Origin of the sequence: Enterobacter sp. BNK-14 (assembly GCF_047456095.1) — a bacterium.
GTDB lineage: Bacteria > Pseudomonadota > Gammaproteobacteria > Enterobacterales > Enterobacteriaceae > Enterobacter > Enterobacter kobei.
The window spans coordinates 3,551,841-3,667,183 of sequence record NZ_CP179897.1 but is presented as its reverse complement, the minus strand read 5'-3'; the positions used below and the strand labels follow the sequence as shown (position 1 = coordinate 3,667,183).

General features: G+C 55.0%; 102 protein-coding genes (1 of these 102 only partly in view). 46 read left to right on the top strand and 56 right to left on the bottom strand.

The genetic code is table 11. The features are described from left to right. Positions 1-88: 88 nt before the first annotated feature. Both tsf and rpsB read right to left on the bottom strand, forming a co-directional pair. Complete coding sequence (tsf, locus tag ACMGGM_RS17390; protein ID WP_014882627.1) at positions 89-940, bottom strand: translation elongation factor Ts; 852 nt, start codon at positions 938-940, stop codon at positions 89-91. Positions 941-1,057: 117 nt separating this feature from the next. Beyond that, on the bottom strand, positions 1,058-1,783 hold the full coding sequence (gene rpsB, locus ACMGGM_RS17385) for a 30S ribosomal protein S2 (protein WP_003856207.1): 726 nt from the start codon (positions 1,781-1,783) through the stop codon (positions 1,058-1,060). A 321-nt stretch (positions 1,784-2,104) separates the two neighbouring features. Between rpsB and map the strand changes: the two genes are divergently transcribed. The 3 genes from map (at position 2,105) to dapD (ending at position 6,494) form a co-directional block, all read left to right on the top strand. Continuing rightward, positions 2,105-2,899, top strand: a complete 795-nt coding sequence (gene map, locus ACMGGM_RS17380) for a type I methionyl aminopeptidase (protein WP_014882626.1) — start codon at positions 2,105-2,107, stop codon at positions 2,897-2,899. A 62-nt stretch (positions 2,900-2,961) separates the two neighbouring features. Further along, positions 2,962-5,637 (top strand): bifunctional uridylyltransferase/uridylyl-removing protein GlnD, encoded by a 2,676-nt coding sequence (gene glnD / locus ACMGGM_RS17375; RefSeq protein WP_414149056.1) that lies wholly within the window; start codon positions 2,962-2,964, stop codon positions 5,635-5,637. A gap of 32 nt (positions 5,638-5,669) precedes the next feature. Further along, complete coding sequence (gene dapD / locus ACMGGM_RS17370; RefSeq protein WP_008501915.1) at positions 5,670-6,494, top strand: 2,3,4,5-tetrahydropyridine-2,6-dicarboxylate N-succinyltransferase; 825 nt, start codon at positions 5,670-5,672, stop codon at positions 6,492-6,494. On the opposite strand, the gene ACMGGM_RS17365 is transcribed toward dapD, so the two are convergent. Continuing rightward, on the bottom strand, positions 6,491-7,123 hold the full coding sequence (locus ACMGGM_RS17365; RefSeq protein ID WP_045134603.1) for a DNA-binding protein: 633 nt from the start codon (positions 7,121-7,123) through the stop codon (positions 6,491-6,493). The genes dapD and ACMGGM_RS17365 overlap by 4 nt on opposite strands. A gap of 320 nt (positions 7,124-7,443) precedes the next feature. On the opposite strand from ACMGGM_RS17365, the gene ACMGGM_RS17360 reads away from it, so the two are divergent. Next, entirely contained in the window at positions 7,444-7,830 is a 387-nt protein-coding gene (locus ACMGGM_RS17360) for a DUF3461 family protein (protein WP_063943990.1), read from the top strand. 92 nt (positions 7,831-7,922) lie between these two features. Here the strand turns inward: ACMGGM_RS17360 and cdaR are convergent, their stop codons facing one another. From cdaR to dgt, 3 genes are all read right to left on the bottom strand, one after another. Continuing rightward, entirely contained in the window at positions 7,923-9,080 is a 1,158-nt protein-coding gene (gene cdaR / locus ACMGGM_RS17355; protein ID WP_014882623.1) for a DNA-binding transcriptional regulator CdaR, read from the bottom strand. A gap of 146 nt (positions 9,081-9,226) precedes the next feature. After that, complete coding sequence (gene degP / locus ACMGGM_RS17350) at positions 9,227-10,663, bottom strand: serine endoprotease DegP (RefSeq protein ID WP_014882622.1); 1,437 nt, start codon at positions 10,661-10,663, stop codon at positions 9,227-9,229. A gap of 131 nt (positions 10,664-10,794) precedes the next feature. Further along, a complete protein-coding gene (gene dgt, locus ACMGGM_RS17345; protein ID WP_059372494.1) occupies positions 10,795-12,309 on the bottom strand; it encodes a dGTPase in 1,515 nt (504 codons plus the stop codon). A gap of 82 nt (positions 12,310-12,391) precedes the next feature. Between dgt and mtnN the strand changes: the two genes are divergently transcribed. Genes mtnN through ACMGGM_RS17330 form a run of 3 tightly spaced genes read left to right on the top strand, consistent with a single transcriptional unit; the run spans position 12,392 to position 14,534 of the window. Continuing rightward, complete coding sequence (mtnN, locus tag ACMGGM_RS17340) at positions 12,392-13,090, top strand: 5'-methylthioadenosine/S-adenosylhomocysteine nucleosidase (protein ID WP_014882620.1); 699 nt, start codon at positions 12,392-12,394, stop codon at positions 13,088-13,090. Next, positions 13,083-13,883, top strand: coding sequence for a vitamin B12 ABC transporter substrate-binding protein BtuF (gene btuF / locus ACMGGM_RS17335; protein WP_059372495.1), 801 nt, complete (start codon positions 13,083-13,085; stop codon positions 13,881-13,883). Before mtnN ends, btuF begins: the two co-directional genes overlap by 8 nt. 27 nt (positions 13,884-13,910) lie before the next feature. Then, the gene (locus ACMGGM_RS17330) at positions 13,911-14,534 is read left to right on the top strand and encodes a TRIC cation channel family protein (protein WP_014882618.1); all 624 of its coding nucleotides are present in this window, start codon (positions 13,911-13,913) and stop codon (positions 14,532-14,534) included. Between the two features lie 59 nt (positions 14,535-14,593). On the opposite strand, the gene erpA is transcribed toward ACMGGM_RS17330, so the two are convergent. Together erpA and clcA are read right to left on the bottom strand one after the other, a co-directional pair. Further along, positions 14,594-14,938, bottom strand: coding sequence for an iron-sulfur cluster insertion protein ErpA (gene erpA, locus ACMGGM_RS17325; RefSeq protein ID WP_008501923.1), 345 nt, complete (start codon positions 14,936-14,938; stop codon positions 14,594-14,596). Positions 14,939-15,017: 79 nt separating this feature from the next. Continuing rightward, a complete protein-coding gene (gene clcA / locus ACMGGM_RS17320) occupies positions 15,018-16,418 on the bottom strand; it encodes a H(+)/Cl(-) exchange transporter ClcA (RefSeq protein ID WP_059372496.1) in 1,401 nt (466 codons plus the stop codon). Positions 16,419-16,595: 177 nt separating this feature from the next. On the opposite strand from clcA, the gene hemL reads away from it, so the two are divergent. Continuing rightward, positions 16,596-17,876 carry a glutamate-1-semialdehyde 2,1-aminomutase gene (gene hemL, locus ACMGGM_RS17315; RefSeq protein WP_014882616.1) on the top strand — a complete coding sequence of 427 codons (1,281 nt, stop codon included), beginning with the start codon at positions 16,596-16,598 and terminating at the stop codon, positions 17,874-17,876. 95 nt (positions 17,877-17,971) lie between these two features. Here the strand turns inward: hemL and fhuB are convergent, their stop codons facing one another. The 10 genes from fhuB to hrpB all read right to left on the bottom strand — a co-directional run bounded on the left by fhuB (position 17,972) and on the right by hrpB (position 34,431). After that, positions 17,972-19,954 (bottom strand): Fe(3+)-hydroxamate ABC transporter permease FhuB, encoded by a 1,983-nt coding sequence (gene fhuB / locus ACMGGM_RS17310; RefSeq protein ID WP_023332122.1) that lies wholly within the window; start codon positions 19,952-19,954, stop codon positions 17,972-17,974. Next, positions 19,951-20,841 (bottom strand): Fe(3+)-hydroxamate ABC transporter substrate-binding protein FhuD, encoded by an 891-nt coding sequence (gene fhuD, locus ACMGGM_RS17305; protein WP_014882614.1) that lies wholly within the window; start codon positions 20,839-20,841, stop codon positions 19,951-19,953. The genes fhuB and fhuD overlap by 4 nt, the downstream gene beginning before the upstream one ends. After that, positions 20,841-21,638 (bottom strand): Fe3+-hydroxamate ABC transporter ATP-binding protein FhuC, encoded by a 798-nt coding sequence (gene fhuC / locus ACMGGM_RS17300; RefSeq protein ID WP_059372497.1) that lies wholly within the window; start codon positions 21,636-21,638, stop codon positions 20,841-20,843. Before fhuC ends, fhuD begins: the two co-directional genes overlap by 1 nt. Positions 21,639-21,688: 50 nt before the next feature. Then, positions 21,689-23,899: a ferrichrome porin FhuA gene (fhuA, locus tag ACMGGM_RS17295; protein ID WP_047624634.1), complete on the bottom strand. Its 2,211-nt coding sequence runs from the start codon at positions 23,897-23,899 to the stop codon at positions 21,689-21,691. 205 nt (positions 23,900-24,104) lie between these two features. Beyond that, positions 24,105-25,109, bottom strand: coding sequence for a fimbrial protein (locus ACMGGM_RS17290; protein ID WP_063943988.1), 1,005 nt, complete (start codon positions 25,107-25,109; stop codon positions 24,105-24,107). Between the two features lie 13 nt (positions 25,110-25,122). Continuing rightward, positions 25,123-27,600: a fimbria/pilus outer membrane usher protein gene (locus tag ACMGGM_RS17285; protein WP_414149055.1), complete on the bottom strand. Its 2,478-nt coding sequence runs from the start codon at positions 27,598-27,600 to the stop codon at positions 25,123-25,125. 20 nt (positions 27,601-27,620) lie between these two features. Next, complete coding sequence (locus ACMGGM_RS17280; RefSeq protein WP_023332118.1) at positions 27,621-28,334, bottom strand: molecular chaperone; 714 nt, start codon at positions 28,332-28,334, stop codon at positions 27,621-27,623. Positions 28,335-28,376: 42 nt separating this feature from the next. Further along, positions 28,377-28,949, bottom strand: a complete 573-nt coding sequence (locus ACMGGM_RS17275; RefSeq protein WP_023332117.1) for a fimbrial protein — start codon at positions 28,947-28,949, stop codon at positions 28,377-28,379. 344 nt (positions 28,950-29,293) lie between these two features. Further along, positions 29,294-31,819 (bottom strand): bifunctional glycosyl transferase/transpeptidase, encoded by a 2,526-nt coding sequence (gene mrcB, locus ACMGGM_RS17270; RefSeq protein ID WP_014882607.1) that lies wholly within the window; start codon positions 31,817-31,819, stop codon positions 29,294-29,296. Positions 31,820-32,001: 182 nt separating this feature from the next. Then, positions 32,002-34,431: an ATP-dependent helicase HrpB gene (gene hrpB, locus ACMGGM_RS17265; protein WP_063861884.1), complete on the bottom strand. Its 2,430-nt coding sequence runs from the start codon at positions 34,429-34,431 to the stop codon at positions 32,002-32,004. Between the two features lie 73 nt (positions 34,432-34,504). Here hrpB and thpR point away from each other — a divergent pair, with 73 nt between their 5' ends. The 16 genes from thpR (at position 34,505) to ACMGGM_RS17185 (ending at position 48,788) form a co-directional block, all read left to right on the top strand. Further along, on the top strand, positions 34,505-35,050 hold the full coding sequence (thpR, locus tag ACMGGM_RS17260) for an RNA 2',3'-cyclic phosphodiesterase (protein WP_048995952.1): 546 nt from the start codon (positions 34,505-34,507) through the stop codon (positions 35,048-35,050). Then, positions 35,050-35,754: a DNA/RNA nuclease SfsA gene (gene sfsA / locus ACMGGM_RS17255; RefSeq protein ID WP_014882604.1), complete on the top strand. Its 705-nt coding sequence runs from the start codon at positions 35,050-35,052 to the stop codon at positions 35,752-35,754. The genes thpR and sfsA overlap by 1 nt, the downstream gene beginning before the upstream one ends. Before the next feature lie 176 nt (positions 35,755-35,930). Then, positions 35,931-36,386 carry an RNA polymerase-binding protein DksA gene (gene dksA / locus ACMGGM_RS17250; protein WP_001155232.1) on the top strand — a complete coding sequence of 152 codons (456 nt, stop codon included), beginning with the start codon at positions 35,931-35,933 and terminating at the stop codon, positions 36,384-36,386. 59 nt (positions 36,387-36,445) lie between these two features. Then, positions 36,446-37,336 (top strand): tRNA glutamyl-Q(34) synthetase GluQRS, encoded by an 891-nt coding sequence (gene gluQRS / locus ACMGGM_RS17245; protein WP_014882603.1) that lies wholly within the window; start codon positions 36,446-36,448, stop codon positions 37,334-37,336. 42 nt (positions 37,337-37,378) lie between these two features. Next, positions 37,379-38,776, top strand: a complete 1,398-nt coding sequence (gene pcnB / locus ACMGGM_RS17240; protein WP_072093610.1) for a polynucleotide adenylyltransferase PcnB — start codon at positions 37,379-37,381, stop codon at positions 38,774-38,776. Continuing rightward, positions 38,773-39,252, top strand: coding sequence for a 2-amino-4-hydroxy-6-hydroxymethyldihydropteridine diphosphokinase (gene folK / locus ACMGGM_RS17235; protein WP_014882601.1), 480 nt, complete (start codon positions 38,773-38,775; stop codon positions 39,250-39,252). The genes pcnB and folK overlap by 4 nt, the downstream gene beginning before the upstream one ends. A gap of 121 nt (positions 39,253-39,373) precedes the next feature. After that, positions 39,374-40,165, top strand: coding sequence for a 3-methyl-2-oxobutanoate hydroxymethyltransferase (panB, locus tag ACMGGM_RS17230; RefSeq protein WP_414149054.1), 792 nt, complete (start codon positions 39,374-39,376; stop codon positions 40,163-40,165). 11 nt (positions 40,166-40,176) lie between these two features. Further along, entirely contained in the window at positions 40,177-41,028 is an 852-nt protein-coding gene (gene panC / locus ACMGGM_RS17225; RefSeq protein ID WP_014882599.1) for a pantoate--beta-alanine ligase, read from the top strand. Positions 41,029-41,060: 32 nt separating this feature from the next. Further along, positions 41,061-41,441: an aspartate 1-decarboxylase gene (gene panD, locus ACMGGM_RS17220; RefSeq protein ID WP_045134592.1), complete on the top strand. Its 381-nt coding sequence runs from the start codon at positions 41,061-41,063 to the stop codon at positions 41,439-41,441. Positions 41,442-41,773: 332 nt separating this feature from the next. Further along, a complete protein-coding gene (locus ACMGGM_RS17215; protein WP_023336764.1) occupies positions 41,774-42,385 on the top strand; it encodes a fimbrial protein in 612 nt (203 codons plus the stop codon). A gap of 81 nt (positions 42,386-42,466) precedes the next feature. Beyond that, complete coding sequence (locus tag ACMGGM_RS17210) at positions 42,467-43,210, top strand: fimbrial chaperone (protein ID WP_045269066.1); 744 nt, start codon at positions 42,467-42,469, stop codon at positions 43,208-43,210. 77 nt (positions 43,211-43,287) lie between these two features. Next, positions 43,288-45,885 (top strand): outer membrane usher protein, encoded by a 2,598-nt coding sequence (locus ACMGGM_RS17205; protein ID WP_414149053.1) that lies wholly within the window; start codon positions 43,288-43,290, stop codon positions 45,883-45,885. A 23-nt stretch (positions 45,886-45,908) separates the two neighbouring features. Continuing rightward, positions 45,909-46,481, top strand: a complete 573-nt coding sequence (locus ACMGGM_RS17200; protein WP_023332110.1) for a fimbrial protein — start codon at positions 45,909-45,911, stop codon at positions 46,479-46,481. Positions 46,482-46,506: 25 nt separating this feature from the next. After that, the gene (locus ACMGGM_RS17195) at positions 46,507-47,070 is read left to right on the top strand and encodes a fimbrial protein (protein ID WP_014882593.1); all 564 of its coding nucleotides are present in this window, start codon (positions 46,507-46,509) and stop codon (positions 47,068-47,070) included. Between the two features lie 13 nt (positions 47,071-47,083). Continuing rightward, positions 47,084-47,686, top strand: a complete 603-nt coding sequence (locus ACMGGM_RS17190; protein ID WP_045281037.1) for a fimbrial-like protein — start codon at positions 47,084-47,086, stop codon at positions 47,684-47,686. A gap of 25 nt (positions 47,687-47,711) precedes the next feature. Beyond that, the gene (locus ACMGGM_RS17185) at positions 47,712-48,788 is read left to right on the top strand and encodes a fimbrial protein (RefSeq protein WP_414149052.1); all 1,077 of its coding nucleotides are present in this window, start codon (positions 47,712-47,714) and stop codon (positions 48,786-48,788) included. A 2-nt stretch (positions 48,789-48,790) separates the two neighbouring features. Here ACMGGM_RS17185 and ACMGGM_RS17180 read toward each other — a convergent pair whose 3' ends face one another. From ACMGGM_RS17180 to ACMGGM_RS17165, 4 genes are all read right to left on the bottom strand, one after another. Next, entirely contained in the window at positions 48,791-50,038 is a 1,248-nt protein-coding gene (locus ACMGGM_RS17180; RefSeq protein WP_014882590.1) for a polysaccharide deacetylase family protein, read from the bottom strand. Positions 50,039-50,101: 63 nt separating this feature from the next. Next, entirely contained in the window at positions 50,102-50,542 is a 441-nt protein-coding gene (locus ACMGGM_RS17175) for a PTS sugar transporter subunit IIA (protein ID WP_014882589.1), read from the bottom strand. A 104-nt stretch (positions 50,543-50,646) separates the two neighbouring features. Next, on the bottom strand, positions 50,647-51,417 hold the full coding sequence (locus tag ACMGGM_RS17170) for an ABC transporter permease (protein WP_023332106.1): 771 nt from the start codon (positions 51,415-51,417) through the stop codon (positions 50,647-50,649). After that, entirely contained in the window at positions 51,414-52,340 is a 927-nt protein-coding gene (locus ACMGGM_RS17165) for an ABC transporter ATP-binding protein (protein WP_023332105.1), read from the bottom strand. Before ACMGGM_RS17165 ends, ACMGGM_RS17170 begins: the two co-directional genes overlap by 4 nt. A 107-nt stretch (positions 52,341-52,447) precedes the next feature. Here ACMGGM_RS17165 and can point away from each other — a divergent pair, with 107 nt between their 5' ends. Then, on the top strand, positions 52,448-53,110 hold the full coding sequence (can, locus tag ACMGGM_RS17160; RefSeq protein WP_014882586.1) for a carbonate dehydratase: 663 nt from the start codon (positions 52,448-52,450) through the stop codon (positions 53,108-53,110). A 129-nt stretch (positions 53,111-53,239) separates the two neighbouring features. On the opposite strand, the gene hpt is transcribed toward can, so the two are convergent. Further along, positions 53,240-53,776, bottom strand: coding sequence for a hypoxanthine phosphoribosyltransferase (gene hpt, locus ACMGGM_RS17155; RefSeq protein WP_014882585.1), 537 nt, complete (start codon positions 53,774-53,776; stop codon positions 53,240-53,242). Between the two features lie 208 nt (positions 53,777-53,984). Here hpt and ACMGGM_RS17150 point away from each other — a divergent pair, with 208 nt between their 5' ends. After that, positions 53,985-56,375, top strand: a complete 2,391-nt coding sequence (locus ACMGGM_RS17150; protein WP_045134587.1) for a glucose/quinate/shikimate family membrane-bound PQQ-dependent dehydrogenase — start codon at positions 53,985-53,987, stop codon at positions 56,373-56,375. A 133-nt stretch (positions 56,376-56,508) separates the two neighbouring features. Here ACMGGM_RS17150 and cueO read toward each other — a convergent pair whose 3' ends face one another. Then, a complete protein-coding gene (gene cueO / locus ACMGGM_RS17145; RefSeq protein ID WP_045134586.1) occupies positions 56,509-58,068 on the bottom strand; it encodes a multicopper oxidase CueO in 1,560 nt (519 codons plus the stop codon). 145 nt (positions 58,069-58,213) lie between these two features. Here cueO and ACMGGM_RS17140 point away from each other — a divergent pair, with 145 nt between their 5' ends. The 3 genes from ACMGGM_RS17140 to speD all read left to right on the top strand — a co-directional run bounded on the left by ACMGGM_RS17140 (position 58,214) and on the right by speD (position 60,341). Beyond that, on the top strand, positions 58,214-58,561 hold the full coding sequence (locus ACMGGM_RS17140; RefSeq protein ID WP_014882582.1) for a YacC family pilotin-like protein: 348 nt from the start codon (positions 58,214-58,216) through the stop codon (positions 58,559-58,561). Between the two features lie 115 nt (positions 58,562-58,676). Continuing rightward, positions 58,677-59,546: a polyamine aminopropyltransferase gene (gene speE / locus ACMGGM_RS17135; protein WP_063614433.1), complete on the top strand. Its 870-nt coding sequence runs from the start codon at positions 58,677-58,679 to the stop codon at positions 59,544-59,546. Continuing rightward, entirely contained in the window at positions 59,547-60,341 is a 795-nt protein-coding gene (speD, locus tag ACMGGM_RS17130; protein WP_014882580.1) for an adenosylmethionine decarboxylase, read from the top strand. Between the two features lie 66 nt (positions 60,342-60,407). On the opposite strand, the gene ACMGGM_RS17125 is transcribed toward speD, so the two are convergent. Then, complete coding sequence (locus ACMGGM_RS17125; protein ID WP_014882579.1) at positions 60,408-61,028, bottom strand: LuxR C-terminal-related transcriptional regulator; 621 nt, start codon at positions 61,026-61,028, stop codon at positions 60,408-60,410. Between the two features lie 312 nt (positions 61,029-61,340). On the opposite strand from ACMGGM_RS17125, the gene ACMGGM_RS17120 reads away from it, so the two are divergent. The 4 genes from ACMGGM_RS17120 (at position 61,341) to ACMGGM_RS17105 (ending at position 64,243) form a co-directional block, all read left to right on the top strand. Then, positions 61,341-62,012: a DUF2589 domain-containing protein gene (locus tag ACMGGM_RS17120; RefSeq protein WP_023332101.1), complete on the top strand. Its 672-nt coding sequence runs from the start codon at positions 61,341-61,343 to the stop codon at positions 62,010-62,012. A gap of 79 nt (positions 62,013-62,091) precedes the next feature. Continuing rightward, positions 62,092-62,811, top strand: a complete 720-nt coding sequence (locus tag ACMGGM_RS17115; protein WP_063614432.1) for a DUF2589 domain-containing protein — start codon at positions 62,092-62,094, stop codon at positions 62,809-62,811. Further along, positions 62,804-63,253 (top strand): lysozyme, encoded by a 450-nt coding sequence (locus tag ACMGGM_RS17110; protein ID WP_045134584.1) that lies wholly within the window; start codon positions 62,804-62,806, stop codon positions 63,251-63,253. Before ACMGGM_RS17115 ends, ACMGGM_RS17110 begins: the two co-directional genes overlap by 8 nt. A gap of 18 nt (positions 63,254-63,271) precedes the next feature. Beyond that, positions 63,272-64,243 carry a hypothetical protein gene (locus ACMGGM_RS17105; protein ID WP_045134583.1) on the top strand — a complete coding sequence of 324 codons (972 nt, stop codon included), beginning with the start codon at positions 63,272-63,274 and terminating at the stop codon, positions 64,241-64,243. 47 nt (positions 64,244-64,290) lie between these two features. Here the strand turns inward: ACMGGM_RS17105 and yacL are convergent, their stop codons facing one another. Both yacL and acnB read right to left on the bottom strand, forming a co-directional pair. Next, the gene (gene yacL / locus ACMGGM_RS17100; RefSeq protein ID WP_045134582.1) at positions 64,291-64,653 is read right to left on the bottom strand and encodes a protein YacL; all 363 of its coding nucleotides are present in this window, start codon (positions 64,651-64,653) and stop codon (positions 64,291-64,293) included. Between the two features lie 190 nt (positions 64,654-64,843). Beyond that, a complete protein-coding gene (gene acnB, locus ACMGGM_RS17095) occupies positions 64,844-67,441 on the bottom strand; it encodes a bifunctional aconitate hydratase 2/2-methylisocitrate dehydratase (protein ID WP_045134581.1) in 2,598 nt (865 codons plus the stop codon). Between the two features lie 891 nt (positions 67,442-68,332). Here acnB and ACMGGM_RS17090 point away from each other — a divergent pair. Further along, positions 68,333-69,880 (top strand): DUF3300 domain-containing protein, encoded by a 1,548-nt coding sequence (locus ACMGGM_RS17090; RefSeq protein ID WP_045134580.1) that lies wholly within the window; start codon positions 68,333-68,335, stop codon positions 69,878-69,880. Between the two features lie 10 nt (positions 69,881-69,890). After that, positions 69,891-70,682 carry a DUF2950 family protein gene (locus tag ACMGGM_RS17085; protein ID WP_045134579.1) on the top strand — a complete coding sequence of 264 codons (792 nt, stop codon included), beginning with the start codon at positions 69,891-69,893 and terminating at the stop codon, positions 70,680-70,682. Positions 70,683-70,745: 63 nt separating this feature from the next. On the opposite strand, the gene traT is transcribed toward ACMGGM_RS17085, so the two are convergent. From traT to pdhR, 5 genes are all read right to left on the bottom strand, one after another. Then, positions 70,746-71,477, bottom strand: coding sequence for a conjugal transfer complement resistance protein TraT (gene traT / locus ACMGGM_RS17080; RefSeq protein WP_014882569.1), 732 nt, complete (start codon positions 71,475-71,477; stop codon positions 70,746-70,748). 194 nt (positions 71,478-71,671) lie between these two features. Continuing rightward, positions 71,672-73,096 carry a dihydrolipoyl dehydrogenase gene (lpdA, locus tag ACMGGM_RS17075; protein ID WP_023332094.1) on the bottom strand — a complete coding sequence of 475 codons (1,425 nt, stop codon included), beginning with the start codon at positions 73,094-73,096 and terminating at the stop codon, positions 71,672-71,674. A gap of 175 nt (positions 73,097-73,271) precedes the next feature. Continuing rightward, the gene (aceF, locus tag ACMGGM_RS17070; RefSeq protein WP_014882567.1) at positions 73,272-75,167 is read right to left on the bottom strand and encodes a pyruvate dehydrogenase complex dihydrolipoyllysine-residue acetyltransferase; all 1,896 of its coding nucleotides are present in this window, start codon (positions 75,165-75,167) and stop codon (positions 73,272-73,274) included. A 14-nt stretch (positions 75,168-75,181) separates the two neighbouring features. Beyond that, a complete protein-coding gene (gene aceE, locus ACMGGM_RS17065; protein ID WP_014882566.1) occupies positions 75,182-77,845 on the bottom strand; it encodes a pyruvate dehydrogenase (acetyl-transferring), homodimeric type in 2,664 nt (887 codons plus the stop codon). Positions 77,846-77,968: 123 nt separating this feature from the next. Continuing rightward, a complete protein-coding gene (gene pdhR, locus ACMGGM_RS17060; RefSeq protein ID WP_014882565.1) occupies positions 77,969-78,733 on the bottom strand; it encodes a pyruvate dehydrogenase complex transcriptional repressor PdhR in 765 nt (254 codons plus the stop codon). Between the two features lie 263 nt (positions 78,734-78,996). On the opposite strand from pdhR, the gene ACMGGM_RS17055 reads away from it, so the two are divergent. The 4 genes from ACMGGM_RS17055 (at position 78,997) to ACMGGM_RS17040 (ending at position 83,162) form a co-directional block, all read left to right on the top strand. Next, positions 78,997-79,224: a hypothetical protein gene (locus tag ACMGGM_RS17055; RefSeq protein ID WP_078309342.1), complete on the top strand. Its 228-nt coding sequence runs from the start codon at positions 78,997-78,999 to the stop codon at positions 79,222-79,224. Positions 79,225-79,269: 45 nt separating this feature from the next. Further along, positions 79,270-80,640 carry an aromatic amino acid transporter AroP gene (gene aroP / locus ACMGGM_RS17050; protein ID WP_014882564.1) on the top strand — a complete coding sequence of 457 codons (1,371 nt, stop codon included), beginning with the start codon at positions 79,270-79,272 and terminating at the stop codon, positions 80,638-80,640. A 163-nt stretch (positions 80,641-80,803) separates the two neighbouring features. Continuing rightward, a complete protein-coding gene (locus ACMGGM_RS17045; protein ID WP_014882563.1) occupies positions 80,804-82,201 on the top strand; it encodes a glycoside-pentoside-hexuronide (GPH):cation symporter in 1,398 nt (465 codons plus the stop codon). 10 nt (positions 82,202-82,211) lie between these two features. Beyond that, positions 82,212-83,162: a family 43 glycosylhydrolase gene (locus tag ACMGGM_RS17040; protein ID WP_414149051.1), complete on the top strand. Its 951-nt coding sequence runs from the start codon at positions 82,212-82,214 to the stop codon at positions 83,160-83,162. Positions 83,163-83,180: 18 nt separating this feature from the next. Here the strand turns inward: ACMGGM_RS17040 and ampE are convergent, their stop codons facing one another. Both ampE and ampD read right to left on the bottom strand, forming a co-directional pair. Next, a complete protein-coding gene (gene ampE, locus ACMGGM_RS17035; protein WP_063943978.1) occupies positions 83,181-84,035 on the bottom strand; it encodes a beta-lactamase regulator AmpE in 855 nt (284 codons plus the stop codon). 9 nt (positions 84,036-84,044) lie between these two features. Next, positions 84,045-84,596, bottom strand: coding sequence for a 1,6-anhydro-N-acetylmuramyl-L-alanine amidase AmpD (ampD, locus tag ACMGGM_RS17030; protein ID WP_023332089.1), 552 nt, complete (start codon positions 84,594-84,596; stop codon positions 84,045-84,047). Positions 84,597-84,683: 87 nt separating this feature from the next. On the opposite strand from ampD, the gene nadC reads away from it, so the two are divergent. From nadC to hofC, 4 genes are all read left to right on the top strand, one after another. Then, positions 84,684-85,577: a carboxylating nicotinate-nucleotide diphosphorylase gene (nadC, locus tag ACMGGM_RS17025; RefSeq protein WP_014882559.1), complete on the top strand. Its 894-nt coding sequence runs from the start codon at positions 84,684-84,686 to the stop codon at positions 85,575-85,577. A 173-nt stretch (positions 85,578-85,750) separates the two neighbouring features. Beyond that, positions 85,751-86,188, top strand: coding sequence for a prepilin peptidase-dependent pilin (gene ppdD, locus ACMGGM_RS17020; RefSeq protein WP_063943976.1), 438 nt, complete (start codon positions 85,751-85,753; stop codon positions 86,186-86,188). Between the two features lie 10 nt (positions 86,189-86,198). After that, positions 86,199-87,581: a type II secretion system protein GspE gene (gene gspE, locus ACMGGM_RS17015; protein WP_063943974.1), complete on the top strand. Its 1,383-nt coding sequence runs from the start codon at positions 86,199-86,201 to the stop codon at positions 87,579-87,581. Further along, positions 87,571-88,755 carry a protein transport protein HofC gene (hofC, locus tag ACMGGM_RS17010; RefSeq protein ID WP_063943972.1) on the top strand — a complete coding sequence of 395 codons (1,185 nt, stop codon included), beginning with the start codon at positions 87,571-87,573 and terminating at the stop codon, positions 88,753-88,755. Before gspE ends, hofC begins: the two co-directional genes overlap by 11 nt. A 38-nt stretch (positions 88,756-88,793) precedes the next feature. Here hofC and ACMGGM_RS17005 read toward each other — a convergent pair whose 3' ends face one another. Then, complete coding sequence (locus ACMGGM_RS17005; protein WP_014882555.1) at positions 88,794-89,837, bottom strand: GMP reductase; 1,044 nt, start codon at positions 89,835-89,837, stop codon at positions 88,794-88,796. A gap of 228 nt (positions 89,838-90,065) precedes the next feature. Here ACMGGM_RS17005 and coaE point away from each other — a divergent pair, with 228 nt between their 5' ends. The 3 genes from coaE to yacG are packed head-to-tail and all read left to right on the top strand — an operon-like array spanning position 90,066 to position 91,633. Next, entirely contained in the window at positions 90,066-90,686 is a 621-nt protein-coding gene (gene coaE, locus ACMGGM_RS17000) for a dephospho-CoA kinase (RefSeq protein WP_058690728.1), read from the top strand. Then, positions 90,686-91,429, top strand: coding sequence for a cell division protein ZapD (gene zapD / locus ACMGGM_RS16995; protein WP_014882553.1), 744 nt, complete (start codon positions 90,686-90,688; stop codon positions 91,427-91,429). The genes coaE and zapD overlap by 1 nt, the downstream gene beginning before the upstream one ends. A gap of 9 nt (positions 91,430-91,438) precedes the next feature. After that, positions 91,439-91,633: a DNA gyrase inhibitor YacG gene (gene yacG / locus ACMGGM_RS16990; protein ID WP_014882552.1), complete on the top strand. Its 195-nt coding sequence runs from the start codon at positions 91,439-91,441 to the stop codon at positions 91,631-91,633. A gap of 33 nt (positions 91,634-91,666) precedes the next feature. Here the strand turns inward: yacG and mutT are convergent, their stop codons facing one another. From mutT to ilvN, 21 genes are all read right to left on the bottom strand, one after another. Next, complete coding sequence (gene mutT / locus ACMGGM_RS16985) at positions 91,667-92,059, bottom strand: 8-oxo-dGTP diphosphatase MutT (protein ID WP_014882551.1); 393 nt, start codon at positions 92,057-92,059, stop codon at positions 91,667-91,669. A 57-nt stretch (positions 92,060-92,116) separates the two neighbouring features. Further along, entirely contained in the window at positions 92,117-94,822 is a 2,706-nt protein-coding gene (gene secA, locus ACMGGM_RS16980; protein ID WP_014882550.1) for a preprotein translocase subunit SecA, read from the bottom strand. A gap of 58 nt (positions 94,823-94,880) precedes the next feature. Beyond that, a complete protein-coding gene (gene secM, locus ACMGGM_RS16975) occupies positions 94,881-95,384 on the bottom strand; it encodes a secA translation cis-regulator SecM (protein ID WP_014882549.1) in 504 nt (167 codons plus the stop codon). 278 nt (positions 95,385-95,662) lie between these two features. Next, positions 95,663-96,580: a UDP-3-O-acyl-N-acetylglucosamine deacetylase gene (lpxC, locus tag ACMGGM_RS16970; protein ID WP_014882548.1), complete on the bottom strand. Its 918-nt coding sequence runs from the start codon at positions 96,578-96,580 to the stop codon at positions 95,663-95,665. A 101-nt stretch (positions 96,581-96,681) separates the two neighbouring features. Further along, a complete protein-coding gene (ftsZ, locus tag ACMGGM_RS16965) occupies positions 96,682-97,833 on the bottom strand; it encodes a cell division protein FtsZ (RefSeq protein ID WP_008501978.1) in 1,152 nt (383 codons plus the stop codon). Between the two features lie 63 nt (positions 97,834-97,896). Then, entirely contained in the window at positions 97,897-99,153 is a 1,257-nt protein-coding gene (gene ftsA, locus ACMGGM_RS16960) for a cell division protein FtsA (RefSeq protein ID WP_006173845.1), read from the bottom strand. After that, the gene (ftsQ, locus tag ACMGGM_RS16955; protein ID WP_014882547.1) at positions 99,150-99,992 is read right to left on the bottom strand and encodes a cell division protein FtsQ; all 843 of its coding nucleotides are present in this window, start codon (positions 99,990-99,992) and stop codon (positions 99,150-99,152) included. Before ftsQ ends, ftsA begins: the two co-directional genes overlap by 4 nt. A 1-nt stretch (position 99,993) precedes the next feature. After that, positions 99,994-100,914, bottom strand: coding sequence for a D-alanine--D-alanine ligase (locus ACMGGM_RS16950; protein WP_049010314.1), 921 nt, complete (start codon positions 100,912-100,914; stop codon positions 99,994-99,996). Next, positions 100,907-102,382, bottom strand: coding sequence for a UDP-N-acetylmuramate--L-alanine ligase (gene murC / locus ACMGGM_RS16945; RefSeq protein ID WP_014882545.1), 1,476 nt, complete (start codon positions 102,380-102,382; stop codon positions 100,907-100,909). The genes ACMGGM_RS16950 and murC overlap by 8 nt, the downstream gene beginning before the upstream one ends. 56 nt (positions 102,383-102,438) lie before the next feature. Beyond that, on the bottom strand, positions 102,439-103,503 hold the full coding sequence (murG, locus tag ACMGGM_RS16940; protein WP_045134572.1) for an undecaprenyldiphospho-muramoylpentapeptide beta-N-acetylglucosaminyltransferase: 1,065 nt from the start codon (positions 103,501-103,503) through the stop codon (positions 102,439-102,441). Then, entirely contained in the window at positions 103,500-104,744 is a 1,245-nt protein-coding gene (gene ftsW / locus ACMGGM_RS16935) for a cell division protein FtsW (RefSeq protein WP_014882543.1), read from the bottom strand. Before ftsW ends, murG begins: the two co-directional genes overlap by 4 nt. After that, positions 104,744-106,060, bottom strand: a complete 1,317-nt coding sequence (murD, locus tag ACMGGM_RS16930; protein WP_045134571.1) for a UDP-N-acetylmuramoyl-L-alanine--D-glutamate ligase — start codon at positions 106,058-106,060, stop codon at positions 104,744-104,746. The genes ftsW and murD overlap by 1 nt, the downstream gene beginning before the upstream one ends. A gap of 2 nt (positions 106,061-106,062) precedes the next feature. Further along, positions 106,063-107,145: a phospho-N-acetylmuramoyl-pentapeptide-transferase gene (mraY, locus tag ACMGGM_RS16925; protein ID WP_008501985.1), complete on the bottom strand. Its 1,083-nt coding sequence runs from the start codon at positions 107,143-107,145 to the stop codon at positions 106,063-106,065. Then, positions 107,139-108,497 carry a UDP-N-acetylmuramoyl-tripeptide--D-alanyl-D-alanine ligase gene (murF, locus tag ACMGGM_RS16920; protein WP_063943969.1) on the bottom strand — a complete coding sequence of 453 codons (1,359 nt, stop codon included), beginning with the start codon at positions 108,495-108,497 and terminating at the stop codon, positions 107,139-107,141. The genes mraY and murF overlap by 7 nt, the downstream gene beginning before the upstream one ends. Further along, positions 108,494-109,981, bottom strand: coding sequence for a UDP-N-acetylmuramoyl-L-alanyl-D-glutamate--2,6-diaminopimelate ligase (gene murE, locus ACMGGM_RS16915; RefSeq protein WP_052192611.1), 1,488 nt, complete (start codon positions 109,979-109,981; stop codon positions 108,494-108,496). Before murE ends, murF begins: the two co-directional genes overlap by 4 nt. After that, positions 109,968-111,734 carry a peptidoglycan glycosyltransferase FtsI gene (locus ACMGGM_RS16910; RefSeq protein ID WP_014882539.1) on the bottom strand — a complete coding sequence of 589 codons (1,767 nt, stop codon included), beginning with the start codon at positions 111,732-111,734 and terminating at the stop codon, positions 109,968-109,970. The genes murE and ACMGGM_RS16910 overlap by 14 nt, the downstream gene beginning before the upstream one ends. A 15-nt stretch (positions 111,735-111,749) precedes the next feature. After that, positions 111,750-112,115: a cell division protein FtsL gene (ftsL, locus tag ACMGGM_RS16905; protein ID WP_014068894.1), complete on the bottom strand. Its 366-nt coding sequence runs from the start codon at positions 112,113-112,115 to the stop codon at positions 111,750-111,752. Next, complete coding sequence (gene rsmH / locus ACMGGM_RS16900) at positions 112,112-113,053, bottom strand: 16S rRNA (cytosine(1402)-N(4))-methyltransferase RsmH (protein ID WP_014882538.1); 942 nt, start codon at positions 113,051-113,053, stop codon at positions 112,112-112,114. Before rsmH ends, ftsL begins: the two co-directional genes overlap by 4 nt. A 2-nt stretch (positions 113,054-113,055) precedes the next feature. Next, positions 113,056-113,514 carry a division/cell wall cluster transcriptional repressor MraZ gene (gene mraZ, locus ACMGGM_RS16895; protein WP_014882537.1) on the bottom strand — a complete coding sequence of 153 codons (459 nt, stop codon included), beginning with the start codon at positions 113,512-113,514 and terminating at the stop codon, positions 113,056-113,058. A 598-nt stretch (positions 113,515-114,112) separates the two neighbouring features. After that, complete coding sequence (gene cra / locus ACMGGM_RS16890) at positions 114,113-115,120, bottom strand: catabolite repressor/activator (RefSeq protein WP_014168621.1); 1,008 nt, start codon at positions 115,118-115,120, stop codon at positions 114,113-114,115. A gap of 179 nt (positions 115,121-115,299) precedes the next feature. Continuing rightward, positions 115,300-115,343, bottom strand: partial view of an acetolactate synthase small subunit gene (ilvN, locus tag ACMGGM_RS16885; RefSeq protein WP_014882536.1) — the 3' end only. 448 nt of this gene lie beyond the right edge of the window; only the last 44 of its 492 coding nucleotides appear in the window; its start codon lies off the right edge, out of view — the gene reads right to left on this strand; its stop codon occupies positions 115,300-115,302.

Genomic DNA, 115,343 nt, shown 5'->3' with positions numbered 1-115,343 from the left:
CAAATCAGCACAGCGATACTGGAGCCTGTCTGATTTCCTATGACGGGTGACAAAAAGAAGCCGCCCTCAGGCGGCTCCTTTTCAATCATTAAGACTGCTTGGACATTGCAGCAACTTCTGCTGCGAAGTCAGTCTCAACTTTCTCGATGCCTTCGCCCACTTCGAAGCGGATGAAGCCAGTTACGTCAGCGTTGTGCTCTTTCAGCAGCTGAGCAACAGACTTGCTTGGATCCATAACGAAAGGCTGGCCAGTCAGAGAAACTTCGCCGGTGAATTTCTTCATACGGCCTTCAACCATTTTCTCTGCGATTTCTTTTGGCTTACCAGACTGCATCGCGATGTCCAGCTGAACCTGGTACTCTTTTTCTACCACTTCAGCAGACACGTCTTCTGGCTTAACGAATTCTGGTTTGCTTGCAGCGATGTGCATAGCCAGCTGTTTAACCAGCTCTTCGTCAGCGCCTTTAGCCGCAACCAGAACACCGATACGTGCACCGTGCTGGTAAGAGCCCAGAACGTCGCCTTCCAGAGAAGAAACGCGACGGATGTTGATGTTCTCACCGATTTTAGCAACCAGCGCAACACGTTCTTCTTCGAACTGTGCTTTCAGAACTTCAACGTCAGTGATTTTGCCAGCAACCGCTGCGTCCAGAACTTTGTTCGCAAATGCCTGGAAACCGCCATCTTTAGCAACGAAGTCAGTCTGGCAGTTAACTTCCAGAATGATGCCGTAGTTGCCGTCGATTTTGGTGATGATCACGCCGTCAGCAGCAACGTTGCCTGCTTTTTTAGCTGCTTTGATCGCACCGGATTTACGCATGTTTTCGATTGCCAGCTCGATGTCGCCGTTCGCTTCAGTCAGCGCTTTTTTGCAATCCATCATGCCTGCGCCAGTACGCTCGCGCAGCTCTTTTACCAGGGATGCGGTAATTTCAGCCATTCTTAAATCCTCGGGAGATGTGAACTGCCCGGCCGGGGGCCAAACAGTGTAAATTGAAAAAAGGGGCCGGTAATGGGCCCCTATTCATACACGGTACTAATAAGGGGTAAAACCTTATTATTCAGCTTCTACGAAGCTTTCTTCCGCCTGAGAAGCCAGATCCTGGGAACGGCCTTCACGAACGGTAGCAGCTACAGCGCTCAGGTACAGGCTAACAGCACGGATTGCGTCGTCGTTACCCGGGATAACGAAGTCAACACCGTCCGGATCGGAGTTGGTATCAACGATAGCGAATACCGGGATACCCAGGTTGTTAGCTTCTTTGATAGCGATGTGCTCGTGGTCTGCATCGATTACGAACAGCGCGTCTGGCAGGCCGCCCATATCTTTGATACCGCCCAGGCTGTTTTCCAGCTTGTCCAGTTCACGAGTGCGCATCAGCGCTTCTTTCTTAGTCAGCTTGTCGAAAGTACCGTCCTGAGACTGGGTTTCCAGATCTTTCAGGCGCTTGATGGACTGACGAACAGTTTTCCAGTTGGTCAGCATGCCGCCCAACCAGCGATGGTTCACGAAGAACTGGTCGCAGCTGTTAGCAGCATCTTTCACAGCTTCGCTTGCAGCGCGCTTAGTACCAACGAACAGAATCTTACCTTTACGGGAAGAGATCTTGTTCAGCTCAGCCAGGGCTTCGTTGAACATTGGTACAGTTTTCTCAAGGTTGATGATGTGAACTTTGTTACGCGCGCCGAAGATGAAAGGCTTCATTTTCGGGTTCCAGTAACGGGTCTGGTGACCAAAGTGAACACCAGCCTTGAGCATGTCGCGCATGGAAACAGTTGCCATGTTTAAAACCTCTATATTGAAAGTTGGGGTTATGCCTCCACGTATCCCATATTACCGACCCCGAAGGGCACCCCGGAATATGTGCCGATACGTGTGTGTTGTTACACAAAGTGAGATTTGTCGCTCCCGTCCAGCCTGTGTATCTGAGATGGATCGGAAGTCCGGCGCGCTTTATACCACAAAACACGACCAGAAACCAACAGTTGTTGGCGGAGTGTGCTGTTAATGATTCTCAATTTGGCACGGAGCGTGCCTGACTGATACCATTGACGACACTTAGACTAGTATTGTCGAAAAAATCGACACCGATGGACAGATTACATGGCTATCTCTATTAAGACACCTGAAGAAATTGAAAAGATGCGCGTCGCCGGTCGTCTGGCCGCGGAAGTGCTGGAAATGATCGAACCGTTCGTGAAGCCGGGCGTCAGCACCGGTGAACTGGACCGCATCTGTAACGACTATATCGTGAACGAGCAGCACGCGGTTTCCGCCTGCCTCGGCTACCACGGTTTCCCGAAATCCGTCTGCATTTCTATTAATGAAGTGGTTTGTCACGGTATCCCGGACGACGAAAAACTGCTGAAAGATGGCGACATCGTCAACATCGACGTGACCGTCATTAAAGACGAGTACCACGGTGACACCTCTAAGATGTTCATTGTCGGCAAGCCAACGATTCTGGGCGAGCGTCTGTGCAAAGTGACACAAGAGAGCCTGTACCTGGCGCTGAAAATGGTTAAGCCGGGTATTCGCCTGCGTACCATTGGTGCTGCCATCCAGAAGTTTGTAGAAGCGGAAGGGTTCTCCGTCGTGCGCGAATACTGCGGTCACGGTATTGGCCGCGTTTTCCATGAAGAACCCCAGGTTCTGCACTATGATGCCGATGACGGCGGCGTGGTGCTGCAAAAGGGCATGACCTTCACCATCGAGCCGATGGTCAACGCCGGTGACTACCGCATCCGCACCATGAAAGATGGCTGGACGGTGAAAACCAAAGACAGAAGCTTGTCTGCTCAGTACGAGCATACTATTGTGGTAACAGACAACGGCTGCGAAATTATGACGTTGCGCAAGGATGACACCATCCCGGCGATACTGACGAACATTGAGTGATAAGAAGCCGGCAAATGCCGGCTTTTTTAATGGCGATAGCTTTTTCTTATGGGTGGCGCACGATGAGTAATCTCTTACCCGAACAGTATGCTAACACAGCACTTCCCACCCTTCCCGACCAGCCCGATAACCCGGGCGTCTGGCCGTCGCACGAGCTGACCTGCGCGCATATCAAAGCCCATATGGATGTTTTCCATCGCTGGCTGGGCAGCGCGTTCGACGCAGGGGTCTCAGCCGAGCAACTTATTGAAGCGCGCACCGAATTTATCGACCAGCTCCTGCAACGTCTGTGGATCGACTACGGTTTCGGGCAGGTGAGCGACATCGCGCTGGTTGCCGTCGGGGGCTATGGCCGCGGTGAACTTCATCCACTTTCCGATATCGATCTCCTGATCTTAAGCCGTAAAAAGCTACCGGACGAACAGGCGCAGAAGATTGGCGAGCTGCTGACCCTGCTCTGGGACGTGAAGCTGGAAGTGGGACACAGCGTGAGAACCCTGGAAGAGTGCCTGCTGGAGGGCTTATCTGACCTGACCGTCGCCACCAACCTGATTGAAACCCGTCTGCTGATCGGTGACGTGGCGCTGTTCCTGGAGCTGCAAAAACACATCTTCAGCGACGGCTTTTGGCCGTCAGAAAAATTCTTCGCCGCGAAGGTCGAGGAGCAAAATCAGCGCCATCAGCGCTACCACGGCACCAGTTACAATCTTGAACCCGATATTAAAAGCAGCCCCGGCGGCCTGCGCGACATCCACACGCTACAGTGGGTAGCCCGCCGCCATTTTGGCGCCACCTCAATGGACGAGATGGTCGGCTTTGGCTTTTTAACCGAGGCCGAACGTAACGAACTGAACGAGTGCCTGCATCTGCTGTGGCGCATCCGTTTTGCCCTGCATCTGGAAGTGACCCGCTACGATAACCGCCTGCTGTTTGACCGCCAGCTCAGCGTGGCGCAGCGATTGAATTATCAGGGCGAAGGTAACGAACCGGTTGAGCAGATGATGAAGGATTTCTTCCGCGTCACCCGCCGGGTGACCGAGCTGAACCAGATGCTGTTGCAGCTGTTCGACGAGGCCATTCTGGCCCTGACGGCGGACGAAAAGCCGCGCCCAATTGATGACGAATTCCAGCTGCGCGGCACGCTTATCGATCTGCGGGACGAAACGCTGTTTATCCGCGAGCCGGAAGCGATCCTGCGAATGTTCTACACCATGGTGCGCAACAGCACGATTACCGGGATCTACTCCACCACCCTGCGCCATCTGCGCCATGCGCGCCGTCATCTGACGCAGCCGCTGTGCTATATCCCGGAAGCGCGCTCGCTGTTTTTGAGTATGCTCCGTCATCCTGGCGCCGTCAGTCGTGGTCTGCTGCCAATGCACCGTCATAGCGTGCTGTGGGCCTATATGCCGCAGTGGTCGCACATCGTCGGACAGATGCAGTTCGATCTCTTCCACGCCTACACGGTGGATGAGCACACGATCCGCGTCATGCTCAAGTTGGAAAGCTTTGCGAAAGAAGAGACGCGATCCCGCCACCCGCTTTGCGTGGAGCTGTGGCCGCGCCTCACCCATCCGGAACTGATCCTGATTGCCGCCCTGTTCCACGACATCGCCAAAGGCCGCGGTGGAGACCACTCGGTGCTGGGTGCGCAGGACGTGCTGAAATTTGCCGAGCTGCATGGGCTCAACTCGCGCGAAACGCAGCTGGTCGCCTGGCTGGTACGCCATCACCTGCTGATGTCAGTCACTGCCCAGCGTCGTGATATTCAGGATCCAGAGGTAATTAAGCAATTCGCCGAAGAGGTCCAGACGGAGAACCGTCTGCGCTATCTGGTGTGCCTGACGGTCGCGGATATTTGTGCCACCAATGAAACCCTGTGGAACAGCTGGAAGCAAAGCCTGCTGCGCGAGCTCTATTTCGCCACCGAAAAACAGCTGCGTCGCGGAATGCAAAACACCCCGGACATGCGCGAGCGCGTGCGACATCATCAGCTGCAGGCCCTGGCGCTGCTGCGGATGGATAACATTGATGAAGAAGCACTGCATCAGATTTGGGCCCGCTGCCGTGCCAACTATTTTGTCCGCCACAGCCCAAACCAGCTTGCCTGGCACGCGCGACATCTGCTGAAGCACGATCTGTCGCAGCCGATGATCCTGCTTAGCCCACAAGCGACGCGCGGCGGGACGGAGATCTTCATCTGGAGCCCGGATCGGCCTTATCTGTTTGCTGCGGTCTGCGCCGAGCTGGACAGGCGTAACCTGAGCGTTCACGACGCGCAGATTTTTACCACCCGCGACGGCATGGCGATGGATACCTTTATCGTGCTGGAGCCGGACGGCAGTCCGCTCTCGTCGGACAGACATGAAGGGATACGCTTCGGTCTGGAACAGGCGATCACTCAGCGCAGCTGGCAGCCACCGCAGCCGCGTCGCCAGCCGGCGAAATTGCGCCACTTTACCGTCGATATCGAGGTCAATTTCCTGCCGACCCACACCGACCGTAAATCGTTCCTGGAGCTGATCGCGCTCGACCAGCCAGGGCTGCTCGCCCGCGTCGGCCAGGTTTTTGCCGATCTGGGAATTTCGCTTCATGGCGCCCGAATTACAACCATTGGCGAGCGAGTAGAAGATTTATTTATAATCGCCACCGCCGACCGGCGTGCCCTTAATAATGACCTGCAACTTGAAGTGCAACAACGGTTGACAGCAGCCCTCAATCCAAACGATAAAGGGTGACGTGTTTTTTAGTGAAATGGAAAGAGTAAACAATGCAGCAGTTACAGAACGTTATTGAGTCCGCTTTTGAGCGTCGCGCCGAGATTACCCCGGCAAATGTGGATACCGTGACCCGTGAAGCGGTAAACCAGGTGATTTCCCTGCTGGATTCCGGCGCGCTGCGCGTGGCAGAAAAAATCGACGGTCAGTGGGTTACTCATCAATGGCTGAAGAAAGCGGTGCTGCTCTCTTTCCGTATCAACGATAACCAGGTTATCGACGGAGCAGAAAGCCGCTACTTCGATAAAGTCCCAATGAAATTCGCTGATTACGACGAAGCGCGTTTCCAGAAAGAAGGCTTCCGCGTGGTGCCGCCTGCGGCAGTGCGTCAGGGCGCGTTCATCGCACGCAACACCGTGCTGATGCCATCCTACGTGAACATCGGTGCCTACGTTGACGAAGGTACGATGGTGGATACCTGGGCTACCGTCGGTTCCTGTGCCCAAATCGGTAAAAACGTTCACCTGTCCGGCGGCGTGGGCATCGGTGGTGTTCTGGAGCCACTGCAGGCTAACCCAACCATCATCGAAGACAACTGCTTCATCGGCGCGCGTTCAGAAGTGGTTGAAGGCGTGATCGTGGAAGAGGGTTCCGTGATCTCCATGGGCGTTTACATCGGCCAGAGCACCCGTATTTACGATCGCGAAACCGGCGAAGTTCACTACGGCCGCGTTCCGGCGGGCTCCGTGGTCGTTTCCGGTAACCTGCCGTCGAAAGATGGCAAATACAGCCTGTACTGTGCCGTTATCGTGAAGAAAGTGGATGCGAAAACCCGCGGTAAAGTCGGTATCAACGAACTGCTGCGCACCATCGACTAATCGCTGACCCGTTGATACACCGGGACCCGCCTGTGCGTCCCGGTGTAATCATCAAAGACGTCCGTTTCCGCAGTCACGATTGCCATTCCCTTTCTTCTCAACCCTGCAATATCCGCCGCCATACGCTGGCTCCCCAACCAGAAAAGCCCGTCAAGCGCAGTCACAGCCAGACCCGATTCCAGCGCCAGCTTCAGTCGCTCACGCGGCGCTTTGACCTCTCTGGCAATCTGCCGGAATGGCTCCGCCGTAAGCCCGGTGGGATCGACCCGTCGAATGCGGGTCGTCATGCGGTATTGAAAAGCGTCGGGGATCGCATCCAGATCGCCCTTCAGGCTGTAAACGCAGCCAAAGCGCTTGCCGTTGAAGATGACGTTCTTCTGGTTTAGCTGAAACTCATCGCGCAGCCCGGTGATTAGCTGCGGGGCGCGGGTCAGTATCAGCCGAAATGGCAGTTCGAAGCTGGTGACATAATCCACGTTGAGCAAGGCAATGCGTAAACGCTCCTCCGCCCCCGCCTGAAGCAGGCGGCATTCGGCGGCGACTTCTGCCCACTGATGCGTCAGTCTTTGGTTCTCCTCTACGGCACCAAAGCTATATTTTTCGATTTGATAATCAATGCGTCCTGACATGTCATTATCCCCGCAGCCTACGCTTTCGTGCGATAACTTTGCCTGAATTCCCCGGCTTTGAATACCGTCTCGCTCGCCTTTTCTCACGACTCTCACGATGCTGCATTAACGTTGAGAGAAATGATTACCTTATTACATTGATTTCCGCTTGACGTGGTCGTTAAAAACAACAATAAACGAGTGGGAGCATTTATTTTCCCTGCTCGGTAATGTCAGTGAAAGGTAATCAGGATCGACCCCGCTTTTTTTGAACCCGAGGGTGGCAAAAAGGAATTTTTTCATTAATTATTCAAAGGTTATGTTGAGATAAGGGTACCGCTATGTACGATAATCTGAAAAGTCTGGGCATTACCAATCCTGATGAAATTGATCGTTACAGCCTCCGCCAGGAAGCCAACAACGACATCTTAAAAATTTATTTTCACAAGGATAAAGGCGAGTTTTTCGCCAAAAGCGTGAAGTTTAAATATCCACGCCAGCGTAAGACCGTCGTCGCGGACGGCGTAGGCCAGGGGTACAAAGAAGTTCAGGAAATCAGCCCTAACCTGCGCTATGTGATCGATGAACTCGATCAGATTTGTCAGCGCGACCGCACTGAAGTCGATCTCAAACGTAAGATCCTTGACGATCTGCGTCACCTTGAAAGCGTTGTTACCAATAAGATCACCGAGATTGAAGCGGATCTTGAGAAGTTAACTCGGAAATAAAAGCAAAACGGCAGTCCCTGATTGCCGTTTTTAATGTTTGCGCCCTCTCCCCGTGGGAGAGGGATGGGGTGAGGGCACCAGCCCGCACTCAGTCATCTCTGCTCATCCAGCTGCAACGCCACATACAGCAGCAGCCTGTCGTCAAAATTCCCCAGATCCAGCCCCGTTAGCTCCGAAATCCGGTTAAGCCGGTACTCCAGCGTATTGCGATGAATAAACAACGCCTTCGACGTCGCCAGCGGCTGCACGTTATGGCGGAACCACGCCTGCAGCGTCCGGCGCAGCAGGCCGTTGTTGTCCATCGCTTTCAGGCGCGCTAAGGGCCGCGCCAGCTCGTTGGCCTGCCAGCCGCCACGCAGGCTGTCGAGCAGCACCGGCAGCATCAGGTCCTGATAGAAATAACTGCGGCTCTCCGGCATCCGCTGCTTACCCACCATCATGGTGGTGCGCGCGGTGCGCCAGGAGCGGGCAATACTGCCCGGCCCGGAAAAGTAATTGCCGAGCGCAACGCGAAAACGCAGCTGACCGTTCTCCTGCATCCGGGAAATCAGCAGTTCCACGCGACGACGATGATCTTCGGCATCCCAGCGGCCAAACGGATTGAGCGCGGGTTTGAGCACCACCATTTCCGTCAGCGAGACTATCGCCACCAGGTTATCGCGTTCCGGTGTCGTTAGCGCATTTTGCAGCTGCTGCAGTTCGGCCATCGCGCTGTCTACGCCAAGCTGACCGCTATCGACCTCGATCACCGCCACCACGCGCGGCTGATTGAGGTCGATCCCCAGGCGCTGCGCCCATTCACTGAGTGCAGGCGTAAGCTCTTCCGCCTGAATAAGGTTCATCACCAGCTCTTCGCGCAGGCGGCTGTCCTGGGCGAGCAGATGCATCAGGCGCGACTGCTCCAGCATCATTTCCGCCGTCATACAGACCAACTCGCCATATTTACGCAGGGACTCCGGCTCGCCGGTCAGGCCGATAACCCCCACAATCTCGCCTTCAAGGCGCAGCGGTAAATTGATGCCCTGACGCACGCCGTGCAGGTGTTTCGCAACCGCATCGTCGATATCAACCACACGCCCCTGAGAGAGCACCAAAAGCGCGCCTTCGTGCAATTCACCAATACGCTCACGATCGCCACTACCAATAATGCGCCCACGGGCATCCATTACATTGATGTTGGTATCAATGATGCGCATCGTGCGCGCCACAATATCCTGCGCCATTTTGGTATCAAGATGCCAGCCAGCCATGTCACCCTCCTCTGAGCAGAGCTCAAGCATAGGGAAGTTCAGTGACGGCTGCATTGTGCGAATGCACAAAGAGAGCGGAAGAAGTATGGAGTTGTGGGAAAAGTCACAGAAACAAGAAAGCCCCTGCGTACAGGGGCTTAAGAGGATTACTGCATCAGCAGGTAGATAGAGGTATCACCACGCTGAATATTCAACGCCAGCACGGACGGTTTGCTGTCGAGAATTTTGCGCAGTTCAGCGATGTTTTTCACCGGCTGCTGGTTAGCGCCCATGATCACATCCCCTTTTTTCAGGCCGATACGGGCAGCAGGTGAATTCGCCTTCACGTTATTCACTACCACACCTTTGTCTGCGCCCTTATTGCTCATCTCAGCGCCTTCAATACCGCTGAAGATGGTGCTGGAATCAACCTGATTCTGGCTGCTCTGCTGCAGCTCCAGGCTCACGTTGACCGGCTTACCGTCACGCAGCAGACCGAGGGTCACTTTGCTGCCAATCGGCATAGAGCCGACTTCCGCACGCAGGGCTGCAAAGCTGCTGATCGGCTTACCGTTCAGGGAGGTGATCACGTCACCCGCTTTAATCCCTGCTTTCGCAGCAGAGGAGTTCGGCATCACCTGGCTGACGAACGCGCCGCGCTGGGCATCCACTTTCATCGCTTTTGCCAGCTCAGAGTTCAGCTCGGTGCCCAAAATGCCCAGCTCGCCGCGTTTCACCTGGCCGTACTGCACCATCTGCGCGGTCAGGTTTTTCACCATGTTGCTCGGGATAGCAAAACCGATCCCGATGTTGCCGCCGTCCGGCGCCAGGATCGCGGTGTTAATACCGATCAGCTCGCCGTTCAGGTTCACCAGCGCACCGCCGGAGTTACCGCGGTTGATGGCCGCATCCGTCTGAATAAAGTTTTCATAGTTCTCTGCGTTCAGGCCGCTACGGCCCAGCGCAGAGACGATACCTGAGGTCACGGTTTCGCCCAGACCGAACGGGTTACCGATAGCCACGGTGTAGTCACCTACGCGCAGCGCATCAGAGTCGGCAATTTTAATCGCCGTCAGGTTTTTCGGATCCTGAATCTGGATCAGCGCAATATCGGAACGCGGGTCTTTGCCGACCACTTTTGCGTCGAACTTACGGCCATCGCTCAGCTGAACCTTAATGCTGTTCGCGTTATCAACCACGTGGTTGTTGGTCACGACGTAGCCTTTCGCTGCATCGATAATGACTCCCGAGCCAAGCGCCATGAATTTCTGTTGCTGGCCGCCGCCCTGGCTGTCATCCCCTGCACCACCGCCCTGACAGAACGGGGAACTCTGGAATGGCGAACCGTCCTGGCAGAACGGTGAGTTGTCACCAAAGAACTGCTGGAAGTTACGCGGCATACGCGGCGTATTGACGGTCGTACTCCCCTCAACGTTAATACTCACCACCGATGGCATCACTTTTTCGAGCATCGGTGCCAGGCTTGGCATCTGCTGCGCGGTTGCTGCCGATGACGCGGTCTCGGCTGCGGTAGCAGTCAGAGGAGACAGCGCTAAACCTAAACTCAGAGCCAGTGCACTCATTGCTAATGTGGTTTTTTTCATGTTTCTCAATCTCGATTTACAGGTAACGCAAAATTGCTGTGTAACTCAGATTCATTTTATACCGCTTAGTTCCGGTCATAAGTTTATGGAAAAGGTAAAAATTTATTGGCCGTCTTTACAAAACTCAGCGTTTATTCCACGGCCATTAGCTTGCGGTATTCATCCCAGGCATACAAATCCGTCATGCCGCTGATATAGTCCTGGATAAGACGGCAGCGATAATAATATTCCATTACCGGCCACTGCGTAGCGTGACGATCCAGCTTACTTATCGCTTCGACATAGGCCAGCCGATGACGGGTTGAAAGTTTTTGATAAAGCCGGGATTCGATAGGAATTCGTCGCACGCGTTCTTTTTCCACCAGCTCACTGAATTCGTCGACCGACAGCAGAAGCAACGGAGAATAAATTTCCAGTAACCCACTGATTACCCGGTAGCCCTGCAGTTCGAGCTGCTCGACATCCGGATGGCTGAACACATGCCGCATCGCCACATGTTTATAGAGCTCAAGGAGTTGACTAAAACTGCTGTCATCTTCCAGCAGCGCGTGATTGAATTCCCCGCTGAAAATCTGCGGCAGATTATCGATAAAGCGCGAGGCTGCGTAGGGCACCAGTTTATTTAATGTATTGACGCGCAAATACATAAAGAACTGGTCTTCCGTGCTGCGGCTTAATGTATTTGAGCGCGACTTTTCCCAGGCATTTTCGACAACCTGAGCAAACAGTGAACCTTTTTCGTGGGTTCCCCAGGCGGCATAAAGGTGCTGGTAAAGCTCCTCGACGCTGAATATTCTTTTCTCAACGGCGTCTTCCAGGTCAGCGACGCAATAGGAAATATCATCCGCGGCTTCCATAATCCAGGTTAATGGAAAGCGACCGTTTGGCGTCAATGAAAGTTCTTTACGCAGCCGTTCAATATAGGCCTCTTCGGAAAGGTAGTAGCCCGGTTTCTTCATTAAATAGCTGTGGGATGCGGGCGTCTCTCCCGTCCACCACGCGGGACGCGTATATTTCAGGATACAGCCGACCTGCGCCCAGGTCAGGTTCATGCGCATCAGGGAATGTACCAGTCGGATACCCTGGGCATTGCCCTCGAAGTGACAGAGATCCTGACGCACTTTGCGACGCAGATCGTTAAGCCCTTCTTCACCTTCATGCAGACGTAAATCCCGCACGATGCAGCGGTCATCGCTGAGCGGCTGGCTTGCCGCATCCGACGGATGAAGGCGTTGTTTAAACCAGTCATTAATTGCCGCCTCGCCAAAGTGACCAAAAGGCGGATTGCCGATGTCATGCATCAGGCAGGCCATCTCAACGATGCTCTCGAAGGGCCCCGTCAGCTCGTCCAGACCATAGGTTTCCAGTAAACGTAGCTCTTTGAGACGGCTTAAAATCTCTTTGGCAATATACCGCCCGACCTGCTGCACTTCCATTGAGTGGGTTAAGCGCGTGCGTACAGCGGCATTACGCTCCAGCGGAAACACCTGCGTTTTTTGCTGCAAACGCCGGATGGCGGGCGAGTTAATAATCCTTCCTCGATCGCTTTCGAAGATACGCAGGATCTCATGTTCGCTCTTCTCGCCCTGTGGCGAGCGGAAACGTCGGTGCCAGTTAATTTTGGTACGAAAATCGATTGGTGACATGTGCTCCCCCGCGTGAGAATGCGTTTCCCCTTAACCGCATGATAGACTATGCATCTTAACAAGGCACATCGCGAGTAAATCTATGAAAATCGGCATTATTGGTGCAATGGAAGAAGAAGTTACGCTCCTGCGTGACAAAATTGAGAACCGTCAGACCCTCTCTCTGGGGGGGTGTGAGATCTACACCGGTCAGCTTAACGGTGTTGACGTGGCTCTGCTGAAATCAGGCATCGGTAAAGTGGCTGCTGCGCTGGGTGCGACCCTGCTGCTTGAGCGCTGCAAGCCGGACGTGATCGTGAACACCGGTTCGGCTGGAGGCCTGGCGCCGACGCTGAAAGTGGGCGATATCGTTGTCTCCGACGAAGCGCGTTATCACGATGCCGACGTCACCGCGTTTGGCTACGAATACGGTCAACTCCCGGGCTGCCCGGCAGGGTTTAAAGCTGACGACAAACTGATTGCGGCGGCTGAAACCTGCATTGCTGAGCTCAATCTTAACGCGGTACGCGGCCTGATTGTCAGCGGTGATGCGTTCATCAATGGCTCCGTCGGTCTGGCAAAAATACGTCATAACTTCCCGCAGGCGGTTGCCGTTGAGATGGAAGCGACCGCGATTGCGCACGTTTGCCACAACTTCAGCGTACCGTTCGTGGTGGTTCGCGCCATCTCTGACGTCGCAGACCAGCAGTCTCACATCAGCTTCGACGAGTTCCTGACCGTTGCGGCAAAACAGTCTACCGTGATGGTGGAACGCCTGGTGCAGAACCTGGCACGTGGCTAAACCATCCCTCAGGGCGCTTGCCGCCCTGCTTCTGCTTGCTTCAGCGTGGCTCTGTGCCGCGCCTCGCGTAATTACGCTCTCTCCCGCTAACACCGAGCTGGCCTTTGCCGCTGGCATCACCCCCGTTGGCGTGAGTAGCTTTTCGGATTACCCACCCCAGGCGGCCAACATTGAACACGTTGCGACCTGGCAAGGGATGAACCTTGAGCGCATCGTGGCGCTGAGACCCGATCTCGTGCTGGCCTGGCGTGGCGGTAACGCCGAACGGCAGGTCAATCAGCTTACCTCGCTTGGCATCAAGGTCATGTGGGTTGACGCCGTCAGTATTGAGCAAGTCGCTCAGGCACTGCGCGCCCTTGCCCCTTATAGCCCTGCGCCTGAAAAAGCCAGGCACGCGGCGAGCCAGATGCTCAATGACTATGCTGCGCTGAAAGCCCAATACGATACGTCCGTTAAAAAGCGCATCTTCCTGCAGTTTGGCAGTCAGCCGCTGTTTACCACAGGTAAAGGGTCAATTCAGAACCAGGTCCTGGAAGTCTGCGGAGGGGAAAACATTTTTGCAGCCAGCCGGGTGCCGTGGCCGCAGGTTAGCCGTGAGCAGGTTCTGGCGCGCCAGCCACAAGCCATCGTCGTGGTCGGAAATGCGAGCGAAATTCCCAAAATAGAACAATTCTGGCAAAAGCAGCTAAAAATACCGGTAATACCCCTCAACAGTGACTGGTTTGAACGCGCCAGCCCGCGTATTATCCTCGCCGCAAAACAGCTCTGTGCCGCACTGGCAGAGAGTCACTAACAGAAGACCTTTTTCGAGGATTTCACGATGCTCGTTTATTGGCTGGATATTCTTGGCACAGCCGTTTTTGCTATCTCCGGCGTTCTGCTCGCCGGAAAACTACGCATGGATCCGTTTGGCGTGCTGGTGCTTGGCGTAGTCACGGCCGTTGGCGGCGGGACTATCCGTGATATGGCGCTGGCGAATGGCCCGGTGTTTTGGGTGAAAGATCCGACCGATCTGGTGGTAGCCATGGTGACCTGTCTGTTAACCATTGTGCTGGTTCGCCAGCCCCGCAGATTACCGAAATGGATACTCCCGGTGCTGGATGCCGTGGGTCTGGCCGTGTTTGTCGGTATTGGCGTCAATAAAGCCTTCAATGCCGGAACCGGCCCGATGGTCGCGATCTGCATGGGCGTATTAACCGGCGTGGGCGGCGGCATTATTCGCGACATTCTGGCGCGTGAAGTACCGATGATCCTGCGTACCGAGATCTATGCTACTGCCTGTATTATTGGCGGGATTGTGCACGCCACGGCGTATTACACCTTTGCGGTGCCGCTGGAAAATGCTGCGATGCTGGGGATGGTCGTGACGCTGGTGATTCGTCTGGCGGCAATACGCTGGCACCTGAAGCTGCCGACGTTTGCGTTGGATGAAAATTCAAGATAGGCGTCGTTTATAAGCCCGGTGGCGCTTCGCTTACCGGGCCTACAAATCCGCATTCAGGCTTAAATACTGAACGAAGAACCACACCCGCAGGTGCTGGTTGCGTTCGGGTTAGTCACCACAAAGCGTGACCCTTCCAGACCTTCGGTGTAATCCACTGAACCGCCGACGAGATACTGCAGGCTCATCGGGTCAACCACCAGCGCAACGCCCTGCTTCTCGATGGTCATATCACCATCGTTCACCTGATCGTCAAAAGTAAAACCGTACTGGAAGCCGCTGCAGCCGCCACCGGTAATATAGACACGCAGTTTCAGATCCGGATTGTCTTCGTCGGCAATCAGGGTTTTCACTTTGTTGGCTGCTGCTTCGGTAAATTCCAGCGGCACAGCTACGTCATCACTCATCTTATGCTCCCATGAATACTGCTATTGGGTAAAATTCACCCAATTCTTTTCGTCATTATCTAATACCCTGGTAATTCATTCAAGTATTCTGCGCGGCGGCCCGCTCCGCCTCTTGCTTTGCCAGGGTACGCGCGAGGATGGTGGAGTATAGCGGTTTCCCGCCCAGGAATTGGGCTAATAGTGTCGCCCCGAGACAGGTAATGATCATTGGCAAAATGAGCTGGTAATTATCTGTCATCTCCAGCACCAGCACGATACCGGTCAACGGTGCACGCAGAGACGCTGCCAGCAGTGCCCCCATGCCGGCCACCGCGAAGGTGCCAGCATCAAGATGATACGCCGGGAAGCCCACTTTGGCTGCTATACCAAACGCGGTGCCCAGCAGCGTACCAAGCGCCAGCATCGGGGCGAAAATCCCGCCGGGTGCACCGGAGGAGAAGCACAGAACCGTTGTGATAACCCGGGAGATAAACATAAACAGCAGCAGACCGACGCTGAAATTTCCCGCTGCGGCGATGGGGATCAGCCCGAAGCCGCCGCCTGCGGCATTCGGCTCAATAAAGCCGAGCACGCCGCACATCCCGCCCAGCAGGCCGCCCATCAGCACCCATTTCGTCGTATTGCCGCCATGAATACGCTGGAACATATCCTGAGCACGTAAGATGCAGGTGTTAAACAGCGGCCCCACCACGCCAAAAATCATGCCGAGGATCAGGTAAAGCCACAGGGTGTTGACCGGCGCGTTGGTCAGTTTACCCACCTCAATTACCGCCCCTTCGCCATTGAAGAGGCGGAAAACAATGCTCGACATAATAACGCCGGTAAACACGGCTTTAATGGAGATCAGATTGTAGCGGAACTGCGCGCGCATCTCTTCGATGATGAACAATATGCCCGCCAGCGGTGCGTTAAACGCCGCTGAAAGACCCGCCGCCGCACCGGTGGCGAGCAGCGTATGGCGCGCTTCGGCGCTTCGCATCCGGAACAGATCGCCCACCATGCGTCCGACGTTGCCCCCCAGTTGTACCGTTGGCCCTTCCCGGCCCAGCACCATCCCCGCGCCCAGCGTCCCCATACCGCCGATGAATTTAACCGGGATCACGCGCCACCAGCGCACCGGGCGCAACTCTTCTAGTGCACCTTCAATTTCCGGGATGCCAGACCCGCCGGCCTCCTGGGCGAATTTACGCACCAGAAAATACCCCACCATGGCAAACAGCGCCGATAGTCCAAATGCCCCGACCCAGACCAGCCACCGGCTATCGGCAAAACCCGCGACGGTGCCCACTCGCCAGTTGAGTACGGCATTGACCGCTTTTTCAAACGCCACGCCAACCAGACCGGCGAGAGTCCCCACCACGGCTGCAGCCAAAAGGATCGCCAGCGGCGTTTTATCGCGATTGAGCAGCCGCCGAATACTGATCCGGTGCTGAGCGCGCGTAAACTGTTGTTCTTCAAAAGACGGAGAATCTGATTTCATGTCCTGTTCTTATTCGTCATACAAAAAGCCGAGGAGATTTTACCAGAGACCTTCCCTCCGTCCCCTTAAAAATACTTAACAAATCTTAAAGCATTATCTGGCTAAAAATTTCATAACCTACTGCGAATCACTTAGAATAGTGTGCTTAATCATTTTATACGAACCAGGAACGACGCCATGAGCAAGTCTGAAAACCTCTACAGTGCAGCCCGGGAGCTTATTCCAGGTGGTGTGAACTCGCCTGTTCGCGCCTTTACCGGCGTGGGCGGTACGCCGCTGTTTATTGAACGTGCTGACGGCGCGTATCTGTATGATGTCGATGGCAAAGCCTATATCGATTATGTCGGTTCCTGGGGACCGATGGTGCTCGGGCACAACCACCCAGCCATTCGTAACGCGGTCATTGAAGCCGCTCAGCGTGGCCTGAGCTTCGGTGCGCCAACCGAAATGGAAGTGAAGATGGCGGAGCTGGTGACCGAACTGGTGCCGACCATGGACATGGTACGTATGGTGAACTCCGGTACAGAAGCGACCATGAGCGCGATCCGCCTGGCGCGCGGTTTTACCGGTCGCGATAAAATCATTAAATTCGAAGGCTGCTACCACGGCCACGCAGACTGTTTACTGGTGAAAGCAGGCTCCGGCGCGCTGACCCTCGGCCAGCCAAACTCGCCTGGCGTGCCGGCGGATTTCGCTAAGCATACCCTGACCTGTACCTATAACGATCTGAACACCGTTCGCGCGGCGTTCGAGCAGTATCCACAGGAGATCGCCTGCATCATCGTTGAACCGGTAGCGGGCAACATGAACTGCATTCCACCGCAGCCGGACTTCCTGCCGGGCCTGCGCGCCCTGTGCGATGAGTTTGGTGCCCTGCTGATCATCGACGAAGTGATGACCGGCTTCCGCGTAGCGCTGGCGGGTGCCCAGTCTTATTATGGCGTTGAGCCGGACCTTACCTGCCTCGGCAAAATCATCGGCGGCGGAATGCCTGTTGGCGCATTCGGCGGCCGTAAGGATGTGATGGAAGCGCTGGCGCCAACGGGCCCGGTCTACCAGGCTGGTACCCTTTCCGGCAACCCGATTGCGATGGCAGCAGGCTTCGCCTGCCTGACCGAAGTGGCGCAACCAGGTATTCACGAAACCCTGACCGACCTGACGACTCAACTGGCTAACGGTCTGCTGGAAGCCGCAGAAGAGGCGGGTATCCCACTGGTGGTCAATCACGTCGGCGGCATGTTCGGGATTTTCTTCACCGATGCGCCAACCGTGACCTGCTATCAGGACGTCGTGAAGTGCGATGTTGAACGCTTCAAGCGCTTCTTCCACCTGATGCTGGAAGAAGGTGTGTACCTGGCGCCGTCGGCGTTTGAAGCGGGCTTTATGTCCGTGGCGCACAGCGAAGAAGATATCAATAACACCATCGACGCGGCGCGTAAGGTGTTTGCGAAGCTTTAAGGTCCGTGCGGGGTGATGCCCTCACCCCAACCCTCTCCCACAGGGAGAGGGAGCAAACCCTAAAACGGCAATCTAAGGATTGCCGTTTACTTTTATTACCGACTCTGCTTTCTCAACAGATAAATAAAATACGGCGCGCCTATAAAGGTCGACAGCAGTCCCGCCGGGATCTGGTAAGGGAACAGCACCATCCTTCCACACCAGTCCGCAAATACCAGAATGACTCCGCCCGTCAGGGCTGACATCACAATGTGCGGCATTGTCCGGCGGAACCCCATCATTCTGGCGATATGCGGTGCCATCAACCCGACGAAGCTCAGCGGGCCAATAGTCATGGTTGCCGTTGCCGTGAGGCACGCTGCCAGCAGGAGAAGTGCGACACGCGTAGGCGTCAGCGCCATGCCCACAGCCCGCGCGGTTTCACCGCCGAGCGGCAGAATGGTCATCCAGCGACGACACAGCGGCACAATCGCCAGCAGCACAATCATTACGATCCCGGAATGCACAACCTGGCTGGCGGTCGCGTTGTAGGTTGAGCCAGAAATCCAGGTCAGGATCTTCGCCATTCGCGGATCGCCACTCGCCTGCAGCATCATCAACAGCATCGTAAAGGCCGTGCTGAGCGCCATCCCGGCCAGCAACATCCGGTGCGGGGAAAATCCGCCGCGGCCAGAGGCAATCAGAATAATCATCAGCGTCACCGCCGCACCGATACTCCCGGCAGGCATCAACCAGCCAAACGCGTTCCCTGGCACCAGGAACAGCATCAGCACCACGCCAAAGGCGGCACCGGAGCTGATCCCCAGCACTTCCGGGCTCGCCATCGGGTTACCGGTCAGACGCTGAATAATACAGCCCGCAACCGCCAGCATCACACCGGCAATAAGCGCGGAGAGGATCCGCGGCCAGCGCCATTGCAGTAATTCGTTGAGTAAATCACCCGTTGCCCAGTGCCAGCCTGCGGCATCGCGCCCAAACGCGAGTGCGGCAAACGAGGCGAGAAGCAAGACTCCCAGACCGGCAAGGCTAAACCACAGTACCGACTGACGTTCCGCGTAGACCTTATCGCCCGCGTCCATCGCAGGCGCGCTGATGCTGCGCAAACGCGGGAGCAACCACAGCAGCAGCGGCGCACCGATAAGCGCCGTTGCTGACCCGGTAGACACTTCCATCCAGACGCGGGCCAGCCAGAGAATGATCTGATCGGAAAGCCAGAGGATCAGCGCCCCGATCAACGGTGCGAGCAGCAGACGCGCCAGCAGCCGACGCGCCCCGAGCATTTTTGCCAGCAGCGGCGCAAAGAGACCGATAAAGCCGATAATGCCAACCGCGTTAACCAGCAGAGCGCTCAGCACAATCGCCAGCGTGAGCGCCGCCAGGCGTGCCAGCGACAGTGCCAGCCCCAGGTTGCGCGCCACGCCATCATCCAGCCCCATGAGCGTCAGCGGACGCAGGAGCAGCAGCGTCAGCACGACCCCGCCCGCCAGCTGCGGCCACAGACGCTGCACGATGCTCCAGTCGGTCTGGGTGAGCGTGCCGGTGCTCCAAAGGAACATACTTTGCAGCTGATCGTGATGGAACAGCACCAGCAGCTGGTTAATCGCACCGCAATAGAGGCTGACAACCAGCCCGGCAAGAATCAGCGTTACCGGAGAAAGGCGTTTCCCCCAGGCCACACCAAAGACCAGCGCCCCTACGACACACGCCCCCGCGAGGGCCGCAAACTGCGAGGTTAACGCGCCGGGCAATGCCCACAGCGTGGTGATCGTGATCCCAAGCTGCGCCCCGGTAGCGACGCCCAACGTGGTTGGCTCCGCCAGCGGGTTACGTAACACCTGCTGGAACAAAACGCCTACAAGGCCTAAACCGGCCCCGACCAAAAGGGAGATCGCCAGACGCGGCAGCAGGCTGTAGTGGAACAGCATCTGCTGAATATTGTCGATATCCGGCGAGACCAGCGCGGCTCCCCACTGCGCACGCGGTAACGCCGTCGAGAGATTGAACCCGGTGAATGACAGTGCAGCCAGAAAAAGCACGGACAGCAGTAGAACCGGGAAACGCGCGATACGGGTACTCATGCTTTACCTCCCAGCGCGTTATCCAGTACGCGGGCAAAATGCATGGCCGATAGCGTCGCGCCGTAGAACCACACAGCGGGCGCACGCTGGAAGCGCTTCTCGCGCACAAACGGCATCGCCTGCCAGAGCGGCGTCGCCATCAGCGTTTGCATTTCGCGCTCGTTGCCGTGGTCAAAGCACAGCACATCCACATCACGAAACGCCGCCAGACGATCGATACCGACGGCGGTACTGCCCCAGAAGGTCATCTCCCCTTCCCACGCATTGCGAATGCCAAAGCTGTCCAGCACCTCCTGGAACAGACAGTTTTTACCGAATACCAGCATATGGCGGGCATCCAGCAGCGTCACCATCAGCAGCGGGCGATCGCCCCGCCCGGCAAAGCGCGGCTTCAGGGCGTCAATCAGGGCATCGAATTCATCGAGATGCTTTTTGGCTTCCGTTTCACGGTTGAGGAAATGCGCCATCTCGTTGATCGAGTTTTTCGCCACGGTCAGCGGTTTTTTACCGTCGCTAAAGGAAAAACCGCGCCCTGGCGCAATACGTGCCATGGTCTCTTCTGACGGGCCATAGCCCGCAGACCAGAACAGGAATGACGGTTTCATTTGGGTAAGCAGTTCGAGGTTTGGCTCCGTACGCAGGCCGATGTCAATCACCGAGTCCGGCAGCTTCGGCTCGTTCACCCAGAGGTTATAGTTAGGGATGTCCGCCACGCCATAGGGCGTGACACCCAACGCCATCATCAGCTCTACCGGCAGCCACTCCAGCGCCACAATGCGGTGAGGATCGACTGCGGCAGCACGCGCCGTCGTCATGTTAAACAGCAAGGGTGAGAGCGCCATTGCCGTCAACAGGCGACGACGGCTGATAAATGTGTTGTCCAGCATCAGTACACGAAGCTCACCGGTGCAGCCCCAGCCGGGTGAGGCAAGATACCCATTGGAATACCGTAAATGTGTTCCAGCGTTTCGCTGCGCATTAATTCTGACGGTGTTCCCTGCGCAATCATTTCGCCGCCGCGTAACGCGACAAGATAATCGCAGTAGCGAGCCGCCATGTTGATATCGTGCAGGACCGCAATCACCGTCAGGCCACGCTGCTGGCTTAACCGGTGTACCAGCGCCAGCACGTCGACCTGATGGGCAATATCCAGCGCAGAGGTAGGCTCATCCAGTAGCAGGCAACGGCTGTCCTGAGCCACCAGCATTGCAATCCACGCCCGCTGACGCTCACCGCCAGACAGGCTATCCACCAGACGGTGCGCCAGCGGTTTTAGCCCAACCAGCGCAATCGCCTCTTCCACTTTCTCCCGGTCAGCCGCGCCGAAGCGCCCAAGCGCCCCGTGCCACGGATAACGCCCAATCGCCACCAGCTCACGCACCGTCATCCCTTCCGCCTGCGGCAACTGCTGCGGCAGATAGGCCACTTTGCGCGCAAAGGCTTTGCTGCTCCAGCTCTCCAGTTGCTGTCCGTCCAGCAGGATATCCCCTTCAGACGGCGGCTGATGGCGTCCCAGCATCTTAAGGAGCGTGGATTTTCCGGAACCGTTGTGACCAATCAGGCCCGTCACTTTACCGGCCGGGAACGTCAGAGAGAGCGGATGCAGCAACGTGCGTCCGGGTACGCGAAAGGAGAGATGATTGAGCGTGAAGGTGGTGTCGGTTTGCGTTTGATTATCCTGCATATCAGCCAACTTAAATAAAAAGGGCACGGCGAACCGTGCCCAAAAAGAGATTAGAAGCGGAAGGTCGCGGTGGCGACAACCTGACGTCCTGCTCCCCAGTAACACGCATATTCGCTGTAGCAACTGGAGACGTATTCGCGGTCGAAGATGTTGTTTACGTTGACACCGACAGAAGAGCCCGGCAGCCCAAAGCGAGCCAGGTCGTACTTCACGGTCGCATCCGCCAGCGCATAGCCCGCGACGTTGAACGACTGGTAGGCTTTTGGCGACGAGGCAGAGTAGTAAGAAACGGTATTACCGATGTATCGGGTTCCCGCCCCTACCGTCAGACCGCTCAACGCCGTCTCGTGGAAGGTGTAATCTGTCCACAGAGACGCCATATTACGCGGCACTTCCGCCGGACGGCGGCCTTCATACCAGGTATCGTGCGTGTATTCTGCATCAGTAAAGCTATAGGATGCCGTCACATTAACGTTTGCCGTTACTGCCGCTTTCGCTTCCAGTTCGAACCCGCGGGAACGAATTTCACCGCCCTGTACGCTAAAGCCGCTGGTCGGGTTCGCCGGATCGGCCGTCAGGTTGTTGTTTTTAGTCAGCTGGTATACCGCTGCAGTCACAACCACTGGCAGATCTTTCGGTACATACTTCACGCCCGCTTCATACTGTTTGCCACGAGCCGGATCGAACGGTTTACCGCCCTGGGTTGCACCGGAAATAGGCTCGAAGGATTCGCTGTAGCTGAAGTACGGCGTAATACCGTTATCAAACAGGTAGTTGATCCCGCCGCGCCAGGTGAACGCCCGATCGTTGATTTCAGCCGTCGTGTCAGAGGAACGCGTCAACGTGGACGTTTTGGCGAAATCATAGCGTCCGCCAAGGGTCATGACCCACTTATCCCATTCAGCCTGATCTTGCGCGTACAGGCCCGTTTGTTCCTGACGATTGAGCACGGCATACGGGAAGTTCACGTTGATATTGGCATTGTTATGCTGCGGATTACTCATGCTGATAGGGTCAGCGGTGCCGTAATCAGCATCGATATCGTTACGCATGCGCAAGTAATCGACACCCGTTAACAGGGTATGATCCACTGCACCGGTCGCAAATTTGGATTGCAGCTGGGTATCAACTGTAAAAGAATTCAGGTTTTCATCAGAACGTACATAGGCGCGGCTGATTTTCCCCGGCGCGATGTAGCCGTTGCCGTAAACAGAACGGTAGAGGGTATTAACTTTGGTATAGCGCAGGTTTTGACGTACGGTAAAGGTATCGTCAAACTCATGTGAGAAGCTGTAGCCCACCATCTTCTGGCGACGGGAGATCTTGTTGTCTTCGTCACCTTCATTGAAGTCTGTCGGCAGCTTGTGCGCATTGCCATTGGCATCATAGTACGGCACAACGGTGCCTTCCCGCGGCAGCCAGCCGTAATAGCCTGCATCCGGATCGCTCTGGAAATTACTCAGGAAGGTGAAATCCGTTTTATCGTCAGGACGCCAGCTGAAAGCGGGTGCAATGGCGTATCGGGTGGACTTAACCATTTCCTGCTGTGCATTTTCGCTGCGCCCCAGACCGGTGAGGCGGTATGACCACACGCCGTCATCATCAATCGCATCGCTAAAATCAAACCCGGTTTGCCACAGGTTATCGGTACCCATTTTGAACTGGATTTCTTTCAGTGGCTCGGTCGTTGGGCGCTTGCTGACCATGCTGACCACGCCGCCCGGGTGGCTTTTACCGTACAGAACGGATGTTGGGCCACGCAGCAGTTCGACACGCTCAAGGAAATAGGGATCCATTGACGCTTCAGAATAGTTATCACCCTGTAGCTTCATCCCGTCCAGGTACTGGTTAGTATTCACGGTTGTGGAAGTGGTGAAACCACGGATAGAAACTACATCATATGTTGTTGATGCACCGCGAGTAGCAAAAACGCTCGGCGTATAGGCCAGCGCTTGCTTCACCGTCCCCGGCTGCTTCATGTCCATCTCTTCACGAGTGACTACGGAAATAGACTGCGGGGTTTTCTCAATTGGCGTATCGGTCTTGGTCGCCGTGGCGGTGCGCTTGGCCGCAATCGTGGGTGCCGGTCCCCAGGCACTTTCCTGTGCCGCAGGCGCTGCGGTTACCGTAATGGTTTCTTCTTTTTTCGGGGTTTCGGCAGCATGTGCATAAGCCGACATGCCGGCAACCGCTGTGGCTACGACGACCGCGACTTTTCGCAGCGACGTGTTGATTGGCTGAGCAGTATTGGAAAGCGCCATGTTGTATCTCTGATGGAAAGGTTAATGATAACGTAAACGAGAATTATTATTATGAGCGCAAGAATAATAGGCGAAACGCCGGTTGCATAGCAAGCAATAAGCGGCCCTACGAGAATTGAGGGATTAAGAATTAACCAGATGAAAACAGGGGGTTAATGATGTTAGCGAAAGGATCGCCAAAACCCGCCGGAGCGGGCGGGAAGCATTAGCGGTAAAACAGCTCGAACGTGGCGACCGCCTCGACTTTTCCGGGTTTGACCTCCCCCGTTTTTACGTAGCGGGCCTTCAGGAGGATCTCTGCGGGCACCTTGTCCTGCGTAGCGGATATCGCAGTATAGGTCTGGTCAAACTGAAGGACGGTATCGTTGCTGTCGAGAATTTGAATCCCCAACCCTTGTGCGGCAGCATCACCGGATGCAATGCCCAAAATCGAGCCGTTGGTCACCCCCGTCGACCCCGTGCGGGTGAACTGATAGTCAATCTTTGTTCCCGCCGCGCAGTCGTTTATTGCAATCTTAAAACCACCGTCAGTCAGTATCTCTGAGTATTGCCCGTCAAAATCCTGAGAATTGACCGTTTTGAGAGGAACAAAAATGTTACGGTCAACCAGATTACAGGTATTGGTCGTAATATGGACGCTGGTGGGCGAAAAACGCATTTCACCGACCACGACACCGCCGAGCGTATCCTGCGCGGTCAGGCGCGAGGTATCCAGCATCCCGTCCTGGACCTGGCCGATGACCACCAGTTGAGCGGCGGCCCGAAAGACGTGGGTGCCATCAGACCCGCCATGTTTGTAGCCATAATACTGCCAGGGACGAATGAGGTCCTCCTCTATATAGTCGGGCAACCGTTCGCTTGACGCCGCCGCACGGATGCCAATCCCCGGCACGTTGGTTTTATAGACTCCCGGCAGAACGTCCTCACGCGCGTCGGCATCCGTCAGGGTCAAATAGCCGCGCCGGATTTGCGCGTCAGCTCCGCCACAGTGCACCGTAATTTCATTGGATTCGACGGCATTATCATAAATTACGGTCCCCACAGGGGTATCGGGATCGAGCATAAAGACCGCTGGAAGCTGAAAGGTAACAATGCCGCCAGATCCATCCCCGCCGCTGAAAGTACATTGAGCAAATGCCGGATGTACCCCCGCGGCGGCGACCAGCAGTACGGCAGAGATAACGGTTCTCACCAGAATAGTCACGCGCATTTTCTCTCCAGCCTCATTGGCAATTGACCGCGGTATTAATGATTCCCTCGCCATTGTCATCGGGTAAATCGATGACGCCATGACACTGTTCGTCGCCCGCCTCTCCCCACTGCGCGCTGAACGATGTGTGTCCATTAAGCCCTGAGAGGTAGACCTCGCCATCATCCCCGACAATCGCGGTGGTGTTATCAAGCGCCACGATGGCACCAAACGGCACTGGTTTACCCTGATGACGCAGAGTGACCAGCGCGCGACGCCCAACGCGGGCCTCGAAGTTCGCCAGTATCGCCGCGCCTTTTGTCGGCACGAGATCTAACGTTGCCGCGTCAATATCAATATCGCTGCGTTCCTGCGTGTTTACCGTGAGGGTGTTGTGTCGGTAAGCGGTAAGCGACGGCACGATGGCATTACCAAACGCATCGGTATAAATGCCGCGGCCGCTCTGAACGTTGACATCCTCTCCGTCGTTGATGTGTACAATCGCGAAAGCGTCCCGCACGGGCTGCCCCAGCGTAATGCCCTGACCGTGAGCCACGATGGATCCCTGAGCGTTATAGTTCCACTGGCGGTTATCCCCGCCGTAGCTGTACCCCATGCCAACTTCGCCGGACGAGCCGCGATAGCGCCCGGATACGCTGCCGCCATAGCCCGTATCTTTGTTGGCGTAGGTCTGCTGGAGGTTAAAGCTCAGCTTGTTATCCTCAAGCGCGGTCCCCCCGATCCCCACCTGGTGCGAGACATACCCGCCGCTTGCGGTATTTACGCTGTAGTTTGCCCACGCGTTAGAGAGCCAGTGCGATAACGGGATATTGACGTTCAGCGCCAGTTGCCGATCGGCATCGGCATCTGGCGTGCGGGTCAGGTTGTAGCTTATCGACCAGGTAATATTCCGCCAGCTGGAGCTCAGCCCGGCGCTGACGCTACGCTCGTGGCCGTCCATATCCCAGTAATCCTGCTGATAGCCGTTAAGATACGCCGAACCCCAGTCAGAAAGCCGCTGGGAAAGGTTTACCTGCATGCGGCTTCGGCGGTTGTTGGTTCTGCGATAGGTATAAATGCCGTCATCAATCTCGCTGTCGCGCTGATCGATAGCCTCCTGAAAGGTATAAAACCCGGAGGTGGAATAGCGGTAGCTGGCAAGCGTGACGGTGGTATCTGTGTCGGGAATATCTTTTGAATACTGCGCTCGCCATGAGAGTCCATTTGCGTCATCACGTCCGTCATCAAAGGCGGTTCTCGCGGTGGTGATATCCACCGAGGCTGAGCCCAGGTGACCCAAATCCGCGCCAACCCCCAGCAATAGTGCATGATACATCGACGCCCCCTGAGCGCCGGTGTAGGCCGTCACGCCATACGGCAGGCCATAAATAGCCGTACCTTGCACAAAGGTGGGCTCATCTTCCCCTTCATTGCCGCGATAACGCCCGGCCGCCAGCGAATACTTAAACCCGCCCTCACGCTGGAGGACCGGCACCGACGCGCTGGCCTGTATGAAGCTATGCTCCGAGCCATCCGCCTCTTCAACGGTGACTTCCAGATCCGCGCCGGAGGCGACCTGGCTTAAATCACGGATCTCAAATGGCCCCGGCGAGACGTTGGTTTGATAAAGGGTGTAGCCGTTTTGCTTAATGGTGACTTTTGCATCGCTGTTGGCAATCCCCCGCACGACTGGCGCAAACCCCTGCTGGCTGACCGGTAGCATCGCCGTATCCGTTTCCAGCGTCAGGCCGGTCATCTGCACGCTGTCGAACAGCTCGCTGTTGGTGTACGTCTGGCCCAGTTCAAGCTGGCTTTTCAGCGCTTTGATATCGCGCTGCAGGGTGGTGGCGATGGCTTCCCAGCCCGAAGAGTCACTCCAGGTACTGTTGTTGCGCAGCCGCCACGCGCCCAGATTAAGACCCGACGTCAGGCCAAGCCAGGTTGATGAGGTTTGACCCGTGCTGTAGTGCTGCTGAGAACCGCTGAGCTGATAGCTTGTCCAGGCCGCCGGAGCACCGTCATCCCAGAATTTCGGGTTAATGGCGCCCGCAGCCGCGCGGTTGCGGTAGGCCTGGGGAATGACCAGCGTCAGGGTCTGGTTATCCTGATTGTAATCGTAGCGAGCATGTTCGATGAAATGGGAGATATCCCGAATGCAGGCCGCATCGTCCATATCTTTGAGATCCGGCACCGCGTCGACGTTCACGCCGAATTCACGCAGATCCGCTTTGGTCAGCTCCGGCAGAAGCTGCTGCTTATCGTCAGAAAGCACATAGGTGACCTCGCGTTTATCCACGACGTCCCGATCCCACATGATGGTGGTCAGATAGCGCCCTGCCAGCAAGCCGTTATCATTAATGAAGTTTTTGAGCGTAGCGGTATTTTCCAGCGGCGTATCCAGCTCAAGGATCCGCAGGTTGAATTCGTCATCAGCCCACGCAGGCGGGATCGCGACGAACAGCGCGAGCACGATCCCGGACCATACCTGTTTTTGGCGAGAGGGAGAGGACATAGCATTCCAACACGATCCCGTTAAAGGGCCTGCTTGCGCTGAGGGGTTTGCGCCCCAAAATCATTGATTGCCGTCCAGGTCACCGCACCCGTCGCCCCTTTTGGCAACGCAAAATGCTGCTCGCTAAACGGTGCAACCATCATCGAAATAGCCCCCGGCGTGGTTTCGGTCTCTTTCACCGGTACGCTTTTCCCGCCCACGGCCAGCTCGCCAAAGGAGACGTAAAACGGTGTGGGGTTGTTGGCAATAAGCGTGTCGCCCTGACGACGGAACGTGATTTTTTCATCCGCCACCAGCGCATCGGCCTCTTTTAACTGAGACGGGCGCCAGAAAAGCTTCAGCCGCGTTTTCATCGCGAACTGCAGGGTATTTTTCTCTTTCAGCTCAGGCGACAGCGCGGAGACCGATTTCACATTCGCCAGGAACAGCGATTCACGGTCTGATGGCAGGCTTTTTTTATCGCCAGTAAAAATAACGTGTAAAAGGGTTTGACGATTTTCCTGCAGCTTATAAACAGGAGGGGTAATAACGAAGGGCGCTTTTGCATTATTGACATAGCTGACCCAGCTTTGTACCAGATAACGCGTATGGGGATCTTTATTTTTAAGGGCTATTTGTACTTCAGCTTTATTTGATGGATAAATAATACGAGTACCACCCAAAACCACACTGGCTTGCGCTGACAGACATGAAATAATTAAACAACCACATAACAATTTAAATAAAGTCTTCATACAACTTTCCAAAAGGCAGCCATAAAGGCTGCCAGTAATGACTTAGCGATAGACAACCTCGAAAGTTGCCGAAGAAGAATAGCGGCCTGCGGTGGGTGCAGTATCACCAATCTGAATCACCTTCGCGATGTAGTTAAAGACTGACGCATTTGTTCCCGTCGCATCGTTAGCCACATCCGTTCCCGTCGAAGGCAGGGAGCCATCAAATACCACATCGTCTTTCGTGCCGTTTTCATTGCTGACGATGATGCCAACGTTGGTGGCATTACCGGCGCCGCTGAGGTCGTTCTTCAGACGTTTATGCGCGGCATCCGTTGTCGTTCCGCTGAATTTGAGGTTGAGTTTGGCAACCAGCGGGTCACATTTTTTCACTTCAATATTAAACGTTTTGCTGGTGCCCACTGCGCCATCAGTGCCAAAGTCCGACGCATAGGTATCGGGGAACGTGACGGTTGACGAGGTCGTACCGGAGCCATCAACATTAATTTCACAGGTGTCGGCCACCACTTTCCCGGCAAAGTTCACCGTGCCAGAATCGTTTCCGGCAAATGCTGGCAGAGACAGCGCTGCCATTATGCTTGCAGCCAAAAATGAAGAAAGAACATACTTACTCATAATCATATCCTTATATATATCGATGCAGTCATCCATTCCCGCCCCAATACTGTGCGTCAGAATGTTATTTAAGCGCTCATATCACTCATACAGGGGTAATTAACCCAGCCATGTTTCAGGAAAGCCTGTGATTCCTTGAGGCGATTAAATCAGATCATTCTTACCAGTGTCCAGATAGCCTAAAAACCTCCTGCACATAATGGCGTACAAGACTATGTTTTAAATAAAAAATAATGAATCTTAGGAATTCTTAATTTTGAATTAACTTTTTTTAAAGGATTGCGGACTGTAAACAATAAAAAAGGCCGCTTTAAAATAAAGCGGCCTTTTATTCAGGGAATTAATTAATTCCCGCCAAACATGTCCTTAATCCAGCCGGCTACGCCATCGCTGTCTTTCTTCTCATTCTGCTGCTGCGGCTGTTGTTGCTGCGGCTGCTGAGGCTGAGAAGATTGATCGAACGGGTTGCCCGTTGGCTGTTCAGGCTGGCTCTGCTGGCAGAGGGAGTCCGGATTGGTGGTCCAGACCGGCAGGGTACGCATCCCACCGCCGCAAACAAAGTTACCGGAACCGTCCACGCCCATATCGACGATATCTTCCGGCGCAACCAGGTTCAGCGGCACCGGAGACTGATTCGCCAGATAGCGCTGGTAAATCGACATCGCCCCGCTTGCACCGTACAGCTTGGTTGGCTGGTTGTTATCACGGCCTACCCAGGTGATCACCACTTCACGGCCATCAATACCGGCAAACCAGGTATCGACGTTGTTGTTGGTGGTCCCGGTTTTACCCGCCAGATGCAGACCCGGATATTTCGCCCCCAGCTGACGGCCAGTACCGCGCTGCACAACCTGCTGCATGGTCCACAGCGTCATATAGGCCGCCTGCGCAGGCACCGCACGTTCTGCCTGTGGGAAGCTCTGATACAGCACGGAGCCATCCTCGGCAATCACCGAGCGCAGGGCCGAAAGCGGCGCACGGTTACCGCCGCTGGCAATGGTCTGGAACGCCTGTGCCACTTCGATCGGCGTCAGGTTAAGTGCCCCCAGAATCATCGCCGGAACCGGATGCAGCTGATCTTTCGACACGCCCAGTTTCTGCCAGGTGTCGACAATCGCAGGCAGGCCCAGCGCCATACCGAGGTTAACCGTGGGGACGTTCATGGAACGGGTCAACGCATCCACCAGCATAACCTGGCCGCTGAACTGTTTATCATCGTTCTGCGGGGACCAGACCTGACCGTTAGGCTGACGCAGTGAGATTGGCGCATCGGCAATCCAGGTGTTCAGACGATACAGATTCGGCTGACTCAGGGCGGTGAGATAGGTCGCCGGTTTTGCCAGAGAACCAATCGAACGACGCGCCTGCATGGCACGGTTATAGCCCGCATACTGCGGCTCGGCACCGCCCACCATCGCGCGTACTTCGCCGGTGTTGCGGTCAACCACCACCATGGCGGTTTCCAGATCGCTCAGCTTGCGCTGTTTCTTCAGTGCCGGAATACCTTCCACCGCGGCTTTTTCTGCTGCATCCTGGGCCACGGAGTCAAAGGTGGTGAAAATCTTCACGCCGGAGAGATCTTTGACCTTATCACCGAGCTTGCTTTGCAGCTCCTGACGCACCATTTGCATAAACGCAGGCTGAGGAGAGATCACCCCACCGCGCGGCTGCACGCCAAGCGGACGCGCGCTCAGCATGTCGTACAGTTCCTGATCGATCACCTGCTGTTGTTGCAGCAGACGCAGGACCAGGTTACGACGCTCCAGCGCCAGTTTCGGGTTACGCCACGGGTTGTAGATGGACGCCCCTTTCACCATGCCCACCAGCAATGCCTGCTGGTCCAGGCTCAGCTCTTCCACCGGGCGGCCAAAGTAGTACAGGCTTGCCAGCGGGAAGCCGCGGATTTCGTTATCGCCGCTCTGACCGAGGTAAACCTCGTTCATGTACAGTTCAAGAATACGATCCTTGCTGTAACGCGCATCCATCAGCACGGCCATGTACGCTTCGTTGGCTTTACGCCAGTAAGAGCGTTCGCTGGAGAGGAACAGGTTCTTCACCAGCTGCTGAGTCAGCGTACTCGCCCCCTGCACGGTACGACCCGCGGTCAGGTTCGCCAATACGGCACGGCCGATAGAATAGAGGCTGATGCCGTCGTGCTCGTAGAAGTGACGGTCCTCGGTTGCCAGCAGCGTATCCACCAGCAGATCCGGGAAGCCGTTACGCGCCACAAACAGGCGCTGCTCGCCGTTTGCCGACGAGAGCATGGTGATCAGACGCGGATCGAGACGGAAGAAACCGAACTGACGGTTGTTATCCATGTTCTCGATGGTATCCAGACGATCGCCGTCAAAGGTCAGACGCGCGCGCACCTGCCCCTCTTTGCTGTCCGGGAAGTCGAACGGACGGCGGATCATCTCAATGCTTTTCGCCTGAACGGTAAATTCGCCAGGGCGCGTCATCTTCGACACCTGACGATACTGGGTCGCTTCCAGCAGTTTCACCATCTCGTTCTTACTGATGGACATATCTGGCTCAAGGTTCACCATACGGCCATACACTGCCGCAGGTAACTGCCAGACTTTACCGTCGATACGGCTGCGGATCTTCTGATCCAGATAAACGCCGTAAATCGCCATCAGCACAACAAAAACAATGAACAGCTTCAGCAGCAGCCAGAACCAGCCGCGTTTGCCCCGAGGCTTGCGCCCTTTGCCTTTTCCTTTACGCGGCATCGGTTCTTCATCCTCATAATCGTCTTCATAGTCATCGTCATAGTCCTCATCTCTGAGGCGACGACGGCTTACCTTTTCTTTCGCCGGACGCGTGGGTTTTCCCTTACGTCCTATTGGCTCGCGGTCATTCCCCGCCATGCTTTTTCTCCGCAACGTTCAGGCGCAAAGGCCCGATTCTCATTTCTTCCACTGACCTGTGAAAGAAGAAATCTCTCAAAATTAGTTTTCTCCCTCTCCCTGTGGGAGAGGGCCGGGGTGAGGGCATCAGTCCGCACAATCCAGCCCGCACAATCCAGGCCGCACTCCCCTCTTCCCCTGATTCACGAATACTTCTTCGTCCGCCGTGTCGGCGCCGTGTTCGCCGGATCGTCCGGCCAGACGTGTTTGGGATAGCGCCCTTTCATCTCTTTCTGCACGTCCCGGTAACTTCCCGCCCAGAACGCGCCCAGATCGCGGGTGATCTGCAGCGGACGCTGCGCAGGCGACAGCAGCTCAAGCACCAACGGCACACGCCCTTCTGCGATAGACGGTGTGGTGGCTTCACCAAACATCTCCTGCATCCGTACCGCCAGCGCCGGAGGATTATCCTCATGATAACGAATGGCAATCCGGCTCCCGGTGGGCACAGTGTAATGCCCAGGCAGCTCACTATCCAGACGTTGACGTAATGACCAGTCCAGTAAATTCTGTAACGCGGTCTTAACATCAAGCGCCTTGAGCGCACGCAAGGAGTGTACGCCGCTCATTTGCGGCAGTAGCCAGTGCTCAAGCGTAGCCAGCAGCGTCTCATCATCCACCGCTGGCCAGCCGTGTTCCGGCAGCCACTTCGCGGCGCAGTGCAGGCGTATACGATACTGTTCAGCTTCCGGCGTCCAGTTCAGTACGCTCAGCCCTTTTTCCCGGATGCCGTTCAGCATCGCCTGGTGTAACTCTTCTTCTGACGGCTTCGCCAGCGGTTTCGTCCCGAGCGTCAGTTTGCCAATCTGACTGCGGCGAAACGCCTTCAGCGTGCCCTGAGTCTCATCCCATTCCACGATATCGGACTGCTGCAGCAGCTGCGGACAAGCGCGGGTCAGGGCATCAATGTCTACGGCAAACGCCTGTAAAATACGTGCGTCAGGAGAGTGGCTCCCCTGAAGCAAAAGCGGGGCAATCAGCCATTCGTGACGCGTTAACGCATCATCGCTGTCCAGCATCGCCCCCATGCCGTTTGCCAGCTGATAGCGCCCGTCCAGCCCGCGGCGGCGGGCAATTCTGTCCGGGAAGGCCTCTGACAGCAGGGAGGCAATTTTATCGCTGTCAGGTGAACCGCCCCGGCTATTCAGGCGTTTGGCCAGCTGCTGCGCCCGCTGCTGCCAGTTCCCCTGATTACGCGAAAATGCCTGTCCCAGATCGCTAGTGCCACCGCGCGGCGGCTCCTCAAGGATAGCCGCCAGCCTGGCCGCCGTGGCAATTTCATCGTTCCCCTGCGCGGCCACCAGCATAGCAGCCAGACGCGGATCGTTACCCAGCGCCGCCATTTTCTGCCCGCGCGCCGTCAGACGCTCGCCTTCCAGCGCGCCAAGCTGAGTCAGCAGGCTGCGCGCCGCCGTGAAGTTAACCGCTGGCGGAGGGTTGAGCCATGTGAGCTGGGCAGGGTCAGGACAGCCCCATTGCAGGAGATCCATCACCAGGCCAGACAAATCACTTTGTAAAATTTCTGGCGTGCTTTGCTGTGCGGCACGCTCAGCTTGCTCCGCGCTGGTCAAATGCAGACAAATGCCCGGCGCAAGACGCCCGGCACGGCCCGCACGCTGGATCATCGACGCCTGGCTGATGCGCTGCGTGAGCAGCTTAGTCAGCCCGGTGCGCGGGTCAAAACTGGCCACCCTCTCCTGGGCGCTATCCACCACCAGGCGAATGCCTTCGATGGTCAAACTGGTTTCCGCGATATTGGTCGCCAGCACCACCTTGCGCTGCCCCGCCGGGGCGGGAAGGATCGCTTTACGCTGATCGGCCAGCGACAGCGCGCCATAGAGCGGACACAGAATAATGTCGCTACTCACCCGTGATGCCAGTTGCTCCTGTACGCGCTGGATTTCTCCCACACCGGGTAAAAATAGCAGCAGCGACCCCGGCTCCTGACGAAGCAGTTCAGCCGTGGCGACAGCCACCGCTTCGTCAAAACGCTGATGGGCAGGTAGCGGCTGATAGCGCCGCTCCACCGGGAATGCACGACCTTCGGAGGCAATCACTGGGGCATCAGGCAGCGTCTGCTGCAGCCGCGCGTTATCCAGCGTCGCCGACATAATGAGCAGCCGGAGGTCGTCGCGCAGCCCCTGCTGGACGTCCAGCAACAGCGCCAGGGCCAGATCCGCCTGCAGGCTGCGTTCGTGGAATTCATCCAGGATCACCAGCCCCACGCCGGTCAGTTCCGGATCGTTTTGCAGCATGCGGGTGAGAATGCCCTCGGTAACCACTTCAAGGCGCGTGGACGGGCCAACGCAGGTTTCGGCACGCATCCGATAACCTACCGTTTCGCCCGGTTTTTCGTTCAGCAGTTCCGCCAGTCGCTGCGCCACGTTGCGTGCGGCGAGCCTGCGCGGCTCCAGCAGGATGATTTTTCCGGCAATCTTCCCTTCTTTGAGGATCTGTAGCGGCAGCCAGGTGGATTTGCCCGCCCCCGTAGGCGCGTTAAGCAAAACCTGCGGGGCGTGGTGTAAGGCAGCAAGAAGCTCGGGAAGGACGACGGCGACTGGCAATGAGGACACTAACAGCTCCAGAGGGTTAACATTAGTCGGCGTACATTGTAGCATCGGCGCATATCATTACCGAGTCCCCCGTATGTCTGAGTCAAAACGACTGTTTTTTGCCATTGAGCTGCCCGCCCCTGTTCAGCGGCAAATCGTACGCTGGCGCGCTGAACATTTTCCACCGGAAGCAGGTCGGCCCGTTGCGGCCGCGAACCTGCATCTGACGCTGGCATTCCTGGGCGACGTAAGTGCCGGGAAACAGCGGGCGTTAGCCGCCGTGGCCGGGCGGATTTCTCAGCCGCCGTTTACGCTGCACCTCGACGATGCAGGACAATGGCTACGTTCGCGCGTGGTCTGGCTGGGCACGCGCCAGCCACCGCGCGGATTATTGCAGCTGGCGAATATGCTGCGCGCGCAGGCGGCGCGCAGCGGCTGTTATCAGAGCCCGCAGCCATTTCATCCGCATATCACGCTGCTGCGCGATGCCGGTCAGGCCGTTGCCCTCCCGGCCCCGGGTTTTCACTGGGCTTTCCCGGTCAATGCATTCGCGCTTTATGAATCTGTCTTTGCTCAAGGACGCACACGCTACACGCCGCTACAGCGCTGGACGCTGGGCGACACGATGAAGGAATCCTGATGAAGTTTAGCCCTGCACTCCAGCCCGCCACGCTGATCCAACGCTACAAACGCTTCCTCGCCGACGTGGTGACACCTGAGGGGGAAACGCTCACTCTGCACTGCCCCAACACCGGAGCCATGACCGGTTGCGCCACGCCGGGTGACACGGTCTGGTATTCCACTTCAGAAAATACTAAACGCAAATATCCCCATACCTGGGAAATAACTGAGACACAAAGTGGGGCATTTATTTGCGTTAATACCCTGCGCGCCAATCAACTGGTTAAGGAAGCGCTGACCCATGGCACTATTCCCGAACTGGTGGGTTATGGTACGCATAAAAGTGAAGTGAAATATGGCGATGAAAGCAGCAGAATTGACTTCATGTTACAGGCGGAAGACAGGCCGGAGTGCTATATTGAAGTAAAATCAGTGACGTTAGCGGAACAGGAAAATGGCTACTTCCCGGATGCGGTTACGCTACGTGGACAGAAGCACCTGCGGGAGCTAATGAGTGTTGCGGCGGCGGGCAAACGCGCCGTACTGCTGTTTGCGGTACTGCATTCAGCCATTGAACGGTTCTCACCTGCCCGCCATATTGACCCTAAATACGCGCAATTGTTGAATGAGGCACAAAAGCAGGGGGTAGAGGTTTTCGCTTATAAGGCGGAACTTTCTGCCGATAATATGACTCTGAGATCCTCTCTTCCCATTGTCTTATAAGGGATTAGACGATTGATGATTATGTGTTCTGGCCGCGTGCGCAAATACGCTTTTCCTCACAGGCTTGTCAAGTGTTACGTTTAGATAATTGCCATACGGAAAAGCATCTGCTATTTATAGCGACCTGATTTTTCCCCCAACACGGGGATCGATAGTGCGTGTTAAGGAGAAGCAACATGCAAGAAGGGCAAAACCGTAAAACATCGTCCCTGAGTATTCTCGCCATCGCTGGGGTGGAGCCGTATCAAGAGAAACCGGGCGAAGAGTATATGAACGAAGCCCAGCTGTCGCACTTCAAGCGTATTCTTGAAGCATGGCGTAATCAACTCAGGGATGAAGTCGATCGCACCGTTACGCATATGCAGGATGAAGCTGCAAACTTCCCGGATCCGGTAGACCGTGCCGCTCAGGAAGAAGAGTTCAGCCTCGAACTGCGTAACCGTGACCGCGAACGCAAACTGATCAAAAAGATCGAGAAAACGCTGAAAAAAGTCGAAGACGAAGATTTTGGCTACTGCGAATCGTGCGGTGTTGAAATCGGTATTCGTCGCCTGGAAGCGCGTCCAACCGCCGATCTGTGCATCGACTGTAAAACACTGGCCGAAATCCGCGAAAAACAGATGGCCGGTTAATACCAGCGCTGTTTACCCACTCCAAAGGCGGGAGTCTCTCCCGCCTTGTTAACGTTGATATGTCTGAATCACACTATATCGGGCGCTTCGCGCCATCTCCCTCCGGTGAATTACACTTCGGCTCATTAATTGCCGCGCTCGGCAGCTACCTGCAGGCTCGCGCCAGCCAGGGCAAATGGCTCGTCCGCATAGAAGATATTGACCCGCCGCGTGAAGTTCCCGGTGCTGCAGAGACCATACTGCGTCAGCTGGAACATTACGGCCTGCACTGGGACGGCGAGGTTCTCTGGCAATCAAAACGCCACGAGGCGTATCGGGAGCGTCTGGCCTGGCTCGCTGAGCAAGGGCTTTCCTACAACTGCACCTGCACCCGCGCGCGTATCCAGAGCGTTGGCGGCGTCTATGACGGGCACTGCCGTACGCTCAATCATCCCCCGGAGAACGCCGCCGTGCGCCTGCTGCAACGTGCGCCCGTCACCCGTTTCCACGATCTGCTCTCCGGAGAGATCCGTGCCGATGAACGTCTGGCGCGCGAAGATTTTATTATTCACCGTCGTGATGGTCTGTTTGCTTATAACCTGGCCGTGGTCGTCGACGACCATTTCCAGGGCGTCACGGAAATTGTGCGCGGGGCAGACCTGGTCGAACCTACCGTGCGGCAAATATCGCTGTATCAGCAGTTTGGCTGGACGGTACCGGGTTATCTTCATCTGCCGCTGGCGGTCAATGCGCAGGGCATTAAACTGTCCAAGCAAAACCACGCCCCAGCCCTGCCAGACGGCGATCCGCGTCCTGTTTTGATCGACGCGCTGCGATTTCTCAACCAAAATGTAACCCACGAATGGCAGGATCTGCGTATTGACGAACTGCTGAAAATGGCCATCGCGCAATGGACGCTCACGGCGGTGCCAAAAATCCAGCATTCTCAAATGCGTTGCGCTGAGCTATGATTAGCCGCTTTTTTCATAACAAAACACACTACGAGGTGTACCATTTTTACCCGAGTCGCTAATTTTTGCCGTAAAGTGCTAAGCCGCGAAGAGAGCATGGCGAACGATGCTATTGCACAGCCACACATGTCGGTTATTCCGCGTGAGCAGCACACTATTTCCCGCAAAGATATCAGTGAAAATGCCCTCAAGGTGCTCTATCGTCTGAATAAAGCGGGCTACGAGGCCTATCTCGTTGGCGGTGGGGTGCGTGATTTACTGCTGGGCAAAAAACCAAAAGATTTCGACGTGACGACCAGCGCCACGCCTGAGCAGGTGCGCAAATTATTCCGTAACTGTCGTCTTGTTGGCCGCCGTTTCCGTCTTGCTCACGTCATGTTTGGGCCAGAAATTATCGAAGTGGCGACCTTCCGCGGCCACCACGAAGCGGGCGCATCCGATCGCACGACCTCCCAGCGCGGCCAGAACGGTATGTTGCTGCGTGACAATATTTTCGGTTCTATCGAAGAAGATGCCCAGCGCCGCGACTTCACCATCAACAGCCTCTATTACAGCGTGGCGGATTTCACCGTGCGTGATTACGTGGGCGGTATGCAGGACCTGAAAGAGGGCCTGATCCGCCTGATCGGCACGCCAGAAACGCGTTATCGCGAAGATCCTGTGCGTATGCTGCGTGCCGTGCGTTTCGCCGCCAAGCTCAACATGCGCATCAGCCCGGAGACGGCGGAGCCGATCCCGCGTCTGGCGACGCTGATCAACGACGTGCCGCCTGCCCGTCTGTTTGAAGAAGCGCTGAAGCTATTGCAGGCTGGCTACGGGTTTGAAACCTACAAGCTGCTGCGCGAATACAACCTGTTCCAGCCGCTGTTCCCGACCATTACGCGCTACTTCACCGAAAACGGTGACAGCCCGATGGAGCGCATGATTGCGCAGGTGCTGAAAAATACCGACACCCGCATCCAGAATGACATGCGCGTGAACCCGGCATTCCTGTTTGCGGCGATGTTCTGGTATCCCCTGCTGGAAACCGCGCAAAGAATTACTCAGGAGAGCGGCCTGGCCTATTACGATGCCTTCGCGCTGGCCGCAAACGACGTGCTGGACGAAGGGTGCCGTACGCTGGCGATCCCGAAACGTATTACCACGCTGGTGCGCGACATCTGGCAGCTTCAGCTGCGCATGTCCCGTCGCCAGGGCAAACGCGCCTGGAAACTGATGGAACATCCAAAGTTCCGCGCCGCGTTCGATCTGCTGTCCCTGCGTGCGGAAATTGAACGCAATCAGGAGCTGCAGCGTCTGGCGCAGTGGTGGGCTGAATTCCAGGTTTCCGCTCCGCCGGAACAGAAGGATATGCTGACCGGGCTGGATGAAGAGCCCGCACCGCGTCGCCGTCATCGTCGTCCGCGCAAACGTGCGCCGCGTCGTGAAGGGTCAGCATGACACTCGCCTGTATCGCCATCGGCAGTAACTTAGCCTCTCCGCTGGAGCAGGTTAACGCTGCCGTAAAGGCGCTGGGCGAGATTCCGCAAAGCCGGATCGTCGCCGTCTCGTCGTTTTATCGTACCCCGCCGCTCGGCCCACAGGATCAGCCTGATTACCTGAACGCTGCCGTGGTACTGGAAACAGCCCTTGATGCAGAAGCGCTGCTGGATAATACCCAGCGCATTGAGCTCCAGCAGGGCCGCGTGCGCAAAGCCGAACGCTGGGGACCGCGCACCCTCGATCTCGACATCATGCTGTTTGGCCAGGAGGTGATTCATACCGATCGCCTCACCGTACCGCATTATGATATGAAAAATCGCGGATTTATGCTCTGGCCGCTCTTTGAAGTCGCCCCCGATATCACCTTCCCGGACGGTACCTCGTTAAAGACCGTTCTGGACAACCTGAACGCGGAAAAACCCGCTCGCTGGTAAACCTCTCCCCCACCGGTTGGCCGCTAAATAATTGTGGTTAATCGGTTGCCTAAAATCATTGTTCCCCGGAATGTTACTGTTAGAATGCGCAAAGATTCGCTTTGGGCTATCAGGAAACAGTATGAAACCAACCACCATCTCCTTACTGCAGAAATGCAAACAGGAAAAAAAACGCTTCGCCACCATCACCGCGTATGACTACAGCTTCGCCAAACTGTTTGCCGAAGAGGGTATCAACGTCATGCTGGTCGGAGATTCGTTAGGGATGACGGTACAAGGACATGATTCCACCCTGCCGGTCACGGTTGAGGATATTGCTTACCATACCCGCGCCGTGCGCCGCGGTGCGCCAGCCTGCCTCCTGCTTTCCGATCTGCCGTTTATGGCCTATGCCACACGGGAGCAGGCATTCGAAAACGCGGCGGCGGTCATGCGTGCCGGGGCCAATATGGTCAAAATTGAAGGCGGAGCCTGGCTGGTGGATACGGTGAAGATGCTCACCGAACGCGCCGTGCCGGTGTGCGGCCATCTGGGCCTGACGCCGCAGTCCGTCAACATCTTTGGCGGCTACAAGGTGCAGGGCCGTGGCGATGCGGCACAGACGCTGTTTGATGATGCCCTGGCGCTGGAAGCTGCAGGCGCGCAATTGCTGGTACTGGAGTGCGTGCCTGTTGAACTGGCGAAACGTATCACTGAAGCGCTGTCGATTCCGGTGATTGGTATTGGTGCTGGCAACGTGACCGACGGGCAAATTTTAGTGATGCACGACGCCTTTGGTATTACCGGCGGGCATATCCCGAAATTTGCGAAAAATTTCCTTACCGAAGCGGACGACATGCGCGCCGCGGTCAGGCAGTATATTGCCGACGTTGAATCCGGTGTTTACCCGGGTGAAGAACACAGTTTCCATTAAGGAGTCTCGTTGTGCTAATCATTGAAACCCTGCCGCTGCTTCGCCAGCACATCCGTCGCGCGCGTCAGGAAGGTAAACGTATCGCACTGGTCCCGACCATGGGCAACCTGCATGACGGCCATATGAAGCTTGTCGACGAAGCAAGAGCCCGTGCAGATATCGTGGTGGTCAGTATCTTCGTAAACCCCATGCAGTTTGACCGCGCAGACGACCTGGCGCGCTACCCGCGAACCCTGCAGGAAGACTGCGAGAAGCTCAAAAAGCGTCAGGCGGACATTGTTTTCGCGCCGTCTCCGGCAGACGTTTATCCTCAGGGAACCGGCGAAGCAACCTACGTGGACGTTCCGGGAATTTCGACCATGCTGGAAGGCGCCAGCCGTCCGGGCCATTTCCGCGGCGTCTCCACCATTGTCAGCAAATTGTTTAACCTGGTACAGCCGGATATCGCCTGCTTCGGCGAGAAAGATTTCCAGCAGCTGGCGCTGATCCGCAAAATGGTGGCGGACATGGGATATGATATTGAGATTGTGGGCGTGCCGATCGTGCGTGCTAAAGACGGGCTGGCGCTCAGCTCCCGCAATGGCTATTTGACCGCCGAGCAGCGTAAAATCGCCCCCGCGTTAAGCAAGGTCATGAACAGCATGGCAGAACAGCTTCTGGCGAAAGCATTAACCGCAGAAGAGATTATTGCTCTTGCGGAACAGGCGCTGAACGACAAAGGTCTCCGGGCTGACGATGTACAAATCCGCGATGCTGATACGCTGCTCGAACTTGCAGAGACAAGCAAACGTGCGGTAATTCTGGTGGCGGCATGGCTTGGCCAGGCTCGCCTAATTGACAACAAAGTGGTTGAGCTGGCGTAGTTTTTCTACCCGGAAGATGAAAGGTAAACGTAATGATTCGCAAAATGCTGCAAGGTAAGCTTCACCGTGTGAAAGTGACTCAGGCAGACCTGCACTATGAAGGCTCCTGCGCCATTGACCAGGATTTCCTCGACGCGGCGGGTATTCTTGAGAACGAAGCGATCGATATCTGGAACGTCAATAACGGCAAACGCTTCTCTACCTATGCAATTGCCGCCGAACGCGGGTCCAAAATCATCTCCGTCAACGGCGCGGCAGCACACTGCGCAGAGGTGGGCGATATCGTGATCATCGCCAGCTTCGTGATGATGTCTGACGAAGAAGCGCGTCGCTGGCAGCCCAGAGTGGCCTATTTTGAAGGCGATAACGAAATGAAGCGCACGGCAAAAGCTATTCCTGTTCAGGTCGCCTGATTTCTTTTCCCTGGACTCATTTTTATCCCATTCACTATCAAAATGAGTCCAGTCTTTTTTGTGCAAGCCACGATCAATTATAGCGCATTTAATAGGATTTAAATAAATAACCAAAGAAATCTCAGAGAATTATATTATATAATTCTCAAATTATAATCCCCACCCATTAAGAAAAACTTAAACCAACCTGCAGTTTTAATCACCCCCGTTGACTAGTCTTATCCTAAATAAATCTCTAGAATCCGCCACGAAATAACACTTCAGATTTTAAATCAATAGCTCCAAAAAAATTATTGATTTAAATGTTTTAACTTCAAAATATGGATATTGGTATGTCTTTTAAAAAAGTTAGCATGGGTATGGCAATTGCACTGGCTCTGAGCGCAGGTTCCGCAGTTGCAGCTGTTCCAGGTGACACAGGTACGATTACTTTCCACGGCATGGTGTCTAACACCACTTGTAAAGTTTCCCTGGATCAGAAAATTGACCAGAGTGGTAACGATTTCGATGTCACCCTGGACACCGTATCTGTTGCTGATTTTGGCACCACTGCACTGGGTACTACCAGCACCCTGGGCCAGAAAAAATTCAACCTGGCGCTGACCGGTTGTGATACTGCTACCGTGGCTAAAGCATCTGCACAGTTCAACTCCTGGGCGGGTTCTACTTCTACCGAAGGCGGCCTGCTGGTTCCACCAGCAAACGCTCAGGGTTCTGCGAAGAACGTTAACCTCGTACTGAGCAACGATGGCAATACCAAAACCGATCTGGTGAAAATCGACCAGACTAACAACACTCAGCAGGCCACTGTTGATACAAGCGGCGCGGCTAAGCTGTACTACAAAGTAGCTTATACCCAGGGCCAGGGTTGGGATCAAACCACTAACCCAGTATCCGCCGGTACCGTGCAGGCACAAGTTGCCTTCACCATGAACTACGAATAAACCTCTTTGTTTTGCAGGTTTTAAATAATCCCCCGCTTCTGGGGGATTATTCTTATCATTCCAACAGGAAGTGGAAAAATTATGTTTAACGCATCCGTAATTAAAGGATTAAAGACCGCGCTGTTTACTGCTGTTTTATTTTCAGCATCACACGCCAGTGCCGATATTGTTATTTCCGGCACCCGCATTGTTTACCCTGAGTCATCAAAAGACGTCATCGTTAACCTGGATAACCGTGGTGCAAAACCTCTGCTGGTTCAGTCCTGGCTGGACGACGGTCGCGACGAAAAAAGCCCGGAAGAACTTAAGCTCCCGTTCGTGATCACCCCGCCAGTTTCACGTATCGACCCTAAGCAAGGTCAGTCTCTGCGTATTACCTACATGGGTCATTCGCTGCCAAAAGACCGCGAATCGTTGTTCTGGTTTAACGTATTAGAAATTCCGCCAAAACCTAAAAATGCCAACGCCGAAAATACAAACCAGCTTCAGCTGGCGTTCCGCACCCGCATTAAATTCTTTTTCCGTCCAGACGGACTGAAAGGCTCAGCGCTGGAAGCCGCCGACCATGTCACCTGGACCATGAAGAAAGACGGCAACGGCGTCAGCCTCGTCGCCCATAACGAGTCCCCGTACAACGTAGCGATTTCAATGGTCAAACTTAAGTCGGGCCAAAAGACCTATGAGGTAGCCCACCAGTCTGTTCTGCCTTTCAGCGAGAAAGCCATGCTGGTCAAAGGATTAACCACCACCACAACCGGCAAAGTGGCATACGAAACAATTAACGATAACGGTGGGGTCGACAACCACGAAACCACGTTGAAGTAATTTGCCACCCGACAACATAACAATAGATAGCATGAGCTCTGCGGATATGTTTATCCGCACTGATAAATGGATGTGCCATGGTGTTCCGACGTTCTCTTTTATGCCTTGCGATCGGCACGGCATTCCCCTTACATGTTTGTGCAGACAGTCACGCAGCTAATGACACCGCGCAGGAAAACGAAGATGCGGTCGAATTTAACGAACAGTTTCTTCTCTCAAGAAGCACAAATATTGACGTAAGCCGCTTTGCGCATGGTAACCCGGTGGCGCCGGGTACGTACCGTACCAGGGTCAATTTAAACGGCACGTTAAAATCGACGGTTGACATTATCTTTAAAGATAACGGGACGCCGCGCGCGACACCCTGTATTACGAGGCTTTTGCTCTCGCAGTCCGGTGTGGATACCCGCGCACTCGGAGACGAGCTGGACGACGACGACGACGAGACCTGCATCGATGTAAAAAAATTCTATCCTGAAGCGTCGGTCAACTACGACAGTGCTAAGCAGGTGTTGAACCTCAACTTCCCGCAAATTTACGTGGTTAAGCGCCCGTTAGGCTATGTCGACCCGTCCCTTTGGGATAACGGCATTCCGGCGGCACTTCTGTCTTACGATCTCAACGGCTGGCACAGCGAAAACAGCGGTTCAACCTCTGAAAGCGCCTATGCGGGCCTGCGCTATGGTCTCAACATGGGGCCATGGCGCCTGCGATCGCGCGGCAGTCTGAACTGGGATAAAGACAACGGCACGCACTACAGCAGCCAGGATATTTATCTTCAGCGTGACATCACCTCTCTTGACGCGCAATGGGTACTCGGTGACTCCTTTACCAACGGAGAAGCCTTCGACTCCTTGAGCCTGCGCGGAACACGTCTGTATAGCGACGAACGTATGCTGCCAAACGGTTCGACGGGGTATGCACCGGTGATTCGCGGCGTGGCAAACAGCAATGCCAAAGTCAGCGTTACGCAGAGCGGCAATAAAATTTATGAGACCTCAGTGCCGCCGGGCGCGTTTGAGATCAACGATTTGAGCACCACGGGCTACGGTAACGATCTGCTGGTCACCATTGAAGAGGCGGACGGCAGCAAGCGCACGTTCACGGTGCCGTTCTCGTCCGTGACCCAGATGCTACGCCCTGGATCCTCACGCTGGGACGTTGGCATGGGTGAACTAAACGACGACTCGCTGATCGACAAGCCCCAGGTAGGCTACGGTACGCTCTACTACGGCCTCAACAATACCTTCACGGGCTATGCTGGCGCCCAGTACACCGACATGGACTTCTATGCAGGCATCCTCGGCCTGGCAATGAACACCCCCATCGGTGCTTTCGCGCTGGACATCACCCAGTCGCACGCGGATATCGAAGACCTGGGCACGCGCAGTGGGCAGAGTTATCGTCTGACATACAGTAAGCGCATTGAAGCCACGAACACCTCGTTCAACGTGGCGGCCTATCGCTTCTCTACCGAAGACTATCTGAGCCTGAACGATGCCGCGCAACTGCGTAACAGCATCAAACAGCAGAACTATGCCAACCGTAGCTATGAGTCAAATACGGCTCTTTACGATGACTACCAGCGTACTAAAAACCAGATCCAAATCAGCCTCAACCAGCCTCTGAGGGCGGCTGAAAAGGATTACGGTTCGCTGTACGTCAGCGGAACCTGGCAAGATTACTGGAACGGGGAAGGCTCTAACTCTAACTACAACGTGGGCTACAACAACAGCTTCGCCTACGGTAGCTATAGCCTGTCGTTACAGCGGACTTACGACCAGCGCGGTCAACAGGATGACAGCGTTTACCTCAGCCTGAGCGTGCCGCTGAGCGTCTTCTCGCAGGACAACTCGCGTTTAGCTGGGCTCTCGAACGTCAACATGGGCCTGCGTTCCGATCTTAAAGGCGGTACTAACTTCAACAGCTCCGCGAGTGGCAACACTCAGGATAACAAGGTCAGCTACTCCGTCAGTACGTCGTCCAGCAGCGGTAACTACGGCAACCTGAACCAAATCAGTGGTTATAGCTCGCTAAATAGCAGCTATGGTCCGCTCGGCGTTTCCGCCTCGTTTGGTGACGACAATAGCAAGCAGTTCTCCGCCTCTTACAGCGGCGGGATGGTCGCACACGCGGGCGGTATCGCCTTCGCACCGGGCAGCATTGGCGATAACGATGCCATCGCGGTAGTCAAGGCCAGCGGTGCGAAGGGCGCGGGTGTGGGCTACGGCGCAGGCACAATTGACGACTCCGGCTACGGCATTCTGCCGTATATGTCCGCGTATCGGGAAAACCGGGTTTCGCTGGATATCAGGACCCTCGAAAACGACGTTGAAGTGAAAAATACCACCACCACCACCGTACCGCGCAGCGGTTCTGTCGTGCTGGTGAATTTTGAAACCGACGAAGGACGTTCGGTCGTTCTTGAGCTTAAGCGTAACGATAACGGCTTTATTCCGCTGGGCGCTGACGTGCTGAATGAAAAAAATGAATCGGTGGGTTCCGTGGGCCAGGCCGGTCAGGCCTATGTTCGCGGTATCGAGAACAGCGGCGTGCTCCGCGTGGTCTGGAGCGGTGACAAGGACGGTTCCTGCACAGTGCGCTATCAGCTGAAACCCGATTTAGAGAAAGCCGGGCTCATTACCCTCCTCAATAACCAAACATGTGAAATGTAATTCGGGAAATTAAGAGAAATCATATGAAAAAGATGCTTCTCAGCCTGTCTGTCATTGTCATGACAGCGCTGACGCTTTCAGGGACGGCACACAGTACCGATCTTACGGTTAACTTTACCGCCAACCTTCGTGAAACGACCTGTGATATGAAGCTGGTTGGCGGCTCAGGTTCCAATACCGAGCAGACGCTTAAAATCGGAGACTCACAGGGCAAAATCCGTCTCGACCAGGTGCAGGCCGGTACAGCGACAGCTGAATTCAAGCTGGCCATCGTTGAATGTCCGTCCTCGCTGAGCGACCTGAAAACCACGGTGAAGGGTACGCAGAACACCGATCTGTTAACGGGCGTAAGTAACTCGAAAACGACCGCCAGCGGCGGTGCAGATTATGCAGCCGTCACCATTGCCCGTGCATCCGCCCCGGACGCACCGTTCACCATTAACTCAACCAACGATGCTCAGCGTCTGGTCTGGTCCGCGGCGGAAATCACCAGCAAGGAAATCCCCCTGGTGGCGACCCTGAAAGAAACCCAAACCGGCAAAATGACCACAGGCGATTTCGAAGCCATAGTGACGTTTGAATTCAGCTACGAATGATTTGTGCAGATAACGGAGCACTCAAATGAAATTTAACTCAACTTTACTCGCCCTGTCCGTTGCTGCCCTTTTCGCTACCGGCACGGCAAATGCAGCGATTACAGGCACCCCCAGCGCCAAGCTAACCGTCCAGTCAACCATCACCGCTGGCACCTGTACGGCGAAAGTGACCAACAGCGCGGGCGCGGATGCCACTGAGGTGAACTTTGGTGATGTGTATAAAGCTGATCTGGAAAACAAAAGTCGCGTAGAACCGCTGAAGATCTCATTTACTGGCTGTGCAGGCGTGAAAAAAGCCATGGTGTCTGCGGCGTCCGGTACAGGCGGCTCATGCTCAGGTAATAACCTGGACGGGGACGCTTATGCCGCGGGCCAGAACACCGCCTTTGAGCTCTGGTCTGGCGCGGTGGATTCCGGCCTTCAACTGAACTGTAAGACGCCCCCCGCAGCGCAGGCGGTTACCATCACCAGCGGCGTGGGTGAGTTCCCGATGAACTCCCGTATCGTGATCGCGAAGGATAAGACCATCGCTGATGTGGGTACAGGCTCGGTAACTGCGCCTGTGACCTTCACCGTAACCTATCAGTAATACAGGAATTGTCATGCAACAATTACCGATTCTCTTTCGCCAGCCCGGTCTTGTGTTGCTTGTCGGCCTGGCTGGTGGGCTTTTACCTGACGTAGGCCGGGCAAATTCAGGCCTGGATACGAACATTACCGCCAACATTGTTAATAGCAGTTGTAAGGTAACCGTTGATAATGGAGGAGAAATCTATCTCCCCACGGTTATACGTAGTTGGTTTTATAACGCTGATGGTAGCGATCGCTATGTTCCTGGCGATGATGCAGGCGGCACACCTTTTAAGATTCATGTCGATGACTGCTATGGTGAAAGCGGCAACCCTGCAAAGCTGAATTTCAGCTTCTCTCCTCAATCAGGATTCTGGCCGGGACAAAACCAGGTATTTAAAAGCGATGATACTGCTGCAGGAACGGCGAGAAACGTCGGCGTGGTGATTTTTTCCGGAAAAAATAATGCCAACGTATTAAATAACGACGGAACGTCAAAAGTCGTTTACGACGTGAGTGGTGAGGGTTCTGCATATATAACGGATTATGAATTCTACGTCAGATATCAAAACACAGGCGTTGTTACTGGCGGGACGGTGACCAGCAAAATACGCGTTGACGTCACTTATGAATAATAACCAGAACAGGAAATGGATGAGAATGTTCAAAGAATTCACACACAGCCCCCTTATTAGCGGTGCTGCGAAGATTGCCTTAACCGGCCTGCTTTTCTCTTTTTGCCAGTCAGGTTGGGCAGCAGAATGTCGAATGGATGATGGCGATGGCGGTACAACAAAACTGGTCAACTCTGAATACTCGGGGGCAACAATTCGCTTACCCGATCAGGGGGCGTATATCAATGAAATCTTTACCGTTAACATCACGCCGGGCATCCAGATACATTGTGGCCCCGGGAATGACGGTTACAATCTGATGGCGCAAACCAACCCTGAACTACTGGCAGGCAGCAAGTACAACGAGGGCATGTTTGCGACCAATATCCCCGGCATCTATTACAGCGTGAAGGTAAAAACCTCCGACACTGGAATCGGCGGCCTATTTGGAACGAATACTTCCGGCTGGTATACCACTGCAGCATGGGGGCAAAATACCCCTATACAGGACAGATGGATTAACACTTTCGTATACCTCTACGTCGGTTATGACTACCAGGGTAACCCGAACAGGGAAACCGTCATAAAACCGAAACCGGGTACTCTGGGGAAAATGTCGATAGGCGATCCCGCGGACAGCAATAACAAGCCCTGGACGTTCACAGTGGACGAGAACTCATTCCAGGTACCTATCGTATTGCCTACCTGTGATATCGTCATGCTGGGTAACGGCACGCACACGGTGGATCTGGGAGATTATTTTGTTTCCGACATCAGATACAAGCGCGTCAAGGACGTGCCTTTTAGCATAAATTTCAACGACTGCACCAGCGTGGCGCAATATACCACTAAGCTCACGACAACCAGGCTGACGGGTATAGACCATGACCTTCTCGGCAATACGCTTTCAACAGGGGCGCAAGGTGCGGGCGTGAAGATCTTGTATAACAACGGAAACTCGCAGCTTATTCCCAATGATGCGAACTCGTCATATGTTATGACGGAAACAGGCGTCCCCACGTCGACGCAGATAAACTTCGTGGCCCAACTGATCGCAGATGGCAGCATGATCACCCCCGGCGCGTTTAGCGCCTCCGGCGTGTTCACCATCTCCTACAATTAATCCTACCCCTGCGGCTGATTGCTGATCAGCCGCGACATCGTCTCCAGCGAATCCGTTCTTAAGATATAGAGGCGTTTCAGTAGGAACGGATTATCCCCCGGCTTGACCTTCCCTTTCACCGTCGTTACCGCCAGATGAAAACCGGCGTCGTTCGCTGCCTTGATCGCTTTATTGTCATAGCCGCCAAACGGGTAAGAAAGGTACAGCACGCGCGGGTTGAACTGCGACAGCGCACGGCGGGAACGTTCAAAATCGAACAGGATCACGTGATAGCTGCGGCTCAATAAAATCGGGTGTTTATACCCATCCACGCGATGCAGGAAGTGAGTGTGAGACTGAATGTCGAACACGTCCTGTATGCCCTTAATTTCCTGAACGCTCATAAACTGCAGCGATTTTGGGTCCCACTTTTGCGGATGACCTTTGATGCGTGACGAAATGATAAACGCGGTCGCGTTGAAGCCATATTCTTTCAAAACCGGGTAAGCGTAACGGCTCACCGACTTCAGCCCATCGTCAAACGTAATCACCACCGCCTTCGCGGGCAGGTTCATCTTGTTACGCACGTAGCCTTCCAGCTGGTACATCGTCAGCGTCGCGTATCCCTGATCGCGAAGCCAGGTCATCTGGTTGCTGAACGCACGTACGCTGGTGGTCGTGGAGGTATGGCGAAAACGGGTGTTTTCTTCGTCGCGCAGAATATGGTGGTAGGTGAGAACCGGGATGCCGTTATCTTCCTGCGCATCCAGGCTGCTGATCCACGCCAGGCGATTGCCAATGCGGATTTGATACCACGTCTGATTCAGACGGTCTTTGAGCTTATTCAGAATGGGGTAACGCAGGTTGGCGCTAAGGGTGCCAAAGGGCGCACTTCCGCTACTGGGCGCGTTATAGACGGGCGTATCTTTCCAGGTGATGAGGTTTTGGTTACTGAGCGGCTTATTCAGATCGCCCAGACTGTCCTCTACACGCTGCTTGCCCTGCACGTTTTCAAGGTGCGCTTTATCAATAAACCCCGTGCCGAATCCGAAGCGAAATTCATAATAATCCGCCGCGGCGGGAAAGACCGCGAGGATCTGCCCGGCGCGCACATTGCCCACGTTAACCACGTCGTTACCCACCTGGGCCCAGATGGCTGCATCCTCAGTGGTTTGCATATAGTGAGCAGGGAGACCTTGCTGACTCACCAGGCTGGCAGACGCCCCACCGGACACCAGCAGCAAAAGGATAAAGATAACGCGCATGAACATAGGATATAAATCGACACGGAAAATCAGTCGTCATTGTAGCAAAAGCGACATCAATACCAATGTTTAATGTTTATACAGATCGTGAAGCAGAACGAAAGGCGGGTTCTTCTGCTGCTGGTGCCACAAGCTGCTCACTCCAGGCATTCCCTCCCCCACAATGGCGTGACGAAACTCCGCGCTGCTTAATGAGGCGCGAAGAGGATACATGGCTTCGAGTAAAGGCAGACTGATACCGGAGATCACTTCACAATTATCGTGCTTGTGGCTCAGCAACGCGGCGGCCCGATAAGGTGCAGCGCCTGATTTATCCGTCAGAAAAATTACCCCATCACCGGTGTCTGTTTCATGCAGCGCATCGCACATCATCCGGCTGAGCATGTTGGTGCTTAACCCACGCCAGTAGTTAACCGCCCGGCATTGCACCAGCGGACCCAATCTGGCCTCAAGCTTGTCCAGCATTTCCTGCGCCTGTTCATCGTGGCAGGTGATAACCCATCCCAGCATAACTCTCTCCTTAGCAGGCAAGTAGTTTAGCGGAGTGAAGGTTAGCTTACGGTGATAACTGTCAAAGAAAGCGCCCGGCAAACAGAACGTCGCCGGGCAAAAGGTTAGCTGCGAAGACCGCGACCGCGCTGGATCAGATACCAGCACAGCAGGTAGAACGCGACAATGAATACCCCCAGCACCGCCACCGTCGTAAACAGCGGTACATCGGTAATCCCGAGGAAGCCAAAGCGGAAGCCGCTGATCATGTAGACGATCGGGTTCAGGTGCGACAGCGCCTGCCAGAAGGGCGGCAGCAGCGTCAGGGAGTAGAATACCCCGCCGAGGTAGGTGAGCGGTGTCAGCACGAAGGTCGGGATCAGGCTGATGTCGTCAAACGTTTTGGCAAATACCGCGTTCAGCAGACCGGCCAGCGAGAACAGGATTGCCGTCAGAAGCAGCGTCAGCGCGACAAATAGCCAGGAGTGGACCTGGAACGGGACGAAGAACAGCGAAATCGCCGTCACCAGGATCCCCACGCACAAACCGCGCGCCACGCCGCCGCCCACGTATCCGGCGATAATCACATGCGTCGGCACGGGTGCCACCAGCAGCTCTTCAATATTGCGCTGGAATTTGGCGCTAAAGAACGACGACGCCACATTCGCGTAGGCGTTGGTGATCACCGCCATCATGATCAGACCCGGCACGATAAATTGCATATAGGTAAAACCGTGCATCTCACCAATCCGGGAACCAATCAGATTACCGAAGATGATGAAATAGAGCGTCATGGTGATCACCGGTGGCACCAGGGTTTGCACCCAGATACGCATAAAGCGGTTAATCTCTTTCGCCCAGATGCTTTTCAGCGCGACCCAATAAAGATGCGTCATGCCTTGTCTCCTTGTTTATCCTGCACCAGAGAGACAAACAGCTCTTCCAGTCGGTTCGCTTTGTTACGCATACTTAAAACCTGAATCCCCTGCGCGCTCAGCTGAGAGAACACGCTGTTGATCCCCTGCTCGCGCAGCACTTCCACTTCCAGCGTCGAGGTATCCACCAGACGATACTGGTACCCTTCCAGCTTCGGCAGCGGGCTTTTTGCCGCCAGGTCGAGGATAAAGGTTTCTGATTTCAGCTTGGAAAGCAGGTTTTTCATCGAAGTGTTTTCCACCAGCTCGCCGTGCTGAATGATGCCGATGTTGCGGCACAGCATTTCAGCCTCTTCCAGATAGTGGGTAGTCAGAATAATGGTGGTGCCTTTATCGTTCAGATCCTTCAGGAAGCCCCACATCGAGCGGCGTAGTTCGATATCCACACCCGCGGTCGGTTCATCGAGGATCAGCAGTTTTGGCTCATGCATCAGCGCACGGGCAATCATCAGGCGACGTTTCATCCCGCCGGACAACATCCGCGCACGTTCGTTACGTTTTTCCCACAGATCGAGCTGCTTCAGGTACTTTTCGCTGCGCTCCAGCGCCTCTTTGCGCTCAACGCCGTAATAACCCGCCTGGTTAACGACGATCTGCTGCACCGTCTCGAACGGGTTGAAGTTGAACTCCTGCGGTACCAGCCCCAGCTGGCGTTTGGCGTTAACCACATCTTTTTGCAGATCGTATCCGAACACGCTAACGCGGCCGGAGGTTTTGTTCACCAGCGAGCTGATGATCCCGATGGTGGTAGATTTCCCTGCCCCATTCGGCCCCAGAAGCGCGTAAAAATCCCCGGCCTCTACTTTAAGATCTATCCCGCGTAGCGCCTGAACGCCACCCGAATAGGTTTTTTTAAGCTGCTCAAGCTCCAGTGCAATTGCCATGAATTTAACTTACCTTCAGTTCTTACACACGTTGTGTGGTTTCATTAAAAGTCGGGTTACCCTATAGTAGCGCAACGCAATTACTTGGTTACAGGTCGCTAACCTCCATGAACGACATAGATACACTCATTAGCAACAATGCACTATGGTCAAAAATGCTGGTGGAGGAAGACCCCGGATTTTTTGGAAAACTCGCACAAGCCCAGAACCCGCGCTTTCTCTGGATTGGCTGTTCCGACAGCCGCGTGCCGGCGGAACGTCTGACTGGCCTTGAGCCAGGAGAACTGTTTGTTCACCGTAATGTCGCCAACCTGGTGATTCACACCGATCTCAACTGCCTGTCTGTGGTTCAGTATGCCGTTGACGTTCTGGAAGTCGAGCACATCATTATTTGTGGCCACTACGGCTGCGGCGGCGTGCAGGCGGCGGTTGAAAACCCGGAACTGGGATTAATTGATAACTGGCTGCTGCACATCCGCGATATCTGGTTCAAACATAGCTCACTGCTGGGCGAAATGCCGCAGGAGCGTCGCATGGACACCCTGTGCGAACTCAACGTGATGGAGCAGGTGTATAACCTTGGGCATTCGACCATCATGCAGTCAGCGTGGAAACGCGGGCAGAAGGTCTCTATCCACGGCTGGGCGTACGGTATTCACGATGGTCTGCTGCGCAATCTGGAAGTCACCGCCACCAACCGCGAAACGCTGGAACAGCGTTACCGCTCAGGGATTGCCAACCTCAAGCTTAAGCATGTGAACCACAAATAAGTGCACGTTAAAAAGCCGGGTGGCGCCGAGGTAAAAGCAAAACGGCAACCAGGTTGCCGTTTTTTGGGTTTGCTCCCTCTCCCTGTGGGAGAGGGCCGGGGTGAGGGCATCAGGCCGCACCCAACTCGTTTACTCGTCCAGTAATACCACTTTTCCCACATACGGCAGATGACGATAACGCTGTGCGTAGTCGATGCCGTAACCCACCACGAATTCGTCCGGAATGGAGAAACCGACAAACTCTACCGGGACCTGCACTTCGCGACGGTCAGGTTTATCCAGCAGCGTACAAATTGCCAGTGATTTCGGCTCGCGCAGGCTCAGGATCTCGCGCACTTTAGAGAGCGTGTTACCGGAGTCGATAATATCCTCCACGATCAACACGTCTTTGCCACGAATATCTTCATCCAGATCTTTCAGGATTTTCACATCACGGGTTGTGGACATGCCGCTGCCGTAGCTGGAGGCGGTCATAAAATCGACCTCGTGAGGCACCTGCACTTCACGGCACAGGTCCGCCATGAACATGAAAGAGCCACGCAACAGACCAACCAGCACCATTTCGCTGCCGCTGTCCTTGTAATGTTCGGTGATTTGACGACCCAGTTCGGCGATACGCGCTTTGATCTCGGCTTCCGGGATCATCACTTCAACAGTATGTTTCATATTACTAACCATATGATTTTAATGAAAATCTCTCAATGCAGATGAACTCACTTCAGGCATTGATACGCAAGCCAGCCATTATATCAGCAAATGGATAAGCCTGGCGTATGAGTTATAAAAAGCAAATATTGTGATTCCGATCACACTTGTTAATACCTATAATTAGTTGCTAGCAAATTATTAACAAAAACTGACGAGTACACTTTCTATGGCTGAAACACACTCTAAACAGCCGCGTCTACTGGTGACACTAACAGCGTTATTCGCCGCCTTCTGCGGCCTGTACCTGTTAATCGGTGGCGTCTGGCTGGTCGCGATCGGCGGCTCCTGGTACTACCCAATCGCGGGCCTGGTTATGCTTGGCGTAACCGTCCTGCTCTGGCGTAGAAAACAATCTGCACTGTGGCTGTATGCAGTTTTACTCCTCGCAACCATGATCTGGGGCGTCTGGGAAGTCGGCTTCGACTTCTGGGCACTGACGCCGCGCAGCGACATCCTGGTCTTCTTCGGTATCTGGCTGATCCTGCCGTTCGTCTGGCGTCGCCTGATTGTGCCATCCAGCGGAGCCGTTGCGGCACTGGTCGTGGCGCTGTTGATCAGCGGCGGTATCCTGACCTGGGCCGGCTTTAACGACCCGCAGGAGATCAACGGTACGCTGAACACGGAAGCCACCCCTGCTGCGGCCATTTCTCAGGTTGCGGATGGCGACTGGCCAGCCTACGGGCGTAACCAGGAAGGCCAACGCTACTCTCCACTCAAGCAGATCAACGCCGACAACGTTAAAAACCTGAAAGAAGCCTGGGTATTCCGTACCGGCGACCTGAAGATGCCGAACGATCCGGGCGAACTGACTAACGAAGTGACGCCAATTAAAGTCGGCAACATGCTTTATCTGTGTACGGCGCACCAGCGTCTGTTCGCGCTCGACGCGGCCACCGGTAAAGAGAAATGGCACTTCGATCCACAGCTGAATTCCAACCCGTCATTCCAGCACGTGACCTGCCGTGGCGTCTCTTACCACGAAGCGCGTGCGGATAATGCGAGTCCGGAAGTGGTTGCCGACTGTCCTCGCCGCATTATGCTGCCTGTTAACGATGGCCGTCTGTTTGCCATCAACGCAGAAACCGGCAAGCTGTGCGAAACCTTCGCCAACAAAGGTATCCTGAATCTGCAGACCAACATGCCGGACACCACGCCGGGTCTGTATGAACCGACTTCTCCGCCAATCATCACCGATAAAACCATCGTGATTGCCGGTTCGGTGACGGATAACTTCTCCACGCGTGAAACCTCGGGCGTGATCCGCGGCTTCGACGTGAATACCGGTAAACTGCTGTGGGCCTTCGATCCGGGCGCGAAAGATCCTAACGCGATTCCGTCAGACGAACACACGTTTACCTTCAACTCGCCAAACTCCTGGGCGCCTGCCGCGTATGACGCGAAGCTGGACCTGGTGTACCTGCCGATGGGTGTGACCACGCCAGATATCTGGGGCGGTAACCGTACGCCGGAGCAGGAGCGCTATGCGAGCGCCATCGTGGCGCTGAACGCGACGACCGGTAAGCTGGCATGGAGCTACCAGACCGTTCACCACGATCTGTGGGATATGGATATGCCGTCCCAGCCGACGCTGGCCGACATTACCGTTAACGGCAAAACCGTTCCGGTGATTTACGCTCCGGCCAAGACGGGCAACATCTTCGTGCTGGATCGCAGCAACGGCAAGCTGGTTGTGCCTGCGCCGGAAAAACCGGTTCCGCAGGGCGCGGCGAAAGGCGACTACGTCTCTAAAACGCAGCCGTTCTCTGACCTGAGCTTCCGTCCGAAGAAAGACCTGAGCGGGGCAGACATGTGGGGTGCCACCATGTTTGACCAGCTGGTATGCCGCGTGATGTTCCATCAGCTGCGCTATGAAGGCATCTTCACACCACCTTCTGAGCAGGGCACGCTGGTCTTCCCGGGTAACCTGGGGATGTTCGAATGGGGCGGTATTTCCGTCGACCCGAACCGTCAGGTTGCTATCGCCAACCCAATGGCGCTGCCGTTCGTTTCCCGCCTGATCCCACGCGGTCCGGGCAACCCAATGGAGCAGCCGAAAGATGCGAAAGGCAGCGGTACCGAAGCCGGTATCCAGCCGCAGTACGGCGTACCGTATGGCGTGACCCTGAACCCGTTCCTGTCACCGTTTGGTCTGCCGTGTAAACAGCCTGCCTGGGGTTACATCTCCGGTCTGGATCTGAAAACCAACCAGATTGTGTGGAAAAAACGTATTGGTACGCCACAGGACAGCATGCCGTTCCCAATGCCGGTTCCGGTGCCGTTCAATATGGGTATGCCAATGCTGGGTGGCCCAATCTCTACCGCCGGTAACGTGCTGTTCATCGCGGCAACCGCAGATAACTACCTGCGCGCGTACAACATGACCAACGGTGAGAAACTGTGGCAAGGCCGTCTGCCTGCGGGTGGACAGGCAACGCCGATGACCTATGAAGTGAATGGCAAGCAGTACGTTGTCATCTCTGCGGGTGGTCACGGTTCGTTTGGCACGAAGATGGGCGACTATATCGTCGCGTATGCGCTGCCTGACGACGCAAGGTAAAAGCAAAACGGCAACGAAAGTTGCCGTTTTTAGTGTCTGTTCCCTCTCCCCGTGGGAGAGGGTCAGGGTGAGGGCATCAGGCCGCACCAGCGAAAAGTAGGCCGGGTAAGGCGAAGCCGCCACCCGGCTTTTTTTATACGGTAAAACCGAGCATCATCCCCGTATCTTCATGCTCCAGCAGATGGCAATGCGCCATGTAGGCAAACTCCTTCGGCGCGTCGTGGTCAAACTTCACCAGCACCTCGCTCACGCCGCCCTCCACTCTCACGGTGTCCTTCCAGCCTGCGCGATGCGCATCCGGGGCGTTGCCGTTCTCAGAAAGAATGCGGAACTGCGTGCCGTGGATGTGGAACGGGTGCAGCATCATGTCGCCTTCGCCTGAAATCACCCAGCGCTCAAACTGCCCTTTTGTAGCGGCAAACATCGGCGTGTTCATATCAAACGCTTTACCGTTGATCTTATTGGCGTTGTGGAAATCAAAGCCATGACCGCCATGATCCATGCCGCCCATTTTGCCGTGATCCCTATTCATATGGCCCATCATCTGACCGTGATGCATTCCCGCCATTGCCTGATTGCCATACTTCTTCATCAGCGCCTGCATGCCCATCATGTCGAGCATCGGGTCCATGGAGAGCTGAAGCTTGCGTTGCGTGAGCCCGTCAAGCGACGGGAGTGCAGGCAGCGTGGTTAACGTATCCGGCAGCGTGCCCGACGCGGTAACCAGTAACGGCTGAATGCGTAACACTGGATGCGGCTTATCAAATGGCGCAACCGCCATCCCCATCTGGCTGACCGGGAGGGTCACCAGGTCAAACGCCTTGCCGTCGCTGATATCCACCAGCACCTCAAAGCGCTCCCCCATGAGCATCGGCAGCGCATCCACTTTAACTGGCTCGGGCAGAAGCCCCCCGTCGCTGGCGACCACGTACAAAGGGCGTTTATCACTGGTCGCAAAATTAAGGGAACGCGCGTTACAGCCGTTAAGCAGACGTAAACGCAGCCAGCCTTTTGGCGCGGCGTGCTGAGGGTAAATCGCACCGTTGGTCAGCAGCGTATCCCCGAACCAGCCGACCGCCGCGCTCATGACGTCCAGCTGGTAGTCAATCTGCCCGTCTGCGGTGAATTTTTTGTCCTGCACAATCACCGGCACATCATCGATGCCCCACTGTTTCGGCAGACGCAGCAGGCGGCTTTCATCGTCTTCAATCAGCACCAGCCCGGCCAGCCCCATCGCCACCTGATGGCCGGTTTTGCCATGCTGATGCGGATGGAACCAGCAGGTCGCCGCACGCTGCTCGGGCTTAAAAGTCACGCTACGTTTACCACCGGCCTTGATAATGCCCTGTGGTCCACCGTCGACTTCACCCGGCACTTCCAGCCCGTGCCAGTGGAGCGTCGTCTCTTCTGCGAGCGTGTTGTGGATATCCACCGTCACCGCTTTCCCTTTACGTAGCTGAAGCGCCGGACCGAGCAAATTGCCGTTATAGCCCCACGTCGTGGCGTTGTGCCCGCCAAAGGATGTTTGACCGGACTGAACAACGAGCTGGATACGGCTACGGGCGTCAGCGGTCAGTAAATCAGGGATGGGTAAGGCAGGTCTTTCAGCCGCGAAAACGGTGCGGCTCCAGAGTGGTAGTGCGCTGGCAGCCCCCAGCGCAACGGAATATTTTAAAAAATCACGACGTTGCATGTTCATTTCCTTATTTCCAGCAGGCGATCTTTTGAGCATAAACCCTCCCCTTACCGGAAGGTCAAGTCGGGCGGCAATAATAAAGATCGTCGCACTGGCATCAAGTATGCTAACGTTAATTTTCCGTGAAGAAGTGGTAGAAGCAATGAAGACGTTTTTCAGGACAATTTTGTTCGGTAGCCTGATGGCAATGTGTGCGAACAGCTATGCGCTCAGTGAAAATGAAGCGGAAGATATGGCCGACCTGACGGCGGTTTTTGTATTCCTGAAAAATGATTGTGGCTACCAGAATTTACCCAACGGGCAAATTCGCCGTGCGCTGGTCTTTTTCGCCCAGCAGAACCAATGGGATCTCAGCAACTACGACAGCTTTGACATGAAGGCGCTCGGTGAAGACAGTTACCGTGACTTGAGCGGTATTGGCATTCCCACGGCTAAAAAATGCAAAGCGCTGGCTCGCGATTCACTCAGCCTGCTCGCCTACGTGAAATAATCTTCCCGACGCCCCCTGTTCACCCTATAACCGTGCAACCATGGTTATAGTTAGCTATCATGTTTCGCTCATTTTTTATGAGTGTTACGGATGTTAACAAAGGAGGAGTCCGCGTATGGCCGACCACACGTTGTGGCATGAAACACTGCATGACCAGTTTGGTCAGTATTTTGCCGTTGATAACGTGCTCTATCATGAGAAAACCGATCACCAGGATCTCATCATCTTTGAGAATGCCGCTTTTGGCCGCGTCATGGCACTGGATGGCGTAGTACAAACGACCGAGCGTGACGAGTTTATCTATCACGAGATGATGACCCACGTTCCGCTGCTGGCGCACGGGCACGCGAAACACGTTCTGATTATCGGCGGTGGCGACGGCGCAATGCTGCGTGAAGTGTCCCGTCATCAATCGATTGAAACCATTACGATGGTCGAGATCGACGCGGGTGTGGTCTCTTTCTGCCGTCAGTACCTGCCCAACCACAATGCCGGTAGCTATAACGATCCGCGGTTTAACCTGGTGATTGACGACGGCGTTAACTTCGTTAACCAGACCTCGCAGACCTTTGACGTCATTATCTCCGACTGCACCGACCCTATCGGCCCGGGTGCATCGCTGTTTACCTCCTCGTTCTACGAAGGCTGTAAGCGCTGCCTGAACCCTGGCGGGATCTTTGTCGCACAAAACGGCGTCTGCTTCCTGCAGCAGGATGAAGCGCTCGACAGCCATCGCAAGCTCAGCACCTATTTTTCTGACGTCAGCTTCTATCAGGCGGCCATTCCTACCTATTACGGCGGGATCATGACCTTTGCCTGGGCGACGGATAACGACGTGCTGCGCCACCTCTCGACTGAAATTATTCAGGCCCGCTTCCATCAGGCTGGTCTCACGTGCCGCTACTACAATCCGGCAATTCATACCGCCGCGTTTGCGCTGCCGCAGTACCTGCAAGACGCATTATCCACTAAGGGGGTGAGCTAATTGAAAAAGCTTAAACTGCATGGCTTTAACAACCTGACCAAAAGCCTGAGTTTTTGTATTTACGATATCTGCTATGCCAAAACAGCGGAAGAACGCGATGGTTACATCGCCTATATCGACGAACTCTACAACGCCAACCGTCTGACCGAGATCCTGACAGAAACCTGTTCAATCATTGGCGCCAACATCCTGAACATTGCGCGTCAGGATTACGAACCCCAGGGTGCCAGCGTGACCATTCTGGTCAGCGAAGAGCCGGTCGACCCGAAGCTTATCGACAAAACGGAGCATCCGGGCCCGCTGCCGGAAGTGGTCGTCGCGCACCTCGATAAAAGCCATATCTGCGTGCACACATATCCGGAGAGCCACCCGGAAGGTGGGCTGTGTACTTTCCGGGCTGACATAGAAGTGTCGACCTGTGGCGTGATTTCCCCGCTGAACGCGCTGAACTATTTAATCCACCAGCTGGAATCGGACATCGTGACCATTGATTATCGCGTGCGCGGCTTTACCCGCGATATCAACGGGATGAAGCACTTCATCGACCATGAGATCAACTCCATCCAGAACTTTATGTCTGACGACATGAAGTCGCTGTATGACATGATGGATGTGAACGTGTATCAGGAAAACATCTTCCATACCAAGATGTTACTTAAGGAGTTTGACCTTAAGCACTACATGTTCCACACCCGACCAGAAGATTTGAGCGAAGACGAGCGCAAGGCCATTACCGACCTGCTCTGGAAAGAGATGCGCGAAATCTACTACGGCCGCAATATTCCTGCCGTGTAACACGCATGCAAACGGATAAAGAAGGAAAAGCGATGATTTTTCCTTCTTTATTATTTTGTTTGTTTCTTAAACCGGCGTTTGTGCCAGTATCATCGCCGCTTCCGTACGATTTCTGACACCCAGTTGACGAAACAAGGCATGGAGATGATTCTTAACCGTTCCTTCCGCAATCCCCAGCACACGACAAATTTGTTTATTACTGTGTCCCTGGACAACAAGATGCAGGATCTCGCGCTGCCGGGGTGAGAGTGTGCGCAAAGGGGGCGGGGAATTATGCATTCGTATTAATTTATGCTCACGCAGGCAACTATCCGGTAAATATATTCTCCCTTGCCGCACCCATTCGATCGCCTGCAATAACTCTTCCGACTCCATTTTCTTTGTCAAAATCCCGGCAGCGCCATTCTCCAAAAAATAAATCGGGTTTACATTATCCAGCCGTGAAAAGTTCATCAACACGAAAACATGATCCGCCTGTGATGTTAACTGCGTTAATAATGCTATTTTTTTCTCAATCTCGTAATCAGCATCCAGAATAATAATATCAGCCCGGTTTTTTATTAAACCTTTCCAGACCTCATCTTCGCTATGTGCTGCTGTGATATGTAGTGCGGGCGCAAGTTCAGCCCAACGGCATCGGATGCCATGAATGAACAGCGGCAATTCATCATAAATAAGTATATTCATTGTCGTCCCACTTAAATAATCGTTATCTTGTTAGCGGCACTTAAAAACCTCATACAGACCTCAACGCGAGAGCTGCTGTGCGATGAAAAGCAATAACACCAGATGAAATTTTCAATTGCAGGAGTAATGCCGGTTTAATTTATTAAGCACAGCCCGTCACATTTCGCCATGTAACTTTCGATACAGGCCATTCCATACAGACGGAATGATTTCTGAAAACATAACTTTACGCTCATAGATGCTTTATTCATCGATATCCATGATTAAGGGGCAGACATATTCTGCAACCACCAAAATATCGAGGAATGAATTATGCCAGATGCAAATGTTGATGCCGGATTTATAGGTTCAGTTATTAGTTCATTGCCGCTAGACAGTATGATTTCTGCGCCACTACAGGCAATGATTAAAGCCCAAACCCAGGCAGCAAAAAGTTATACCGATTTCTTATTAAGTGTCTGTATTAAGGACGGCAAGGCCGTTTCGGTACAGTTTGATTATGAGGAAACGCTCGTCGATGAGAAAGGCGTGACGACCGGTACGCAGACCAAAGTCATGCGTATTCCTCTGCTCGCGGCAGTCGTGCATCCCATCATCTGTATCGAAGAAGGGACTATCGACTTCGAGCTTGAGATCCATCAGAGCGCAGCCAGCAACGAAAGCAGCAGCCAGGAAGGCTCCCTGGAGGGCAAAATCGGCTGGGGTCCATTCTCCGTCAGCGTGAAGGGTAGTGTTAGCCATAAGTCAGAACAGACCCGCTCGACCGATACCCGAGCCAAATACTCCATCCACACCTCTGTAAAACGTCAGCCGATGCCGGAGGCGCTCAGCCGTGTGGTCGATTATCTGACAAATGCTGCCACCAAACCGGCACAACGCGCAGAAGATCAGCCTGCCACACTGCCTGCCACCAACAGTTCAGGTCTGATTACCCCAGCACCGGCCCCTGCCCCGGTCGCGCCGCCTCAAGGGGGTAATGGTTAACCCACACCACACATTCAAACGCATTTAATACCCCTGGCAGGTGCCCGGCTTACGGACACCTGCCTGAAGGAGAAAAAGCATGCCTGATTCACGTCGATTCTGGTTCAGCCGTAAATCGCCCGACGCTGTAACGCCTGAAACCAGTCCCGAAACCCCGACGGATAAACCGACAACGCTGTCATCAGAAGATCCACCGGACATAACGCCGTCCCATGCTCCCACAGGGGAAAGTGGCAACACCGGAGGCAATGACGGGGGAAATAACGGCGGTGCCGGTGGAGGCGATAACGGTACGCCGCCGCCTCCTGCCGGCAACAAGGGCAACCACGCTATGGGCTTAGATACACTGGTACAAGGGCTCCAGCACGCGGCTTTCAGTGCCAACCAGTATATGACCCATCAGTACATCGCCGTGCTCTCCCAGTTGTTTGAGCAGGCTCCGGACGGTAGCTACAAACCCGACTACGCCGAGCTTCAGCTGGATGATGAGCATCGTTTGAACGTGCCGCTGGTAACGCTTGCACCACCGCGCAATCTCTCGATGGAGAGAATGAAGATGCGCCTGACCGTTCGCGGTGATGCAACCGAATCCATAAGCACGCTAACGGGACAGGGAGAGCGTGGCCACTTCCTCGTCACCATGGCGCCCCAGCCCCATGAAGGTAAAACGGACACCCAAAACATTGATATTGAAATTGATTTTGTCGCTCAGGAGCCGCCAGAAGCGGTACTGCGCCTGCTTGATGAATTCATCCACCGTATGACTCCCGTCCCCGTAAAGGAGAAAAACCATGAGTGATGCTTTGAAAACAACGGGCAATGGCGGCATTGCCCTTATCAAACAGTATGAAGGCCTGCGTTTAACCACCTACAAAGATGCCGTCGGCATTCCAACCATCGGTTATGGCCATGTCGAAAACCCGATCCCACCAGGCGGCACGCGAACCATCACCGCTGAAGCCGCGGAGCAGATCCTTCGTGAGGACTTGCAGCGTTTTGAGCATGACGTCAACAGCATGCTGACGGTGGAAGTCACCCAGAACCAGTTCGATGCCCTGGTGAGCTTCGCCTTTAATCTGGGGCCAGCCAATCTGAAGAGTTCAACCCTGTTACGCAAAGTGAACAGCGGAGACTTCAACGGCGCAGCTGAGGAATTTCCGAAATGGAACCATGCCGGTGGCCAGGTTCTGGCGGGCCTGACAGCACGTCGGAACGCTGAAAAAAACCTGTTTTTATCCTGATAAATCACGAGGTGTAACATGACAATTCGAATTCTTTCCTGGTGTGCTGACTCCTTTACGCATGAGGCAGACGACCTGCGAGGGGCGGATGAAGATCTGCTGGCACACGCCAAAGAGCGGATGGAATTCCGCCTGAGTCAGGTCAGTGCTCAGCTCAAAACGGTACTGGAAACCGACTCCGGCAGCTGGGATCATACCTTTGTCACGCTTCCAGAATTCTTCTGGAATACCCGCTGGAGTAATGTGCACAGTGAAGATGACATCATGAAGCTCGGTGATTTCTACATGAGCAATGTCAGCGACTACGTTAACAGACTGATTGATGCCTTCCCTGCCCGTTCCGGGGATCCCTCCTCTGCCATCACCTTTCTGGCGGGAACCTGTGCCATCCTGTATCGAGACGATGACGAGAGTGAGAAGACGCCCTGCCACGACGCCGTTTTTCACGCCGTGAACTGGCTGCTGTGCGGGCAAAATACCCGTAGCGATAAATCCCTGACGATGTGGCCGAAACGCTACGTTTCCACGATTGATTTCTTTCCTCAGACGGACGGCCACGCGATCCCGGGGCATATTTCTGCCCAATTGCCGGATGGTCAGATCATTCATATCGGCGACAGCAGCGAAGTGTCGGCAGAATCATTGCATGGGATCGTTGTCACCGATTACTTCACCAATACTTATGCAGGCGATAAGCCGTTCAGCATTGATATCTGTCTGGATTACTTCACGCAGGGGAATGTTCGCCCGGCGGGCTGGGAGCAACGGATAGCGGAGCTGCAGAGCAAAAACAGCGACATTGATTTTCTGATCGCCTGCGGAATGCCGGTCAGCGATCCGCCGCAAAACCCAGGTGGTGTGAAATTCCTTGTACGTAACGACGGTATGCCAGTCGCCTCCCAATGCCAGGCGTGGTCGTTCAGCGCCGGGAGGGCAACGCCCGTTGCAGCGACCAACCCTACCGCTAATTTTGTGAGATTTTTACTGTAGCGTAAAACCCGCAGATTCCCTCCGGTACTCTCCGGAGGGAATTTCCGTTACTTCTGTTTCATAAACGCCTGGTACGCAGCTACCACCTGCAAAAAGTCCTCGACGCCGCACAGCGACAGGCTCTCTTCATCGTAGTAGCTCATCCCCTCTTCCATCTCATCACCCGAAAACTCCAGCTGGTTGGCGCGCACCATCACCTCTTCGCCATCCATCCACAGCGTGTATTCATGTCCGGCACGTTGCCAGGAGCGTTCACTGCCTTTTACCGTCTTCGCCGCCTGTTCAACTTCATCCAGCAGCGCGAGATCCTCTTTCACCTCTTCGTTAAACCAGTGGCCAACGGCTTCGTGCCCCATCGACATACGCACTTTCACCACTCCGGTGATGTCGCGCAGAAATTCGTAATCCATAGTATTTTCCTCTGCAAAGCCATTAGGGTAATTATCGCAGCAGAGAGGAAGAAAAAAAGCGGGGGAGGCGGGAGGAATGAAAATAAAAAGTGAGAGCAAGACCCTGCGGCCTGATGCCCTCACCCTGCCCCTCTCCCACGGGAGAGGGTGCAAACACTAAAAACCGTCTCAACAGAGACGGTTTTGCCGTTTATACCGCGGTCTGGAAGATAACCCCGTCAGCCTTCTCGGTGTACTGAGAGAGCTGGTCGAAGTTCAGATAGCGATAGGTGTCCACCGCCGTCTTATCTACCTGAGCCACAAAGGTCTGGTACTCTTCCGGCGTTGGCAGCTTGCCAATCAGCGCCGCAACCGCAGCCAGCTCCGCAGAAGCCAGGTAAACGTTCGCACCGGTACCTAAACGGTTCGGGAAGTTACGGGTAGAGGTGGAGACCACCGTCGCACCGTCCGCCACGCGCGCCTGGTTACCCATACACAGGGAACAACCTGGGATTTCGATACGCGCACCACTCTTACCAAACACGCTGTAGTAACCTTCTTCCGTCAGCTGTGCGGCATCCATACGGGTTGGCGGTGCCACCCACAGGCGGGTCGGCAGCTGGCCTTTATGGGTATCCAGCAGCTTACCGGCAGCACGGAAGTGACCGATGTTGGTCATGCAGGAGCCGATGAACACTTCGTCGATCTTATCGCCCTGCACATCAGAGAGCAGACGCGCATCGTCAGGATCGTTCGGTGCACACAGGATTGGCTCTTTGATATCCGCCAGATCGATGTCGATCACTGCCGCATACTCTGCGTCAGCGTCCGCTTCCAGCAACTGCGGATCCGCCAGCCATTTCTCCATGCCCTGGATACGACGCTCCAGCGTACGACGGTCGCCGTAGCCTTCTGCAATCATCCACTTCAGCAGCACGATGTTGGAGGTCAGATACTCAATAATCGGCTCTTTGTTCAGCTTGATGGTACAGCCCGCCGCAGAACGCTCAGCGGAGGCATCGGTCAGCTCGAACGCCTGCTCCACTTTCAGATCCGGCAGACCTTCGATTTCCAGAATGCGGCCAGAGAAGATGTTTTTCTTCCCTTTCTTCTCAACGGTCAGCAGGCCCTGTTTAATCGCATACAGCGGGATCGCGTGAACCAGGTCGCGCAGTGTGATACCCGGCTGCATTTTACCTTTGAAGCGCACCAGCACTGATTCCGGCATATCCAGCGGCATCACGCCGGTCGCAGCCGCAAATGCCACCAGACCGGAGCCCGCCGGGAAGGAGATACCGATAGGGAAACGGGTGTGGGAGTCACCACCGGTACCCACGGTATCCGGCAGCAGCATGCGGTTCAGCCAGGAGTGGATAACACCGTCACCTGGACGCAGGGAGACACCGCCACGGTTCATGATGAAGTCTGGCAGCGTGTGGTGCGTGGTCACGTCAACCGGCTTCGGATACGCCGCTGTGTGACAGAAGGACTGCATCACCAGATCAGAAGAGAAGCCCAGGCACGCCAGGTCTTTCAGTTCGTCACGGGTCATTGGGCCGGTGGTGTCCTGAGACCCCACGGAAGTCATCTTCGGCTCGCAGTATGCGCCAGGGCGAATACCCGCAACGCCGCATGCGCGACCCACCATTTTCTGCGCCAGCGAATAACCACGGTTGCTTTCCGCAACATCTTTCGCGTGACGGAACACGTCTGAGTGCGGCAGGCCCAGCGCTTCACGCGCTTTGGTGGTCAGGCCACGACCGATGATCAGCGGGATACGGCCACCGGCACGCACTTCGTCGATCAGCACGTCGGTTTTCAGCTCGAAGCTTGCCAGTAGTTCGTTAGTGTCGTGGTTACGCACTTCGCCTTTATACGGGTAGACGTCAATCACGTCGCCCATGTTCAGGTTACTGACATCCACTTCAATCGGCAGCGCACCTGCATCTTCCATGGTGTTAAAGAAGATAGGGGCAATTTTGCCGCCGAGGCACAGGCCGCCGCCGCGCTTGTTAGGCACGTGCGGAATGTCGTCACCCATGAACCACAGCACGGAGTTGGTCGCGGACTTACGGGAAGAACCGGTACCCACAACATCACCCACATAGGCCAGCGGGAAACCTTTCTCCTGAAGCGCTTCGATCTGTTTGATCGGGCCGACGCTACCCGGCTGATCCGGCTCAATGCCTTCACGGGCATTCTTCAGCATCGCCAGGGCGTGCAGAGGGATATCAGGACGAGACCACGCATCCGGCGCCGGAGAGAGGTCATCGGTGTTGGTTTCACCGGTCACTTTGAAGACGGTCACGGTAATTTTTTCAGCCAGGGCCGGACGGTTGAGGAACCATTCGGCATCCGCCCAGGACTGCATCACCTGCTTCGCATAGACATTGCCCGCTTTGGCTTTTTCTTCGACATCGTAGAAGTTATCAAACATCAGCAGCGTTGAAGAGAGCGCTTTCGCGGCAATCGGTGCCAGCGTGTCGTTATCCAGCGCGTCAATCAGCGGATGAATGTTGTAACCACCCTGCATAGTGCCGAGCAGTTCAATGGCTTTTTCAGGAGTAACCAGTGGGGAGATGGCTTCGCCTTTGGCGATAGCAGCAAGGAATCCGGCTTTTACGTAGGCAGCTTCATCTACGCCAGGCGGTACGCGGTTGATCAGCAGATCTAACAGGAATTCTTCTTCGCCCTTAGGCGGGTTCTTCAGCAGCTCGACGAGCGCGGCCATTTGGGTTGCATCTAACGGTTTGGGTACAATTCCCTCGGCGGCACGTTCTGCTACGTGCTTACGGTATTCTTCTAGCACGACGGTTCTCCTCGCTCTCATTGTCATATGCGGCGGGCGTTCTCTTCACGCTCCTGTGAGACAGCAGTTTGTAGGGTAAATGCCCTATACCGCGTCGGGCAGCATAGCAGGATTTCTGCACAGTGTTAATCTGTTTACAAAAAAGCAACATTAAAAAATTTGCTGAATCGTTAAGCATGGTGTAGCGGGGAAACGAGACGAATTTGGGGTACAAAAAAACCGCTTCACAGCGGTTAATTTGTTGCCTTGCGGTGGTAGCACACCGGGTTGGCAGATTTGCGGCAATCCCAACGCGATGAATTTTGCATCACGCCACGCTGGCTTGCAAGCCATTATGTCGATTTTGCGTAGCGCCTTCCTGCTTCGAATAAAAATCCGTTCAACTTCATTTTTCGTCTTCTGAAAGACCGCTGAGTCGATTACTCTTCTCCCCGGCCTGCTTCGCTGGCGTAGCAACCAGTCACCGGGCCCGGGAGCAGTTCCGTAACCTACGCGGCAATCCCAACTTGCCTGGTTCTGCCTTTCCCGGTGAAGAATGAACCCGCGTAGCCTGTACAGGAACGCATGCAATGGAGATGCGAATCACTGCGCTGATCGTTGCGATCGGTTTACTGCTTACCGCACTACACGGTGGCTGGAACATATCCGACATCACGGTGCTGTTCGTCGTCAACCTCGGCAACTAGCTGCTGGCCGCTCGCAAGAGCGGCCTTCTGAAACCCCGGCGGTTTTTCAACCATCCTATATAATTGTGTAATAAATATTCACACTCTTTGTCCGGACAAAATCGACGCTTCCCAAGAAAAGTCAAAACCGTAAAAGACGGGTGAATAATACTCACGCCAACCGTAACGCCTCACGGCACAGCGCTTGTCTCGTTGGAGTCACTATATGAAGTTGCCCTTTAAGCCACATCTGCTCGTCCTTCTGTGCAGTACCGGGCTGTTTGCCGCCTCTGGCGTGATGTTTGTCAAAAGCCGTGCATCAGAGCCTGTCGCTCCCGCGCCTGTCGCCCAACAACAGGTGGCAACACCTGCGGCCCAACCCGCTCCCGTTGTCGCACCAGCTTACACGGCCGCGCAAATCGATCAGTGGGTCGCCCCGATTGCGCTCTACCCGGACGCGCTGCTGTCTCAAATTTTAATGGCATCGACCTATCCGGCCAACGTTATCCAGGCCGCGCAGTGGTCAAAAGATAACCCCAACATGCAGGGCGATGCCGCGATTCAGGCGGTGGCGAGCCAGCCGTGGGATCCCAGCGTGAAATCGCTGGTGGCGTTTCCTCAGTTAATGTCGCTGATGGGCGGGAATCCACCGTGGGTACAAAACCTCGGCGATGCGTTTCTCGCGCAGCCGAAGGACGTGATGGATTCCGTTCAGCGCCTGCGCGCGCTGGCGCAGAAGACCGGCGCTTTACAATCCACGCCTCAGCAGACGGTCACCACCGTGACAAAACCGGCGCCAGCGAAAACTACCTCCAGCGAGTCAACCACATCTACCGCGCCCGCACCCACGGTCATTAAAATTGAATCCGCTGACCCGCAGGTCGTTTACGTCCCCACCTATAACCCCAATACGGTTTACGGTACCTGGCCAAACAGCGCGTATCCGCCAACCTATCTCCCGCCCTCGCCTGGAGAGCAATTTACCGACAGCCTGGTGAAAGGCTTAGGCTTTAGCCTGGGCGTGGCGACAACCTACGCCATCTTCAGCAATATCGACTGGGATGACGATGATGACTGGGATCATCACCATCATGACGATGACTGGGATCACGGCGGCTATAATCGCAACGGTGATAACAACATCAATATTAACGTTCAGAACTTTAATAAAATCAGTGGTCAGCGTCTGACGGACGCCAGCCGCACCTGGCAGCACAACCCGGCCTACCGGGAAGGTGTGCCCTACCCGACAAACCAGCTCAACACGCGCTTCCACTCCACCAACACGGCTACGGGGCTCAGCGCAACACAGCAAAAACCGGTTAACCGCGATAGCCAGCGTCAGGCCGCCCTCAGCCAGATGGAGAAATCGACGGGCAAAACCTTCCCACAGACTGCGCACCCGGGGATTAAAGATGCACAGCGGCAGGCCTCAAGTGAACAGCTCAAGCAGATTTCTCAGCGCAGTAACTACCGTGGCTATGACACCAAACCTCAGACGGCGAAGCGGACAACCACACAGCAGCGCGAAAACCGCCAGACCGCAACGCAGCGACAGGAGAAACGAATCTCACAACCTGCGCAACAACACGCGCTCCAGCAGCGAACCAGTCAGCCCAGGGCGAATGCGCTGAGCGGTAACGACAGTCGCTCCGCCAACTGGCAAGCCCAGCAGCAGCGTGGTTCGCAAAGCAGACAACTGGCTGCCCGTCATCAGCCGCCGCGTCAGGCATCTGCCGGACGTGTTGAACACCGTGAATTCCGTCATCGTTAAGGGAGCAAACATGAAAAATAAACTTCTCTGTGGAATGGTGGTGTTCATGATGTCGGCGTCCGCGATGGCGCAGCAATCTTTCAGCACGCCAGAACAGGCAACAGATGCGCTGGCTAGCGCCATCAGCGAGCAAAACGAAAGTGCGATGAGCAATCTGCTCGGCGAAAACTGGCGCGACTTTCTGCCGCCTGAAGGGGTAGATCCTGATGCCGTTGCTCGCTTCCTGCGTGACTGGAAAGTCCGGCACAACACGGTTGTCGAGGGTAACACAGCACATCTTGCTGTCGGAGACAGCGGCTGGCAGCTTCCCATCCCGGTGGTTAAAACCGCTTCCGGCTGGCAATTTGACATGAAAGAAGGGGCCGAGGAGATCCTGACCCGCGAGATTGGGCGTAACGAGCTTGCCGCCATTGAAGCCTTACATGCCTATGTGGATGCCCAGCAGAACTATTTTGCGCTGAACCAGAAATACGCGCAGAAAATTGTCAGCGCGGACGGGAAAAAGGATGGTTTGTACTGGCCCGTCTCGCCAGGCGAAACGCCAAGCCCACTTGGTCCGGCGTTCAGTCCGAAAGAGCCTGGGGCGGGATACCACGGCTATCGCTTCCGCATCCTGCCGGATAATAACGGTTTCGCGATGGTGGCCTGGCCGGTCAGCTATGGTCAAACCGGCGTGATGAGCTTCGTGATAAACCAGAACGACAAGGTTTACCAGTCCGATCTCGGCCGCGATTCTGAGCAGAAAGTCCGGGTGATGACCGCGTATAGCCCGGATAAAACCTGGCAGCCCGTCGAACCCTGAGTAACGTCAACGGACCACGTTTTGTAGGCCGGGTAAGGCGAAGCCGCCACCCGGCTGTTTTACTTACAGAATATTTGCCACTGATTTCGCCAACTGCGCTTCCAGAACTGGTTTCGCTTCTTCGAATTTCAAATTGACCTTGTTAGCATTCGATACCACGCGGGTCTGATACTTCGCGCGATCGCCCTGCTCGCTGCTGGTTTGCAGCTTCACGCCGGACGTACCCTGACGCAGCGCCGCAATGTTATCGGTGGTGACTTTCGCTTTGCTACGCTCAGAGATCTGCAGGTCGGTAACCATGGTGTAGTTCACATCTTCTACCATCGCATCTGCCGCCATGCCAATTAGCCCAGCCGCCAGACCCACGCCCAGCGCGGCGCCAGAGGAGTTGCTGTTGTAGGCGGTAATACCGGCACCCAGAGCGGCCCCCACGGCGGCGCCTTCATAGCCGGTTTTCAGGTAGCCCTGAGACTCGCGCAGGTCCATTTTGTCTGCTTTAAGGACGTTAGCCTGCACCCAGTAGTATGCGCTGTCAGGTGAGGACGTTACCTTATACCCTTTAGCGCTCAGATCGTTTGCCAGCAGCGTCTGGAGGTTGCTCATGTCTTTATCGGAGGTGTTTTTAACCTGGATGTAGACCGTTTTTTCACTGGAAGGCTCAAGCCAGATGGTCTCACTCATCTGGGTTTTCACTTCCAGGTTGCGTTTTTTCACGGCAGTCGTCATCGCGCCACATCCGGTCAGCGTCATGACTGACGCCAGTAAGCCAATTCCCACAACTTTCTTTAAAGACATGCGTTTTCCTTTTTTCGTGTAATTAAAAGTCCAGAACCCCTGAACAGCGCAGCCAGTAGCCACACAACGGTGAAAAAAGTATCGGCAGATGAAGAGGAATTTTTAGCGGAAATATCAACGAGATGACTACCAATTTGGGTAGTTTTAGGGCAAAAAAAACGCCTCCGGAGAGGCGTTTAGCAATCAAAAGAAACTTATTTCTTCTTCGCTTTCGCGTTTGGCAGGTCGGTGATGCTACCTTCAAACACTTCTGCCGCCAGGCCCACGGACTCGTGCAGAGTCGGGTGAGCGTGGATGGTCAGCGCGATGTCTTCCGCGTCGCAACCCATTTCGATCGCCAGACCGATTTCACCCAGCAGCTCGCCGCCGTTGGTCCCGACAATCGCACCACCGATCACGCGGTGAGTCTCTTTGTCGAAGATCAGTTTGGTCATACCGTCTGCGCAGTCGGAAGCGATAGCACGGCCAGAAGCAGCCCACGGGAAGGTGGCGGTTTCGTAGCTGATGCCTTTCTCTTTCGCTTCTTTCTCAGTCAGACCCACCCATGCCACTTCTGGCTCGGTGTACGCGATAGATGGGATCACTTTCGGATCGAAGTAGTGTTTCATGCCGGCGATAACTTCAGCGGCAACGTGACCTTCGTGAACACCTTTGTGCGCCAGCATTGGCTGACCGACGATATCGCCGATAGCAAAGATGTGCGGCACGTTAGTGCGCAGCTGTTTGTCAACGCGGATAAAACCACGGTCGTCCACTTCCACGCCAGCTTTGCCCGCGTCGAGGTTTTTACCGTTCGGCACACGGCCGATAGCCACCAGCACGGCGTCGTAACGCTGTGGTTCGGATGGGGCTTTTTTGCCTTCCATGGAAACGTAAATACCGTCTTCTTTGGCTTCAACGGCAGTTACTTTGGTTTCCAGCATCAGGTTGAATTTCTTGCTGATACGTTTGGTGAAGACTTTAACGATGTCTTTGTCTGCAGCCGGGATAACCTGGTCGAACATTTCAACCACGTCAATGTCTGAACCCAGCGCATGGTACACGGTACCCATTTCCAGACCGATGATACCGCCACCCATAACCAGCAGGCGCTTAGGAACGGTTTTCAGCTCCAGTGCATCGGTGGAATCCCACACGCGCGGATCTTCATGTGGAATGAATGGCAGTTCGATTGGGCGAGAACCTGCCGCGATGATCGCGTTGTCGAAGTTGATCACGGTTTTGCCGTTTTCGCCTTCCACTTCCAGGGTGTTCGCACCGGTGAATTTACCCAGACCGTTTACCACTTTCACTTTACGGCCTTTGGCCATACCCGCCAGACCGCCGGTCAGCTGAGTGATAACTTTCTCTTTCCAGGTACGAATTTTGTCGATATCGGTTTTCGGCTCGCCGAAGACTATACCGTGTTCAGCCAGCGCTTTGGCTTCTTCGATCACTTTCGCGACGTGCAGCAGCGCTTTAGAAGGGATACAGCCGACGTTCAGACAAACACCACCGAGGGTGCTGTAACGTTCTACGATGACGGTTTCCAGACCTAAATCCGCGGCGCGGAATGCTGCGGAATAACCTGCCGGGCCTGCCCCAAGTACTACGACCTGAGTTTTGATTTCTGTGCTCATCATGACCTCTTAATTTATACCCGTCGTCCACCGGGTCGTTCTATCCGCCCGCATTTTACAAAATTGTTAACAATTTTGAAACAACAAACGGCTCATGAATTTTTGCTTACGCCAGTAACCTCAAAAACATCGTGAGATTACCAGAAAAAAGCCGGCCGACTGGCCGGCTTTTCGATTACATCACCAGGCGGCGAATGTCGCTCAGCATGTTGTTGATGATGGTGATGAAACGCGCACCATCAGCACCGTCGATCACGCGGTGGTCGAAGGACAGAGAGATTGGCATCATCAGACGCGGCACAAACTCTTTACCATTCCACACCGGCTCCATCGCGGACTTGGACACACCGAGGATAGCCACTTCCGGCGCGTTCACAATCGGCGCGAAGTGGGTAGTGCCCAGGCCACCGATGCTGGAGATAGTGAAGCAGCCGCCCTGCATTTCGCCGGCAGTCAGCTTACCATCACGCGCTTTTTTGGAGATGGTGGTCAGTTCACGGGACAGCTCAGTGATGCTCTTCTTGTTCACGTCCTTGAAGACCGGAACAACCAGACCATTTGGCGTATCAACCGCAACACCGATGTTGATGTATTTCTTCAGCGTCAGCTTCTGGCCGTCTTCAGACAGGGAGCTGTTGAAGCGTGGCATCTGCTCAAGTGCAGCGGCAACGGCTTTCATGATGAAGACCACTGGGGTGAATTTCACGTCCAGTTTACGCTTCTCAGCTTCGGCGTTCTGCTGTTTACGGAACGCTTCCAGATCGGTGATATCGGTTTTGTCGAAGTGCGTAACGTGCGGGATCATCACCCAGTTACGGCTCAGGTTAGCACCAGAGATTTTCTGGATACGGCCCAGTTCCACTTCTTCGATTTCGCCGAACTTGCTGAAGTCCACTTTCGGCCATGGCAGCATGCCCGGGATACCGCCGCCAGCGGCTGCAGCAGGTGCAGCTTCGGCACGTTTCACCGCGTCTTTCACGTAGGTCTGAACGTCTTCGCGCAGGATACGACCCTTACGGCCAGTCCCTTTCACTTTCGCCAGGTTCACACCGAACTCGCGCGCCAGGCGACGAATCAGCGGGGTGGCGTGGACATACGCGTCGTTTTCAGCGAACTCAGATTTTTCTGCTTTCGCAGCAGGGGCAGCAGCAGGTTTAGCAGCCTGAGCCGGTGCAGCAGCCGGTGCTGGAGCAGCAGCGGCAGCCGGAGCGGCGGCAGGCGCAGCGCCTTCCACTTCGAAGACCATGATCAGAGAGCCGGTAGACACTTTGTCGCCAGTGCTGATTTTGATCTCTTTAACGGTACCCGCGAACGGCGCAGGAACTTCCATGGAAGCTTTGTCGCCTTCAACGGTGATCAGTGACTGTTCAGCGGCAACTTTGTCGCCCACTTTCACCATCACTTCCGTCACTTCAACTTCGTCACCGCCGATGTCCGGTACGTTAACGTCTTTCGCGCCGCCAGCAGCAGCCGGTGCAGCGGCCGGAGCCGGAGCAGCAGCCTGAGCAGGCGCGGAAGCAGGTGCAGCACCCGCCACTTCGAAGACCATGATCAGGGAGCCTGTAGACACTTTGTCACCGGTGTTGATCTTGATCTCTTTAACGGTACCCGCGAACGGCGCAGGGACTTCCATAGAGGCTTTGTCACCTTCTACGGTGATCAGTGATTGCTCAGCCGCAACGGTGTCGCCCACTTTCACCAGGATTTCGGTGACTTCGACTTCGTCACCGCCGATGTCAGGCACGTTCACTTCTTTTGCTGCGGCGGCAGCTGCTGGAGCAGCAGCCGGAGCGGCTTCTTTCTTCTCTTCCTGCGCAGGTGCAGCAGCTGCTGCACCGTCGGCGGAATCGAAAATCATGATCAGTTTGCCGGTCTCGGTTTTATCGCCAACAGAGACTTTAATCTCTTTAACGATGCCAGCCTGAGGAGACGGGACTTCCATAGAGGCTTTGTCGCCTTCTACGGTGATCAGCGACTGTTCAGCTTCAACTTTGTCGCCCACTTTGACCAGGATCTCGGTGATTTCAACTTCATCAGCCCCGATGTCCGGTACATTGATTTCGATAGCCATTATTCTTTTACCTCTTACGCCAGACGCGGGTTAACTTTATCTGCATCGATGTTGAATTTGGTAATTGCGTCCGCAACCACTTTCTTATCGATTTCGCCACGTTTAGCCAGTTCGCCCAGTGCTGCTACAACCACGTAAGAAGCATCAACTTCGAAGTGGTGACGCAGGTTTTCGCGGCTGTCTGAACGACCGAAGCCGTCAGTACCCAGTACGCGATAATCATCAGCTGGAACGTAAGTACGAACCTGCTCAGCGAACAGTTTCATATAGTCAGTAGACGCCACCGCTGGCGCGTCGTTCATCACCTGAGCGATGTACGGAACGCGTGGAGTTTCCATTGGGTGCAGCATGTTCCAGCGCTCACAATCCTGGCCATCACGAGCCAGTTCAGTGAAGGAGGTCACGCTGTACACGTCGGAACCGACACCGTAGTCCTTCGCCAGGATCTGTGCGGCTTCACGCACGTGACGCAGGATAGAGCCGGAGCCCAGCAGCTGAACTTTACCTTTGCTACCTTCAACAGTTTCGAGTTTGTAGATACCTTTACGGATACCTTCCTCGGCACCTGCTGGCATTGCCGGCATGTGGTAGTTTTCGTTCAGGGTGGTGATGTAGTAGTAAATGTTCTCTTGCGCTTCACCGTACATGCGCTGCAGACCGTCATGCATGATGACTGCCACTTCGTACGCGTAAGACGGGTCGTAAGAGATACAGTTAGGGATAGTCAGAGACTGAATGTGGCTGTGACCATCTTCGTGCTGCAGACCTTCACCGTTCAGGGTCGTACGACCAGAAGTACCACCGATCAGGAAGCCGCGAGCCTGCTGGTCGCCTGCCTGCCAGCACAGGTCACCGATACGCTGGAACCCGAACATGGAGTAGTAAATGTAGAACGGGATCATCGGCAGGTTGTTGGTGCTGTAAGATGTCGCAGCAGCCAGCCAGGATGCGCCTGCGCCCAGCTCGTTGATACCTTCCTGCAGGATCTGACCTTTCTCGTCTTCTTTATAGTAAGCAACCTGCTCACGGTCCTGCGGGGTGTACTGCTGGCCGTTCGGGCTGTAGATACCGATCTGACGGAACAGACCTTCCATACCGAAAGTACGCGCTTCGTCGGCGATGATTGGCACCAGACGATCTTTGATCGACTTGTTCTTCAGCATCACGTTCAGGGCACGAACGAAAGCGATAGTGGTAGAGATCTCTTTGTTCTGCTCTTCGAGCAGCTGTGAGAAGTCTTCCAGCGCTGGCAGTTCCAGCTTCTCGGTGAAGTTAGGCTGACGAGCTGGCAGGTAGCCTTTCAGCGCCTGACGACGTTCGTGCAGGTACTTGTGCTCTTCAGAACCTTCCGGGAAGGTGATGTAAGACAGGTTTTCTACCTGCTCATCGGTCACTGGAACGTTGAAACGGTCGCGGATATAACGCACGCCGTCCATGTTCATTTTCTTAACCTGGTGAGCGATGTTTTTACCTTCTGCGGTATCACCCATGCCGTAACCTTTGATGGTATGGGCCAGGATAACAGTCGCTTTACCTTTGGTCTCACGCGCTTTTTTCAGTGCCGCGTAGATTTTCTTCGGATCGTGACCACCACGGTTCAGCGCCCAGATCTGCTCATCAGTCCAGTCTGCAACCAGTGCGGCGGTTTCAGGATATTTACCGAAGAAGTGCTCACGCACGTAGGCACCGTCTTTGGATTTGAAGGTCTGGTAGTCACCGTCAACGGTTTCGTTCATCAGCTGGATCAGTTTACCGCTGGTGTCTTTACGCAGCAGTTCGTCCCAACGGGAACCCCACATGACTTTGATTACGTTCCAGCCAGCACCCGCGAAGATGCCTTCCAGTTCGTTGATGATCTTGCCGTTACCGGTTACCGGACCATCCAGACGCTGCAGGTTACAGTTGATGATGAAGCACAGGTTGTCCAGCTTCTCACGGGTTGCGATGGTGATCGCACCTTTAGATTCTGGCTCATCCATTTCGCCGTCGCCCAGGAAGGCGTAAACGGTCTGCTCAGAGGTGTCTTTCAGACCACGGTGTTCCAGATATTTCAGGAATTTAGCCTGATAGATCGCACCGATTGGACCCAGACCCATGGATACGGTCGGGAACTGCCAGAATTCAGGCATCAGTTTAGGGTGCGGGTAAGAAGACAGGCCTTTACCGTGAACTTCCTGACGGAAGTTGTTCATCTGCTCTTCAGTCAGACGACCTTCCAGGAATGCACGTGCATAGATGCCCGGAGAGATGTGGCCCTGGAAGTACACCAGATCGCCGCCGTCTTTCTCGTTCGCTGCACGGAAGAAGTGGTTAAAGCACACTTCGTAAACGGTCGCAGAAGACTGGAAGGACGCCATGTGGCCACCCAGCTCCAGATCTTTCTTGGACGCGCGCAGAACAGTCATGATGGCGTTCCAGCGGATAGCTGAACGGATACGACGTTCCAGATCCAGATTGCCCGGGTATTCCGGTTCGTCTTCAACGGCAATCGTGTTTACGTAGTTGCTAGCCCCTGCACCTGAAGCAACCTTCACGCCGCCTTTGCGGGCTTCAGAAAGCAGCTGATCAATCAGATACTGAGCGCGCTCAACACCTTCTTCACGGATGACCGATTCGATCGCCTGTAGCCAGTCGCGAGTTTCGATCGGATCCACGTCATTTTGGAGACGTTCTGACATGGGGGTATTCCTTATCTATCTAATACGTTGATTTGTCTGGAACCTGTCCCATTGTGCTCTTCGGCAAGAACACAATAAGACAGGTTCTGCGTTTAGTTGCCGCGCTCTAAAAGTACCTGGCGCTTAATCCTTTCGTTGCTGTATGCGGCGTAATGAACGTTCGCGACGCGATTGTTCACGGCTGCGGTCCAGCAAGATTTCCTCAATGAAAGCCAGGTGACGGTGCGACGCTTCGCGCGCCTGCTCCGGTTCCCCGGCCATTATCGCCTCGAATATTCGGGTGCGATGGTTGCTTACCAGTGGGAGCATCTCCCGACGGGCATACAACAATTCAAAATTCTGACGAACGTTCTGGGCCAGCATCGGCTCCATGCAGCGTAGCAGATGGAGGAGCACCACATTGTGTGCCGCTTCGGTGACGGCGATTTGATACTGGACGACGGCGCTGGACTCGGCGTCTAAATCGCCGGACTGCTGTGCCCGTTCAATGGCCTGATGCAGCTCGCGGATACGCACGCGATCTTCATCAGTGCTGCGAAGGGCGGCGTAATAGGCCGCAATACCTTCCAGCGCGTGACGGGTCTCAAGCAGGTCAAACTGGGATTCTGGGTGGTCAGAGAGAAGTTCTACCAGCGGATCGCTGAAGCTCTGCCACAGGCTGTTTTGCACAAAGGTTCCGCCGCCCTGGCGACGAAGCAGCAAGCCCTTTGCTTCGAGGCGTTGAATCGCCTCACGCAGAGAGGGACGTGAAACGTCGAACTGTTTTGCCAGTTCGCGTTCTGGCGGAAGTTTCTCACCCGGGCGCAGAGTCCCTTCGAGGATTAAAAACTCCAGCTGCTGCTCAATCACATCAGATAGTTTTGGTTGGCGAATTTTGCTGTAGGCCATATTCCCTGTCTTACGCCTTTTTGCCCGGAGTCAATTGGTCTTACCAATTTATATTTCGTATCGCTAAAGTAACAAAGTATTCACCTTCTGTCCATATTGGTTTTGATTGAAATCAGTAAACCCTGCACATTTTAACAACCTTACAGAAATAACGTTTCAGAAATGTAACTTTGCACAAATGAGTTGATTACTCCCAAAGTGGGAGTTTTAACCATAATGAAACGAGGGTTTTTGCAATCTGAAGCGATTCAACAAGGCAAATTATGAAAATTCGCCCACTTAAGGCGCATTTCTATTCTATAGGTTGGGGTAAGAAGCGAGAGCGGAGTGATTTACAAATGCTTTCTTTTTATTCAACTCGTCATCAGCCCTTCATAAAGCAGGTGCATTCACAGGCACTTACCACTATTCTGGCGCTTACGGAAGTCATCTCCGCTTTTTTCGGTTCGTTTAACCGTAAAGAAATAAATACAGAATATGGATTTTCATAATTACACACGCACAGCGTGACATAACAACCACACACGAGGTTTCAAATGGAAGCTCAACAGCACGGCGATCAGCTAAAGCGCGGGCTAAAAAACCGCCATATTCAGCTCATCGCACTGGGCGGTGCTATTGGTACCGGCCTGTTTCTGGGCAGCGCATCCGTTATCCAGTCTGCCGGTCCGGGCATTATTTTGGGTTACGCGATTGCGGGTTTCATTGCTTTTCTGATCATGCGCCAGTTAGGTGAAATGGTTGTCGAGGAGCCGGTCGCTGGCTCCTTTAGCCACTTTGCCTATAAGTACTGGGGCAGCTTTGCCGGTTTCGCTTCCGGCTGGAACTACTGGGTACTGTACGTTCTGGTTGCCATGGCCGAGCTGACTGCCGTCGGGAAGTATATTCAGTTCTGGTATCCCGACATCCCAACCTGGGTTTCTGCTGCAGCTTTCTTCGTCATTATCAACGCCATTAACCTCACCAACGTAAAAGTGTTCGGTGAGATGGAGTTCTGGTTTGCCATCATCAAAGTGATCGCCGTCGTGGCGATGATTATCTTTGGCGGCTGGCTGCTGTTCAGCGGCAACGGTGGCCCACAGGCAACCGTGCGTAACCTCTGGGAACAGGGCGGCTTCCTGCCTCACGGCATGACCGGTCTGGTGATGATGATGGCCATCATTATGTTCTCTTTCGGCGGTCTGGAACTGGTGGGTATCACCGCCGCAGAAGCCGACAACCCAGAGCAGAGCATCCCGAAAGCGACGAATCAGGTTATCTACCGCATTCTGATCTTCTATGTGGGCTCGCTGGCGGTCCTGCTCTCCCTGCTGCCGTGGACGCGCGTGACTGCCGACACCAGTCCGTTTGTGCTGATTTTCCACGAACTGGGTGATACCGTCGTGGCGAACGCGCTCAATGTCGTGGTGCTGACCGCGGCGCTTTCCGTGTACAACAGCTGCGTATACTGCAACAGCCGTATGCTGTTCGGTCTGGCCCAGCAGGGCAATGCGCCGAAGATGCTGCTCAACGTTGATAAACGCGGCGTGCCGGTCAACACCATCATTGTTTCAGCCATCGTGACGGCGCTGTGCGTGCTGATTAACTACATGGCGCCGGAATCCGCATTTGGCCTGCTAATGGCACTGGTGGTCTCTGCACTGGTCATCAACTGGGCGATGATCAGCCTGGCGCACATCAAGTTCCGCCGCGCGAAACAGCAGCAGGGCGTGACGACGCGCTTCCCTGCCCTGCTCTATCCGCTGGGTAACTGGATCTGCCTGCTGTTTATGGCGGCCGTGCTGGTGATCATGCTGATCACGCCGGGTATGGCAATCTCCGTCTACCTGATCCCGGTCTGGATTGCCGTGCTGGGCGTTGGCTATCTCTTCAGCCAGAAAAGCCGCAAGGCCATGAAGGCCCACTAAGTCTCCTCCGCGGTACCTGCTTTTGCGGGTACCGCGCGTTGTTACCTCCCTCACACTTTCATCCCTACAGCGTTTTTATCCATATCACCGCCCTGATACTGCAACGCATATATTCGTTTGCCAGCAAATAATTCTCTCCATACCGAAACCCGGAGAGCAGTCTATGGATAACGCTAAACTGTCAGTAAAAGAAAAGATCGGCTATGGGATGGGCGATGCAGGTTGCAACATCATCTTTGGCGCCATCATGCTGTTTGTTAACTATTTTTATACCGACATATTTGGCCTCGCGCCTGCGCTGGTGGGGGTCTTACTGCTGTCGGTCCGTGTGATTGACGCCGTCACCGACCCTATCATGGGGGCAATTGCCGACCGCACCCGCAGTAAATATGGCCGTTTTCGTCCATGGCTGCTGTGGATTGCCTTCCCCTACGCGCTGTTCAGTATTCTGATGTTCACCACACCGGAGTGGAGCTATAACAGCAAAGTTATCTATGCGTTTGTCACCTACTTCCTGCTCTCATTAACCTATACGGCCATCAACATCCCTTACTGCTCGTTAGGAGGGGTGATCACCAACGATCCGAAAGAGCGTGTGGCCTGCCAGTCCTACCGCTTCGTGCTGGTCGGCATCGCCACGTTGCTGCTGTCATTGACGCTGCTGCCGATGGCCGACTGGTTTGGCGGGGATAACAAAGCCAAAGGCTACCAGATGGCAATGACCGTACTGGCGCTGATTGGCACCTGCATGTTCCTGTTCTGCTTCGCCACCGTGCGCGAGCGCGTGCGCCCGGCGGTGCAGACCCACGACGAGCTGAAAAATGACCTGAAAGACGTGTGGAAAAACGACCAGTGGGTGCGAATTTTGCTCCTGACGCTCTGCAACGTCTGCCCGGGCTTTATCCGCATGGCGGCAACCATGTATTACGTCACCTGGGTGATGGGCCAGAGCACCCACTTCGCCACCGTGTTTATCAGCCTGGGGGTTATCGGCATGATGCTTGGCAGCGTGCTGGCAAAAGTGCTGACCGACCGCTGGTGTAAACTGAAGGTCTTCTTCTGGACCAATATCGTGCTGGCGATATTTTCCTGCGCCTTCTATTTCTTCGACCCGAAAGCCACCGTCACCATCGTGGTGCTCTACGTTCTGCTGAACATCCTGCACCAGATCCCGTCTCCGCTGCACTGGTCGCTGATGGCTGACGTGGATGACTACGGCGAGTGGAAAACCGGGAAACGCATCACCGGGATCAGCTTCTCCGGCAACATTTTCTTCCTGAAGCTGGGTCTGGCGATTGCCGGGGCAATGGTCGGTTTTCTGCTCTCCTGGTACGGTTACGACGCAGGCGCAAAAGCGCAAAGCGCGGAGGCCATTAACGGTATCGTACTGCTGTTTACCGTTATTCCTGGCGTTGGATACTTAATTACCGCGGGCGTTGTACGCCTGCTGAAAGTGGACCGCGAAACCATGAAGATGATCCAGTCCGATCTGGAAAAGCGCCGCGCCAACTACCGCGAGCTGAACGCTTATCAGGAACTCAAAGCCGCAGAGACAAAATAAGGAAAGTTGCATGCAAACCTGGCCAAACCCGTTTATTGAACAACGCGCCGACCCGTACATTTTACATCATGAGGGGCAATACTATTTTATTGCCTCCGTGCCGGAGTACGACAGGCTGGCTATCCGCCGTGCTGACTCGCTGGAGGGCTTGCGCAGCGCCGAAGAGATAGTGGTCTGGCGCAAACCCGACACCGGTCCAATGAGCCAGTTGATTTGGGCCCCAGAACTGCATCACATCGACGGGAAGTGGTACATCTATTTTGCCGCGACGCACACCCAGGCGCTTGATAGCCTCGGCATGTTCCAGCACCGAATGTTTGCGCTGGAGTGTACCGACAGCGATCCGCTCGCCGGTACGTGGGTCGAGAAGGGGCAAATAAAAACGCAATTCGACACTTTCGCCCTCGATGCCACCACCTTTGTCCATCAGGGGAAACGCTGGTATCTGTGGGCGCAAAAAGCGCCGGATATCGCCGGAAACTCCAACCTTTATCTGTGTGAAATGGAAAATCCGTGGACGCTGAAAGGCGAGCCGGTGATGCTCAGTAAACCTGAATATGACTGGGAATGCCGCGGATTTCTGGTTAATGAAGGTCCGGCGGTGCTGGTTCACGGCGACAAGCTGTTTATCAGCTACTCCGCTAGCGCCACCGATGAGAACTACTGCATGGGGTTATTGTGGATAGACCTGAATGCCGATCCGCGACAGCCGGCGAACTGGCACAAATCTGCGCGTCCGGTGTTCGTTACCAGCTACGAAAATCGTCAGTACGGCCCGGGTCACAACAGCTTTACGCAAACGCCGGAAGGGGAAGATGTGCTGGTGTATCACGCGCGGAATTACACCGAAATTGAGGGCGACCCGCTGTACGATCCGAATCGCCATACCCGACTGAAGCTTGTCCGCTGGAATGAAAGCGGGATGCCTGATTTCGGCATCCCGCCTGCGGATACGCTATAGCGTTTGCGGCGCGCTGGCTTACACCAGCGTGCCGTAAATGGTCAGCAGCGCCACCACCACCACCACCACAAACGACGTTTTCTTTGCCATTGAAACCGCCGCTTTTGGCGTTTCAATCTTGTCGGTATGCGGCTCTCGCGCCAGGGAAAACTGCGCCAGACGGGTTAACACCTGATACTGCGAGGTGTGTCGGTCGCCCAGAGACGCAAACCACGCTGGCAATGCTTTTTCACCGTGGCCAATGAGCGCATACACCACACCCACCAGACGCACCGGCAGCCAGTCGAGCACATGCAGGATGGCATCAATGCCGGAGAGCAAACGTTCATGCGGCGTCAGATAACGGGCAAGCCAGGTCTGCCAGGCACGCAGGAACGCGTACCCCATCAGCAAGACGGGTCCCACCGGGCCGCCCACCACAAACCAGAACAGCGGCGCGAGGTAGTAACGGAAGTTAATCCACAGCAGCGCATTTTGCAGCTCGCGCAGGAACTCGCGCTCGTCGCAATCCGGCGGCACGCCGTGGATCATCGTCAGTTCGCTCGCCATGGCACCGCGCGCGTGGGCATCATCGCGGGAGGCCGCTTTAAGATAAGCGTGGTAGTGCAAACGCACCTTGCCCGCACCAATGCACAGCACGCCAAGCAGGATCCACACCACCAGCAGCGGCACATTGAAAAAGAGTTCGTACAGCGCGCGCAGCAGCAGGAAGGTAATCACCATCACACCCGCCATCATCAGCAGCGTGCGCAGCATGGAAAAGTGCCTGATGCGGCGGAATAACACCTCCAGCCGGTGATCCAGATGCCAGTGCTCACCGAGCTTGAACAGACGTTCAGCGATGATAACCAGCAGCATGGTAAACAACGTCATGGTATCTCCTTATTCTGACGACGCGGTGAGCATGGCGCGAAAGCGGGGCCAGTCAAATGCCGGGCCAGGATCGGTTTTTCTCGCCGGAGCGATATCACTGTGTCCGGTAATGTTGTCGGCGATTGCCGGGTAGAGTCCGATAAGCGTACGGGTCACAGCCGCTAACTGTTGATACTGTGAGTCGGTGTAGGGCGTAGTATCCGTGCCTTCCAGCTCGATCCCAATGGAGAAATCGTTGCACCGTTCGCGCCCGTGATACATCGACACCCCGGCATGCCAGGCGCGCTTATCAAAAGGAACATACTGAACCACCTCACCATCACGACGAATCAGACAGTGAGCCGACACGCGCAAATGCGCAATCTCAGCGAAGAAAGGATGGGCATTGGGATCTATCGTTCCCGTGAATAACGCATCGATCCACGGGCCGCCAAATTCACCCGGCGGGAGACTAATATTATGAACCACCAGCAGTGTGGGCTTTTCATCCTCCGGGCGGCAATCGTGGTGCGGCGAGGGTACACGCCGCGCATCCACCAGCCATCCGTTTTCTAACAACATGCTGGAACTCCTTCTGTATGGTGCAATGACTCGGTTCAGAGTAGCATGTTTCAATATTATGATTCGTTACCAATTTGGAGTTTTATCATGCCGCCTCGCCGCTACAACCCCGACCACCGACGTGAAGCACTTCTGGAACGTATTAATATGGATATTCCGGCAAGCGTTGCCCATGCGTTAAAAGAAGACCTTGGGGGTGACGTAAATGCCGATAAAGACATTACCGCACAATTATTGCCAAAAGAGACACGTTCCCACGCGGTCATTATTACCCGTGAAGAGGGCGTTTTTTGCGGCAAGCGTTGGGTTGAAGAGGTATTTACTCAACTGGCGGGCGATGATGTGCAGGTGACCTGGCACGTTGAAGATGGTGATGCGATTACAGCCAATCAGCCGCTGTTCGAGCTGGACGGTCCCTCGCGCGTCTTGCTGACCGGCGAACGCACCGCGCTCAATTTTGTACAAACGCTCTCTGGCGTCGCCAGCGAAGTGCGTCGCTATGTTGACCTCCTGGCCGGCACCCACACTCAGCTGCTGGATACCCGCAAAACGCTGCCAGGCCTGCGCACTGCGCTGAAGTACGCGGTGCTCTGTGGGGGCGGCGCCAACCATCGACTGGGCTTATCCGATGCCTTCCTGATCAAAGAGAACCACATTATTGCGTCGGGTTCCGTTCGCCAGGCCGTTGAGAAAGCCTTCTGGCTGCACCCGGACGTCCCTGTTGAAGTGGAAGTCGAAAGCCTGGAAGAGCTGGAGCAGGCCGTTAAGGCCGGAGCCGATATCATCATGCTCGACAATTTCGAAACTGAGCAGATGCGCGAGGCGGTAAAACTGACTAACGGCCGCGCCCAGCTTGAAGTTTCCGGGAACGTCACGTTCGACACGATCCGTGAATTCGCCGAAACCGGTGTGGACTACATCTCCGTCGGCGCGCTGACCAAACACGTTCGCGCCCTTGACCTCTCCATGCGCTTCAAATAACACGCTTCCCCTCTCCGCCCGGAGAGGGGAATTTCAGTCCTGCTCGCAAATCCGTTGTTCTTCCCTGCAACACTGCATGAATTCTCTGAAGCCCCTTTCCCGTTCCCTTTTTTGCCCCTCGTTTCTCTCCTTTCGCGCTGCCAGAGTAGCGCCACTTTGCATAAGGAGCAGATATGGACAGACAACAAGGATTCACACTCATTGAGCTGATGGTGGTCATTGGCATTATTGCGATTCTGAGCGCCATCGGCGTTCCCGCCTATCAGAACTACCTGCGTAAAGCCGCCCTCACCGATATGCTGCAAACCTTCATTCCCTATCGCACTGCCATTGAGCTTTGCGCGCTCGATCACGGTGGCGTGGAGAGCTGTGACGCAGGCAGTAACGGCATCCCTTCCCCGACGACGACGCGTTACGTCTCAGCAATGAACGTGGCAAAAGGGATCGTGACCTTGACGGGTCAGGAGAGTCTCAGCGGACTGACGGTGACCATGACGCCACAGTGGAATAACGGCAACGGTATGACAGGCTGGACGCGTGACTGCAACATCAGTGCTGACAGCGAGCTTAAGCAGGCCTGTGAAGACGTCTTCCGCTTCGACAATAACTGAGGGGCGGACAATGAACACCGATCAACTCGTGGCACTTTGCCTTCGCCATCATGCTCTGCTGCTCACCAGCGACAGTGACATGGTCAGCATCGCCGTCGTGGGAAGCCCAGCACCTGAACTGATGGAAGCCCTGCGCTTCGCAACGCAGAAACGGATTGATATCGAGTGCTGGAGCGCTGAACGCATGGAAAAGCATCGGCAGTTAAGCGCGCAATCGCATCTGCCTAACGTTTCGCAGGCACATTCCGCGGTGGATATCCTCAACCACACGCTGCAACAGGCGATAAACCAGCGCGCCTCCGACATCCATATTGAACCGATGGAGCACGCGTGCCAGATTCGCTTACGTATCGATGGCGTACTTTGCCCGCAACCTCCGCTTTCCGCCGCGCTGGCAACGATGCTCAGCGCCCGGTTAAAAGTGCTGGGTAATCTGGATATTGCTGAACGCCGCTTACCGCAGGATGGTCAGTTTACCATTGAGCTGACAAACGAGCCGGTCTCGTTTCGTATCGCCACGCTTCCCTGCAACGGCGGTGAGAAAATTGTGCTGCGACTGCTGCATCAGGTTCAGCAGGCTCTTGAACCGAAAGCACTCGGCATGAGCGCTGAGCAGCTGGCCTGTTTTACTGCGTCACTGCACCAGCCTCAGGGGCTGATTCTGGTTACCGGCCCCACAGGCAGCGGCAAAACCGTCACCCTCTATAGCGCGTTACAGGCGCTTAACACCCCTGACGTCAACATCTGCAGCGTAGAGGATCCCATTGAAATCCCGCTTGCGGGATTGAATCAGACGCAGATTAACCCGCGAGCGGGCCTGACATTTCAGAGCGTGCTAAGGGCGCTGCTGCGTCAGGATCCGGATATCATTATGGTCGGCGAAATTCGTGATGGCGAAACGGCAGAGATCGCTATTAATGCCGCGCAGACCGGGCACCTGGTATTGTCGACGCTGCATACCAACTCGACAACGGAAACCCTGATTCGCCTGGAGCAGATGGGCGTCGCGCGCTGGATGATCTCTTCCGCACTCTCTATGGTGATTGCCCAACGGCTGGTTCGGCGTCTTTGTCCACATTGCCGACAGCAAAACGGGGAGCATTCGGGCTTACCCCGCCCGGTTTGGCCGCGACCACTTCCCCGCTGGCAAGCCACAGGCTGCGATCGTTGCTATCACGGTTTTTACGGCCGGGTGGCGATTTTTGAAGTACTGGCAATCGACAACCCTCTGCGCCAGGCAATTGCCAGCGGGGCAGGCACCGAAGTGATAGAAGCCAGTGCCCGGCAGGCAGGGTTAATCTCGCTGTTTGAACACGGCTGTATGGCCATTGAGCAAGGGCTAACCACGCTCGAAGAATTATTGCGTGTTTTGGGTATGCCCGATGGCCACTAATCACCTCTGGCGCTGGCGAGCCCTCTCCACAGAAGGAGAACCCCGAAGCGGGACACTCTGGGCCACAGACCGCAACGCGGCCTTCACCAGGCTAATGCGGAACGACCTGCATCCTCTGGCCCTCTCCCGATGCCCTCAGAGACACCGCTGGCACCCTCATCACTGCTACGAGATGTTTCGCCAGCTCGCCACGCTGCTGCAGGCCGGACTAACGCTTGCGCATAGCCTGCAAATGCTGGCTGACCAGCATCCATCAGAACCGTGGCGGGCACTGCTGCAAAGCGTTGCCGATGAACTCAGTGAAGGGTGCCCTTTTTCTGAGGCGCTCAGGCGGTGGCCCGCGGTCTTTACCCCATTGCATATCTCAATGGTAAAAACGGGTGAGCTAACAGGGAAGCTGGAAGAGTGCTGTCGCCAGCTCGCCCAGCAACAAAAAGCGCAGCAGCAGCTCGGTCAGAAAGTGAAAAAAGCGCTGCGCTACCCGGCGATCATCCTGACGCTGGCGGTACTCGTCGTACTCGCCATGGTCACCCTGGTGTTGCCCGAGTTCGCTGCAATCTACAAAACGTTTAACACTCCCCTTCCGGCGCTGACGCGGATGGTGATGGGTATATCCGCGTTTATGCAGTCCTACGCTCTCGCACTGTTCGCGGTGCTGCTTGTTCCGTTAACCGCAGCCTGGACTCTGCGTCACACGCCTCGCTGGCAGCGATTTCTTCTGCATCTACCTGTAATGGGGGCGCTGGCGAAAGGGCAAAAGCTGGGGCAGATCTTCACCGTACTGTCGCTCACGCAGCAGGCAGGCATTGCCTTTTTACAGGGGCTTGAGAGCGCAGAAGAGACCGTCGAAAGCCGCTACTGGCAAGGGATCCTTCGCAGAATACGCGAAGATATTGAAAAAGGGCTTCCCGTCTGGTCATCCTTTCAGAAAGCGGCAATGTTTACCCCGCTCTGTATTCAGCTTTTACGAACGGGCGAAATGTCAGGTTCACTGGACATCATGCTGGCAAACCTTGCTCGTCATCATACGGAGCAAACTTTTCAGTTGGCCGACAATCTGGCAGCACTCCTGGAGCCGTTACTACTGGTGGTCACGGGGGTCATCATCGGCACGCTAGTGGTGGCAATGTATTTGCCCATTTTCCATTTGGGGGATGCGATGAGCGCGGGATAGCCAATAGCTGGCGCACGGACATGCGCCAGCGAAAGCCATTACAGGCTATTGAAAACGCGGTTTTCCTGCTCCTGAACGCGAATAAACGTCGTACGTTTCGTCAGCTCTTTCAGACGGGAGGCACCCACGTAGGTACAGGCTGAGCGCAGGCCGCCCAGGATGTCGCGCGCGGTGTTTTCAACCGGGCCACGCAGAGGCAGCTTCACGGTTTTGCCTTCTGCCGCACGGTATTTTGCCACACCACCAACGTGACGGGTCATTGCAGACTCAGAGCTCATACCGTAGAACAGCATGAATTTCTCACCGTTTTCTTCCACCACGGTGCCGCCGCTCTCTTCATGACCGGCCAGCATACCGCCGAGCATCACGAAGTCTGCGCCGCCGCCAAACGCCTTCGCCACATCGCCCGGCATGGTGCAACCGCCGTCACTGATGATCTGGCCGCCCAGGCCATGCGCCGCATCTGCACATTCGATAACGGCGGACAGCTGCGGATACCCAACGCCGGTTTTGACGCGCGTGGTGCATACGGAGCCCGGGCCAATGCCCACTTTCACGATGTCGGCACCGGAGAGGATCAGCTCCTCACACATTTCACCGGTCACCACGTTGCCCGCGATGATGGTTTTCGTTGGCCAGGCCTCACGCGCCTTGCTGACGAACTGCACGAAATGCTCGGAGTAACCGTTCGCCACATCAATACACACAAAATTGAGCGCCGGGTTCGCATTCAGGATCTGTTTGGTCTTCTCGAAATCGGCATCAGAGGTGCCGGTGGAGACCATCACATGCTTCACCACATCCGCAGAGGCGGATGCAACAAACGCATTCCACTCTTCCGGGCTGTAGTGTTTGTGCACTGCGGTGAGAATATCGAACTGCGCCAGGGCGGTTGCCATCCCGAAGGTGCCCACCGTATCCATATTGGCGGCGATAATCGGCACGCCAGACCAGGTCTGACCGGAATGTTTAAAGGTGAATTGACGTTCGAGTTCAACGTCTGAGCGACTTTTCAGTGTAGAGCGTTTAGGGCGGATAAGAACGTCTTTGAAACCTAACTTCAGATCTTCTTCGATACGCATGTGCGGATTCCTGGGGTTAGAGGCAAATATGTTAAAAGCACAACTCCAGTGACGCTATCATACGCACTAATACCTGCTCCGCAAGACTGCGAAATTCTCTTTTTTTACGCTACAATCCTATAAATTTACCTGGTAAAAAGCCGGTAAACAGGGCTAAACAGTGGCTGAAGCACGTTTGAAATTTAACCAACTGATTTTAATAATGAATAATTCCCAGGATTTGATTTAATGGGGTATATCGTCGCATTAACCGGCGGCATCGGTAGTGGCAAAAGTACCGTTGCGGACGCATTTTCTCGTCTGGGTATCACGATTATTGATGCCGATATCATTGCCCGTCAGGTGGTAGAGCCCAATACACTCGCGCTAAAAGCCATCGAAAACCATTTTGGTCCGGCAATTATCAGTGCAGATGGCACGCTAAATCGCCGCAAGCTACGCGAATGCATTTTTTCCGATTCTGCGGAAAAACGCTGGCTTAATGCCCTGCTCCACCCCATTATCCACCAGGAAACTCAGCGTCAAATTGCCGCAGCCCGCTCGCCGTATGTTCTGTGGGTGGTTCCGCTGCTGGTAGAGAATCAGCTGCACAATAAAGCCGATCGGGTGCTGGTCATTGATGTCTCGCCTGAAACGCAAATCCAGCGCACCGTGACGCGCGATCGTGTCTCGCGCGAACAGGCTGAACAAATTCTTGCCGCTCAGGCCACGCGCGCTCAGCGCCTTGCCGTTGCGGATGATGTTATTGATAATAACGGCGCACCAGATGCCATTGCATCGGATGTTGCCCGCCTGCATGCGCAGTATTTGGCGTTCGCCGCGCAGGCCGTTGCACAGGAAAAACCATAATGTCGACCCACATCCTTTTTGAGCATCCGCTCAACGAAAAAATGCGTACCTGGCTGCGTATCGAATTTCTGATTCAACAACTTTCACAACATTTGCCCGTCAGCGATCATGCCACTGCGTTGCACTTCTTCCGCAACGTGGGGGATCTGCTGGATGTCATTGAGCGGGGCGACGTCCGCACAGAGCTTCTGAAAGAACTGGAGCGCCAGCAGCGTAAATTACAGGCCTGGGCCGAAGTGCCGGGCGTGGATCAGAGCCGCATTGATTCACTTCGTCAGCAGCTTAAAAACAGCAGCAGTACGCTGATGGCCGCACCTCGTGTCGGGCAATTTTTGCGAGAAGATCGCCTGATCGGCCTGGTGCGCCAGCGCCTGAGTATTCCTGGTGGCTGCTGTAGTTTCGACCTGCCAACGCTGCATATGTGGCTGCATATGCCGCAAGCACAGCGTGATGCGCAGGTGAACAGCTGGCTGGAAAGTCTCGCCCCCATGCACCAGACGCTGTCGCTAATTCTCGACCTCATCCGTAACTCGGCGCCGTTCCGCAAGCAAACCAGCCTGAACGGTTTCTATCAGGATAACGGCGATGATGCCGATCTTCTGCGTCTGAATTTATCGCTCGGCGAGCAGCTTTACCCACAGATTTCCGGGCATAAGAGTCGTTTTGCGATCCGCTTTATGCCTCTGGACAGCGAGAATGGCACCGTGCCGGAACGCCTCGATTTTGAACTGGCCTGTTGTTAAGGAGTGCCGATGTCTGAAGTGACCACCGTAAACTGCCCCACCTGCGGTAAAACCGTTGTATGGGGCGAAATGAGTCCGTTCCGTCCATTCTGCTGCAAGCGCTGTCAGTTAATTGACCTTGGAGAATGGGCGGCGGAAGAGAAACGCATTCCGAGCAAAGGCGATCTCTCGGACAGCGATGACTGGAGTGAAGAGCAGCAATAGCTTTAAAGCCTGCTGGCGCTTCGCTTAGCAGGCCTACAGGTCGTCCGTCAGTCGGGATATGACGGGCGCATTTGCCGGTGGGAATTTATCGGCATCACTGGCCTGAAGCTCCACCCAGTTACCGGGTTGCCCCTCTTTTCCCCAGGGGTCGCCTTCCCAGTTTTCGACCAGCCAGAACCAAAGCGTGATGTGCCTGTCCGGAAACTGGTATTCGAGCTTATCGAACAGCGTTGCGCCAACTGGCGTAATTCCTACTTCTTCCTGAAGCTCACGCACCAGCGCCTCTTCCGGCGTCTCCCCTGATTCGATTTTTCCACCGGGAAACTCCCATTTGTTCGCCATATGGGCATCGGCAGCGCGCTGGGTAATGAAGATCTGGTTTTGCGGGTTGCGAATAATCCCGACGGCAATTTGCAGTATTTTCATATTGTCACTTCCATAAAAAAGGCGCAGATATCTGCGCCTTTTCATTGTCTTATGGACTTAGCTCAGACGGCCGTGGCAGGCCTTATATTTTTTACCGGAACCACACGGGCACGGATCGTTACGACCCACTTTACGATCGCCAGTCTGCGCGGCGATCGCCGCTGCAGCTTCGCTCTCGTCAGTCTGGTGGCTCAGCTGTTGCATCTGCGCCAGACGCTCAGCTTCTTCACGACGCTGTTGTTCCATCGCTTCCACTTCTTCCGGCATACGTACCTGAACTTTGCTCAGGGTGCTGATCACCTCATACTTCAGCGACTCCAGCATAGACGCAAACATGGAGAAGGATTCACGCTTGTACTCCTGCTTCGGATCTTTCTGCGCATAGCCACGCAGGTGAATACCCTGACGCAGGTAGTCCATTGCCGCCAGGTGCTCTTTCCACAGGGAGTCCAGCGTCTGCAGCATCACACCTTTTTCGAAGTGACGCATCATCTCAGCGCCAACCACTTCTTCTTTACGCTTATAAACGTCCAGCGCGGTTTCAAAGATACGTTCGCGCAGCGTCTCTTCGTGCAGCTCAGGCTCTTTGTCCAGCCACTCTTTGATAGGCAGATCGAGGTCAAAGTCGTTCTTCAGACGTTCCTGCAGGCCTTCGATATCCCACATCTCTTCCAGAGACTGCGGTGGAATATGCCCGTCAATGGTCGCTTTGAACACATCTTCGCGAATGCTGTTGATGGTTTCGCTCACGTCGGACACGTCCAGCAGTTCGTTACGCTGGGTGTAGATCGCACGACGCTGATCGTTCGCGACGTCATCATACTCCAGCAGCTGCTTACGAATATCAAAGTTGCGGCTTTCCACTTTACGCTGCGCGTTGGCAATCGCTTTAGTGACCCACGGGTGCTCGATGGCTTCGCCTGGTTTCATGCCAAGTTTACGCATCATGCCGGACACGCGGTCGGAGGCGAAAATACGCATCAGCGCATCTTCCATAGACAGGTAGAAGCGAGAAGAACCGGCATCCCCTTGACGGCCCGCACGGCCACGCAGCTGGTTGTCGATACGACGAGATTCGTGACGCTCGGTACCAATAATGTGCAAACCACCGGAAGCCAGAACCGCGTCGTGACGTACCTGCCAGTCGGCTTTGATTTGTGCAATCTGTTCTGGCGTTGGGTTTTCCAGCTCAGCAACCTCAGCCTGCCAGCTACCGCCCAGCATAATATCGGTACCACGACCCGCCATGTTGGTAGCGATGGTCACGGCAGCCGGATAACCCGCCTGAGCAACGATATCCGCTTCTTTAGCATGGAACTTGGCGTTCAGAACGTTGTGTTTAATGCCTGCTTTCGTCAGCTCATTGGAAACCACTTCGGATTTCTCGATGGAGATGGTCCCCACCAGAACCGGCTGCCCATTGGCAGTACGGTCGCGAATATCTTCGATGATTGCCTGAATTTTTTCCGCTTCGGTCATGTACACCAGGTCCGGCATATCCTTACGGATCATTGGACGGTTGGTTGGAACGACAACGGTATCCAGCTTGTAGATGGAGCTGAATTCAAACGCTTCGGTATCAGCAGTACCGGTCATGCCCGCCAGCTTCTCGTACAGACGGAAGTAGTTCTGGAAGGTGATGGACGCCAGGGTCTGGTTTTCATTCTGAATATCCACACCTTCTTTGGCTTCCACAGCCTGGTGCAGACCGTCAGACCAGCGACGTCCCTGCATGGTACGGCCGGTGTGCTCATCGACGATGATGACTTCGCCGTCTTTCACAATGTAGTCGACGTCACGGGTGAACAGCGCGTGGGCGCGCAGTGCAGCCGTTACGTGGTGCATCAGCATGATGTTGCTCGGAGAGTACAGGGACTCCCCCTCTTCCATAATGCCTTCAGCGACCAGCAGCTCTTCAATTTTCACCAGACCGCGCTCGGTCAGGTTCACCTGGCGCGCTTTTTCATCAACGGAGAAGTGACCTTCACCCTGGAAGGTGTCGGAGTCTTCTTTCTCCTGACGCAGCAGGTGCGGAATGATTTTGTCGACTTTGCGGTACATCTCAGAGCTGTCTTCGGCAGGGCCGGAGATGATCAGCGGGGTACGCGCTTCATCGATCAGGATGGAGTCCACCTCATCCACCAGCGCGTAGTGCAGTTTACGCTGGACGCGCTCTTCAGGGCTGAAGGCCATGTTGTCACGCAGGTAGTCGAAGCCGTATTCGTTGTTGGTGCCGTAGGTGATGTCCGCGTTATACGCTTCACGCTTGGCTGGCGCAGGCAGGCCGGACATGTTGATGCCGACCGTCATGCCGAGGAATTCGAACAGTGGACGGTTGTTTTCGGCGTCACGCTGGGCCAGATAGTCGTTGACGGTAACCACGTGAACGCCTTTACCGGTCAGCGCGTTCAGGTAAGCCGGCAGTGTTGCGGTCAGGGTTTTACCTTCACCAGTACGCATTTCCGCGATGCAGCGCTCGTTAAGCACCATACCACCCAGCAGCTGAACGTCGAAGTGACGCATGCCAAACACACGTTTACTCGCTTCACGCACTACGGCGAAGGCTTCCGGGATCAGGCTTTCTAAGGTTTCCCCTTTTTCCAGACGCGCGCGGAATTCCACGGTTTTTGCTTTCAGCTCGTCATCGGAGAGCTTCTCCATCGCCGGTTCCATACCGTTGATGACAGCGACAGCTTTGCGCATACGGCGCAGTGTACGATCGTTACGACTACCAAAAACTTTAGTTAATAATTTGATTAGCATAATAAATTCTCAAACGCCCCATCGTGGGCAGATAAATTAAGGTATTGAAAAAGTTAATTTAGCTGAGGCGTTGCGGCCCGGCGCGGATGCCGTGGGCCTGGCTAATCCAGGTTGATACAGAGAATGAGACTGACGGAGTGAGCACAGTTTGCGCCGTCTGGCGAACCATAACCGGCGGCTGGCCGTCCTGCGTGAGCAACGCGTTGAGCGTATCCAGCAGGGCAAGGTGCTGTGCCTGTACCGGCAACGTCTCTTCGGCAACAGGCATTGTCTGCGGCGCCATCGCAAATGACAGATGACGAATGACCGTGCGGATAGCGTGCTGGTGCCAGTAATCAACGGAGAAATTCGGGCGACGACTGGCTTCAAGCCACGCGAGGTTAGTAAAGTTAACCCGCGTGTTGAGATCGTGTTTGGTTGTGGAGGTTTTCGCTGGCGTCGCCGCTTCGGCACTGTTGCTGAGCGCAGGCAAGCCGAGACTCGCCGCGACCATCCCCAATAAGAGATGCGGCCAGAAGTATCGTCTGCCAAATTGTCGCCAGCGCGTCAGTATTCCGCTCACTTGCTCCACCACATAAGCCCGCCAGTTACAGGCTAAATTCAGTTATTTTTTTAAGCGCCCAGATATTACCACTAATGCCGCTACACAACAGCAGGAATGAGGCATCGTTGCAGGGAAAAACGGTCAAGAATACAGCTAACGCACACATTTTCTGCGCAAGACAAACAAGAGAGAATGCTGAGGCAAACGAAGACGGGTAAAAATAAAAACGACTGGTCTTCCTGGTCGGAGAGAGTACCAGGTTAACCAGTCGATTTTTTACGAAACGGTGTGAACCGTTAAGCCAGAACCGTGCTTGGTGCTTTGAAGGCCAGCGGCAGTTCCGCTTCGTCTTCAAAGGTCACATATTCCCAGGCTTCCTGTTTTGCCAGGACTGCCTGCAACAGTTTGTTGTTCAGTGCATGACCGGATTTAAACGCGGTGAATGCACCAATGATGTTATGACCACACATAAACAGGTCGCCGATCGCATCCAGCATTTTGTGACGCACGAATTCGTCTTCAAAACGCAGGCCGTCTTCGTTCAGTACGCGATAATCGTCAACAACGATGGCACAATCGAAGCTGCCGCCCAGGCACAAGCCGCGGGACTGCAGATATTCGATATCACGCATGAAGCCAAACGTACGTGCGCGGCTAATCTGGCGCATAAACGCATCAGCAGAGAAGTTCATCGCATAGCGTTGGGTGCTGGCATCAATCGCCGGATGGTTAAAGTCGATGGTAAAGTCCAGCGAGAAACCATTGTACGGTTTGAATTCAGCCCACTTGTCGCCATCTTCGACACGAACGGTCTCTTTGATGCGAACAAATTTCTTCGCGCAGTTCAGTTCTTCGATGCCGGCATCCAGCAACAGATAAACGAACGGAGCAGCACTGCCATCCATAATCGGGATTTCTGGCGCATCGACTTCAACCATAATATTGTCGATACCCAGACCCGCCAGGGCGGCGTTCAAGTGCTCTACGGTAGAAATCCGCACGTCATGCTCGTTCACCAGACAAGTACAGAGCATAGTATCACGCACAGATTTGGCATCGGCCGGAAAATCTACCGGTGGATTCAAGTCGGTGCGACGATAGATGACCCCGGTATTGGCCGGCGCAGGGCGTAACGTCAGTGTGACTTTCTTGCCGGTATGTAAACCGACACCCGTCGCCTGAACGATACGTTTAAGTGTCCTTTGTTTGATCATCGTATAATCTCGCCAAATTAACTATCCAACCGAAAGTGTATATCACTAACGGTGGGCCAGTTTAGCACAAAGAGCGCAAATCCCCAAATTCCAGCCAATTCTTAGTCAGCTTGCTTACGCAGGAACGCCGGGATATCCAGATAATCTGGCTCTTTCGCCGTTTGCGGCGTAGGGTCGTTCACCACTTTTGCGGCCGGTTTCTGCTCTTGAGTCAGAGGAGACATACCGTGCTGCTGGTAACGATCCATTACCGGTTGCTGAGTCTGTTTGTTGGTCACCAGGGTGATCTCAGGACGCTTGTCCATACCGATACCGGTGGCAACAACAGTTACACGCAGCTCGTCGTTCATTTCCGGGTCGAGAGACGTACCAATTACCACGGTGGCATTGTCAGAGGCGAACGCACGGATAGTGTTACCCACGGTTTCGAACTCATCCAGACGCAGGTCAAAGCCAGCGGTAATGTTGACCAGCACGCCGCGCGCACCAGACAGGTCGATATCTTCCAGCAGTGGAGAAGAGATAGCCATTTCAGCCGCTTCTTCTGCACGGTCTTCACCGCTTGCCACGCCAGAGCCCATCATCGCATAGCCCATTTCGGACATCACGGTACGAACGTCTGCAAAGTCAACGTTCATCAGGCCAGGACGGGTAATCAGTTCGGCGATACCCTGAACCGCGCCTTTCAGCACGTCGTTTGCCGCGCCGAAGGCGTCCAGCAGGGAGATACCGCGACCCAGAACTTTCAAAAGTTTGTCGTTCGGGATGGTGATCAGTGAGTCCACATGCTTGGACAGTTCGGTGATACCCTGCTCCGCGAAAGCCATACGCTTCTTGCCTTCAAAGTTGAAAGGCTTGGTCACGACAGCAACGGTCAGGATACCTAAATCTTTAGCGACTTCTGCGACAACAGGTGCTGCACCGGTACCCGTACCGCCGCCCATACCTGCTGCGATGAAGACCATGTCTGCACCTTCCAGTGCAGCACGCAGGGCTTCACGATCTTCTTCAGCCGCGTTGCGACCGACTTCCGGGTTTGCCCCAGCGCCCAGCCCTTTGGTGATGCCACCGCCGATCTGGATAGTCTGGCCAACTGCTGTTTTACGCAGTGCCTGCGCATCGGTGTTAACTGCAAAGAATTCAACACCTTCAATGCGTTCACGCACCATATGCTCTACGGCGTTACCGCCGCCGCCACCGACGCCGATGACTTTAATCACCGCGTCGTTGGTCAGTTCCATAGGTTCAAACATAATTTCTCTCTCCGTTGTGCCTGTCGCCCGAGACCGCTAATTCTCTCCGGTCTCTTAAAAAAATTAAAACTCTTTTCGCAGCCAGTTGTTCAGTCGTTTGACCCACGACCCCACTGAAACGCGTTTTTCCACTTCTGCTTCACCACTGAGATGAGATTCCTTCCCGTAGTGGAGCAGGCCCACAGCCGTCGAATAGTACGGCTCCTGAGCATAATCCGTTAAACCGGTAATATTCAGCGGCGCACCAATACGCACCTGCGTATGGAACACGCGCTGAGCGCAGGCCGCAAGACCTTCAATTTGCGCTGCCCCGCCGGTTAATACAATCCCCGCCGCGAGATGATGTTTCACACCTTGCTGACGAAGCTGTTCCTGTAACTGTAAAATCTCTTCGTTGACCAGGTTGAGCAGCTCGGTATAACGCGGCTCAATCACCTCTGCCAGCGTCTGACGTTGCAGGCTGCGCGGCGGACGACCGCCCACGCTCGGCACTTCAACGCTCTCATCTTTGCCAACAATTGAACCCAGCGCACAGCCGTGGCGCACTTTAATCGCTTCTGCATCGCTCGGTGGCGTACCAAAAGCGTATGCGATATCGCTGGTCACAACGTTCCCGGCATAAGGGATCACTTTGGTGTGGCGCAGCGCACCGCCTGTATAGACAGCCATGTCCATTGTACCACCACCAATATCGACCACACAGACACCGAGTTCACGTTCGTCTTCGGTCAGCACGGAATAACTTGCCGCCAGACCGGCGAAAATAAGTTGGTCAACTTTCAGGCCACAACGTTCAACGGCTTTTACAATGTTCTTCGCCATATCGTTGTGACATGTGATCAGGTGCACTTTTGCCTGCATACGCACGCCAGACAGACCGACCGGGTTTTTAATCCCTTCCTGATAGTCGATCGCATATTCCTGCGGGATCACGTGCAGTACACGATGTTCATCGCGCACGCGCACGGACTTCGCCGTATGCACCACGTTTTCAACGTCTTCCTGCGTCACTTCTTCTTCGGAAATCGGCACCATACCGATTTCGTTCTGGCAGCTGATGTGCTTGCCAGAAAGGGCCAGATAGACAGAAGAAATCTGGCAATCCGCCATTAATTCAGCCTGATCGATGGCGCGCTGCACGCATTTCACCACCGACTCAAGGTCATTTACCCCACCTTTATCCATACCACGGGACGGGCAACTGCCCACGCCAATGATATTGACCATACCGTCGGGCAGAACTTCCCCTACTAAAGCGGCAACCTTAGCGGTGCCAATCTCCAGTCCAACTACCAGTTTTCTGTCCGTCGCCTTGATCATTGTTGTTCTGCCTGTACCTGTGCCTGATTCTGTTGCTGATTAGGTTCCTCGACCGGAGCCGGCTCCCAACCGACTGCTGCGCCTGAGTCATAGCGCAAATCAACGTAGCTTATCCGTTTGCCGTCCGTCTGCGCCTGCTGCTGTAAAACCGGGTAAAGTTCTACAAAACGCGCCAGACGTTTCATTGTGTCGCCGCGCCCCAGGTTGAGCTTAATGCCGTTCGTCAACGTCAGCTGCCAGGAGCGGCGCGCCGTCATTGCAGCATCTTTTAACGTAAACCTGTCCTTCGCCAGCACCTGACCCATTTCACGAAAACCCTGCAAGACTTCGTTTTCGCTACCTTCGGGGCCATACAACATCGGTAAATTTTGCTTGTTGACACGATCGGATGGGACGCTGAAGGAATTTCCGTCTACGTCAACCATATGCTGATCATTCCAACGCGCAATGGGCACATATTCAACCAGATGAATCTTCAATTCATCAGGCCATTGCTTTCTGACACTCGCCTGTTTTATCCAGGGCAGACGTTCAATCTGACTCTGAATAATATTGACGTCCTGAGTCATAAAGGTGCCGGGCGATCCCAGCGCCAGAATTGACTGGCGAATATCATCGTTACGCGTGTAGTGACGCTCGCCGGTCACCACCAGCTTTGACAGAGGCAACCGCTGCGCATCTTCCATCCAGCCCAGCACCATCCAGCCGCTGATAAACACGGTGCACAGCACCCCGAGCAGGAAAATAATCCCTGCAAGACGCGTTCCATTACTCCGGCGTGAAGAAGCATATTCTTCTTCGTCATCGCGGTTGCGCGTGTTCAATGCAGCCTGAGACATATCAGCCCGCCTGGTCCAGAATACGTACGACTAACTGAGAGAAGCTCATTCCTGCCTGACGCGCAGCCATCGGCACAAGGCTATGGCTGGTCATTCCCGGAGAGGTATTGGCTTCCAGCAGGTAAAATTGCCCGTCACTGTCCTGCATCACATCAATGCGTCCCCAGCCGCGACACCCAAGAATATTCCAGGCTTTAAGCACCAGGGACTGTAAATCCGCTTCACGCTCAGCTTCCAGACCACAAGGGCAGAAATATTGCGTCTCATCAGAGAGATACTTCGCCTCATAATCATAGAAGACTCCGGCGGGTTGGATGCGAATTGACGGTAAAATTTCTTCGCCAAGCATCGCGACGGTAAATTCCGGCCCGCTGAGCCATTTTTCAATCAGAACTTCTTCATCGTGTTGAAATGCCAATGCTAAAGCCGACGCTAAATCTTCAGCTTTATCGACTTTTGACATTCCTACGCTCGACCCTTCCCGGCTCGGCTTTACAATAACCGGTAAGCCCAGTGCCGCAATGCGTGTATTAACGCTGTCAGACAGGCCCAATTCAAATTCGCGACGCGTCAGCGCCACCCACGGTGCAACCGGTAGCCCCGCGCCCTGCCACAGTAACTTACTGCGCAGTTTATCCATAGAGATGGCAGACGCCATCACGCCGCTGCCGGTGTACGGCATGTCGATCAACTCCAGAAGCCCTTGCAGGGTTCCGTCTTCTCCGCCACGGCCATGTAATGCGATAAAGACTTTATCGAAGCCCATTGCTTTTAACTGCGTCACGTCGACCTCTTTTGGATCGACCAGGTGCGCATTGACGCCCCCTTCACGCAGACCCGCCAGTACGGCAGCGCCGGAATTCAGAGAAACCTCGCGCTCGGCGGACGTGCCGCCAGACAGGACAGCAATCTTATCAGCCATGATGCTCATCCTCCTGAGTTTGCGGCTTCAGTTTGATTTCAGCTAAGGTACGGGCGATTTTGCCGATATTTCCCGCACCCTGGATCAGAATCAGATCGTTACCGGTCAGCACAGGTGCCAGAATTTCCGCCACCTGTACCGGGTCAGAAACCAAAATAGGGTCAACTTTACCGCGTCCGCGAATCGTGCGACACAAAGAACGACTGTCAGCCCCCGGAATCGGAGTTTCGCCCGCTGCATAAACATCCAGCATCAGCAGCGTATCCACCTGTGACAGTACGCTGGCGAAATCGTCATACAGATCGCGGGTGCGCGTATAGCGGTGCGGCTGGAAGATCATGACAAGATTTTTTTCAGGCCAGCCAGCGCGTGCAGCTTTGATGGTCGCGTCCACTTCGGTTGGATGGTGGCCGTAGTCATCCACCAGCATAGCGGTGCCGGCTTTACCGTTTACTGCCTCCAGCGGGAATTCACCGAGGAAATCGAAACGACGTCCAGTGCCCTGGAAGCTTTCCAGGGCGCGCAGGATCGCTTCATCATCGATGCCTTCTTCTGTCGCCACCGCCACCGCCGCTGCGGCGTTGAGGGCGTTATGACGCCCTGGCGCATTCAGCGTAACGTGCAGCAGCTCTTTGTCCTGACGCGCCAGCGTGAAGTGCCCCTGCGCACCAACCTGTTTGTACTCTTCCACGCGAACGTCAGCATCCTCACTGAAGCCGTAAGTGGTGATTTGACGCCCCACTCGCGGCAGCAGTTCGCGGATGACCGGGTCATCCACACACATCACCGCGCGGCCATAAAACGGCAGGTTGTGAAGGAAGTTGATAAAGGTCTGCTTTAAATTCTCAAAGTCGCCCTGGTAGGTATCCATATGGTCGGCTTCGATATTGGTGACAATCGCCACCATCGGCTGCAGATGCAGGAACGACGCATCGCTCTCATCTGCTTCCGCAATCAGGTAACGGCTGTGACCCAGACGCGCGTGCACGCCTGCGGCTTTGACCAGACCGCCATTGACGAACGTCGGGTCGAGACCCGCTTCGGCATAAATACTGGAAACCATCGCAGTGGTCGTGGTTTTACCGTGGGTCCCGGCAATCGCGATGCCGTGACGAAAACGCATCAGTTCCGCCAACATTTCAGCACGGCGGATCACCGGAATGCGCGCTTCATGCGCGGCAACGATTTCCGGGTTGTCAGAGGAGATAGCGCTCGATACCACCACCACGCTTGCATCGCGCACGTTTTCAGGGCGATGGTTGAAATAGATAGTCGCCCCAAGCGACGCCAGTTGCTGCGTAACAGGGTTTGGCGCCAGGTCAGACCCGCTGATCTGATAACCTTCGTTAGCTAACACTTCGGCAATACCGCCCATGCCAGCACCACCGATGCCAACAAAGTGAATGTGCCGGACGCGACGCATCTCGGGCACGATTGAACGCAGTTTTGCCAGTTGTTGTGTATTCATTCTCTAAACGCCATCGACTACTTAAAATTCGTGCAGCGCAACACGCGCTGCGAGGGTTAAGCCTGGGCTGCCAGGCTCACTTCTTTTGCCACCCGTTCAGTCGCATCCGGGATTGCCACCGCGCGCGCGCGTTGTGCCATCTCCAGCAATGCATCTCTGTTCCAGCCCGCCAGGGTAGTGGCGACCGCGTCGGCGGTAAATTGTGGCTGTTCAAATATCTTCGCCGCACCGGCTTTCTCAAGCGGCAGCGCGTTCCAGTACTGCTGTCGGTCTTTATGCTGGAACGGGACAAACACCGCGGGCAAACCGGCGGCAGCGATTTCGCTTACCGTCAGTGCGCCAGAGCGGCAAACCACGACATCGGCCCAGGCATAGGCTGCAGCCATATCGTCAATAAATTCGGTCACTTTGTGCTGCGGCTGGCCTTCAGCGGCGTAAGCCTGCTCAACGGTCTGTTGCGCGCCTTTCCCGCTTTGATGCCAGATGGTCACGGCATCACCCAGCTTTGCAGCCACCTGCGGCATCGTCTGGTTTAAAATGCGCGCCCCTTGAGAGCCGCCCACAACCAGAACGCGTACCGGTCCTTCACGCCCCGTCAGGCGGGTGTCCGGCAGCGGCAGCGCCAGCACATCCACACGCACCGGGTTACCCACCACGTCCGCTTTCGGGAACGCACCGGGAAACGCCTGCATAACTTTGGTGGCGATTTTCGCCAGCCACTTGTTGGTCAGACCGGCAATACCGTTCTGCTCATGCAGTACGACGGGAATACCTAGTGACCACGCAGCCAACCCGCCTGGGCCAGAGACGTAGCCACCCATGCCCAGTACCACATCAGGCTTAAAACGCTTCATGATGGCGCGTGCCTGACGCCAGGCGTTAAAAATACGCACCGGAGCCAGCAGCAGCGCCTTAAGACCTTTGCCACGAAGGCCGGAAATACGAATAAAGTCGATCTCAATACCGTGCTTCGGTACCAGATCGGCTTCCATGCGGTCTGCGGTTCCCAGCCAGCGTACCTGCCAGCCCTGCTCCATTAAATGGTGCGCAACCGCCAGCCCCGGGAACACATGTCCGCCGGTACCGCCTGCCATCACCATTAACCGCTTCGGTTGATTCATCGTGAACCTCGTGTAAACGCCTGGGCTTTCTCCAGACGCGTCTCATAATCTATGCGTAACAAAAACATAATGGCCGTCGACATGATCAACAGACTCGAACCACCATAACTGATCAACGGCAACGTCAGACCTTTGGTCGGCAGCATACCCGCTGCGGCGCCGACGTTAACCAGTGCCTGGAAGCTAAACCAGATCCCAATTGAACAGGCTAAGAAACCTGAGAAGCGGTGATCGATCTCCAGCGCTTTTCGGCCAATCGACATGGCGCGGAAAGCGACGAAGAATACCATTAATAGCGCCAATACCACACCGATATAACCCAGTTCTTCCCCAATAATGGAGAAGATGAAGTCAGTGTGCGCTTCCGGTAAATACTCCAGTTTCTGTACCGAGTTACCCAGCCCTTGCCCCCAAACCTCACCGCGACCAAACGCCATCAGCGACTGCGTCAGCTGATAACCACTGCCGAACGGATCTTCCCATGGGTTCCAGAACGAGGTCACACGGCGGATACGGTAAGGCTCGGCGAGGATCAGCAGCACTACCGCTGAAATCCCCATTCCGATGATGGCGATGAACTGCCACAGCTTGGCCCCTGCCAGGAAAAGCATCGCCAGCGTCGTGACAAACAGCACCACCACGGTACCGAGGTCAGGCTGCGCCAGCAGCAGGATCGCGAGCACCAGAATTACGCCCATCGGTTTTAAGAAGCCGCGAAGGTTATTACGCACTTCGTCGACCTTACGCACCAGGTAGTTCGCCAGGTAGCAGAACAGCGAAAGCTTGGTGAATTCGGCCGGCTGAATACGCAGCGGGCCAAACGCAATCCAGCGCGATGCCCCGTTAACGGAGCTCCCGACAACCAGTACGATCAGCAGCATGATAATTGACGCAATCAGCATCGCCGTACTGTGCCGCTGCCAGAATGCCATCGGCAGACGAAGCGTCACCAGCGCCAGACAGAACGCCAGAATGATGTACAGCCCGTCACGCTTGGCGAACAGGAAAGGATCGTTAGCCAGACGCTGTCCGACGGGCATCGAGGCCGAGGTCACCATGATAAAGCCGATCGCCGCCAGCCCCAGCGTAAGCCAGAACAGGGTGCGGTCGTACATAATCAGGCTATCGGAGTCTTTTTCCCGCGAAGCCATCACCCAGCCTTTAAGTGCCGCAAACAGCCACACCAGAATTCCAAATCCTGGCAGGCGCGGCATTTTCAGGCGAGGGAGAGATAAACGCATCAGCCTAACTCCTTCGCCAGGCGAGTAAAGATATCGCCACGCTGTTCGAAATTCTTAAACTGATCGAGACTCGCGCATGCTGGAGAGAGCAGCACCATATCCCCCGGCTTCACGCGCGGGGCGATCAGCCGCATCGCCTGTTCCATCGTTTCAGTTTGCTCGGCAATCTCCGGGCGTAATTCAGCCAGCTCGCTGCCGTCACGACCGAAACAGTACAGGCGGATGTTATCGCCTGAAAGATACGGCTTCAGGGTGGAGAAATCAGCGGATTTGCCGTCACCGCCCAACAGCAGATGCAGGGTACCGTCAACATGCAGACCGTTCAGCGCGGCCTCCGTACTTCCCACGTTGGTGGCTTTGGAGTCGTTAATCCAGCGCACGCCGTTGTGCTCCAGCGCCAGCTGGAAACGGTGCGCCAGACCGGAAAACGTGGTTAACGCTTTCAGGCTGGAAGAGCGCGGCAGGCCAACAGCATCCGCCAGCGCCAGTGCTGCCAGAGCATTTGTGTAGTTATGCTGGCCGGAGAGCTTCATCTCTTTCACGTTCAGCACTTTCTCACCTTTCACGCGCAGCCAGGTTTCACCCAACTGACGGTTCAGATGATAATCCCCCATGGTGATACCGAAGCTAATGCAGCGATCGTCCGCGCCGCGCACCGGCATGGTCAGCGCATCATCGGCATTAACCACGCAGACTTTGGCATTTTCATACACGCGCAGCTTGGCGGCGCGGTACTGCTGAAGACCAAATGGGTACCTGTCCATATGATCTTCGGTCACGTTAAGGATCGTCGCGGCAGCTGCGCGCAGGCTGGAGGTGGTTTCCAGCTGGAAGCTGGAAAGCTCAAGGACATACAGCTCGCAGCCTTTGTCCAGCAGCATCAGTGCGGGCAGACCGATATTACCGCCCACGCCGACGTTCATGCCTGCGGCTTTCGCCATTTCGCCCACCAGAGTGGTGACGGTGCTTTTACCATTAGAACCGGTAATCGCAATAACGGGCGCCTGCACTTCACGGCAGAACAGCTCGATATCACCGACAATCTCCACCCCCGCATCAGCCGCAGCGCTGAGTGAAGGGTGCGCCAGCGCCATCCCCGGGCTGGCGACAATCAGATCGGCGGCCAGCAGCCAGTCATCATTCAGACCACCAAGGTGGCGTTCAACCTGTTCCGGCAGCTTGTCCAGACCCGGCGGAGAGACACGCGTATCCATCACGCGCGGCGTCACGCCACGCGCAAGGAAAAAGTCCACGCAGGAAAGGCCGGTAAGGCCCAACCCGATGATAACGACTTTTTTACCCTGGTAATCTGCCATGATTAACGTACCTTCAGCGTTGCCAGGCCAATCAGCACCAGCATCAGCGAAATAATCCAGAAGCGCACAATCACGCGCGGCTCCGGCCAGCCTTTCAGTTCATAGTGGTGGTGAATCGGCGCCATACGGAAGATGCGCTGACCGCGCAGCTTGAAGGAGCCGACCTGCAAAATCACCGACAGGGTCTCGACCACAAACACACCGCCCATGATCACCAGCAGGAACTCCTGACGCAGCAGCACGGCGATGATGCCCAGTGCGCCGCCCAGCGCCAGAGAACCGACGTCGCCCATAAAGACCTGCGCCGGATAGGTGTTGAACCACAGGAAGCCCAGCCCCGCGCCGACAATCGCCGTACAGACGATCACCAGCTCACCCGCGTGTCGCAGATAAGGGATGTGCAGGTAGTTAGCAAAGTTCATGTTACCGGTCGCCCACGCCACCAGTGCAAAACCGGCCGCCACAAAGACGGTTGGCATAATGGCCAGACCATCCAGGCCATCGGTCAGGTTGACGGCGTTGCCGGTTCCGACGATCACAAAGTAGGCCAGCAGGATATAGAACAGCCCCAACTGCGGCATGACGTCTTTAAAGAACGGCACCACCAGCTCGGTCGCGGGCGTGTCTTTTCCTGCCAGATAGAGCGCGAAGGCCACACCAAGCGCGATCACCGACATCCAGAAGTACTTCCAGCGGGCAATCAGGCCTTTAGTATCTTTGCGAACGACTTTGCGGTAATCATCCACAAAACCAATGATCCCATAGCCCACCAGCACGGTAAGCACGCACCAGACGTATGGGTTAGACGGATACGCCCACAGCAGCACGGAGACAACGATTGCAGTCAGGATCATAATCCCGCCCATGGTCGGCGTACCGCGTTTACTGAAGTGCGACTCAGGACCGTCGTTACGCACCACCTGGCCGAAAGAGAGTTTTTGCAGACGGGCAATCATGCGCGGGCCCATCCACAATGAGATGAACAGCGCAGTCAGCAGGCTGACGATGGCACGAAACGTCAGATAGGAAAAGACGTTAAAGCCTGAATAATATTTGACCAAGTGTTCGGCCAGCCAAACTAACATGTCCCGTTCTCCTGTAATGCGTGCACAACCTCTTCCATGGCGGCACTACGTGAACCTTTCACTAACACAGTCACAATTTGTTTTTCTGTAATCAACGCCTTCAGGCGCTCAATCAACGCAGCTTTATCGGCAAAATGTTCGCCAACGCCGCTGGCACGGCTAATCGCCTCGCTCAGTTTTCCTGCGCTCAGCACACAGTCCAGCCCTGACGCTTTCGCCGCTTCCCCGACCTGGATATGACAGGCTTCGCTTTCGTCGCCCAGCTCGGCCATATCGCCGACCACCATGACGCGGTAGCCCGGCATTTCAGATAACACCTGCACCGCCGCCGTCATTGAGCCAACGTTCGCGTTATAAGAGTCATCCAGCAGCAGCTTGTTTTCCGCAAGCGGGATCGGGAACAGGCGTCCCGGCACGGCTTTTAACGTTGCCAGCCCGGTTTTAATCGCCTCATGCGACGCGCCCACGGCCGTCGACAACGCCGCAGCCGCAAGCGCATTGGCGATGTTATGGCGACCCGGCAGCGGTAACAGCACGTCTACGTCACCCGTTGGGGTCGTGAGCGTGAACTCTGTACCGTGCAACGTCACATGAATATTGGTCGCGGTAAAATCACTGTTGGCCGCATTCGGCGAGAAGCGCCAGGTTTTACGCGAGCCAATGATGTTCTGCCAGTTCAGCCAGTCGTTGTTGTCGGCATTGAGAATGGCAATACCGTCAGCGGGCAGACCGGTGTAGATCTCGCCTTTCGCTTTCGCCACGCCTTCCAGCGAGCCAAAGCCTTCCAGATGTGCCGCCGCCAGGTTATTCACCAGCGCCGCTTCCGGGCGCGTCAGGCTCACGGTCCAGGCGATTTCCCCCTGGTGGTTTGCCCCTAGCTCGATCACCGCAAATTCGTGCTCGTTGGTCAGGCGAAGTAATGTCATCGGCACGCCGATGTCATTATTGAGGTTGCCCGCGGTATAAAGTGTATTGCCGCACTGGCTGAGGATCGCCGCCGTCATCTCTTTCACTGACGTTTTGCCTGATGATCCGGTTAGCGCGACAACGCGAGCTGGCACCTGCTGACGAACCCAGGCGGCCAGTTCACCGAAGGCGAGACGCGTATCTTTCACTACAATTTGCGGCAGTTCGATATCGAGTTTACGGCTGACCAGCAGCGCGCCAGCGCCGTTTTCTTTAGCCTGCCCGGCAAAATCATGCGCGTCAAAACGCTCGCCTTTCAGCGCCACAAACAGACAACCCGCGGTCACTTTGCGGGTGTCGGTGGTTACCGCGTCAATGGTCAGATCTGGACCCAACAGTTCGCCGTGCAGTACCGCAGCCGCCCGGCTTAAGGTGATGCTAATCATGCGACGACTCCCAGCAGACGCGCTGCCGTTACGCGGTCGGAGTAGTCCAGACGACGATTGCCAACAATCTGATAATCTTCGTGGCCTTTACCTGCCAGCAGAACCACATCATTTTCTTTGGCCTGCATGATGGTGTTGGTCACGGCTTCCGCACGGCCCTCCACTACGCGGGCGCGACCGGCGTCCAGCATGCCCGCCAGAATGTCGTTGATGATGGCGCGCGGCTCTTCCGTGCGCGGGTTGTCATCGGTTACTACCGGAATATCCGCGAACTGTTCCGCAATCGCGCCCATCAGCGGGCGTTTGCCTTTATCGCGATCGCCGCCGCAGCCAAACACGCACCAGAGCTTCCCTGTGCAGTGCAGGCGCGCCGCTTCCAGCGCTTTTTCCAGCGCATCCGGCGTGTGGGCATAATCGACAACCACGGTCGGCTTGCCCGGCGCGCTGAACACTTCCATACGGCCGCATACAGGCTGCAGACGCGCTGAGGTTTTCAGCAGTTCAGCCATCGGATAACCCAGCGCCAGCAGCGTTGCCAGGGCCAGCAGCAGATTGCTGACGTTAAAGGCGCCCATCAGGCGGCTTTCAATTTCACCTTCACCCCAGGAAGAGGCAAAGCGGATTGTCGCCCCGCTGTCGTGATAATTCACCTCAACCGCCTTCAGCCAGCGGCCGTGGCAGTTCGGATTGATATGGTCTTCCATCGACACCGCAACCGCGTCTGGCAGCTTCGCAAGCCAGCGGCGACCGACTTCATCATCGGCGTTGATGATGGCTTGTCCGTAATGGTGAGTCGAGAACAGCAGCCATTTCGCGGCTTCGTAATGCTCCATATCACCATGATAATCAAGATGATCGCGACTCAGGTTGGTAAACACAGAGGCGGCAAACTTCAGCGCCGCAACACGATGCTGTACCAGACCGTGCGAAGAAACTTCCATCGCAGCAAAGGTTGCCCCCTGCCCTGCCAGACCGGCAAGAACATGCTGTACGTCAACTGCCGAGCCGGTGGTGTTTTCCGTTGGGCTGACTTTGCCCAGCAGGCCGTTACCCACGGTGCCCATTACCGCGCCGGTTTCACCCAGCAACTGGGCCCATTGCGCCATCAGTTGCGTGGTGGTGGTTTTTCCGTTCGTGCCCGTCACGCCAACCAGACGCAGCTGGTCGGAAGGTTCGTGATAAAAACGTCCTGCCAGAGCAGAAAGACGTTCATTCAACTGGCTGAGATAGATAACCGGCACACCGTGCATTTCACGGATCTCACCGTCGGTTGCCTCATCTTTGGCCTCAGCAATAATGGCAGCAACACCTTGCGCAATCGCCTGCGGGATATAACGACGCCCGTCCGCCTGATGACCGACCACCGCCACAAAAAGATCGCCAGAAGCCGCAACGCGGCTGTCCAGTACCATCTCTCGCAGTGCTCGCTCCGGTGCATTTGGCACCCACGGAGCGAGAAGGTCGCGCAAATTACGATCTGCCACCTGTACCCTCGCCTTGATTAATTACAAATTCACTTTTTTCGCCCGTCGCCAGCGCATCCGGTTCAATGTTCATGGTACGTAACACGCCGCCCATGATAGCTCCGAACACAGGCGCGGAGACGGCGCCGCCGTAGTATTTACCCGCCTGTGGATCGTTTATGACGACCACCAGCGCAAAACGCGGATTGCTTGCAGGCGCTACGCCTGCGGTATAGGCAATGTATTTGTTGATGTAGCGGCCGTCTGGCCCCACCTTTTTCGCTGTACCGGTTTTAATGGCAATGCGATAGCCTTTGATCGCCGCCTTCACGCCGCCGCCGCCGGGCAGCGCCACGCTTTCCATCATGTGCACAACGGTACGAACGATGGATTCCGGGAAGATACGCTCGCCCGGAACCGGTGGATCAACTTTGGTAATCGACAGCGGGCGATAGACGCCATAGCTGCCAATCGTTGCGTAGACTCGCGCTAACTGTAACGGCGTTACCATTAGCCCATAGCCGAAAGAGAAGGTGGCCCTCTCTATGTCAGACCACCGTTGTTTTTGAGGATATAAGCCACTGCGTTCTCCGACCAACCCCAAATTGGTCGCCTTTCCCAGTCCAAAACGAGAGTAAGTCTCTACTAACGCTGAGGACGGCATCGCTAACGCCAGCTTTGAAACACCGACGTTACTCGACTTCTGTAACACCCCGGTCAGGGTCAATTCGCTGTAGCGCGCCACGTCTTTAATCTCGTGGCCGTTGATACGGTAAGGGATCGTGTTCAGAACCGTGTTTTCATTGACGATGCCGCGCTGAAGCGCCGTCATCACCACCATCGGTTTCACCGTGGAGCCAGGTTCGAACACGTCGGTAATTGCCCGGTTACGCATCGCATCTTTTGCGGTACCGGTAAAGTTATTCGGGTTGTAGGACGGACTGTTAGCCATCGCCAGCACTTCGCCGGTGCTGACATCAACCAGCACGGCACTGCCAGACTCCGCTTTGTTGAACGCTACGGCGTTGTTCAGCTCGCGATAAACCAGCGCCTGCAAGCGCTCGTCGATACTCAGTGCCAGGTTGTGTGCCGCCTGGCTGTCCGTAGAGGAAATATCTTCGATGACGCGCCCATAGCGGTCTTTACGCACAATGCGCTCGCCCGGCTGGCCGGTGAGCCACTTATCGAAGCTTTTTTCAACGCCCTCAATCCCCTGGCTATCGACGTTAGTGAAGCCGATGAGGTGAGCGGTTACTTCGCCGGACGGATAATAACGACGGGATTCCTCACGCAGATGAATGCCCGGCAGCTTCAGTTTACGAATGTAGTCCGCCATGTCAGGGTTAACCTGACGCGCCAGATAGATAAAACGCCCTTTCGGGTTGGCGTTAACGCGGGAAGCCAGCTGATCCAGCGGCATTTTCAGGGCATCTGACAGCGCTTTCCAGCGGTTGTCCAGCGTAATGCCACCGGCGTCGTGCAGCTCTTTCGGGTCGGCCCAAATCGCTTTTACCGGCACACTCACGGCCAGCGGGCGACCAGAACGGTCAGTGATCATCCCACGTGATGTTGACACTTCCTGCACACGCAGAGAGCGCATATCCCCCTGACGTACCAGCATGTCAGGGGCAATGATTTGCAACCACGCCACACGTCCCAGCAGGAAACCCAGCGCCAGTAAAATGCAGCCGCAAAGCAACGCAAAACGCCAACTGACAAAGTTGGCCTGTTCTTCCTGACGTTTTGGTTTTAGCGTTTTTGCCGCTGCTTTCATGCGTCGCGTTTTCCCTTATTTTTGTACTACGATATTTTCCTGGGAAGGATCAACATGCTGCAGTTGCAGCTTTTCCGTTGCGATCCGTTCAACCCGGCTGTGATCGCCGAGCGCGTTTTCTTCAAGGATCAGATTTCGCCATTCAATATCCAGCGCATCGCGTTCCAGTACCATCTGCTCGCGTTGCGCAGTCAATAAACGTGTATGGTGGGCTGTGGTGACCACCGTGACTGCCGTAACAATGATGCAAATGAACAGGCAGAGTGGCAGTTTCCCGAACCGCAAAAGATCGTCGCCGATCACGCCAGGCAAGGCATGGCGCTCGTTGCTTCCTAACGATCCCTTAACTTTGCTTAGGGTTTCTGTCACTCTGCTGATCATGCGTTCGTCCTCTCTGCAACTCGCAGCACTGAACTACGGGCGCGTGGATTCTCTGCCACCTCTTCTTCGCCCGGCATCAACTTGCCTAATGCTCGCAACTGACGACCACCCAGCTTCCTGAGTTGTTCTTCCGTCATCGGCAACCCCGCAGGAACCTGAGGACCGCGGCTTTGCTCACGCATAAAGCGCTTCACAATGCGGTCTTCCAGCGAATGGAAGCTGATGATGGATAACCGCCCACCTGGGGCCAGTACGTCGAGCGAGCTTTTTAGCGCCAGCTCTATTTCCTCCAGTTCACTGTTTACCCAGATGCGCACCGCCTGGAAGGTACGGGTCGCGGGATGTTTGTGCTTATCCTTCACCGGCGTCGCCGCCGCGATCACTTCGGCCAGCTCTTTGGTACGGGTCATGGGCTCAACGCGGTTGCGCTCAACGATGGCGCGCGCAATGCGCTTGCCAAAACGTTCTTCGCCAAAGGTTTTGATCACCCATGCAATATCCGCTTCGTCAGCGGTCTGCAGCCATTCGGCAGCAGACTGGCCGCGCGTCGGGTCCATACGCATATCCAGCGGACCATCACGCATAAAGGAGAAACCGCGTTCAGCATCATCAAGCTGTGGTGAAGAGACGCCAAGATCGAGAAGAATCCCGTCGATCTTGCCCGTCAGGCCGCGCTCGGCAACATAATCCGCGAGCGCAGAGAAAGGTCCATGCACGATGGAAAAGCGAGGGTCATTGATGGTCTGTGCAACGGCAATCGCCTGCGGATCGCGATCAATTGCCAGCAGACGTCCTTCCTCTCCAAGCTGGGAGAGAATCAAACGCGAGTGACCACCGCGACCAAACGTACCATCAATGTAGATGCCATCCGGACGAATATTCAGGCCGTTCACGGCCTCATCCAGTAACACCGTTTTGTGTTTATAATTTTCCATCATATTTATAGAGACAAGTCCTGCAGCCGTTCCGATAAAGTTGCGGAATCGGACTGCTCAGCGTCGATATCTTCCTTGACCTGTTGATACCAGGTCGTTTCATCCCACAGTTCAAACTTGTTGAACTGCCCGACCAGCATCACTTCTTTAGTCAGACCGGCATGTTGCCGCAGCACAGGCGCAATCAGTAATCGCCCGGCGCTATCCATCTGACACTCACTGGCATGTCCCAATAACAGCCGCTGTACGCGGCGCTCTTGCGGGTTCATGCTCGACAGTCGCGACAGCTTTTGCTCAATAATTTCCCATTCGGGTAAGGGGTAAAGCAGCAGGCAGGGGGAGTTGATGTCAATGGTGCAAACCATTTGACCCGAAGCGTTCTCAATCAGCTGGTCGCGGTATCGGGTTGGCACCGATAAACGCCCTTTGCTGTCGAGATTGACTAACGTAGCTCCACGGAACATGCCAGTCTCACCCCTCCTCACCACTTTAACCCACAAATTCCCACCTAAAGGAGTTTACGGAGCGAGGGAAAAGCTTGTCAAGCCAGGACTCTCCCTATAAGGACCCGAAAGCCCTCTATTTACAGAGATAAACAGACATGACTAATAACTGAACAACTGGCGAGGCAAAATTAACGTTATGAATATTTGTAAGAAAAAAACCGAATATGCACACTAGCGTTAAAGCTCACTCAATATCATCGCAGATAAATATAAAGTGTCAGTTTGCGACGCGGGCAGCATTTTATGACAGATTCTCAGGGGATAACAGCGCCAGATTCATTCAGACGCGTGGTTAAGGCGGCCGTTGCCACGCTGGCTGGTCAGGGTCCAGGAAAAACGTCTGAATATTCATCGACCGAAGCCGGTTTGTAACAAAATAATACAAAGATAGCGGTTTAAAATCGCTTTCAGGCTCCTTAAAGGGCAGTTTAAAAGCCAAAATGAATTAAGAAAATGAGGAGATTATGATCCTGCAGGAATTATCCTAATTTCATTGCGGGAATTAACTCAGCGAATTATTCCCGCAATAAGGGGCCGTTTTCACCGCCCCGTCATTTCATTTATGGCGGCTAAGAATTCCGCGATGATAGAGATTACGTTTGATACGTGTCAGACCCGGCTTCGGTTTTCTCGGCTCATCCAGGCTCGCCAAAACAATCTCCAGTACGCGTTCAGCCACATCACGGTGACGCTGTGCCACGGCCAGCACCGGACACTGCAGGAAGTCGAGCAGCTCGTTATCCCCGAAAGTGGCAATAGCCAGGTCGGAGGGAAGCTTACCTTCACGGCGTAGGGTCACATCCATCACCCCCTGCAAGAGTGCAAAGGATGTCGTGAACAGCGCCTGGGGCATCGGGTGCGTTTCCAGCCATTTCTCAAAGAGCTGCGCAGCGGCTTCACGTTCATAGCTATTGGCGTAGAGATAGTGAACTTCACGCGGATCGTCTTTCCAGGCGGTTCGGAACCCCTGCTCACGCAGGAAGCTCACTGAAAGTTCAGGCAATGCGCCAAGATAGAGTACCGTTTCAGCAGGGAAGGTTCTCAGCTCCGCGGCAAGCATTTCCGCATCATCCTGGTCGGCACCCACTACGCTGGTGAAATGCTCGCGATCGAGCGCACGATCCAGCGCAACGATAGGGAAAGGATCGTTCGCCCAGCGCTGGTAGAATGGATGCTCTGGCGGTAAGGAGGTCGATACAATGATGGCATCCACCTGGCGCTGGAGCAGATGTTCAATGCAGCGCATCTCGTTGTCCGGCTGATCTTCAGAACAGGCAATCAGCAACTGGTAGCCGCGCTGGCGAGCCTGACGCTCAAGATAGTTGGCGATACGGGTATAGCTGGTATTTTCCAGATCGGGGATCACCAGACCGATCGATCGGGTGCGCCCGGCGCGCAGGCCGGCAGCGACAGCATTCGGATGGTAGTTATGCTCACGAACCACCGCCATAACTTTTTCAACGGTTTTATCGCTGACACGGTACTGCTTTGCTTTACCGTTAATCACATAGCTGGCCGTTGTTCGTGACACGCCGGCTAGCCGGGCGATTTCATCCAGTTTCACAATTGCCCCTTAAAAAAAGAAAAGAGTCCATGGCCCTGTCAAGGTTATGGTTAAATCTTTTAACATCTAAACGCAGAAAAGCCTTCGCGGCAACCGCTTTTATCTGCGTTATTGGCTGATTACGCAAAAAAAAGCCCGGCTTTGGTGACCGGGCAGAAAGAGGCGAACCTTTTTGACAACTAACGCATGATTTTCTCGCCGCGTGACAGACCCACAACGCCCG

Excerpts from the sequence above, each read along its gene's own strand:
- tsf (WP_014882627.1), bottom strand. The coding sequence starts at position 940 with ATGGCTGAAATTACCGCATCCCTGGTAAAAGAGCTGCGCGAGCGTACT.
- rpsB (WP_003856207.1), bottom strand. The coding sequence starts at position 1,783 with ATGGCAACTGTTTCCATGCGCGACATGCTCAAGGCTGGTGTTCACTTT.
- map (WP_014882626.1), top strand. The coding sequence starts at position 2,105 with ATGGCTATCTCTATTAAGACACCTGAAGAAATTGAAAAGATGCGCGTC.
- glnD (WP_414149056.1), top strand. The coding sequence starts at position 2,962 with ATGAGTAATCTCTTACCCGAACAGTATGCTAACACAGCACTTCCCACC.
- dapD (WP_008501915.1), top strand. The coding sequence starts at position 5,670 with ATGCAGCAGTTACAGAACGTTATTGAGTCCGCTTTTGAGCGTCGCGCC.
- ACMGGM_RS17365 (WP_045134603.1), bottom strand. The coding sequence starts at position 7,123 with ATGTCAGGACGCATTGATTATCAAATCGAAAAATATAGCTTTGGTGCC.
- ACMGGM_RS17360 (WP_063943990.1), top strand. The coding sequence starts at position 7,444 with ATGTACGATAATCTGAAAAGTCTGGGCATTACCAATCCTGATGAAATT.
- cdaR (WP_014882623.1), bottom strand. The coding sequence starts at position 9,080 with ATGGCTGGCTGGCATCTTGATACCAAAATGGCGCAGGATATTGTGGCG.
- degP (WP_014882622.1), bottom strand. The coding sequence starts at position 10,663 with ATGAAAAAAACCACATTAGCAATGAGTGCACTGGCTCTGAGTTTAGGT.
- dgt (WP_059372494.1), bottom strand. The coding sequence starts at position 12,309 with ATGTCACCAATCGATTTTCGTACCAAAATTAACTGGCACCGACGTTTC.
- mtnN (WP_014882620.1), top strand. The coding sequence starts at position 12,392 with ATGAAAATCGGCATTATTGGTGCAATGGAAGAAGAAGTTACGCTCCTG.
- ACMGGM_RS17330 (WP_014882618.1), top strand. The coding sequence starts at position 13,911 with ATGCTCGTTTATTGGCTGGATATTCTTGGCACAGCCGTTTTTGCTATC.
- erpA (WP_008501923.1), bottom strand. The coding sequence starts at position 14,938 with ATGAGTGATGACGTAGCTGTGCCGCTGGAATTTACCGAAGCAGCAGCC.
- clcA (WP_059372496.1), bottom strand. The coding sequence starts at position 16,418 with ATGAAATCAGATTCTCCGTCTTTTGAAGAACAACAGTTTACGCGCGCT.
- hemL (WP_014882616.1), top strand. The coding sequence starts at position 16,596 with ATGAGCAAGTCTGAAAACCTCTACAGTGCAGCCCGGGAGCTTATTCCA.
- fhuB (WP_023332122.1), bottom strand. The coding sequence starts at position 19,954 with ATGAGTACCCGTATCGCGCGTTTCCCGGTTCTACTGCTGTCCGTGCTT.
- fhuD (WP_014882614.1), bottom strand. The coding sequence starts at position 20,841 with ATGCTGGACAACACATTTATCAGCCGTCGTCGCCTGTTGACGGCAATG.
- fhuC (WP_059372497.1), bottom strand. The coding sequence starts at position 21,638 with ATGCAGGATAATCAAACGCAAACCGACACCACCTTCACGCTCAATCAT.
- fhuA (WP_047624634.1), bottom strand. The coding sequence starts at position 23,899 with ATGGCGCTTTCCAATACTGCTCAGCCAATCAACACGTCGCTGCGAAAA.
- ACMGGM_RS17290 (WP_063943988.1), bottom strand. The coding sequence starts at position 25,109 with ATGCGCGTGACTATTCTGGTGAGAACCGTTATCTCTGCCGTACTGCTG.
- ACMGGM_RS17285 (WP_414149055.1), bottom strand. The coding sequence starts at position 27,600 with ATGTCCTCTCCCTCTCGCCAAAAACAGGTATGGTCCGGGATCGTGCTC.
- ACMGGM_RS17280 (WP_023332118.1), bottom strand. The coding sequence starts at position 28,334 with ATGAAGACTTTATTTAAATTGTTATGTGGTTGTTTAATTATTTCATGT.
- ACMGGM_RS17275 (WP_023332117.1), bottom strand. The coding sequence starts at position 28,949 with ATGAGTAAGTATGTTCTTTCTTCATTTTTGGCTGCAAGCATAATGGCA.
- mrcB (WP_014882607.1), bottom strand. The coding sequence starts at position 31,819 with ATGGCGGGGAATGACCGCGAGCCAATAGGACGTAAGGGAAAACCCACG.
- thpR (WP_048995952.1), top strand. The coding sequence starts at position 34,505 with ATGTCTGAGTCAAAACGACTGTTTTTTGCCATTGAGCTGCCCGCCCCT.
- sfsA (WP_014882604.1), top strand. The coding sequence starts at position 35,050 with ATGAAGTTTAGCCCTGCACTCCAGCCCGCCACGCTGATCCAACGCTAC.
- dksA (WP_001155232.1), top strand. The coding sequence starts at position 35,931 with ATGCAAGAAGGGCAAAACCGTAAAACATCGTCCCTGAGTATTCTCGCC.
- gluQRS (WP_014882603.1), top strand. The coding sequence starts at position 36,446 with ATGTCTGAATCACACTATATCGGGCGCTTCGCGCCATCTCCCTCCGGT.
- folK (WP_014882601.1), top strand. The coding sequence starts at position 38,773 with ATGACACTCGCCTGTATCGCCATCGGCAGTAACTTAGCCTCTCCGCTG.
- panB (WP_414149054.1), top strand. The coding sequence starts at position 39,374 with ATGAAACCAACCACCATCTCCTTACTGCAGAAATGCAAACAGGAAAAA.
- panD (WP_045134592.1), top strand. The coding sequence starts at position 41,061 with ATGATTCGCAAAATGCTGCAAGGTAAGCTTCACCGTGTGAAAGTGACT.
- ACMGGM_RS17215 (WP_023336764.1), top strand. The coding sequence starts at position 41,774 with ATGTCTTTTAAAAAAGTTAGCATGGGTATGGCAATTGCACTGGCTCTG.
- ACMGGM_RS17210 (WP_045269066.1), top strand. The coding sequence starts at position 42,467 with ATGTTTAACGCATCCGTAATTAAAGGATTAAAGACCGCGCTGTTTACT.
- ACMGGM_RS17205 (WP_414149053.1), top strand. The coding sequence starts at position 43,288 with ATGGTGTTCCGACGTTCTCTTTTATGCCTTGCGATCGGCACGGCATTC.
- ACMGGM_RS17200 (WP_023332110.1), top strand. The coding sequence starts at position 45,909 with ATGAAAAAGATGCTTCTCAGCCTGTCTGTCATTGTCATGACAGCGCTG.
- ACMGGM_RS17195 (WP_014882593.1), top strand. The coding sequence starts at position 46,507 with ATGAAATTTAACTCAACTTTACTCGCCCTGTCCGTTGCTGCCCTTTTC.
- ACMGGM_RS17190 (WP_045281037.1), top strand. The coding sequence starts at position 47,084 with ATGCAACAATTACCGATTCTCTTTCGCCAGCCCGGTCTTGTGTTGCTT.
- ACMGGM_RS17185 (WP_414149052.1), top strand. The coding sequence starts at position 47,712 with ATGTTCAAAGAATTCACACACAGCCCCCTTATTAGCGGTGCTGCGAAG.
- ACMGGM_RS17180 (WP_014882590.1), bottom strand. The coding sequence starts at position 50,038 with ATGTTCATGCGCGTTATCTTTATCCTTTTGCTGCTGGTGTCCGGTGGG.
- ACMGGM_RS17175 (WP_014882589.1), bottom strand. The coding sequence starts at position 50,542 with ATGCTGGGATGGGTTATCACCTGCCACGATGAACAGGCGCAGGAAATG.
- ACMGGM_RS17170 (WP_023332106.1), bottom strand. The coding sequence starts at position 51,417 with ATGACGCATCTTTATTGGGTCGCGCTGAAAAGCATCTGGGCGAAAGAG.
- ACMGGM_RS17165 (WP_023332105.1), bottom strand. The coding sequence starts at position 52,340 with ATGGCAATTGCACTGGAGCTTGAGCAGCTTAAAAAAACCTATTCGGGT.
- can (WP_014882586.1), top strand. The coding sequence starts at position 52,448 with ATGAACGACATAGATACACTCATTAGCAACAATGCACTATGGTCAAAA.
- hpt (WP_014882585.1), bottom strand. The coding sequence starts at position 53,776 with ATGAAACATACTGTTGAAGTGATGATCCCGGAAGCCGAGATCAAAGCG.
- ACMGGM_RS17150 (WP_045134587.1), top strand. The coding sequence starts at position 53,985 with ATGGCTGAAACACACTCTAAACAGCCGCGTCTACTGGTGACACTAACA.
- cueO (WP_045134586.1), bottom strand. The coding sequence starts at position 58,068 with ATGCAACGTCGTGATTTTTTAAAATATTCCGTTGCGCTGGGGGCTGCC.
- ACMGGM_RS17140 (WP_014882582.1), top strand. The coding sequence starts at position 58,214 with ATGAAGACGTTTTTCAGGACAATTTTGTTCGGTAGCCTGATGGCAATG.
- speE (WP_063614433.1), top strand. The coding sequence starts at position 58,677 with ATGGCCGACCACACGTTGTGGCATGAAACACTGCATGACCAGTTTGGT.
- ACMGGM_RS17125 (WP_014882579.1), bottom strand. The coding sequence starts at position 61,028 with ATGAATATACTTATTTATGATGAATTGCCGCTGTTCATTCATGGCATC.
- ACMGGM_RS17120 (WP_023332101.1), top strand. The coding sequence starts at position 61,341 with ATGCCAGATGCAAATGTTGATGCCGGATTTATAGGTTCAGTTATTAGT.
- ACMGGM_RS17115 (WP_063614432.1), top strand. The coding sequence starts at position 62,092 with ATGCCTGATTCACGTCGATTCTGGTTCAGCCGTAAATCGCCCGACGCT.
- ACMGGM_RS17110 (WP_045134584.1), top strand. The coding sequence starts at position 62,804 with ATGAGTGATGCTTTGAAAACAACGGGCAATGGCGGCATTGCCCTTATC.
- ACMGGM_RS17105 (WP_045134583.1), top strand. The coding sequence starts at position 63,272 with ATGACAATTCGAATTCTTTCCTGGTGTGCTGACTCCTTTACGCATGAG.
- yacL (WP_045134582.1), bottom strand. The coding sequence starts at position 64,653 with ATGGATTACGAATTTCTGCGCGACATCACCGGAGTGGTGAAAGTGCGT.
- ACMGGM_RS17090 (WP_045134580.1), top strand. The coding sequence starts at position 68,333 with ATGAAGTTGCCCTTTAAGCCACATCTGCTCGTCCTTCTGTGCAGTACC.
- ACMGGM_RS17085 (WP_045134579.1), top strand. The coding sequence starts at position 69,891 with ATGAAAAATAAACTTCTCTGTGGAATGGTGGTGTTCATGATGTCGGCG.
- traT (WP_014882569.1), bottom strand. The coding sequence starts at position 71,477 with ATGTCTTTAAAGAAAGTTGTGGGAATTGGCTTACTGGCGTCAGTCATG.
- lpdA (WP_023332094.1), bottom strand. The coding sequence starts at position 73,096 with ATGAGCACAGAAATCAAAACTCAGGTCGTAGTACTTGGGGCAGGCCCG.
- aceF (WP_014882567.1), bottom strand. The coding sequence starts at position 75,167 with ATGGCTATCGAAATCAATGTACCGGACATCGGGGCTGATGAAGTTGAA.
- aceE (WP_014882566.1), bottom strand. The coding sequence starts at position 77,845 with ATGTCAGAACGTCTCCAAAATGACGTGGATCCGATCGAAACTCGCGAC.
- pdhR (WP_014882565.1), bottom strand. The coding sequence starts at position 78,733 with ATGGCCTACAGCAAAATTCGCCAACCAAAACTATCTGATGTGATTGAG.
- ACMGGM_RS17055 (WP_078309342.1), top strand. The coding sequence starts at position 78,997 with ATGAAAATTCGCCCACTTAAGGCGCATTTCTATTCTATAGGTTGGGGT.
- aroP (WP_014882564.1), top strand. The coding sequence starts at position 79,270 with ATGGAAGCTCAACAGCACGGCGATCAGCTAAAGCGCGGGCTAAAAAAC.
- ACMGGM_RS17045 (WP_014882563.1), top strand. The coding sequence starts at position 80,804 with ATGGATAACGCTAAACTGTCAGTAAAAGAAAAGATCGGCTATGGGATG.
- ACMGGM_RS17040 (WP_414149051.1), top strand. The coding sequence starts at position 82,212 with ATGCAAACCTGGCCAAACCCGTTTATTGAACAACGCGCCGACCCGTAC.
- ampE (WP_063943978.1), bottom strand. The coding sequence starts at position 84,035 with ATGACGTTGTTTACCATGCTGCTGGTTATCATCGCTGAACGTCTGTTC.
- ampD (WP_023332089.1), bottom strand. The coding sequence starts at position 84,596 with ATGTTGTTAGAAAACGGATGGCTGGTGGATGCGCGGCGTGTACCCTCG.
- nadC (WP_014882559.1), top strand. The coding sequence starts at position 84,684 with ATGCCGCCTCGCCGCTACAACCCCGACCACCGACGTGAAGCACTTCTG.
- ppdD (WP_063943976.1), top strand. The coding sequence starts at position 85,751 with ATGGACAGACAACAAGGATTCACACTCATTGAGCTGATGGTGGTCATT.
- gspE (WP_063943974.1), top strand. The coding sequence starts at position 86,199 with ATGAACACCGATCAACTCGTGGCACTTTGCCTTCGCCATCATGCTCTG.
- hofC (WP_063943972.1), top strand. The coding sequence starts at position 87,571 with ATGGCCACTAATCACCTCTGGCGCTGGCGAGCCCTCTCCACAGAAGGA.
- ACMGGM_RS17005 (WP_014882555.1), bottom strand. The coding sequence starts at position 89,837 with ATGCGTATCGAAGAAGATCTGAAGTTAGGTTTCAAAGACGTTCTTATC.
- coaE (WP_058690728.1), top strand. The coding sequence starts at position 90,066 with ATGGGGTATATCGTCGCATTAACCGGCGGCATCGGTAGTGGCAAAAGT.
- zapD (WP_014882553.1), top strand. The coding sequence starts at position 90,686 with ATGTCGACCCACATCCTTTTTGAGCATCCGCTCAACGAAAAAATGCGT.
- yacG (WP_014882552.1), top strand. The coding sequence starts at position 91,439 with ATGTCTGAAGTGACCACCGTAAACTGCCCCACCTGCGGTAAAACCGTT.
- mutT (WP_014882551.1), bottom strand. The coding sequence starts at position 92,059 with ATGAAAATACTGCAAATTGCCGTCGGGATTATTCGCAACCCGCAAAAC.
- secA (WP_014882550.1), bottom strand. The coding sequence starts at position 94,822 with ATGCTAATCAAATTATTAACTAAAGTTTTTGGTAGTCGTAACGATCGT.
- lpxC (WP_014882548.1), bottom strand. The coding sequence starts at position 96,580 with ATGATCAAACAAAGGACACTTAAACGTATCGTTCAGGCGACGGGTGTC.
- ftsZ (WP_008501978.1), bottom strand. The coding sequence starts at position 97,833 with ATGTTTGAACCTATGGAACTGACCAACGACGCGGTGATTAAAGTCATC.
- ftsA (WP_006173845.1), bottom strand. The coding sequence starts at position 99,153 with ATGATCAAGGCGACGGACAGAAAACTGGTAGTTGGACTGGAGATTGGC.
- ftsQ (WP_014882547.1), bottom strand. The coding sequence starts at position 99,992 with ATGTCTCAGGCTGCATTGAACACGCGCAACCGCGATGACGAAGAAGAA.
- ACMGGM_RS16950 (WP_049010314.1), bottom strand. The coding sequence starts at position 100,914 with ATGGCTGATAAGATTGCTGTCCTGTCTGGCGGCACGTCCGCCGAGCGC.
- murC (WP_014882545.1), bottom strand. The coding sequence starts at position 102,382 with ATGAATACACAACAACTGGCAAAACTGCGTTCAATCGTGCCCGAGATG.
- murG (WP_045134572.1), bottom strand. The coding sequence starts at position 103,503 with ATGAATCAACCGAAGCGGTTAATGGTGATGGCAGGCGGTACCGGCGGA.
- ftsW (WP_014882543.1), bottom strand. The coding sequence starts at position 104,744 with ATGCGTTTATCTCTCCCTCGCCTGAAAATGCCGCGCCTGCCAGGATTT.
- murD (WP_045134571.1), bottom strand. The coding sequence starts at position 106,060 with ATGGCAGATTACCAGGGTAAAAAAGTCGTTATCATCGGGTTGGGCCTT.
- mraY (WP_008501985.1), bottom strand. The coding sequence starts at position 107,145 with ATGTTAGTTTGGCTGGCCGAACACTTGGTCAAATATTATTCAGGCTTT.
- murF (WP_063943969.1), bottom strand. The coding sequence starts at position 108,497 with ATGATTAGCATCACCTTAAGCCGGGCGGCTGCGGTACTGCACGGCGAA.
- ACMGGM_RS16910 (WP_014882539.1), bottom strand. The coding sequence starts at position 111,734 with ATGAAAGCAGCGGCAAAAACGCTAAAACCAAAACGTCAGGAAGAACAG.
- ftsL (WP_014068894.1), bottom strand. The coding sequence starts at position 112,115 with ATGATCAGCAGAGTGACAGAAACCCTAAGCAAAGTTAAGGGATCGTTA.
- rsmH (WP_014882538.1), bottom strand. The coding sequence starts at position 113,053 with ATGATGGAAAATTATAAACACAAAACGGTGTTACTGGATGAGGCCGTG.
- mraZ (WP_014882537.1), bottom strand. The coding sequence starts at position 113,514 with ATGTTCCGTGGAGCTACGTTAGTCAATCTCGACAGCAAAGGGCGTTTA.